At 71.7% G+C, this 111,961-nt stretch carries 113 protein-coding genes, 2 tRNA genes and 1 pseudogene (1 of these 116 cut by a window edge); 65 read left to right on the top strand and 51 right to left on the bottom strand.

What is annotated here, in order from left to right; genetic code table 11:
• Positions 1-184, top strand: the 3' end of a protein-coding gene (locus F603_RS0119820) for a M18 family aminopeptidase (RefSeq protein ID WP_019547719.1). It extends 1,115 nt beyond the left edge of the window; 184 of the gene's 1,299 nt are visible here — the last part of the coding sequence; its start codon lies off the left edge, out of view; it ends in the stop codon at positions 182-184.
• A gap of 337 nt (positions 185-521) precedes the next feature.
• A complete protein-coding gene (locus tag F603_RS0119815; protein ID WP_019547718.1) occupies positions 522-1,352 on the top strand; it encodes a maleylpyruvate isomerase family mycothiol-dependent enzyme in 831 nt (276 codons plus the stop codon).
• 82 nt (positions 1,353-1,434) lie between these two features.
• Here F603_RS0119815 and F603_RS0119810 read toward each other — a convergent pair whose 3' ends face one another.
• The 5 genes from F603_RS0119810 to pdhA all read right to left on the bottom strand — a co-directional run bounded on the left by F603_RS0119810 (position 1,435) and on the right by pdhA (position 7,459).
• On the bottom strand, positions 1,435-2,907 hold the full coding sequence (locus F603_RS0119810) for an MFS transporter (protein ID WP_019547717.1): 1,473 nt from the start codon (positions 2,905-2,907) through the stop codon (positions 1,435-1,437).
• Positions 2,907-3,566, bottom strand: coding sequence for a GntR family transcriptional regulator (locus F603_RS0119805; protein ID WP_026328568.1), 660 nt, complete (start codon positions 3,564-3,566; stop codon positions 2,907-2,909). Before F603_RS0119805 ends, F603_RS0119810 begins: the two co-directional genes overlap by 1 nt.
• 136 nt (positions 3,567-3,702) lie before the next feature.
• Complete coding sequence (locus F603_RS0119800) at positions 3,703-5,112, bottom strand: dihydrolipoamide acetyltransferase family protein (protein ID WP_026328567.1); 1,410 nt, start codon at positions 5,110-5,112, stop codon at positions 3,703-3,705.
• A 20-nt stretch (positions 5,113-5,132) separates the two neighbouring features.
• Entirely contained in the window at positions 5,133-6,131 is a 999-nt protein-coding gene (locus tag F603_RS0119795; RefSeq protein ID WP_019547714.1) for an alpha-ketoacid dehydrogenase subunit beta, read from the bottom strand.
• Positions 6,131-7,459: a pyruvate dehydrogenase (acetyl-transferring) E1 component subunit alpha gene (gene pdhA, locus F603_RS0119790; protein ID WP_019547713.1), complete on the bottom strand. Its 1,329-nt coding sequence runs from the start codon at positions 7,457-7,459 to the stop codon at positions 6,131-6,133. The genes F603_RS0119795 and pdhA overlap by 1 nt, the downstream gene beginning before the upstream one ends.
• A 394-nt stretch (positions 7,460-7,853) precedes the next feature.
• Here pdhA and F603_RS0119785 point away from each other — a divergent pair, with 394 nt between their 5' ends.
• Positions 7,854-8,519 carry a response regulator transcription factor gene (locus F603_RS0119785; protein ID WP_026328566.1) on the top strand — a complete coding sequence of 222 codons (666 nt, stop codon included), beginning with the start codon at positions 7,854-7,856 and terminating at the stop codon, positions 8,517-8,519.
• Between the two features lie 5 nt (positions 8,520-8,524).
• On the opposite strand, the gene F603_RS0119780 is transcribed toward F603_RS0119785, so the two are convergent.
• Both F603_RS0119780 and F603_RS0119775 read right to left on the bottom strand, forming a co-directional pair.
• Positions 8,525-9,727 carry a phosphotransferase gene (locus F603_RS0119780; RefSeq protein WP_019547711.1) on the bottom strand — a complete coding sequence of 401 codons (1,203 nt, stop codon included), beginning with the start codon at positions 9,725-9,727 and terminating at the stop codon, positions 8,525-8,527.
• Between the two features lie 144 nt (positions 9,728-9,871).
• Positions 9,872-11,446: a protein kinase domain-containing protein gene (locus tag F603_RS0119775; protein WP_019547710.1), complete on the bottom strand. Its 1,575-nt coding sequence runs from the start codon at positions 11,444-11,446 to the stop codon at positions 9,872-9,874.
• 416 nt (positions 11,447-11,862) lie between these two features.
• Between F603_RS0119775 and F603_RS0119770 the strand changes: the two genes are divergently transcribed.
• Complete coding sequence (locus tag F603_RS0119770) at positions 11,863-13,515, top strand: protein kinase domain-containing protein (RefSeq protein WP_019547709.1); 1,653 nt, start codon at positions 11,863-11,865, stop codon at positions 13,513-13,515.
• Between the two features lie 154 nt (positions 13,516-13,669).
• On the top strand, positions 13,670-14,287 hold the full coding sequence (locus tag F603_RS0119765; RefSeq protein ID WP_019547708.1) for a TetR/AcrR family transcriptional regulator: 618 nt from the start codon (positions 13,670-13,672) through the stop codon (positions 14,285-14,287).
• Positions 14,288-14,296: 9 nt separating this feature from the next.
• Here the strand turns inward: F603_RS0119765 and F603_RS0119760 are convergent, their stop codons facing one another.
• Positions 14,297-14,809, bottom strand: a complete 513-nt coding sequence (locus F603_RS0119760) for an Lrp/AsnC family transcriptional regulator (protein ID WP_425426998.1) — start codon at positions 14,807-14,809, stop codon at positions 14,297-14,299.
• Between the two features lie 358 nt (positions 14,810-15,167).
• On the opposite strand from F603_RS0119760, the gene F603_RS0119755 reads away from it, so the two are divergent.
• From F603_RS0119755 to F603_RS0119715, 9 genes are all read left to right on the top strand, one after another.
• Complete coding sequence (locus F603_RS0119755) at positions 15,168-16,346, top strand: thiamine pyrophosphate-dependent enzyme (protein ID WP_019547706.1); 1,179 nt, start codon at positions 15,168-15,170, stop codon at positions 16,344-16,346.
• Positions 16,343-17,377 (top strand): alpha-ketoacid dehydrogenase subunit beta, encoded by a 1,035-nt coding sequence (locus tag F603_RS0119750; RefSeq protein ID WP_019547705.1) that lies wholly within the window; start codon positions 16,343-16,345, stop codon positions 17,375-17,377. Before F603_RS0119755 ends, F603_RS0119750 begins: the two co-directional genes overlap by 4 nt.
• Positions 17,374-18,666 carry a dihydrolipoamide acetyltransferase family protein gene (locus F603_RS0119745; protein WP_019547704.1) on the top strand — a complete coding sequence of 431 codons (1,293 nt, stop codon included), beginning with the start codon at positions 17,374-17,376 and terminating at the stop codon, positions 18,664-18,666. Before F603_RS0119750 ends, F603_RS0119745 begins: the two co-directional genes overlap by 4 nt.
• 59 nt (positions 18,667-18,725) lie before the next feature.
• Positions 18,726-19,655: an NTP transferase domain-containing protein gene (locus tag F603_RS0119740; protein WP_106431355.1), complete on the top strand. Its 930-nt coding sequence runs from the start codon at positions 18,726-18,728 to the stop codon at positions 19,653-19,655.
• Entirely contained in the window at positions 19,652-21,094 is a 1,443-nt protein-coding gene (locus F603_RS0119735; protein WP_019547702.1) for a molybdopterin molybdotransferase MoeA, read from the top strand. Before F603_RS0119740 ends, F603_RS0119735 begins: the two co-directional genes overlap by 4 nt.
• Entirely contained in the window at positions 21,088-22,140 is a 1,053-nt protein-coding gene (locus tag F603_RS0119730; protein ID WP_019547701.1) for a potassium channel family protein, read from the top strand. The genes F603_RS0119735 and F603_RS0119730 overlap by 7 nt, the downstream gene beginning before the upstream one ends.
• A gap of 61 nt (positions 22,141-22,201) precedes the next feature.
• Positions 22,202-23,179: an NAD(P)H-quinone oxidoreductase gene (locus tag F603_RS0119725; RefSeq protein WP_019547700.1), complete on the top strand. Its 978-nt coding sequence runs from the start codon at positions 22,202-22,204 to the stop codon at positions 23,177-23,179.
• A 146-nt stretch (positions 23,180-23,325) separates the two neighbouring features.
• Positions 23,326-24,135, top strand: coding sequence for a hypothetical protein (locus F603_RS0119720; protein WP_019547699.1), 810 nt, complete (start codon positions 23,326-23,328; stop codon positions 24,133-24,135).
• 85 nt (positions 24,136-24,220) lie between these two features.
• On the top strand, positions 24,221-24,790 hold the full coding sequence (locus tag F603_RS0119715) for a bacterial proteasome activator family protein (RefSeq protein ID WP_016906239.1): 570 nt from the start codon (positions 24,221-24,223) through the stop codon (positions 24,788-24,790).
• 79 nt (positions 24,791-24,869) lie between these two features.
• On the opposite strand, the gene F603_RS0119710 is transcribed toward F603_RS0119715, so the two are convergent.
• From F603_RS0119710 to F603_RS0119685, 6 genes are all read right to left on the bottom strand, one after another.
• Positions 24,870-25,649: a TrmH family RNA methyltransferase gene (locus F603_RS0119710; RefSeq protein ID WP_019547698.1), complete on the bottom strand. Its 780-nt coding sequence runs from the start codon at positions 25,647-25,649 to the stop codon at positions 24,870-24,872.
• Positions 25,650-25,700: 51 nt separating this feature from the next.
• The gene (locus F603_RS0119705) at positions 25,701-26,987 is read right to left on the bottom strand and encodes an HTTM domain-containing protein (RefSeq protein WP_019547697.1); all 1,287 of its coding nucleotides are present in this window, start codon (positions 26,985-26,987) and stop codon (positions 25,701-25,703) included.
• Positions 26,984-27,667 (bottom strand): DUF5819 family protein, encoded by a 684-nt coding sequence (locus F603_RS0119700; protein ID WP_245600831.1) that lies wholly within the window; start codon positions 27,665-27,667, stop codon positions 26,984-26,986. Before F603_RS0119700 ends, F603_RS0119705 begins: the two co-directional genes overlap by 4 nt.
• A gap of 633 nt (positions 27,668-28,300) precedes the next feature.
• Positions 28,301-28,642 carry a rhodanese-like domain-containing protein gene (locus F603_RS0119695; RefSeq protein WP_019547695.1) on the bottom strand — a complete coding sequence of 114 codons (342 nt, stop codon included), beginning with the start codon at positions 28,640-28,642 and terminating at the stop codon, positions 28,301-28,303.
• Positions 28,643-28,812: 170 nt separating this feature from the next.
• Positions 28,813-29,628: a hypothetical protein gene (locus F603_RS0119690; RefSeq protein ID WP_245600830.1), complete on the bottom strand. Its 816-nt coding sequence runs from the start codon at positions 29,626-29,628 to the stop codon at positions 28,813-28,815.
• A 52-nt stretch (positions 29,629-29,680) separates the two neighbouring features.
• Positions 29,681-30,028, bottom strand: coding sequence for a winged helix-turn-helix transcriptional regulator (locus F603_RS0119685; protein WP_019547693.1), 348 nt, complete (start codon positions 30,026-30,028; stop codon positions 29,681-29,683).
• A gap of 148 nt (positions 30,029-30,176) precedes the next feature.
• Between F603_RS0119685 and F603_RS0119680 the strand changes: the two genes are divergently transcribed.
• The 5 genes from F603_RS0119680 to F603_RS0119650 all read left to right on the top strand — a co-directional run bounded on the left by F603_RS0119680 (position 30,177) and on the right by F603_RS0119650 (position 35,785).
• Entirely contained in the window at positions 30,177-30,833 is a 657-nt protein-coding gene (locus tag F603_RS0119680; protein ID WP_019547692.1) for an FMN-dependent NADH-azoreductase, read from the top strand.
• A gap of 158 nt (positions 30,834-30,991) precedes the next feature.
• Positions 30,992-31,561, top strand: coding sequence for a TetR/AcrR family transcriptional regulator (locus F603_RS0119675; protein WP_019547691.1), 570 nt, complete (start codon positions 30,992-30,994; stop codon positions 31,559-31,561).
• Positions 31,562-31,892: 331 nt separating this feature from the next.
• Positions 31,893-33,557: an MFS transporter gene (locus F603_RS0119660; protein ID WP_019547690.1), complete on the top strand. Its 1,665-nt coding sequence runs from the start codon at positions 31,893-31,895 to the stop codon at positions 33,555-33,557.
• A 420-nt stretch (positions 33,558-33,977) separates the two neighbouring features.
• Positions 33,978-34,958 carry an ABC transporter ATP-binding protein gene (locus F603_RS0119655; protein ID WP_019547689.1) on the top strand — a complete coding sequence of 327 codons (981 nt, stop codon included), beginning with the start codon at positions 33,978-33,980 and terminating at the stop codon, positions 34,956-34,958.
• Entirely contained in the window at positions 34,955-35,785 is an 831-nt protein-coding gene (locus F603_RS0119650; protein WP_026328564.1) for an ABC transporter permease, read from the top strand. Before F603_RS0119655 ends, F603_RS0119650 begins: the two co-directional genes overlap by 4 nt.
• A 53-nt stretch (positions 35,786-35,838) precedes the next feature.
• Here the strand turns inward: F603_RS0119650 and F603_RS0119645 are convergent, their stop codons facing one another.
• From F603_RS0119645 to F603_RS0119610, 8 genes are read right to left on the bottom strand one after another with little or no spacing between them, the layout of a single operon-like run.
• Positions 35,839-37,029 carry an FAD-dependent monooxygenase gene (locus F603_RS0119645; protein WP_026328563.1) on the bottom strand — a complete coding sequence of 397 codons (1,191 nt, stop codon included), beginning with the start codon at positions 37,027-37,029 and terminating at the stop codon, positions 35,839-35,841.
• Positions 37,026-38,243, bottom strand: coding sequence for an FAD-dependent monooxygenase (locus F603_RS0119640; protein ID WP_019547686.1), 1,218 nt, complete (start codon positions 38,241-38,243; stop codon positions 37,026-37,028). The genes F603_RS0119645 and F603_RS0119640 overlap by 4 nt, the downstream gene beginning before the upstream one ends.
• Complete coding sequence (locus tag F603_RS0119635) at positions 38,240-39,187, bottom strand: thiopeptide-type bacteriocin biosynthesis protein (RefSeq protein ID WP_019547685.1); 948 nt, start codon at positions 39,185-39,187, stop codon at positions 38,240-38,242. The genes F603_RS0119640 and F603_RS0119635 overlap by 4 nt, the downstream gene beginning before the upstream one ends.
• A 10-nt stretch (positions 39,188-39,197) precedes the next feature.
• Positions 39,198-40,775 (bottom strand): hypothetical protein, encoded by a 1,578-nt coding sequence (locus F603_RS0119630; protein WP_106431354.1) that lies wholly within the window; start codon positions 40,773-40,775, stop codon positions 39,198-39,200.
• Complete coding sequence (locus F603_RS0119625; RefSeq protein ID WP_019547683.1) at positions 40,772-42,724, bottom strand: TOMM precursor leader peptide-binding protein; 1,953 nt, start codon at positions 42,722-42,724, stop codon at positions 40,772-40,774. Before F603_RS0119625 ends, F603_RS0119630 begins: the two co-directional genes overlap by 4 nt.
• Positions 42,714-44,417 (bottom strand): hypothetical protein, encoded by a 1,704-nt coding sequence (locus F603_RS0119620; RefSeq protein WP_245600829.1) that lies wholly within the window; start codon positions 44,415-44,417, stop codon positions 42,714-42,716. Before F603_RS0119620 ends, F603_RS0119625 begins: the two co-directional genes overlap by 11 nt.
• Positions 44,414-47,023 carry a lantibiotic dehydratase family protein gene (locus tag F603_RS0119615; RefSeq protein WP_019547681.1) on the bottom strand — a complete coding sequence of 870 codons (2,610 nt, stop codon included), beginning with the start codon at positions 47,021-47,023 and terminating at the stop codon, positions 44,414-44,416. Before F603_RS0119615 ends, F603_RS0119620 begins: the two co-directional genes overlap by 4 nt.
• Positions 47,020-48,099, bottom strand: a complete 1,080-nt coding sequence (locus F603_RS0119610; protein WP_019547680.1) for a hypothetical protein — start codon at positions 48,097-48,099, stop codon at positions 47,020-47,022. Before F603_RS0119610 ends, F603_RS0119615 begins: the two co-directional genes overlap by 4 nt.
• Positions 48,100-48,303: 204 nt before the next feature.
• On the opposite strand from F603_RS0119610, the gene F603_RS35935 reads away from it, so the two are divergent.
• Entirely contained in the window at positions 48,304-48,861 is a 558-nt protein-coding gene (locus F603_RS35935) for a hypothetical protein (protein ID WP_245600828.1), read from the top strand.
• A gap of 79 nt (positions 48,862-48,940) precedes the next feature.
• Here F603_RS35935 and F603_RS34185 read toward each other — a convergent pair whose 3' ends face one another.
• Both F603_RS34185 and F603_RS0119595 read right to left on the bottom strand, forming a co-directional pair.
• Positions 48,941-49,117 carry a thiazolylpeptide-type bacteriocin gene (locus F603_RS34185; RefSeq protein WP_019547678.1) on the bottom strand — a complete coding sequence of 59 codons (177 nt, stop codon included), beginning with the start codon at positions 49,115-49,117 and terminating at the stop codon, positions 48,941-48,943.
• A 222-nt stretch (positions 49,118-49,339) separates the two neighbouring features.
• Positions 49,340-50,860, bottom strand: coding sequence for a SagB/ThcOx family dehydrogenase (locus tag F603_RS0119595; protein ID WP_019547677.1), 1,521 nt, complete (start codon positions 50,858-50,860; stop codon positions 49,340-49,342).
• A 289-nt stretch (positions 50,861-51,149) separates the two neighbouring features.
• On the opposite strand from F603_RS0119595, the gene F603_RS0119590 reads away from it, so the two are divergent.
• Genes F603_RS0119590 through F603_RS0119580 form a run of 3 tightly spaced genes read left to right on the top strand, consistent with a single transcriptional unit; the run spans position 51,150 to position 54,632 of the window.
• Positions 51,150-52,697 (top strand): class I adenylate-forming enzyme family protein, encoded by a 1,548-nt coding sequence (locus F603_RS0119590; RefSeq protein ID WP_019547676.1) that lies wholly within the window; start codon positions 51,150-51,152, stop codon positions 52,695-52,697.
• Positions 52,694-53,548, top strand: a complete 855-nt coding sequence (locus tag F603_RS0119585; RefSeq protein ID WP_026328562.1) for a 2-amino-3,7-dideoxy-D-threo-hept-6-ulosonate synthase — start codon at positions 52,694-52,696, stop codon at positions 53,546-53,548. Before F603_RS0119590 ends, F603_RS0119585 begins: the two co-directional genes overlap by 4 nt.
• Complete coding sequence (locus tag F603_RS0119580) at positions 53,520-54,632, top strand: 3-dehydroquinate synthase II (RefSeq protein ID WP_019547674.1); 1,113 nt, start codon at positions 53,520-53,522, stop codon at positions 54,630-54,632. The genes F603_RS0119585 and F603_RS0119580 overlap by 29 nt, the downstream gene beginning before the upstream one ends.
• Positions 54,633-54,684: 52 nt before the next feature.
• Here the strand turns inward: F603_RS0119580 and F603_RS0119575 are convergent, their stop codons facing one another.
• Complete coding sequence (locus tag F603_RS0119575; protein ID WP_078503702.1) at positions 54,685-55,287, bottom strand: response regulator transcription factor; 603 nt, start codon at positions 55,285-55,287, stop codon at positions 54,685-54,687.
• A gap of 352 nt (positions 55,288-55,639) precedes the next feature.
• Positions 55,640-55,726, bottom strand: a tRNA-Leu gene (locus F603_RS0119570).
• 465 nt (positions 55,727-56,191) lie between these two features.
• Between F603_RS0119570 and F603_RS0119565 the strand changes: the two genes are divergently transcribed.
• The 6 genes from F603_RS0119565 (at position 56,192) to pknB (ending at position 64,189) form a co-directional block, all read left to right on the top strand.
• Positions 56,192-57,013: an FHA domain-containing protein gene (locus F603_RS0119565; RefSeq protein WP_026328561.1), complete on the top strand. Its 822-nt coding sequence runs from the start codon at positions 56,192-56,194 to the stop codon at positions 57,011-57,013.
• Between the two features lie 10 nt (positions 57,014-57,023).
• Positions 57,024-57,527 (top strand): FHA domain-containing protein FhaB/FipA, encoded by a 504-nt coding sequence (locus F603_RS0119560; RefSeq protein ID WP_016906210.1) that lies wholly within the window; start codon positions 57,024-57,026, stop codon positions 57,525-57,527.
• Positions 57,528-57,549: 22 nt separating this feature from the next.
• Positions 57,550-59,148 carry a Stp1/IreP family PP2C-type Ser/Thr phosphatase gene (locus tag F603_RS0119555; RefSeq protein ID WP_019547671.1) on the top strand — a complete coding sequence of 533 codons (1,599 nt, stop codon included), beginning with the start codon at positions 57,550-57,552 and terminating at the stop codon, positions 59,146-59,148.
• Positions 59,149-59,163: 15 nt separating this feature from the next.
• Positions 59,164-60,585, top strand: a complete 1,422-nt coding sequence (locus F603_RS0119550; protein ID WP_019547670.1) for an FtsW/RodA/SpoVE family cell cycle protein — start codon at positions 59,164-59,166, stop codon at positions 60,583-60,585.
• Positions 60,582-62,060, top strand: coding sequence for a peptidoglycan D,D-transpeptidase FtsI family protein (locus F603_RS0119545; protein ID WP_019547669.1), 1,479 nt, complete (start codon positions 60,582-60,584; stop codon positions 62,058-62,060). The genes F603_RS0119550 and F603_RS0119545 overlap by 4 nt, the downstream gene beginning before the upstream one ends.
• A 161-nt stretch (positions 62,061-62,221) precedes the next feature.
• Complete coding sequence (pknB, locus tag F603_RS0119540; protein ID WP_019547668.1) at positions 62,222-64,189, top strand: Stk1 family PASTA domain-containing Ser/Thr kinase; 1,968 nt, start codon at positions 62,222-62,224, stop codon at positions 64,187-64,189.
• A 60-nt stretch (positions 64,190-64,249) separates the two neighbouring features.
• Here pknB and F603_RS0119535 read toward each other — a convergent pair whose 3' ends face one another.
• From F603_RS0119535 to F603_RS0119515, 5 genes are all read right to left on the bottom strand, one after another.
• Positions 64,250-65,068 (bottom strand): class E sortase, encoded by an 819-nt coding sequence (locus tag F603_RS0119535; protein ID WP_019547667.1) that lies wholly within the window; start codon positions 65,066-65,068, stop codon positions 64,250-64,252.
• A 74-nt stretch (positions 65,069-65,142) separates the two neighbouring features.
• The gene (locus F603_RS0119530) at positions 65,143-66,750 is read right to left on the bottom strand and encodes a class E sortase (RefSeq protein WP_019547666.1); all 1,608 of its coding nucleotides are present in this window, start codon (positions 66,748-66,750) and stop codon (positions 65,143-65,145) included.
• Positions 66,747-67,397, bottom strand: a complete 651-nt coding sequence (locus F603_RS0119525; RefSeq protein ID WP_019547665.1) for an aminodeoxychorismate/anthranilate synthase component II — start codon at positions 67,395-67,397, stop codon at positions 66,747-66,749. The genes F603_RS0119530 and F603_RS0119525 overlap by 4 nt, the downstream gene beginning before the upstream one ends.
• Positions 67,394-67,576, bottom strand: a complete 183-nt coding sequence (locus tag F603_RS0119520) for a hypothetical protein (protein ID WP_016906202.1) — start codon at positions 67,574-67,576, stop codon at positions 67,394-67,396. Before F603_RS0119520 ends, F603_RS0119525 begins: the two co-directional genes overlap by 4 nt.
• A gap of 160 nt (positions 67,577-67,736) precedes the next feature.
• Positions 67,737-68,495: a DUF881 domain-containing protein gene (locus F603_RS0119515; RefSeq protein WP_019547664.1), complete on the bottom strand. Its 759-nt coding sequence runs from the start codon at positions 68,493-68,495 to the stop codon at positions 67,737-67,739.
• 147 nt (positions 68,496-68,642) lie between these two features.
• Here F603_RS0119515 and crgA point away from each other — a divergent pair, with 147 nt between their 5' ends.
• Positions 68,643-68,906: a cell division protein CrgA gene (gene crgA, locus F603_RS0119510; protein WP_019547663.1), complete on the top strand. Its 264-nt coding sequence runs from the start codon at positions 68,643-68,645 to the stop codon at positions 68,904-68,906.
• Between the two features lie 316 nt (positions 68,907-69,222).
• Here the strand turns inward: crgA and F603_RS0119505 are convergent, their stop codons facing one another.
• Both F603_RS0119505 and F603_RS0119500 read right to left on the bottom strand, forming a co-directional pair.
• Positions 69,223-70,188 carry a rhomboid family intramembrane serine protease gene (locus F603_RS0119505; protein ID WP_019547662.1) on the bottom strand — a complete coding sequence of 322 codons (966 nt, stop codon included), beginning with the start codon at positions 70,186-70,188 and terminating at the stop codon, positions 69,223-69,225.
• Between the two features lie 203 nt (positions 70,189-70,391).
• Complete coding sequence (locus F603_RS0119500) at positions 70,392-70,919, bottom strand: peptidylprolyl isomerase (protein ID WP_019547661.1); 528 nt, start codon at positions 70,917-70,919, stop codon at positions 70,392-70,394.
• Positions 70,920-71,150: 231 nt separating this feature from the next.
• Between F603_RS0119500 and F603_RS0119495 the strand changes: the two genes are divergently transcribed.
• Positions 71,151-71,894 (top strand): DUF5324 family protein, encoded by a 744-nt coding sequence (locus F603_RS0119495; protein ID WP_019547660.1) that lies wholly within the window; start codon positions 71,151-71,153, stop codon positions 71,892-71,894.
• Positions 71,895-72,066: 172 nt separating this feature from the next.
• Here the strand turns inward: F603_RS0119495 and F603_RS0119490 are convergent, their stop codons facing one another.
• From F603_RS0119490 to F603_RS36585, 5 genes and pseudogenes are all read right to left on the bottom strand, one after another.
• The gene (locus tag F603_RS0119490; RefSeq protein ID WP_019547659.1) at positions 72,067-72,489 is read right to left on the bottom strand and encodes an STAS domain-containing protein; all 423 of its coding nucleotides are present in this window, start codon (positions 72,487-72,489) and stop codon (positions 72,067-72,069) included.
• 397 nt (positions 72,490-72,886) lie between these two features.
• The gene (locus tag F603_RS0119485) at positions 72,887-75,421 is read right to left on the bottom strand and encodes an ATP-binding cassette domain-containing protein (RefSeq protein ID WP_037956529.1); all 2,535 of its coding nucleotides are present in this window, start codon (positions 75,419-75,421) and stop codon (positions 72,887-72,889) included.
• On the bottom strand, positions 75,421-75,966 hold the full coding sequence (locus F603_RS35595) for an NUDIX domain-containing protein (protein ID WP_019547657.1): 546 nt from the start codon (positions 75,964-75,966) through the stop codon (positions 75,421-75,423). The genes F603_RS0119485 and F603_RS35595 overlap by 1 nt, the downstream gene beginning before the upstream one ends.
• Positions 75,954-76,082, bottom strand: coding sequence for an NUDIX hydrolase (locus F603_RS36275; RefSeq protein WP_281168901.1), 129 nt, complete (start codon positions 76,080-76,082; stop codon positions 75,954-75,956). Before F603_RS36275 ends, F603_RS35595 begins: the two co-directional genes overlap by 13 nt.
• A 57-nt stretch (positions 76,083-76,139) precedes the next feature.
• A pseudogene (locus F603_RS36585) lies at positions 76,140-76,571 on the bottom strand (NUDIX domain-containing protein); the annotation flags it as partial.
• A gap of 424 nt (positions 76,572-76,995) precedes the next feature.
• On the opposite strand from F603_RS36585, the gene F603_RS0119475 reads away from it, so the two are divergent.
• Positions 76,996-77,490 (top strand): MerR family transcriptional regulator, encoded by a 495-nt coding sequence (locus F603_RS0119475; RefSeq protein WP_019547656.1) that lies wholly within the window; start codon positions 76,996-76,998, stop codon positions 77,488-77,490.
• A complete protein-coding gene (locus F603_RS0119470) occupies positions 77,487-77,819 on the top strand; it encodes a thioredoxin family protein (protein WP_019547655.1) in 333 nt (110 codons plus the stop codon). Before F603_RS0119475 ends, F603_RS0119470 begins: the two co-directional genes overlap by 4 nt.
• 967 nt (positions 77,820-78,786) lie before the next feature.
• On the opposite strand, the gene F603_RS0119460 is transcribed toward F603_RS0119470, so the two are convergent.
• Positions 78,787-79,095 carry a hypothetical protein gene (locus F603_RS0119460; protein WP_019547654.1) on the bottom strand — a complete coding sequence of 103 codons (309 nt, stop codon included), beginning with the start codon at positions 79,093-79,095 and terminating at the stop codon, positions 78,787-78,789.
• Between the two features lie 242 nt (positions 79,096-79,337).
• Here F603_RS0119460 and F603_RS0119455 point away from each other — a divergent pair, with 242 nt between their 5' ends.
• Positions 79,338-80,141 (top strand): lantibiotic immunity ABC transporter MutE/EpiE family permease subunit, encoded by an 804-nt coding sequence (locus tag F603_RS0119455; protein WP_019547653.1) that lies wholly within the window; start codon positions 79,338-79,340, stop codon positions 80,139-80,141.
• Position 80,142: 1 nt separating this feature from the next.
• The gene (locus F603_RS0119450; protein WP_019547652.1) at positions 80,143-80,901 is read left to right on the top strand and encodes an ABC transporter ATP-binding protein; all 759 of its coding nucleotides are present in this window, start codon (positions 80,143-80,145) and stop codon (positions 80,899-80,901) included.
• Positions 80,902-80,963: 62 nt separating this feature from the next.
• On the opposite strand, the gene F603_RS0119445 is transcribed toward F603_RS0119450, so the two are convergent.
• The 7 genes from F603_RS0119445 to F603_RS0119415 form a co-directional block, all read right to left on the bottom strand.
• Positions 80,964-81,665: a helix-turn-helix transcriptional regulator gene (locus F603_RS0119445; RefSeq protein WP_019547651.1), complete on the bottom strand. Its 702-nt coding sequence runs from the start codon at positions 81,663-81,665 to the stop codon at positions 80,964-80,966.
• A gap of 122 nt (positions 81,666-81,787) precedes the next feature.
• The gene (locus tag F603_RS32445; protein WP_019547650.1) at positions 81,788-82,225 is read right to left on the bottom strand and encodes a DUF2511 domain-containing protein; all 438 of its coding nucleotides are present in this window, start codon (positions 82,223-82,225) and stop codon (positions 81,788-81,790) included.
• A 5-nt stretch (positions 82,226-82,230) separates the two neighbouring features.
• On the bottom strand, positions 82,231-83,178 hold the full coding sequence (locus F603_RS0119435; protein ID WP_019547649.1) for an ABC transporter ATP-binding protein: 948 nt from the start codon (positions 83,176-83,178) through the stop codon (positions 82,231-82,233).
• A complete protein-coding gene (locus F603_RS0119430) occupies positions 83,175-83,969 on the bottom strand; it encodes a hypothetical protein (protein ID WP_019547648.1) in 795 nt (264 codons plus the stop codon). The genes F603_RS0119435 and F603_RS0119430 overlap by 4 nt, the downstream gene beginning before the upstream one ends.
• Complete coding sequence (locus F603_RS0119425; protein WP_019547647.1) at positions 83,969-84,601, bottom strand: hypothetical protein; 633 nt, start codon at positions 84,599-84,601, stop codon at positions 83,969-83,971. Before F603_RS0119425 ends, F603_RS0119430 begins: the two co-directional genes overlap by 1 nt.
• A gap of 125 nt (positions 84,602-84,726) precedes the next feature.
• Positions 84,727-85,629 (bottom strand): hypothetical protein, encoded by a 903-nt coding sequence (locus F603_RS0119420; protein WP_019547646.1) that lies wholly within the window; start codon positions 85,627-85,629, stop codon positions 84,727-84,729.
• Complete coding sequence (locus F603_RS0119415) at positions 85,626-86,183, bottom strand: RNA polymerase sigma factor (protein WP_019547645.1); 558 nt, start codon at positions 86,181-86,183, stop codon at positions 85,626-85,628. The genes F603_RS0119420 and F603_RS0119415 overlap by 4 nt, the downstream gene beginning before the upstream one ends.
• Positions 86,184-86,412: 229 nt before the next feature.
• Between F603_RS0119415 and F603_RS34750 the strand changes: the two genes are divergently transcribed.
• From F603_RS34750 to F603_RS0119385, 6 genes are all read left to right on the top strand, one after another.
• On the top strand, positions 86,413-86,583 hold the full coding sequence (locus F603_RS34750) for a gallidermin/nisin family lantibiotic (protein WP_019547644.1): 171 nt from the start codon (positions 86,413-86,415) through the stop codon (positions 86,581-86,583).
• A gap of 86 nt (positions 86,584-86,669) precedes the next feature.
• Positions 86,670-89,885, top strand: a complete 3,216-nt coding sequence (locus F603_RS0119405) for a lantibiotic dehydratase (RefSeq protein WP_019547643.1) — start codon at positions 86,670-86,672, stop codon at positions 89,883-89,885.
• A complete protein-coding gene (locus F603_RS0119400) occupies positions 89,882-91,240 on the top strand; it encodes a lanthionine synthetase C family protein (RefSeq protein WP_019547642.1) in 1,359 nt (452 codons plus the stop codon). The genes F603_RS0119405 and F603_RS0119400 overlap by 4 nt, the downstream gene beginning before the upstream one ends.
• Positions 91,241-91,296: 56 nt before the next feature.
• Positions 91,297-92,235 (top strand): ABC transporter ATP-binding protein, encoded by a 939-nt coding sequence (locus F603_RS0119395; protein WP_019547641.1) that lies wholly within the window; start codon positions 91,297-91,299, stop codon positions 92,233-92,235.
• Positions 92,232-93,023: an ABC transporter permease gene (locus tag F603_RS0119390; protein WP_019547640.1), complete on the top strand. Its 792-nt coding sequence runs from the start codon at positions 92,232-92,234 to the stop codon at positions 93,021-93,023. Before F603_RS0119395 ends, F603_RS0119390 begins: the two co-directional genes overlap by 4 nt.
• Positions 93,020-94,291 (top strand): DUF6895 family protein, encoded by a 1,272-nt coding sequence (locus F603_RS0119385; RefSeq protein ID WP_019547639.1) that lies wholly within the window; start codon positions 93,020-93,022, stop codon positions 94,289-94,291. The genes F603_RS0119390 and F603_RS0119385 overlap by 4 nt, the downstream gene beginning before the upstream one ends.
• 316 nt (positions 94,292-94,607) lie before the next feature.
• Here the strand turns inward: F603_RS0119385 and F603_RS0119380 are convergent, their stop codons facing one another.
• The gene (locus F603_RS0119380) at positions 94,608-95,285 is read right to left on the bottom strand and encodes a GntR family transcriptional regulator (RefSeq protein WP_019547638.1); all 678 of its coding nucleotides are present in this window, start codon (positions 95,283-95,285) and stop codon (positions 94,608-94,610) included.
• Positions 95,286-95,427: 142 nt separating this feature from the next.
• On the opposite strand from F603_RS0119380, the gene F603_RS0119375 reads away from it, so the two are divergent.
• From F603_RS0119375 to madM, 4 genes are all read left to right on the top strand, one after another.
• The gene (locus tag F603_RS0119375; protein WP_019547637.1) at positions 95,428-96,813 is read left to right on the top strand and encodes a malonyl-CoA decarboxylase domain-containing protein; all 1,386 of its coding nucleotides are present in this window, start codon (positions 95,428-95,430) and stop codon (positions 96,811-96,813) included.
• The gene (locus tag F603_RS0119370; protein WP_019547636.1) at positions 96,813-98,348 is read left to right on the top strand and encodes an AMP-binding protein; all 1,536 of its coding nucleotides are present in this window, start codon (positions 96,813-96,815) and stop codon (positions 98,346-98,348) included. The genes F603_RS0119375 and F603_RS0119370 overlap by 1 nt, the downstream gene beginning before the upstream one ends.
• Before the next feature lie 160 nt (positions 98,349-98,508).
• On the top strand, positions 98,509-98,910 hold the full coding sequence (gene madL, locus F603_RS0119365; protein ID WP_026328559.1) for a malonate transporter subunit MadL: 402 nt from the start codon (positions 98,509-98,511) through the stop codon (positions 98,908-98,910).
• Position 98,911: 1 nt separating this feature from the next.
• Positions 98,912-99,676: a malonate transporter subunit MadM gene (gene madM / locus F603_RS0119360; RefSeq protein WP_019547634.1), complete on the top strand. Its 765-nt coding sequence runs from the start codon at positions 98,912-98,914 to the stop codon at positions 99,674-99,676.
• Between the two features lie 131 nt (positions 99,677-99,807).
• Here the strand turns inward: madM and F603_RS35150 are convergent.
• The 4 genes from F603_RS35150 to F603_RS32435 all read right to left on the bottom strand — a co-directional run bounded on the left by F603_RS35150 (position 99,808) and on the right by F603_RS32435 (position 102,085).
• A tRNA-Gln gene (locus F603_RS35150) sits at positions 99,808-99,868 on the bottom strand.
• A gap of 151 nt (positions 99,869-100,019) precedes the next feature.
• Positions 100,020-101,315, bottom strand: coding sequence for a tyrosine-type recombinase/integrase (locus F603_RS0119355; protein WP_244888908.1), 1,296 nt, complete (start codon positions 101,313-101,315; stop codon positions 100,020-100,022).
• Positions 101,305-101,547, bottom strand: coding sequence for a hypothetical protein (locus F603_RS35145; RefSeq protein WP_030599278.1), 243 nt, complete (start codon positions 101,545-101,547; stop codon positions 101,305-101,307). Before F603_RS35145 ends, F603_RS0119355 begins: the two co-directional genes overlap by 11 nt.
• A gap of 148 nt (positions 101,548-101,695) precedes the next feature.
• Entirely contained in the window at positions 101,696-102,085 is a 390-nt protein-coding gene (locus F603_RS32435) for a transcriptional regulator (RefSeq protein WP_019547632.1), read from the bottom strand.
• Between the two features lie 195 nt (positions 102,086-102,280).
• Between F603_RS32435 and F603_RS0119345 the strand changes: the two genes are divergently transcribed.
• The 20 genes from F603_RS0119345 to F603_RS33530 form a co-directional block, all read left to right on the top strand.
• Positions 102,281-102,559, top strand: a complete 279-nt coding sequence (locus F603_RS0119345) for a hypothetical protein (protein ID WP_037825657.1) — start codon at positions 102,281-102,283, stop codon at positions 102,557-102,559.
• Between the two features lie 6 nt (positions 102,560-102,565).
• Positions 102,566-102,793 carry a hypothetical protein gene (locus F603_RS0119340; protein WP_019547630.1) on the top strand — a complete coding sequence of 76 codons (228 nt, stop codon included), beginning with the start codon at positions 102,566-102,568 and terminating at the stop codon, positions 102,791-102,793.
• A 94-nt stretch (positions 102,794-102,887) separates the two neighbouring features.
• The gene (locus tag F603_RS0119335) at positions 102,888-103,256 is read left to right on the top strand and encodes a hypothetical protein (RefSeq protein WP_019547629.1); all 369 of its coding nucleotides are present in this window, start codon (positions 102,888-102,890) and stop codon (positions 103,254-103,256) included.
• Positions 103,256-103,639 (top strand): hypothetical protein, encoded by a 384-nt coding sequence (locus F603_RS0119330; RefSeq protein WP_019547628.1) that lies wholly within the window; start codon positions 103,256-103,258, stop codon positions 103,637-103,639. The genes F603_RS0119335 and F603_RS0119330 overlap by 1 nt, the downstream gene beginning before the upstream one ends.
• Positions 103,636-104,211 carry a hypothetical protein gene (locus tag F603_RS0119325; protein ID WP_019547627.1) on the top strand — a complete coding sequence of 192 codons (576 nt, stop codon included), beginning with the start codon at positions 103,636-103,638 and terminating at the stop codon, positions 104,209-104,211. The genes F603_RS0119330 and F603_RS0119325 overlap by 4 nt, the downstream gene beginning before the upstream one ends.
• An 88-nt stretch (positions 104,212-104,299) precedes the next feature.
• Positions 104,300-104,584, top strand: a complete 285-nt coding sequence (locus tag F603_RS32430) for a hypothetical protein (protein ID WP_019547625.1) — start codon at positions 104,300-104,302, stop codon at positions 104,582-104,584.
• Positions 104,581-104,826, top strand: coding sequence for a hypothetical protein (locus tag F603_RS0119310; RefSeq protein WP_019547624.1), 246 nt, complete (start codon positions 104,581-104,583; stop codon positions 104,824-104,826). The genes F603_RS32430 and F603_RS0119310 overlap by 4 nt, the downstream gene beginning before the upstream one ends.
• Positions 104,823-105,116, top strand: a complete 294-nt coding sequence (locus tag F603_RS0119305; protein ID WP_019547623.1) for a hypothetical protein — start codon at positions 104,823-104,825, stop codon at positions 105,114-105,116. Before F603_RS0119310 ends, F603_RS0119305 begins: the two co-directional genes overlap by 4 nt.
• Positions 105,113-106,030 (top strand): hypothetical protein, encoded by a 918-nt coding sequence (locus F603_RS0119300; RefSeq protein WP_019547622.1) that lies wholly within the window; start codon positions 105,113-105,115, stop codon positions 106,028-106,030. The genes F603_RS0119305 and F603_RS0119300 overlap by 4 nt, the downstream gene beginning before the upstream one ends.
• Positions 106,030-107,127 carry a recombination directionality factor gene (locus F603_RS0119295; RefSeq protein ID WP_019547621.1) on the top strand — a complete coding sequence of 366 codons (1,098 nt, stop codon included), beginning with the start codon at positions 106,030-106,032 and terminating at the stop codon, positions 107,125-107,127. Before F603_RS0119300 ends, F603_RS0119295 begins: the two co-directional genes overlap by 1 nt.
• Positions 107,124-107,855 carry a 3'-5' exonuclease gene (locus F603_RS0119290; RefSeq protein WP_019547620.1) on the top strand — a complete coding sequence of 244 codons (732 nt, stop codon included), beginning with the start codon at positions 107,124-107,126 and terminating at the stop codon, positions 107,853-107,855. Before F603_RS0119295 ends, F603_RS0119290 begins: the two co-directional genes overlap by 4 nt.
• The gene (locus F603_RS0119285) at positions 107,852-108,481 is read left to right on the top strand and encodes a hypothetical protein (RefSeq protein WP_019547619.1); all 630 of its coding nucleotides are present in this window, start codon (positions 107,852-107,854) and stop codon (positions 108,479-108,481) included. The genes F603_RS0119290 and F603_RS0119285 overlap by 4 nt, the downstream gene beginning before the upstream one ends.
• Positions 108,478-108,987 carry a hypothetical protein gene (locus F603_RS35930; protein WP_019547618.1) on the top strand — a complete coding sequence of 170 codons (510 nt, stop codon included), beginning with the start codon at positions 108,478-108,480 and terminating at the stop codon, positions 108,985-108,987. The genes F603_RS0119285 and F603_RS35930 overlap by 4 nt, the downstream gene beginning before the upstream one ends.
• Complete coding sequence (locus F603_RS0119270) at positions 108,984-109,187, top strand: hypothetical protein (protein WP_019547617.1); 204 nt, start codon at positions 108,984-108,986, stop codon at positions 109,185-109,187. Before F603_RS35930 ends, F603_RS0119270 begins: the two co-directional genes overlap by 4 nt.
• Before the next feature lie 72 nt (positions 109,188-109,259).
• Complete coding sequence (locus F603_RS0119265; RefSeq protein WP_019547616.1) at positions 109,260-110,072, top strand: hypothetical protein; 813 nt, start codon at positions 109,260-109,262, stop codon at positions 110,070-110,072.
• A gap of 149 nt (positions 110,073-110,221) precedes the next feature.
• Complete coding sequence (locus tag F603_RS0119260; protein ID WP_019547615.1) at positions 110,222-110,416, top strand: hypothetical protein; 195 nt, start codon at positions 110,222-110,224, stop codon at positions 110,414-110,416.
• Positions 110,416-110,841: a hypothetical protein gene (locus F603_RS0119255; protein ID WP_019547614.1), complete on the top strand. Its 426-nt coding sequence runs from the start codon at positions 110,416-110,418 to the stop codon at positions 110,839-110,841. The genes F603_RS0119260 and F603_RS0119255 overlap by 1 nt, the downstream gene beginning before the upstream one ends.
• The gene (locus F603_RS36270; protein WP_234329552.1) at positions 110,838-111,038 is read left to right on the top strand and encodes a DUF6011 domain-containing protein; all 201 of its coding nucleotides are present in this window, start codon (positions 110,838-110,840) and stop codon (positions 111,036-111,038) included. Before F603_RS0119255 ends, F603_RS36270 begins: the two co-directional genes overlap by 4 nt.
• Positions 111,038-111,361: a hypothetical protein gene (locus tag F603_RS0119250; protein ID WP_019547613.1), complete on the top strand. Its 324-nt coding sequence runs from the start codon at positions 111,038-111,040 to the stop codon at positions 111,359-111,361. The genes F603_RS36270 and F603_RS0119250 overlap by 1 nt, the downstream gene beginning before the upstream one ends.
• Positions 111,358-111,961 (top strand): hypothetical protein (locus F603_RS33530; protein WP_051096276.1); only part of this gene is annotated, 604 nt, incomplete at its 3' end. The genes F603_RS0119250 and F603_RS33530, both read left to right, overlap by 4 nt.

Here is a 111,961-nt window from a genome sequence, read left to right as displayed (position 1 = left end):
CTCCAACAACGCGCTGCCGTGCGGCACCACGATCGGCCCGATCACGGCGGCGAGGCACGGCATCGCCACCGTCGACATCGGGGTGGCGATCCTCTCGATGCACTCGGCGAGGGAGCTGTGCGGCGCCGAGGACCCGGCGCTGCTGGCGTCCTGCCTCGCCACCTTCTTCACGCCGGCCGGCTGACGCACACCCGCGGGGCGAACGCGCGTCTCCGCGGCGGCCGTTGCCTGCGGCGCCGCGGACCGTGCGGGCCGCCCCGACGGCCGTCCGAACGCCCTGCTCGACGTCCGACTCCCGCCGCACCGAGGTCACTTGAGTGCCCGTCGGAACACCCCGACGGGCACGCGCACGAGTGAGGGATAATGCGGCGGACAGCTACCGACCGCCGAAGAAGCAGGCGCCCGGGGACGACCCGGGACCGCGCCTGGCATCGTGGGTCGAAAGCACTGCCGGGGTGCCGGTGCGCACAGTAACTTGAGAGCACCCAGACCGCGAACGATCCGTACCGCCGAGGGGTCTCGTGACCGACCACCCAAGTCTTGAGCCTGCCACAGAAGCCTGGAAGCACTCCATCGAGTCCATATCCGAACTGGTCACCCCGCTCGCCGAGGGCGAGTGGAACCGGGCGACCGAATGCCCCGGCTGGTCGGTACGCGACGTCGTCTCGCACATCATCGGCATCGAGTGCGAACTACTGGGCGATCCGCGGCCGATCCACACCCTGCCGAGCGACCTCTACCACGTGCAGTCGGACCTGAGCCGGCACATGGAGATCCAGGTCGACACGCGCCGGCACCACACGGGCCCGGAGATGACCTCCGAGCTGGAGTACACGATCATCCGCCGCTCCCGCCAACTCCGCGACGAGAAGCGCACGCCGGACACGGAGGTGCGCAACGTCCTCCCCGGCAAGCCGGACGTCACCCTCGAACAGGCGCTGCTCACCCGCGTCCTCGACGTCTGGGTCCACGAGCAGGACATCCGCCGCGCGTTGGGGAAGCCGGGCAACCTGGACTCGCCGGGCGCGCACCTCGCCAAGGACGAACTCGTGCGCGGGCTCCCCGTCGTCGTCGCCAAGCGTGCGGCGGCCCCTGCCGGCAGCGCGGTCGTCTTCGACGTCAGCGGACCCGTCGAGTTCATGCAGACGGTGCGCGTCGACAAGGAGGGCCACGCCACCGTCGACGGCAGCCCTTCGCTGGGCCCGCTCGTCACCTTCTCGCTCGACTGGGAGACGTACGTGCGCCTCGCGTGCGGCAGGGTGCGCCCCTCCGCCGTCGCCGAGCAGGTCAAGACGGAGGGCGACGCGGAGCTCGCCCGGGCGATCCTGGACAACTTCTCCGTGACGCCGTGACGGCCCCGCCGCCGCACCGCCGACCGGTGGGCGGCGGGCCTCCGCGCCCGGGAGGCCCGACGCGCCCCCTGCGCCCCGGTGTTCACGCCGGCACGTGCACCGCCTCGACCCGGCTCGCCGTCCGGTGCTCGTGCTCCCGGCGCAGCGTGCGCCGGCGGAGGCGGAGGATCTGCGAGACGCCGAGCGCCTGGAGGACGAAGACGCAGGAGAAGGCGATCCGGAAGTTGTCCCCCGTCAGGTCGAGGAGGACGCCGATGAGGAGCAGCGTCGTCATGGAGGCCGTGAAGCCGCCCATGTTGACGATGCCGGAGGCGGTGCCCTGCCGTTCCGGCGGATTGGCCGGACGGGAGAAGTCGAAGCCGACCATGGAGGCGGGCCCGCAGGCGCCGAGTGGAAGGCAGAGGACGACGAGCATCCACAGCGGCGTCTGCCCCGGCCAGTAGACGGCCGTCCCCCAGAGCGCCGCCGTGACACCGACGGTGCCGAAGACGAGCGGGAACCGCGCCGTGTGCCGCCGCGAAATCACCTGCCCGAAGACGAGCCCGACGCACATGTTGACGAGGACCACGATCGTCAGCAGCGTCCCCGCCGCCTCCCTCGAGAGCCCCTGCGCCTCGACGAGGAAGGGCAGCCCCCACAGCAGCAGGAAGACCATCCCTGGAAACTGCGTGGTGAAGTGGATCCACATCCCGATCCGCGACCCCGGCTCCCGCCAGGTGTCCGCGATCTGCCGCGCGACATAACGCCGGCCGCCGCGCGCCGACTTGGGGACCGGGGGCGGCTCGTGCCCGGGCGGGTGGTCCTTGAGGAAGAAGAGGACCAGGAGCAGGATCAGCACGCCCCCTGCCGCGCTCCCCGCGAACGTCGGCGTCCACCCGAACTGGTGCAGGATGCGCGCGAGGACCAGCGTCGTCACCAGGTTCCCCGCCATCCCGATGAGCGCCGCGATCTGCGAGACCACCGGGCCCCGCCGCGCGGGGAACCACCGGGCGCCGAGGCGCAGTACGCCGATGAACGTCATGGCGTCGCCGCAGCCGAGGAGGGCGCGGCAGCCGAGCGCCATGGCGTACGAGTCGGAGAAGGCGAAGCCGAACTGGCCCAGCGTGAAGAGGACCACGCCGAGGGTGAGGATGCGCTTGGTGCCCCAGCGGTCGACGAGCAGGCCGACCGGTATCTGCATCCCCGCGTACACGAGGAGTTGGAGGATGGAGAAGGTGGAGAGCGCGGAGGCGTTGATGCCGAAGCGGTCGGCGGCGTCGATCCCCGCGACGCCGAGGCTGGTGCGGTAGGTGACGGCGACGAAGTAGACGGCGACGCCGATGCCCCACACCGCGACGGCCTTGGCACCACCGGGCGGCTCGCCCGGCAGGCGCCCGGGGAAGGCGCCCGCGCTCCCGGAGCTCCCCGCGCTCCCCGACTTGCCGCCCGCGCCGCCGGGGCCCGGGGGGATGCCCGCGTCGCGCGGGCCCGAACTCCCGTCGTCGTCGGACGCGTTGGCGCCGTCCGGCACGCCCGTGCCCTGCGCCGCCCGCGGCCCCTTGCTCGCCTCGCTCATCAAGCTCCCCTCTTCCCGGCGCCGACGAGCTGCCGAACGCGGCTGATGTGCCGGTGTACCGCCTGCGCCGCGGCGTCGGCGTCGCCGTCCGTGAGCGCCTCGTAGATCTCCCGGTGCTCCGTGAGGTTCTTCGCTATCCGCTCGGGCTGCGCGTGCATCATGGCGACGCCCATGCGCAGTTGGCGGTCGCGGAGTTGGTCGTAGATGCGGACGAGGATGTCGTTCCCCGTGGCGCGGACGAGCTCGGCGTGGAAGCAGCGGTCGCTCACGGCGAAGGCGTGCAGGTCCCCCTCGTCCGCGCAGCGGCGCTGCTCGACGAGGTGCGTCTCCAGGTGCTCGGCGAGGGCGCCGGAGAGCGGGACCGAGGCGTGCACGGCGTGCTGCTCCACGAGAAGGCGGGTCTCGACGACGTCGGCGACCTCCTGCGCGGAGACGGGCAGGACGAGCGCGCCCTTCTTCGGATAGAGCTTGATCAGTCCCTCGGCCTCCAGCCGCAGCAGCCCCTCGCGCACGGGGGTGCGCGAGACGCCGATCTCCTCGGCGAGTTCGCCCTCGGTGAGGAGCACCCCTCCCTCGTAGCGCCGCTCCAGGACGGCCTGCTTCACGTGCGCGTAGACCCGCTCGGCCGCGGGTGGTTTCCGAAGGGTCGACGAAGGCATGCGCACATCATAGATACAACACGTATACCCGGGCTGCGCCGTCCGCGATGCGGACTTCCGGTGTTCGCACAGGGGTTGGCGCACGCACGCGGGGCCCGTACGCGGTGTGCGTACGGGCCCCGCGTGCAGTGGGCGCTCAGCTCCAGGTCATCAGGCGCTTCGGACGCTCCAGTACGGCGGCCGTGTCGGCGAGTACCCGGGAGCCGAGTTCGCCGTCGACGAGCCGGTGGTCGAAGGAGAGCGCGAGCGTGGTGACGTGGCGCGGCTTCACCTTGCCCTTGTGCACCCAGGGTTGTTCCTTGATCTGCCCGAAGGCGAGGATCGCGGACTCGCCGGGGTTGAGGATCGGCGTCCCCGTGTCCACACCGAAGACGCCGACGTTGGTGATCGTCACCGTGCCGTTCTGCATCGCCTCGGGCGTCGTCCTGCCCTCGCGTGCCGTGGTGACCAACTCCGCGATGGCGCCGCCGAGTTCGGGGAGCGTCTTGGCGTGCGCATCCTTGACGTTCGGGACGAGCAGCCCCCGTGGGGTGGCCGCGGCGATGCCCAGGTTGACGTAGTGCTTGCGGACGATCTCCTGCCGCTCCTCGTCCCAGCTCGCGTTGACCTCCGGGTGGCGGCGGATCGCGAGGAGGAACGCCTTGGCGACGAAGAGCAGCGGGTTGACGCGCACCCCCGCGAGGTCCGGGTCCTCCTTCAACTCCCGCACCAGCTTGACGGTGCGGGTGACGTCGACGGTGACGAACTCCGTCACGTGCGGCGCGCTGAAGGCGCTGCCGACCATCGCCTGCGCCGTCGCCTTGCGCACCCCCCGCACAGGGACGCGGGTCTCCCGCTCGCTCGCCTGCGGCGGCAGCGCCTCCTCGGGCGCCGCGGTGCGCGGCTGTTCCGGTACCGGTTGCGGCTCCGCCGCCGTGCGCCGGTTCTCGGCAGCGGCGTGCACGTCCTCGCGGGTGACGACGCCGTCGGGGCCCGTGGGGGCGATGGCGGCGAGGTCGACGCCGAGGTCCTTGGCGAGCTTGCGCACCGGGGGCTTCGCCAACGGACGCTCGGCTGCCGTCTGTTGCTGCGGCGGCGCCGGCTGCGGTTCGGGGGGCTGGGGCTCGGCGGCCGGCGCCTGGCCGTTCGCCTGCGGCTTGCGCGGGCGGCGCGTCGTCGCCGACTGCGAGACGCCGTACCCGACGAGCACCGGCTGCCGCTCGCCGCCCTCCCCCTCGGGCTCGGAAGCCGGTTCGGCAGCGGGCTCGGGGGCGGGCTCGGGCCCGGCCGACGGGTCGGTGTCCACGGTGATGATCGGCGTGCCGACGTCGACCGTGGCGCCCTCCTCGAACCGCACCTCCGCGACCTGTCCGTCGAACGGGATGGGGAGTTCGACCGCCGCCTTGGCGGTCTCCACCTCGCAGACGATCTGTCCGTCGGCGACGGTGTCGCCCGGCTGCACGTGCCAGCTCAGGATCTCCGCCTCGGTCAGCCCCTCACCCACGTCGGGCATCCTGAACTCGCGGATACGCGGGGAGGCTTCAGCAGCGGTCGAAGTAACGGTCATGATCGCGACTCTCCCGGTCCTCAGTACGCCAGCGCACGGTCGACGGCATCAAGCACCCGGTCGAGCCCCGGCAGGTACTCGTCCTCCAACCGGGCGGGCGGGTACGGCGCATGGAAGCCGCCGACCCGCAGCACGGGGGCCTCCAGATGGTAGAAGCACCGCTCGGTGAGGCGGGCGGCCACCTCGGCGCCTGAACCGAGGAAGACCGGTGCCTCGTGCACCGTCACCAGCCGGCGGGTCTTCTCCACCGACCGCTGCACGGTGTCGAAGTCGATCGGCGAGATCGACCGGAGGTCCACCACCTCGAGGGAGTTGCCCTCCTCCTCGGCCGCGGCCGCCGCCTCCAGGCAGACCTTCACCATCGGTCCGTACGCCGCGAGCGTGAGCGCCGTGCCCTCCTTCACAACCTTCGCCTGGTGCAGGGGCCCGGGGATGGCGGCCGGGTCGACCTCGCCCTTGTCCCAGTACCGCCGCTTCGGCTCGAAGAAGATCACCGGGTCGTCGCACTCGATCGCCTGGCGCAGCATCCAGTACGCGTCGGCCGAGTTGGAGGGCGACACGCACTTCAACCCGGCGACGTGCGCGAAGAGCACCTCGGGCGACTCGCTGTGGTGCTCGACGGCGCCGATGCCGCCCGCGTACGGGATGCGGATGACGACGGGGACCTTGACCTTGCCGAGCGCCCGCGCGTGCATCTTCGCGAGCTGCGTCACGATCTGGTCGTACGCGGGGAAGACGAAGCCGTCGAACTGGATCTCCACGACCGGGCGGTAGCCGCGCAGCGCCATCCCGATCGCCGTTCCGACGATGCCGGACTCGGCGAGCGGGGTGTCGATCACCCGCTCCTCGCCGAAGTCCTTCTGCAACCCGTCGGTGACACGGAAGACGCCGCCGAGCTTGCCGACGTCCTCGCCCATCACGAGGACCTTCGGGTCGGCCTCCATCGAGGCGCGGAGCGACTCGTTGATCGCCTTCGCGATCGGCAGCTTGCGCGCCGCCGGCGCGGTGGTGGCAGCCATCAGTGGCCTCCCTGCGTGGACCCGGCGGCCGGTGCGTCGGCGAACGAGGAGAGATAGCGCGCGAACTGGGCGCGCTCCTCGTCGACGAGGGCGTGCCCGTCGGCGTAGACATTCTCGAAGATGGCCATGGTGTCCGGGTCGGGCATGGTGCGGATCGCCTCGCGCACGTGCTTGCCCATCGCCTCGCTCTCCTCCTCGATGGCGGCGAAGTACGCTTCGTCGGCGCGGCCTTCGCGCTCCAGGTAGCCGCGGAGGCGCGCGATCGGGTCCTTCGCCTCCCAGGAGGCGTGCTCCTCGTCCGTGCGGTAGCGCGTGGGGTCGTCCGAGGTGGTGTGCGCGCCCATGCGGTAGGTGAACGCCTCGATCAGCATGGGCCCTTCGCCCGTGCGCGCCCGCTCGACCGCCGCCTTGGTGACGGCGAGGCAGGCGAGGACGTCGTTGCCGTCGACACGGACGCCGGGGAAGCCGAAGCCGTCGGCCCTGCGGTAGATCGGCACCCGCGTCTGCCGGTCGGTCGGTTCCGAGATCGCCCACTGGTTGTTCTGGCAGAAGAAGACGACCGGTGCGTTGTAGACGGAGGCGAAGGTGAACGCCTCCGCCACGTCGCCCTGGCTGGAGGCGCCGTCGCCGAAGTACGCGACCACGGCCGAGTCCGCGCCGTCCTTGGCGACGCCCATGGCGTAGCCGGTCGCATGGAGCACCTGGGAGCCGATGACGATCGTGTACAGGTGGAAGTTGTTGGTGTTCGGGTCCCAACCGCCGTTGTTGACACCGCGGAACATGCCGAGGAGGAGCGTCGGGTCGACGTCGCGGCACCAGGCGACGCCGTGCTCGCGGTAGGTGGGGAAGACGTAGTCGTCCGTGCGGAGCGCGCGCCCCGAGCCGATCTGCGCGGCCTCCTGGCCGAGGAGCGAGGCCCAGAGGCCGAGTTCGCCCTGCCGTTGGAGCGACGTGGCCTCGGCGTCGAAGCGGCAGGTGAGGACCATGTCGCGGTAGAGGCCGCGGAGTTCCTCGTCGGTGAGGTCGACGTCGTACGAAGGGTGGTGGACGCGTTCGCCCTCGGGGGTGAGCAACTGGACGAACTCGTCGCCGCCCGGCTGCGCCGCCGAAGCCTTCGCCGGCTTCCTCGACTTCGCGGGGGCCTTCTTGGCCGCGGGCTTCTTCTTGGCCGCGCCCTGCTTGTTGCTCGCGCCCTGCGCTGCGCGTCCCTTGCCGCCTCCCGGCGAAGCGCTGCGGGATGTGCTCGGCTCCCCGGAAGCAGCGGCGCGCTTGCCTCCGGTTCCGCTGCGGCGCGCCTCTTCGCGCGCGGCAGTGCTCTCCACGGTCACGTGTGCTCCTCTTCCTGTCCGGCCTCCGGGGTCACCGGACGCCTTGGGCTCCCCCGCCCGGTGGCGGGGGGAGGCTCGCCCGTTCCCGCGCGGCGCACGGGGGGTGGGGTGCGCGCAGACGGATTCGAGCGGTGACTGCTGTCCCGGTCGCGGCCCGTCGCCCCGGCTCCGGTCGGTGCACACCCCAGCCATGGCAATGACTCCATAGAGGCATGACACCTGACTGACCTGCAACTTTGCTCGGATATCCAACTATTCGCCGGAACCCGGCTCGGTCGCCGCAGAGCAGGGACTTCACTGGTCACGGCCTCGCAAGCCGCGGACACTCGCACGTTAACCCGGGCCGCCGAACGACGGAAGGGTGAGGAGCGGATCAGTATGTGAGACTGACTCCGTGCCCGAAACAGGACAAATCAGGGTGTTCCTCCTCGATGATCATGAGGTGGTCCGCCGCGGCCTCCGCGACATGCTCGTCGTCGAAGAGGACCTGGAGGTCGTGGGTGAAGCGGGCACGGCGGCCGAGGCGCTTGCGCGCATCCCGGTCGTAAGCCCCGACGTCGCCGTCCTCGACGTGCGCCTCCCGGACGGCAACGGCGTCGAGGTCTGCCGCGAGGTCCGGTCGCGGGACGCGCACGTCCGCTGCCTCATGCTCACCTCGTACTCGAACGACGAGGCGCTCTTCGACTCGGTCATGGCCGGCGCCTCGGGCTACGTCCTCAAGGAGATCCGCGGGACCGAACTCCTCACCGCGGTCCGCGACGTGGCGGCCGGCCGCTCCCTCCTCGCCCCGGAGGCGACCCACCGCGTCCTGAGGCGGCTGCGGGACGGCGATCGGCGCGCGCGGGGAGGCGCCCGTCCGGAAGCGCTCACCGAGCAGGAGCAGCGCATCCTCGACCTGATCGGCGAGGGGCTCACCAACCGGGCCATCGGCGAGCGGCTCCACCTCGCCGAGAAGACGGTCAAGAACTACGTCTCGTCGCTCCTCGCCAAGCTCGGCATGGAGCGCCGCTCCCAGGCCGCCGCCTGGGTCGCCCGGAGGCGCGCCGAGCGGGAGCGGTGAGCCGACTACCCGCCCTCCGCCGGGAGTTGGCCCGCGCCGCTCCCGCAGAACGCGGCCCCGACCTCCTCGTACCGGCTCGTCCACCAGACGACGAGCGCGGAAGCGGCGGGGAACTGCGGGTCGGCGCGCGGGTCGTGGAGCTCGTACCGCCAGCGGAGCATCCAGAAGTCGTTGAGCCGCTCCCACCACACCCGGTGCACCGCAGCGGCGAGCCCCGGCGCGGAGGCGCCGGACGCACGCCGGTACCCGTCCGCGTACGCCCGGACGCGAGGCAGGTCGAGGGTGCCGTCGGTGCGCAGGAAGAAGAGCAGCGCGCCGCGTACGGCCTCGTCGGGCGGGGGTTCGAGGCCGATCCGGTCCCAGTCGAGGATCGCCAGCGGGCCGGGTTCCTCGGTGCGCGGTGCGCCCGCGCGCGCCGCCCTCGCGCGGACGGGGAGCGGCGAACTCTCCGGCGGGTAGAGGAGGTTGAGCGGGTGGAAGTCGCCGTGCACCCAGCCCGCCTCGGCGGCGGCGTCCGCGGGGCGACAGGCCGCGTAGCGGCGCAGCAGGCGGCGGCGCTCCCGCAGGCGGTGCTCGGCGAGCTCGTCGAAGCCGTCCCGGGGCGCGCTGCGCCGGACGCGCGCGAGCAGCTCCGCGATGCGCGCCTCCGTCTCCTCCGGGTCCGCCGGCGCCGCGGGCGCGGGGGTGCCGGGGACGCAGGCACGGCGGCCCACGCCCCGGGCGCCCGCGCCGGTCGCCGGGTCGGGGAGCACCTCGGCGAGGCAGAGGTGGACCTGCCCGAGGAGGGCGCCGAGGCGGCGGCACTGCGCGGGCGAGAGGTCGGTGCCGAAGCGGTGGCGGCCTTCGAGCCACGGGTGGAGCGCGTAGCAGTGGTCGCCGAGCGCGAGGACGGTGCGGCCCTCGGCGTCGGCGCAGACCGGGACGACGGGCAGGCCGAGCGCGCCGAGCCGCGCTGCCGCGCGGTGGCGTTCCTCGATCGAGCCCGCGCGCTCCGCGACCGCGGCGCTGCGTGCGCGCGGGGGGCCGCCCGCGGCGAGGTGCTGCTTGAGGAAGTAGCGGCCGCCCGTGGTCTCCACGCGGTAGCCGCGGTTGAGGAGCCCGTGCGTCACGCGCTCGCAGTCGAGCGGCTCCCCCGCGCCGTACCGCCGCAGCAGCTCGGTGACGGTGTGCGGGGCGAGTTCGGGCTCAGTGGTCGGCACGCGCCGCATCGTAGGTCACACACGTCACACACGAGGCAACTCAGGGGCGCACAGATGGCGACCTGCGCCCCCGGTGGGAGCGGCGCGCACACAGCGGAGCCGGCCCTGCGGCAGGACCGGCTCCGGTTGCTGTCAAACGGCTTGCTTCAGCGGTCAGTTGCCGCCGGGCTGCTCGCCCCCCTCGGGGTTGTCCTCGCCGCCGCCCTCGTCGTCGCCGTCGGTCGGCGGGGGGTCGTCGGTCTCGGGCGGAGAGTTGCCACCGTCGCCGCCGCCGTCGTTCCCGCCGCCGTTGCCGCTGCTGGTCCCGGGGTTGGTCGTGGGCTCCGACGGCTCCTCGCTCGGCTGGGTGGGCTGCTCCGAAGGCCAGGTCTCGGTAGGGGGGTCGGGCGGGACGTAGGTGTCGTCCGGCGGGGGCTGCTCCTCCTCCGTCTCCGTGGGGGTCGGAGTCGGCTCCTTGCTGGTCTCCTTGTCCTTCGGCTCGGAGCTCGAAGGGCTCGGCTTCGGGTCCTTGGAGTCGTCGTCGCCGCTGGGCAGGAAGGCGAAGAAGAGCACGCCCGCGACGGCGATGACGGCGACGAACGCGAAGAGCGCGTACTTGACGCCGGAGCCGCGGCCCTTGCCGCCCGGGCGTGCGCCGCCCTCGAAGCCGCCGTCGTCGCGGTCGGGGCGGTCGAGGAGGGGGGCGCCCATCTGTGAGGTCTCGCCCTGCGCCGGGTGGGGTGCGGGGACGCCCATCGGCGGGGTCACCGAACTGTCGCCCGCGGGGCCCGTGTTCCAGACGCCGCCGGTGTGGCTGCCGTGCTCGTGGAGCATCTGGAGCGCGTACTGGGTGAGGGCGCGCATCTCCTCGGCCGTCTGGAACCGGTCGTCCGGCTCCTTGGCGAGGGCGCGCATCACCAGGCCGTCGAGCTCGGGCGGCACGGCGTCCGAGACCTCGGAGGGGAGCTGCGGGTCGTCCTGAACGTGCTGGTAGACGACGGAGAGCGGCGTCTCGCCTGTGAACGGCGGGCGCATCGTCAGGAGTTCGTAGAGGAGGCAGCCGGTGGCGTAGAGGTCGGAGCGGGTGTCGACCGTCTTGCCGAGCGCCTGCTCGGGGGAGAGGTACTGGGGGGTGCCCATCACCATGCCCGTCTGGGTCATGGTGCTGGAGGCGCCGTGCAGGGCCCGGGCGATGCCGAAGTCCATCACCTTCACGGCGCCCTGCTGCGTGATGATCACGTTCGCCGGCTTGATGTCCCGGTGGACGATGCCGTGCTGGTGGCTGTAGGCGAGCGCCTCCAGCACCCCGGAGACAATGATCAACGCCTGGTCCGCCGGCGGCGCCTCGGCGCTCAGCAGCAGGTCGCGGATGGTGCTGCCCTCGACCAGCTCCATCACGATGTACGGCGTGACGTTGCCGCCGATCGTCTCCTCGCCCGAGTCGTAGACGGCGACGACGGCGTGGTGGTTGAGCCCGGCGACGGACTGCGCCTCGCGCGTGAACCGCGCCTTGGAGACCGGGTCCTCCGCGAGGTCGGAGCGGAGCAGCTTCACCGCGACCGTGCGTCCCAGACGCAGGTCCTCGGCACCGAACACCTCGGCCATGCCGCCGCGCCCGAGCCGGCGGACCAGGCGGTAGCGGCCGTCGCCGACGAGGCCGTTGTTGCCCCAGAGCTCCGGCGAATCGGGCATGGAGCCGCTCGTCGCGTCGGAGTCCCCGGGGGGCCCGGCGCCCTGCGTCTGTGCCATCAGTCCTCGCCGTCGCTATCGGGTCAGCGGGGGCGGTACGCCGGGCGTCTCGCCTGCTCCGCTGCTGGTGCCGCCGCTGTCCTCAGCGCTCTCATCTGCACTCCCCGCGACTACGGAGGTTACAGCCAAGCAGGGGGGTGTGCGGACAGGTACGGAGCAGCCATCAAATCGGCTGCGGCACCCGACTGGCAAGTTCGCTGACGAGGAGGCTACGGGGCACACAACCCCTTCTACGCCGTGTGACGAAGGCCCCGTCACAGGCTGCGCATCCGGTTACGGAACGGGCAACGAACTTGACGTAGCGATGCCCTGGGGCAGACTTGGGCGCGTATCACGGTTACCGGATCACTCGGGCGTCCCCGGACACCCGACAGATACCTGCGCGGGGGCAGCGCCGCCGAGGGGGAAGCAGTCACATGAGCGACGACGGCGGACAGGGGGCCGGCCAGTACCTCGGCCGCAGCGTGGGCGGGGGAAGGTTCACCCTCCAGTCGCTGCTCGGCGCCGGCGGCATGGCCTCCGTCTACCTCGCGCACGACTCGGTCCTCGACCGCCAGGTCGCCGTGAAGACGCTCCACACGGAGCTCGGCAGGGAGCAGTCGTTCCGCGAGCGGTTCCGGCGGGAGGCGCAGTCCGTCGCGCGGCTCACCCACGCCAACATCGTCTCCGTCTTCGACTCGGGCGAGGACGAGATCGACGGCGCGATGGTCCCCTACATCGTCATGGAGTACGTCGAGGGCAAGCCCCTGCGCACGGTGCTCGACGAGGACATCAGGGAGCACGGCGCGATGCCGGCCGACAAGGCGCTGAAGATCACCGGCGACGTCCTCTCGGCGCTGGAGGTCAGCCACGAGATGGGCCTCGTCCATCGGGACATCAAGCCGGGGAACGTCATGATCACCCGGCGCGGTGTGGTCAAGGTCATGGACTTCGGTATCGCCCGCGCGATGCAGTCGGGCGTCACGTCGATGACGCAGACGGGCATGGTCGTCGGCACCCCGCAGTACCTCTCGCCCGAGCAGGCGCTCGGGCGCGGGGTGGACGCCCGCTCCGACCTCTACTCGGTCGGCATCATGCTCTTCGAACTGCTCACGGGCCGGCTCCCGTTCGACGCGGACTCGCCGCTGGCGATCGCGTACGCGCACGTCCAGGAGGAGCCGGTGGCGCCCTCCTCGATCAACCAGACGGTCCCGCCGGCGGCCGACGCGCTCGTCGCGCGCACCCTGCGGAAGAACCCCAACGAGCGCTTCCCCTCGGCCGAGTCGATGCACGAGGAGTGCGCGAGGGTCGGCGCGGGCACGGCGGGCGGCGCGGCCCCGCTCATCATCAGCGCGGGGCCGCCGGCCAACAGCGGCGCTGGCGTCGGGCAGTCCGTCTTCCCGCCGGTGAACGACGCGGGCACCCCGCCCCCTCCGCAGCAGTTCGGCAGCCCGCCCGGCTTCGGCCCGGCCGGGATGCAGCAGCCCGGATACCCGTCCCCTCCGTACGGGCAGCCCGGTGTCGGCACTCCGCCGCCGTACGCGATGCACCAGCCCGGGCCGCCGCCGAAGAAGAAAAAGCGGACCGGGCTCATCGTGGGGGCGACGGTGGGTGTGGTGGCGCTGATGCTCAGCGGCCTCGTCCTCGGCCTCCTCGACAGCACCGACGACGTGGGAGAACGGCCCGCGCCGCCGGCGAAGCCCGCAGAGCCGGGCGGCGGCTCGACCGGCTCGGGCGGCGGCGCCTCGAAGGACGCGGACGACTCGGGCGACAACGAACCGGCCGACCCCGACGAGAAGTTCAAGGGCCCGGACAAGTCGCGCACCATCGACGCGACCAAGTGCACGGACGCCACCGACAGCTACAGCGACGAGAACAAGGTCCTCATCCCCGACCTGACGATGAAGGACCTCTCCTCGGTGAAGTCCTGCCTCCGCAAGGCCGGTTGGAAGCTCGGCGAGGTCAGCACCGAGGACGAGAACGTCTGGGGCAAGGACACCGTCCTGGAGCAGAGCCCCGACCAGATCGAGGAGTTCGACCCCTCGAAGGACCGCATCGACCTCACCGTCTCCACGGGCCGTCCGGGCTGACGGGCCCGTGCCCGTCCGCACCGGCGGGTGTGCGTCCGGCGGGGACCGTGGTGGATACTGCAACCGAATGATCGGTCGGCCCGAGCCACGAGCCGAGCGACCCGCCCCGCGTGCGCTCCCGGCGTGCGCGCCCCGAAACAGGTGCCGAACGCGTATGAGTGAAGCCGAGCCCGCCCCAGCGCGGCGCGACACGTACACGGCGGACTCCCTCCTCACCGTCGCAGCCCGCGTCTTCAACGAGCGCGGGTACGACGGCACTTCGATGGAGCACCTCGCCAAGGCGGCCGGCATCTCCAAGTCGTCGATCTACCACCACGTCCGCGGCAAGGAGGACCTGCTGCGGCGTGCGATAAGCCGCGCCCTCGACGGGATCTTCGGCGTCCTGGAGGAGCCGGAGGCACGCGAGGGCCGCGCGATCGACCGGCTGGAGCACGTCACGAGGCGCACCGTCGAGGTACTCACCGTCGAACTCCCCTACGTCACACTGCTGTTGCGCGTACGGGGCAACACGGACACCGAGCGCTGGGCGATGTCCCGCCGCCGCGACTTCGACCAGCGCCTCGCCGACCTCCTCAAGGAGGCGGCGACCGAGGGCGACCTGCGCACCGACGTGGAGCCGAGGCTCGCGACCCGCCTCCTCTTCGGCATGATCAACTCGATCGTCGAGTGGTACCGCCCCGCACGCGGCGCGGGCGAGGCCGCGGAGGCGACGAGCGACGAGATCGCCGACGCGGTGGTGCGCATCGCGTTCGCCGGACTGCGCACCACCTGACGGCGCTCCTCACAGCCCCGGTTCCAGCTCGCTCTCCTCGAAGACGAGCAGCGTCCGCGTGCTCAACACCTCGGGTATCGCCTGGATACGCGTGAGGACGAGGTCCCGCAGCGCACGGTTGTCCTGGGTGTGCACGAGGAGCAGGACGTCGCAGTCCCCGCCGACGAGCGCCATGTGCGCGGCGCCCGGCAGCTCCCGCAGCCGCTCCCGGACGCTGCGCCAGGAGTCCTGGACGATCCGCAGGGTGATGTAGGCGGAGGCCGCCTGCCCCGCCCGCTCGTTGTCGATCCGCGCGCCGAAGCCGCGGATCACACCGTCGGCGATGAGGCGGTTGATGCGCGCGTAGGCGTTGGCCCGGGAGACATGCACCCTCTCGGCCACGGAGCGTATCGAGGCCCTTCCGTCGGCGCGGAGGAGTCGGAGGATGTCGCGGTCGACGGCGTCTAGTGCTCTGGGCGCCGGCCGCTGGTCGACATCGGGATGACCCTCCGCCTTGCCCGTGGCCATCTGTTCATCCCTCATGCCCCCTGTCCTCCCCTGTATGGACGCTCTGCCCTCATCAGACGTCTCCGACTGCCGCTTGTCCACATGCGGGTGCGAGCCATGGCCAAACTGCGCCGTCGCTCGAACAATCGGTATGGAGAGCGCGCCCCGCCCGCGACCGAACGGGAACCGCTCCGCCTCCACTGCACCTGCCCCGCCGTCCCGCATCAATCCACCCGGCAGCCGCCCCGGCGCGAATCCCCGCTCCACCGACGGCCCCGCCCTTTCGTCACGCACCGCGTTCGCGGTGCCCCGACACCCGCCCAACTCCCGCAGCCCCGCCCGCCGTTCCCGGGCCGCGGCCCGACCCGGGGGAGCAACCCGAGGAGGAGGTGCCATGACGGTTCTGGACCGCTCAGGCGCACAGCAATCGAGCCCGCACCCGGCCCCGCCTCCCGCATGGCGCCCCGCGGGCGACGCCGCTTCGCTGCTCCCGCAGGACACCCCCTACCGCGTACTCGGCAGCGAGCCGCTCCCCGTGCCCCCCGCCCTTCTCGGCGACGGGCCACGCCCCGACGACGCCGAGCTCCTCGCGCTCCACGGGCACCTCGCCAAGGGCCGCCGCTACAACGAGCAGGCGACGGCGCTCACGAAACAGGGCAGCCTCGCCGTCTACCCCTCCTCGACGGGCCAGGAGGCGTGCCAGATCGCGGCGGCCCTCGCGCTCGCCGAGGACGACTGGCTCTTCCCCAGCTACCGCGACTCGCTCGCCGCCGTCGCGCGCGGCGTCGACCCCGTCGAGGTGCTCTCGCTCCTCCGCGGCGACTGGCACAGCGGCTACGACTCGCGCGCCACCCGCGTCGCGCCGCTCTCGACGCCGCTCGCCACCCAACTCCCGCACGCCGTCGGCCTCGCGCACGCGGCGCGCCTCGCCGGGGACGAGCTCGCCGTGCTCGCGCTCGTCGGGGACGGCGGCACCAGCGAGGGCGACTTCCACGAGGCGCTCAACTTCGCCGCCGTCTGGCAGGCGCCCGTCGTCTTCCTCGTCCAGAACAACGGCTTCGCCATCTCGGTCCCGCTCGCCAAGCAGACGGCGGCACCGAGCCTCGCGCACAAGGGCGTCGGCTACGGCCTCCCCGGCGTCCTCGTCGACGGCAACGACGCGGCCGCGGTGCGGCAGGTCCTCTCCACGGCGCTCGGCCGGGCCCGCTCGGGTGGCGGCCCCGTCCTCGTCGAGGCGCTCACCTACCGCCTGGAAGCCCACACCAACGCCGACGACGCCACCCGCTACCGCGCCGACGACGAGGTCGCCGCCTGGCGTGCGCACGACCCGATCGCCCTCGTGGAGCGCGAGTTGACGGCGCGCGGCCTGCTCACCGAGGCGCACGCGGCACAGGTCGGCGCCGCCGCCGAGGAGCTCGCGAGCGACCTGCGCGGCAGGATGCGCACCGAACCGTCCCTCGACCCGGCCGACCTCTTCGCGCACGTCTACGCCCGCCCCACCCAGCAACTCCGGCAGCAGCAGGCGCAGTTGCAGGAGGAGCTCGCCGCGGCCGCCGAGGGAGGACCCCGATGACCGCGACGCTGCCACAGCAGACCGCACCGCCCACCCCGCTCGGCCGCGCCCTCAACCGCGCCCTGCGCGACGCGCTCGCCGAGGACCCGGCCGTCCACGTGCTCGGCGAGGACGTCGGCACCCTCGGCGGCGTCTTCCGCATCACCGACGGGCTCGCCGCCGAGTTCGGCGACGAGCGGTGCACCGACACCCCGCTCGCCGAGGCCGGCATCCTCGGCGCCGCCATCGGGATGGCGATGTACGGGCTGCGCCCCGTCATCGAGATGCAGTTCGACGCGTTCGCCTACCCCTCCTTCGAGCAACTCGCCTCGCACGCGGCGAAGATGCGCAACCGCACCCGCGGCGCCCTGCCGATGCCGCTCACCGTCCGCATCCCCTACGGCGGCGGCATCGGCGGCGTCGAGCACCACAGCGACTCCTCCGAGGCGTACTACACGGCGACACCCGGACTCCACGTCGTCACCCCGTCGACCGTCGCCGACGCCTACGGCCTGCTGCGTGCGGCGATCGCCTCCGACGACCCCGTGGTCTTCCTCGAACCGAAGCGCCTCTACTGGTCGAAGGAACCGTGGGACGCCGAATCCCCGCACCCGGTACCGGAGTTGGGCCGCGCCGTGGTGCGCAGGCCCGGCACCTCCGCGACGCTGATCGGCTACGGCCCCTCGGTTCCGGTCTGCCTCCAGGCCGCGGAAGCCGCCCGCGAGGAGGGCTGGGACCTGGAGGTCGTCGACCTGCGCTCGCTCGTGCCGCTCGACGAGGAGACGGTGGTCGCCTCCGTCCGCCGCACCGGCCGCGCCGTCGTCGTCCACGAGGCGCAGGGGTTCGGCGGTCCCGGCGGGGAGCTCGCCGCGCGCCTCTCCGAGCGGTGCTTCCACCACCTGGAGGCGCCCGTGCTCCGGGTCACCGGCTTCGACATCCCCTATCCGCCGCCGATGCTGGAGCAGCACCATCTGCCGGGTGTCGACCGGGTGCTGGACGCGGTCGCCCGCCTCCAGTGGGAGAGCGAGTGGACATCGAAGGAGGCGCGATGACGGCCGAACAGGACACGCGGCGAACCGGACCCGACCTCGCCGCGAGCGAGTTCGCGCTCCCCGACCTCGGCGAGGGGCTCACCGAGGCGACGGTGGTGCGCTGGCTCGTCGACGAGGGGGAGCGGATCGACGTCGACGCGCCCGTCGTCGAGGTCGAGACGGCGAAGGCGACGGTAGAGGTGCCCTGCCCGTACGCCGGCACCGTCCTCGCACGGCACGCGGCCGAGGGCGCCGAACTCCCGGTGGGTGCACCGCTGGTGACGATCGGCTCGGCGGAGCGCCCCGCGGAGGCGGAGCCGGCCGAGGACGGCGCCTCGGGCAACGTCCTCGTCGGCTACGGCACCCGCCCGGCCGAGCGCCGCAGGCGGCGCGTGCGTCCGGGCGCGCCCGACGGCGGCCCGCGCACGCCGCCGCCCGCGCACGCGCCCGAGCCGTCCGGCGCTCCCCGCACCGCCAGGGTGATCTCCCCGCTCGTCCGCAGACTCGCCCGCGAACACGGCGTCGACCTCCGCGGGATCGACGGCTCGGGGCCCGAGGGACTCATCCTCCGCGCCGACGTCGAGCGCGCCGCCAACCCGCCTGCGCGGCAGGGGAGTCCGGGCACCCGCCTCCCCCTCACCGGAGTCCGCGGCGCGACGGCGGCGAAGCTCGCCCGCAGCCGCCGCGAGATCCCCGACGCCACCTGCTGGGTCGACGCGGACGCGACCCGGCTCCTCGAAACGCGCCGCGCGCTCAACGAGTCGGCCGAGGAGGAGCGCATCTCCCTCGCGGCCCTCCTCGGCAGGATCGCCACGGCGGCGCTCGCGCGCCACCCCGAGCTCAACTCCACCGTGGACACCGAGGCGAACGAGGTCGTCCTGCTGCCCGAGGTGCACCTCGGCTTCGCGGCGCAGACACCGCGCGGGCTCGTCGTCCCCGTCGTCCGCGACGCGCATGAGCGCACCACGGGGCAGCTCGCCGCCGAGCTGCGCCGGCTCACCGAGGCCGCGCAGGAGGGCCGCCTCGCGCCGGCCGACCTCACCGGCGGCACGTTCACCGTCAACAACTACGGCGTCTTCGGCGTCGACGGCTCCACGCCGATCGTCAACCATCCCGAGACGGCGATGCTCGGCGTCGGCAGGGTCGTCGAAAAGCCGTGGGCCTTCGAGGGCCAACTCGCCCTGCGCCGAGTGGTGCAGCTCTCGCTCACCTTCGACCACCGGGTGTGCGACGGCGGGACGGCGGGCGGCTTCCTCCGGTATGTCGCCGACTGCGTCGAGGAGCCGGCGCGGCTGCTGCGCGCGGTGTGAACGGCGGCGGCGCCGCACCCGTCGTGACGGCGCCGCCGCACCCTCCGTAGGCTCGAAGCGTGAGCCAACGCCCCTGCCCTCCCTACGACGCGGTCGTGCTCGCCGGCGGCGGCGCACGCCGCCTCGGCGGCGCCGACAAGCCGGCGCTCACCGTCGGCGGACGCACCCTCCTCGACCGCGCCCTGGGCTCCTGCACCGACGCCGCGCGCACCGTCGTCGTCGGCCCGCGCCGGCCCACCGCGCGCGCCGTCGACTTCACCAGCGAGAGCCCGAGCGGCGCCGAGGGCCTGGGCCCGCTCGCGGCGCTCGACGCCGGGCTCCGCCGCACCACGGCGCCGCTGCTGCTCGTTCTCTCCGCCGACCTCCCCTTCGTCACCCGCGCCACCGTGCGCGCCCTCCTCGCGGCGGCCGGTGAAGCCGGCGCCGAGGGCGCGCTGGTGCACGCGGAAGGCCGCGACCAGCCGCTCCTCGCCGTCTACCGGAGCGATCCGCTCCGGCGTGAACTCGCCCTGCTCAGGACGGAGTACGGTGCGCTCTCCGGCCTCCCGCTCCGGCTGCTCCTGCCGGAGCTGTCGCTGCGCCGCGTACCCGACGAGGGCCCGCGCCCCGGCGCCGCCTTCGACTGCGACACCTGGGAGGACGTCGTCCGCGCCCGTACCGCGATCAGGGAGCATGGCACCGTGCTGACCGAATGGATGACCGCAGCCAAAGCCGAACTCGGCGTCGAACTCGACACCGAGGGCCCCAAGGACGCCACCGACTCCGCCCCACCGGGCCTCACGACGGCGCTCCTCGACCTCGCCCGCGACGCCGCGCACGGCGTCGCGCGCCCCGCGGCCCCGCTCACCGCCTTCCTCGTCGGTTACGCGGCCGCCAACGCGGGCGGCACCGAGGAGGACGTGCGCGAGGCGGTGCGCAAGGCGACGGCGCTCGCACAGCGTTGGGCGGCCGAGGAGGACGGGACCGAGAGGCGAGCGGAGGAACGATGAGCGGCTCCGACGAACTCGACGAGGCGATCGCCCTCGCCAACTGGGGCCGCAGAGAGCCCGATACGCACCGCGAGGGGAGCGCACCCGAGCCCCGCGCGCACGGCGAGTCCGCGGGCGGGAACGAGCGCCGCGGCCACGCCTCCGCGCTCGACTGGCCGCAGGCCCGCGCCCTCGCCGCCCGCGCCGCCGGCCCGCTCCCCACCGTCACCCTGCCGCTGGAGGACGCGCTCGGGCACACCCTCGCCGCCCCGCTCACGGCGCTCACGGACCTCCCACCCTTCGACACCTCGGCGATGGACGGCTGGGCCGTCGCAGGCCCCGGGCCGTGGGAGCCGGTGGCCCCGCCGGACGAGCCGGGCGTCCTCGCCGGCGGAACGGCGGAACCGCCCGCGCTCACCGACGGCGAGGCCGTACGCATCGCCACGGGCGCCCGGCTGCCCCCGGGCGCGGGAGCCGTGCTGCGCAGCGAGCGCGCGGAGCTCGACGGCACGCGGCTGCACTCCGCCGCGCAACCCCAGCCGGGCACCGACATCCGCCCGCGCGGCCAGGAGTGCCGCACGGGCGACCGCCTCCTCGCGGACCGCCACCCCGTCACCCCGCCGGTGCTCGGGCTCGCGGCGGCTGCCGGGTACGACCGCGTCGAGGTCGTGCGGCGCCCCCGTGTCGAGGTGCTCGTCCTCGGCGACGAACTCCTCCACCGCGGCCTCCCGACGGGCGGCCGCATCAGGGACGCGCTCGGCCCGATGGTCGGCCCGTGGCTCGGCCTCCTCGGCGCCGAGGTGCTCGTCACCCGCCGCCTGGGCGACGACGCGGAGGCGCTCCACGAGGCGGTGGCCACCTCCACGGCCGACCTCGTCGTCACGACAGGCGGCACGGCGGCGGGCCCGGCCGACCGGCTGCGGCCCGTACTGGAGCAGTTGGGCGCCCGCACCCTCGTCGACGGGGTCCGCGTACGCCCGGGGCACCCGATGCTCCTCGCCGCGCTCGACGCGCCCGACGCCGAGCGCCCCCGCCACCTCGTCGGACTCCCCGGCAACCCCTTCGCGGCCCTCGCCGCCCTCCTCACCCTCGCCGAACCGCTGCTGCGCACCCTCTCGGGCCGCGGCCCCCGCAGCGCCGACAGCCCCGAACAGTCCGACCTGCTCGACCCGTTCGCGCTCACCGGCGTCCTCGCCGTCGGACCGGGGTCCGCCGCCGCGCCCGCGCTGCGTCCCGCCTCGGCGCCGCTCGCCGAGGACGTGCCGGGCAGGGGCGAGGAGACCCGCCTGGTGCCGGTGCGTACCGAGACGCCCGAGGTGGGCGTGGCCGCCGTGCGTCCGGTGCACTTCTCGGGTCCCGCGATGCTCCGCGGCATCGCCTCTGCCTCCGCGCTCGCCGTCGTCCCGCCGGGGGGAGCAGCCGCCGGCGCGGTGGTGGAGCTGCTGGGCCTGCCGTGGTGAAGAAGGCGGCGGGCGACACCGGCCAGCGCCAGGTGATGCTGCCGCGCCCCGAGGTCTCCCCGCTGCGGCAGGTGGCGCGGCGGCTCCTCGCGGCGCTGCTGGTGCTGGCGGCGACGGTGGTCGTGGTCTACCTCGACCGCGACGGCTACCGGGACGACAACGGCGGCAGCCTCTCGTTCCTCGACTGCCTCTACTACGCCACCGTCACCCTCTCCACCACCGGCTACGGCGACATCGCCCCCGCCACCGACTCGGCCCGCCTCGTCAACGCGCTGGTGGTGACGCCCTTCCGGGTCCTCTTCCTGATCATCCTCATCGGCACCACGCTCGAAGCGCTCACCGACCGCACCCGCGAGCAGTGGCGCCAGGCCCGCTGGAGGTCCGCCATGCGCGACCACACCGTCGTCGTCGGTTTCGGCACCAAGGGGAGGTCGGCGACGGAGACGCTGCTGGCGACCGGCATGGCCAAGGACCGGATCGTCCTCATCGACCCCAGCAGCCAGGTGATGAAGATCGCCAACTCCGAGGGATACGCGGGCGTCGTCGGCGACGGCACCCGCAGCGACGTCCTCCTGCGCGCGGAGACGCAGCGCGCGAAGCAGATCGTGGTGGCGCCCCAGCGCGACGACACGGCGGTGCTGGTGACGCTGACGGCGCGGCAGCTCAACCCGCGCGTCAAGATCGTCGCCGCGGTCCGCGAGGAGGAGAACGCCTCGCTGCTGCGGCAGTCGGGCGCCGACGCCGTCGTCACCAGCGCCAGCGCCGCCGGGCGCCTCTTGGGCGCCGCGATGCTGAGCCCGTACGCCAGCTCCGTTTTGGAGGACCTCATCCAGCGGGACACCGGTCTCGCGCTCAAGGAGCGCCCCGTCACCCGGGCGGAGGCCGGCCGCTCGCCGCGGGAGACGGCCGACCTCGTCGTCGCCGTCGTCCGCGGCCACCGCGTCCTCTCCTTCGACGATCCGGAGGCCGCCCAACTCCAGCTCACCGACCGGGTCGTGGCCATCCAGCGGGCCGCCCCCGCACCGCCCACGACCATCGAGGACTGAGCGCCCGGCAGGCGGACGGCTCCGGCCCGGCGTGCGCGGTAGCGTCGGGGCCATGTGTGCCATGTATGCCATCACCATCCCCGAGCCCGGCGGCCCCGAGGCACTCGTCTGGGACGAGGTGCCCGCACCCGAGCCGGGCCCCGGCGAGGTGCTCGTCGACGTCGCCGCGAGCGCCGTCAACCGGGCCGACCTGCTCCAGCGCCAGGGGTTCTACGACCCGCCGCCCGGCATCAGCCCCTACCCGGGCCTGGAGTGCGCGGGACGCGTCGCCGCGCTCGGCGAGGGCGTGACGGACTGGTCGGTGGGCGACGAGGTCTGCGCCCTCCTCGGCGGCGGCGGGTACGCGCAGCAGGTGGCCGTTCCGGCGGGCCAACTGCTGCCCGTACCCGACGGGTTGGAGACGGTGCAGGCGGCGGCGCTGCCCGAGGTGGTCTGCACCGTCTGGTCGAACGTCTTCCAGGCCGCGGCGCTCCGGCACGGCGAGACGCTGCTCGTGCACGGTGGCGCGAGCGGAATCGGCACCATGGCGGTGCAGCTTGCGACGGCGTTCGGCGCCCGCGTCGCCGTCACGGCGGGGACGCCCGAAGGGCTGGAGAGGTGCAGGGAGCTCGGCGCCGAGGTCCTCGTCAACTACCGGGAGCAGGATTTCGTCGAGGAGGTGCGGGAGGCCACCTCGGGCCGGGGGGCCGACGTCGTCCTCGACATCATGGGCGCCAAGTACCTGGGGCCGAACGTGCGGGTGCTCGCGACCGGGGGCCGCCTCGTCGTCATCGGCATGCAGGGCGGCCGCAAGGCCGAGCTCGACCTCGGCGCGCTGCTCACCAAGCGCGCCTCGGTGGCGGCGACTTCGCTCCGCGGCCGGCCTCCGGAGGAGAAGGCCGCGATCGTCGCCGCGGTACGCGAGCACGTCTGGCCGCTCCTCGCCGCCGGCGAGGTCTCCCCGATCATCGACCGCACGTTCCCGATGAGCGAGGCGGCCGACGCGCACCTCGCGCTGGAGCGGGGCGGCCACTTCGGCAAGCTCCTCCTGACGACGTGACCGACCCGTGGCGGGCCGCCTCCCGGCTCGGGACCGGTCGGCTGCACGGAACACACTTGTGGGATTTACGCCCGAAATGCCGGAATCCTTGCGCCATGTGACGCTGGTGGCGACAGTGCACCGCCCGGCTCGGGAAGGTCGCAGCCGTGGGACACGCTCGCCATGCAGAAACCGGCCGCCGCCCAGGGCTCAGCTCCCTCCGCGACACCCTCCTTTCCCTCCTCGTCTGTACCGCCGTCGCCGTCCCCGCAGCGGCGACCGCGACGCCTGCGCAGGCGAGCCCGACCGCCGCGGCCCCCGGCCCCTCCGCCCCCGGCCCGTACGACCGCGACCCGGGTCCGAGCGAGGCCGGCAGTGCGCAGCAGTGGCCGGGCCGCCTGCCGACCACCGCGCTGCCGACCGGCCTCCCGCCCGCCGCCGAGGCGCCGCACCCCGGGGGACACCCCGGCGGCTCCGGCGATGCGCCCGCGCACTCGGCGCAGGAGGAGGCGCGTCGGCTCGCGGACGCGGCGCGGAAGAAGGGTGAACGCCTCGCCAGGGAAGCGGAGAAGCAGGCGCGCGAGGCGATCGGCACCCCGGGGGTGGCGCCCCGCCGGGAGACGACCGCGCGGCCACCCGTTTCGGACGCACGGGACCCGCAGCCCCACCACGCACCCGAGCCCTCCAAGGACCGCACCCCGAAGCCCCGGAAGCCCGGCGCGGACGAGCGGCGCGACGCCGACCACCCGCGCAAGCACTCCGACTCCCCCCGCAGGCAACCGAGTTCGCCAGCAGCGAAACCGGAGGACGCCTCCCGGGCTCCCCTTCCCTCGCACGAGGCGGAGGAGGCCGGCGCCGTCCCCGGCACCCGCGCCCACGCCGGCCGCCAGGTCTTCCCCGTCCTGTCGCTCGGCGCCGGGCTCGGCCTCATCGGCCTCGGCCTCGGCTTCCTCGGCTACCGGCTCCGCCGCGGCTGACGCACACGCCGCACCGACCGCGGGCGGCCACCCGGTGCCGGGGTTGCCGGGCACGGGAGGGTCGGGGCGTTGCAGAATGGTGGGTATGACACAGCCGAGCAACGAACAGTCGTCTCAGGAGAGCCCGCAGGTCCTGGTCGTCGGCCCGGACGGGATGGCTCTCGGCACCACCGCGAAGGGCGGTGACGCCGAAGGCGAGGAGCAGGCTGAGGTCCCCGTGACGGAGATGGTCGAGCAGCCCGCGAAGGTCATGCGGATCGGAAGCATGATCAAGCAACTGCTGGAGGAGGTGAAGGCGGCCCCTCTCGACGAGGCGAGCCGCGCCCGCCTCAAGGAGATCCACACCAGCTCCATCAAGGAGCTGGAGGACGGCCTCGCACCCGAGTTGATCGAGGAGCTGGAGCGGCTCTCCCTCCCCTTCACCGAGGGGTCCAACCCCACGGACGCCGAGCTGCGGATCGCGCAGGCCCAGCTCGTCGGCTGGCTCGAGGGCCTCTTCCACGGCATCCAGACAGCGCTCTTCGCCCAACAGATGGCGGCGCGGGCCCAGTTGGAGCAGATGCGCCGTGCGCTGCCCCCGGGCGCCGTCCCCGAGGACATCGCCAAGGCCGCGGGCGAGGACCCGGGCGCCCGCTCCGGCGGCCCCTACCTCTGACCTCTCCCTGACGCGCACCACCCGGGGTCCGGCCCTCCGCCCGCGCGGCGGAGGGCCGGGCCCCTCGTCCTTTCCCGGCTCACGGGCGCCGCGACATCCAGTGGTAGAGCACCATCGCCACGCTCGTCGCAAGGTTGTAGCTGGAGACGAGCGGCTCCATCGGAAGCGAGACGAGCCGGTCGGCCCGCTTCCGCAGCGCGGGGGAGAGGCCGTGGCGCTCGGTGCCGAAGGCGAGGAGGACGCCCTCGGGGAGATCGAGGCCGCGCAGGTCGTCGCCCTCGGGGTCCAGCGCGTAGAGCGGGCCCTCGGGGAGCGCGTCCGGCTCGGCCCTCGCGACGGCCGTCGCGAAGTGCAGCCCGGCGCCTGCGCGTACGGCGGCCGGGTGCCAGGGGTCCGTCCCGCCCGTGGTGAGGACGCCGGCCGCACCGCATCCGGCGGCTAGGCGTACGACGGCGCCGACGTTGCCGAGGTTGCGCGGATCGTCGAGCAGGACGAGCGGCGCCGTGCGCGCACCGGAGCGCGGCACGGCGGGTGCGCCGGCGCGGGCGGCGAGGGCCGCGACCCCGGTCGGGTGGGCGCGCGGCACGAGGGTGCCGAGGGTGCCGGGCGGGACCTCGTCGAGCAGCGTCCGCAGGGGCGCCGTGAGGTCGGGTGCGAGGGCGTCGGCGAGGTCGAGCACGGACCCGGCGTCCTCGGTGAGCGCGACGGGGACGTGCGCGCCGAAGCGCAGCGCGTGCTTGAGCGCGTGGAAACCGTCGAGCACCACCGCTGCGTCGCCCTCGTCCGCCCGGAGCCGGTGCCAACTCCGCACGGGCGCAAGCGGATCGGGCGTACTGGACGTCTCGGGGCGGTGCGGCATCCTCCCGAGCCTAACGGGCCCCGCGGGAGCGGCCGTCGCGCCGCCTCGCGGTCAGCGCCGTGCCCGGTCCGCGTCCGCGGCCTGCGCGGGGTCGGGTGCCGGCGCGTCGGCGGAGCGCGGGCGCGGCAGGTGGCGCGGGGCTTCCGCGTCCGGGCGGCGGCGGGTGAGCCGGCGGCGGAGCGCGTCGGTGCGTGCGCCGGTCCACACCAGGAGCGCGGTGGGGAGGAAGACGATGTCGGCCGCGATCATCGCGAGGGAGAAGAACGGCAGCCCCAGGAGGACGGCGATGCCGAGGTGCTCGACGATCATCAGGGCGAGCAGGACGTTCTTCGCGCGCCGGTTGAGGAGCGTGAAGGGGAAGGCGACCTGCATGAGCACCGTGCCGTAGGTGACGACCATGATCATCAGGCCGTTCCCCGCGAGCACCTCGCTCAGCTCGGGCCACGGCGAGAAGTAGTCCAGGTGCATCGGGTAGTAGACGGCGGTCCCGTCCTGCCAGCGCGAGCCCTGGATCTTGTACCACCCGGCGGTCGCGTAGATCAGGCAGACCTCGACCATGATCACCAACAGCGCCCCGTTGTGGAGGACGTTGGCGACGACATCCATCAGGTCGCGGCCCTCGGTGTTGCCGGTGGTGGCGGCCGTGCGGGTCAGCAGCCACCACGCGCCCTGCGCGAGCCAGAGCCCCCAGAAGAGCAGCCCCCAGCCGAGCGAGAACCCCCCGGTGAACGTCCCCCCGAGCAGCACCGCGCCGCAGACCGCCCAGAGCACGGGACCCGTCGCGCCGAAGGAAGGCCCCCCGTCCGCGCACCGGCGCGCCCGCCTCGCGTCGAGCGACCACACCCGGGCGCACCTGGTGAAGACGAGGTAGATCGCCATCAGGTGGATGACGTTGTCGCCGCCGTCCCCCATGAAGATGCTGCGGTTCTGGAGGGAGAGCACCCCGACCATGAAGAAGACCGAGCTCATCCGCGTACGCCAGCCGAGGAGGAGCGCGACGCTGGCGAGGATCGCCAGGTGGTAGACGAGCTCGAACCAGAACTGGGAGCTCGACCACATCAGCACGCTGAACGCGTGGTTGGAGTCGAGCAGCCGCTCCCCGAGCTCGAAGCTCCAGGTGCTGTCGGGTCCGTAGAGCCGGCGGCGGTGCGGCCACTCGCGGAGCAGGAAGAAGAGCCAGGCCGTCCCGAAACCGATGCGGACGACCGCCGTCTGGTACGGCCCCAGCACGCTGCCCGTCACGCGGGCCAGGGCCCGCGAGAGCCAGCGCTCACCCCGCGTCTGCGTCCACCCGGCCGCCCGTTCGCCGTCGTGCTGCGGCACCTGCGCCTCGCTCACCTGCCTGCTCCTCCGGGAAGGTCGGAGCTGGCGATCTGCCACCACGGCTGGGTGCTGTACTGCGTCTCGGTGTCGATGCGCTCCTCGCTCCAGCCGGGCGCCGCCACCGGTGTCACCGCGGAGCGCACCTGTATCCGCTCGACGGTGCCGCCGTTGAGCTCGGGACCGAAGCGGTGCATCACGATCCGCTTGAGGTACTCCTGGGAGAGTTCGCCGCGCATGCCGATGGGCTGGCCGTCGTCGTCGTGGTAGTTGCCGAAGAACTCCCACGCGCGCCGGAGTTCGTTCTGCTGGGTGTGGCTGGGCGCGGGGTTGCCGCGTATCGCCTCGCCGTCGACGGCGGTGAGGTCGACCCAGCCGGTGGTCTCGTTGCCGCCGTCGTCGTGGGCCACCACGGCGCGCGCGTGGACGTGGATGTTCTGCTGGAGCGGGTTGGGCGCGAAGAGCTTCCAGTTCTGCTCGAACTCGGGGTAGACGTACGCGTCGATCGCGGCGTCGTGCTTCTTGCTGAGGCTGTTGTCCGGCGCGACGTGGAGGAAGACCATGCCGAGGTGGACGGACGCGCCCACCGCCACGGCACCGACGGCGAGGGCGGCGACGATCCTCGTCCGCAGGGGGAGCGCGGCGGCACCGACCGGGGCGCCCGGCTCGTGCGCCGGCTCGTGCACTTGTGGCTCCATGCCCTCCCAGCTCCCCACGTTCCCCGTCGACCGCACCCCGCCCGGAAGTACGCGCGCGCTCACCCTATGACCCCGGGGCGCACAACAGCAGCCCTCGCTCCGGCTCCCCACTGCATCCGCACAACCCCGCGCGCCACTCGAAGTGCGCGTGACACCCGGCAGCGGGACCATGACCGCGTACGGGCAGCACGACGGTTGGCCCGCACACGAGGGCAACGTACCGTGCGACGGGTGACGCACACCGGCTCGCGGGACGTTCGGCCGGAACCGGGGCCCCTCGTCCCGTCGAACCGGCCGCCCGCAAGCGGGAGTTGCCCGCACGTGAGAGGTGGAACGACGTGAGAGAGCCCCAGCCCCCACCGGAACCCGGAACACCACCCGAGCCGAACCCCCCGGACCCGGAGCCCACGCCCGGCCCCGACCCCCGGCCCACACCGGTCCCGGGCCCACCGGGTCCGAACCCGCCGGGCCCTGAACCCACCCCCGTACCCCCTGGCCCCAACCCCCCGTCCCCCGGGCCGCAGCCGGACCCCGCTCCGCCACCGCAGCCGGAACCGGGCACCCCCGCACCGCCCGGCCCTCCCGACGTGCCGGGCGGCGAGCCCGACTCGCCCTAGCGGAGCGGTGGTTCGCCTACACCACCTGGGGCTCCGTGCCGCCCTCCGCGACGAGCGGACGCCCCGCGGCCTCCCAGGCGAGCATGCCGCCCGAGACGTTCACTGCCTCCACCCCCTGCTGAAGGAGGTACTGCGCGACCTGCGCCGAGCGCCCCCCTGCCTTGCAGACGACGTACACCGGCTGCCCCTCGCCCGTGCGCGAGGTCACCTCGCCGAGCCTGCCGACGAACTCGCTCATCGGCACGTGCAGCGCCTCCTCTGCGTGGCCCGCGTCCCACTCCTCGTCCTCGCGGACGTCGAGGAGGAGCGCGTCGGCGGGCACGGACGCGGCGTCGACCTCGGGCATACGTGCGTTCATCTCCCACACCTCTTCCGGTTTCGTGCGGCGGGCGCGACCCGCCGGACCGTTCTCGTCTTGCGGCGCTTCCGGTCCGACCCGTTGGCCGGGCGAGAGAAGGTACGTCGCACGGAAGCCGCGGACGAGGACCGGGTACGGCAGCGCGCCGCGGGGGTGACGGTAGCGGGGGCTCAGTCGCCCGTCCGCAGCCGCTCCAGCTCCGTCTCCCGCTGGGAGACCTGCGCGAGGAGCTTCTCCGCGATCTCGTCGAGGAGCGCGTCGGGGTCGTCGGGCGCCATCCGCAGCATCGAGCCGATGGCGCTCTCCTCCAACTCCGAGACGATCGCGGTGAGTTGCTCCTTCCGCTGGGCCAGCCACTCCAGGCGTGCGTAGAGCTCCTCGGCGCGCGTCAGCTCCGTCGGCTCGGGGGAGGGGCCCGCGGCCCACTCCTCGGCGAGGGCGGTGAGCGCGGCCTCGTCGCCGTCCGCGTAGGCGCGGTTGACGCGGACGAGGAACTCCTCGCGGCGCTTGCGCTCCGGCTCGTCCCTCGCGAGGTCCGGGTGGGCCGCGCGCACCAGCTCGCGGTAGGCCCGCCGCGCGTCCTCGCTCGGGCGTACGCGGCCCGGCGGGGTGACGGACTGCTCGTTGAGCATCGCCGTCGCCTCCGGGCGCATCCCCTCGGAGTCGACCCAGCCGAAGAAGAGCTCCTCGACCTCGGGCATCGGCAGCACGGCGGCGCGCTTCTCGCGCGCCGTGCGTGCGTCCTCCGGGTCCTCGCTGCGCTCCGCCACGGCCTCGGCGATCTGGGCCTCGAGTTCGTCGAGGCGCGAGTAGACGGGGCCGAGTCGCTGGTGGTGGAGGCGGGAGAAGTTCTCCACCTCGACCCGGAAGGACTCGACGGCGATCTCGTACTCGATGAGCGCCGTCTCCGCGGCACGCACCGCCTGCTCCAGGCGTGCGGTACCGCCGCGTTCGGCGGTCGGTCCGGCTTCCGGGTTCGCGTTCATCCCGACCAGCGTACGCACCGGGGCAAACCGCGAACGGCCGGCTCCGTACGCCTCAGTCCCTGAACTCCCCGGGGCAGCGCGCCCCTTCGCCCGCCCGCAGGTGCTCCTCGGCCCACTTGGTGAGCTCGACGAGGGCCGGCCTGATGGCCCTGCCGGCGTCGGTGAGCTCGTAACTGACGCGCAGCGGCGGGCCCTCCTCGACGGTGCGGCGCACGAGGCCGAGCCCGGCGAGTTCGGTGAGGCGGTCGGAGAGCATCCGCTCGCTGATGCCGGGGACTGCGCGGCGGAGTTGGGCGAAGTGCCCGGGACCGTTCATGAGGGCGGCGAGGATCAGCCCCGTCCAGCGCTTGCCGAGGAGTTGGAAGACGCGCGTCATCCCGCTCTCGGGCTCGGTGCACATCTCTCCCGGCCCCGCTGGTTCGTCCCGCAGCTCCGCCATGCGCCTCAGGGTACTAGGACAAGTCAAGGAGATGCAAAAAAGTAAGTAGCTGTGTTATCAATAGGTGCGGGGGGAACAGAACAAACTTATGCAACACAAGGAGTTACAGGTGGCCACCCTGCTGCACATCGACTCGTCGCTCTTCCCCGACTCGGGCTCCGTCTCGCGCGACGTCACCGCCTCGTTCCGCAAGGCCTGGGAGGAACAGCACCCCGACGGCACCGTCGTCTACCGCGACCTCGCGGCGAACCCCCTCCCGCACATCGACGTCACCGCCTTCACCTCGGCGCTCGTCGCCCCCGAGGAGCGCACGCCCGAGCAGGCCGCCGCCTACGAGCTCCGCGACACCCTCGCAACGGAGTTGGAGCAGGCCGACGCCGTCCTCATCGGCGCCCCGATGTACAACTTCACGATCCCGTCGACGCTCAAGTCCTGGCTCGACCAGACGATCCTCATGGGCCGCACGACGGCCACCGAGAAGCCCTCGGCCGCCGGCACCCCCACCACCGTCGTCGCCAGCCGCGGCGGCGGTTACGGCCCCGGCACCCCGCGGGAGAGCTTCGAGTTCGTCCTCAACTACCTGGAGAAGATGCTCGGCGAGGGCGGGTTCCAGCTCGACCTGGAGTTCATCGTGCCGGAGCTGACGCTCGCCGAGGGCAACCCGGCGATGGCCGAACTCGTCGGCCTCGCCCGCGAGTCGCGCGCCAAGGCGCACGAGTCGGCGACGGCCCGCGGCAAGGAGATAGCGTCCCGCTTCACCTCCTGAGGTTCGCGACTCCACGACTCGGCCCCGCTCCCCGACGGGAGGGCGGAGCCGAGTCATGCGGCAGGAAGAGCCCCAACTCCGGTGTTGGAAGCCTCACTTGCCGCGTCCGGGAGCACGCGCGAGTTGACAGCCGCAGGGGTGAGTGGTTGATTAATCACATGCCGAATCCCGTCTCGCAGCGACAGCTCTCCACCGCCGAGGAGCGGCGCAGGACAGTCCTCACCACAGCCGTCAGCGCCTTCGCCGCCCGGGGCTATTTCGGCACCACCACCACGGACGTGGCCCAGCGGGCAGGCATCTCCCAGGCGTACGTCTACCGCCTCTTCCCCGACAAGGAAACGCTCTTCGTCGCCGTCTCCGAGCACTGCTTCGCCCGCATCCGCGAGAGCTTCGGCGACGGAGCCGCCGCAGCGAAAAGCACCGCACCGCAGGACGTACTCGACGCGATGGGCGACGCGTACGCCCGACTCATCGCCGACCGCGACCTGTTGCTGCTCCAGCTCCACGCACAGTGCGCCGCCGCGTCGGAGCCCGCCATCCGCGAGGCGGTGCGCACCGGGTACGCACGGCTCGTCGAGTACGTACGCGGCGTCTCCGGCGCGGCGGAGGCCGACATCCAGCGGTTCTTCGCCGTGGGCACGCTCTGCCACCTGGTGGTCGCCATAGACTCCCACGAGGTCGACGCCCCCTGGGCGCGGACGCTCTCCGACGGGCTCCGCCACTACTGAAACCCGAGGGGAGGTGACCCCGTGTCCCGCTCCGCCGCCGTCCGTTGGGCCCTGCTCGCGCCGCTCGCCGCGCTCGACGTGGCGCTGTTCGCGCTCTGGCGCTGAACGCCGCAGGCACAGCACCGCGCTCACCGCGGCCCTTTTTTTGGCCCAAGTAGTGAGTGGTCAACCACACATAACACCGGAGGAGACACCGCCATGACCGACACCCCGACCACCGCCCCGAGCACGGAACGCGTCCTCTGGTCGCTGACGCTCGCCGTCCTCCTCTTCGCGCTCCTCTTCATGGTCGCGCTCTGGCACTGACCGGCCGCACGAAAGGAGCGCCACCATGGCCACCACGACGACACCGCACGCAGCGCGGCAGGAGCCCTCGCGCCTCGCCCGGGCCACGGTCCTGGCCGCGGCGACGCTCACGCTCATGGCCGCGGCGATCATCGCGCCCGGACTGCCCGCGATGGAACGGGAGTTCGCCGGCGCACCCGGCGCCGACCTCCTCGTCCGCTTCGTGCTGACCGTCACCTCGCTGGCCATCGCACTCACCGCACCGGCGGCCGGGCTCCTCGCCGACCGCCTCGGACCCCGCGCGTTGCTGGTGTCGAGCCTCGTGCTCTACGCACTCAGCGGCACGGCCGGAGCCTTCGCCACCGACCTGTACCTGCTGCTGGCCACCAGGGCGCTGCTCGGCGTCGCGGTGGGCGGCATCATGACGGCGGTCGCCGCCACCCTCACCGGCTGGTTCGACGGGCAGCGACGGGCCTCGTTCCTCGGGCTGCAACAGGCGTGCGCGAGCCTGGGCGGCGCCGTCTTCCTGCCGCTCGGCGGGCTGTTGGCCACGATCGGCTGGCGGGCACCGTTCTGGCTCTACACCGTCTCGGCCGCCGTCGCCGTCCTCGCGCTGCTCGCCCTGCGCGAGGAACCGCGGCCCCGGCTCGGCGGTACGGCCGCCGAGCCTCACCGGGGCGCGCGGAACGGCGGCCGCATCCTCGGCGTGTACGCGGTGGCGCTCCTCGCCACGGTGGTTTTCTACATGGCGCCCACGCAACTGCCGTTCGTACTCGGCGAGTTCGGCAGCAGCACCACCGTCGTCGGCGCGGTGATCGCCGGGAGCACGCTCTCCGGCACGGTCGGCGCCCTCGCCTTCCCCGCCCTGCGCCGGAGGTCGGCCGCCACGACGCTCACCGCCTCCGCCCTCGCGCTGCTGGGCGCCGGCTGGCTGCTCGTCGGCACGGCCGGGACGACCGTCCAAGTCCTGACGGGCATGCTCGTCGGCGGCGCCGGCGTCGGGCTCGTCGTGCCCAACCTCAACCTGCGGCTCAGCGAACTCGCCCGTCCCGAAAGGCGTGGCCGGGTCCTCGGCGGCCTCGTCACGGCCGTCTTCCTCGGGCAGTTCCTCTCCCCGCTGCTCGTACAGCCCCTCGCCGGCACCACCGGACTCGCCGACGCCTTCGCCTGGGCCGGCGGTGCGACGGCGGTCGGCGCCGTCGTCGCGGGGCTCGTCCGGCTCGCCACCGTCCCACGGTCGCGTCATGCCCCGGTGACACCCGAACCCAGTGAACACACCGAAAGGAAGCATCCGATGATCCACCACTGCGTCCGCTTCACCTTCAAGCCCGGCACCGCGCCGGAGCAGCTCGAAGAGGCCCTCGCGAGCCTCCGCAACCAGGGCGAAGTGATCCCCTCCGTACGCTCCTTCCTCGTCGGCCGGGACCACGGCGGCACGTACGAGTGGGGTGCCACCTTCCGGATCGAGGACCTCGACGGCTACTGGGAGTACCTCATGCACCCCGCCCACCGCCGCACCGACGAGATAGGGCTGCCGCTGGTCGACAAGTTCGTGTCGTTCGACCTCACCGACGACCCGGACCCGGAGACCGGCGAGCGGATCGCCGCACTCCACCAGCGCCGCTACGACGGCGACCCCGCACTGACCCGACTCGTCTCCGACCTCGGCGAGTACGAGGGCAGCGCGGCACCCGGCCCGCACGGGGCCTGACGCACGCGCCGCCCGCGCGGCCTCGACGTTGCCGCGAGGGGCGCACCGCGTACGGGCGAAATGAGCGCACTCTGCTGCTAGTTGGCCGCACAGGGGCAGGCGCCCCGCGGCACCGAAGCGCGAAGAGCCCAACCGTCCCGAGCGTTCAACCGACCGGGGAACGGCTCGCCTCGTGACAAGGAGGCGAGCCGTCCCTCCGCCGCTGCCGGCCCCTGTCACCGGCGCACCAGTCGTCGGCTCCTCGTCCAGGGCGGTCGGGTGCCGTTGACAACTGTCGCGGCTTCCGTGACGCCTGTCACCGATCGCTCCGGCGCCCCTCCTCCCGACCGCCCGCCGAACCCTACGGTCGCTCTGCCGGCAACCCGCAGGCTGCGGGAGGAGCGGACGGAGGAGCGGCATGGACGAACGGGAGCACGGACGATGACGGCGGTCGCCGTGGACGGTCTGCGGAAGAACTACGGAAGCCACGAGGTACTGCACGGAATCGACTTCACCGTGGCGCAGGGCGAGATCTTCGCCCTGCTCGGACCCAACGGCGCGGGCAAGACGACGGCGCTGGAGATCCTGGAGGGTTTCCGGCACCGCGACGGAGGACGGGTCGAGGTACTCGGTCTCGACCCCGGCAGCGCCTCCGACGCCCGCGAACTGCGCGAGCAGGTGGGCCTCGTCCTGCAGGACATCGCCGTCGAGCCGTACCTGACGGTGCGCGAGACGCTCGCACGCAACGCGGGGTACTACCGCGTCCCCCGGGACGTCGACGCGGTGGCCGAGCTCGTCGGCCTCCACGACAAGCGGACCGCCAAGGTCAAGGACCTCTCGGGCGGGCAGAAGCGCCGGCTCGACCTGGCACTGGGAGTCGTCGGAAACCCGCGCCTGCTCTTCCTCGACGAGCCGACCACGGGCTTCGACCCCAGCGCCCGGCACACCGCCTGGCAGGTGGTCAGGGACCTGCGCGACTCGGGCACCACCATCGTGCTCACCACCCACTACATGGACGAGGTCCAGGCGCTCGCCGACTCCGTGGCCGTCCTCGCCGACGGCCGCCTCGTCGAGTCGGGCACCCCGGCCACCCTCGGCGGCAGGGACGGCGCCCGCGCCCGGATCAGCTTCGTACTGCCGCCGGGCACCACGACGGCGGAACTCCCCCTGCCGGTACGGGAGGCCACCGCGCACGCGTCCGCCGCCGACCGCCTCGTCACCGCCGAGGTGTCGGAGCCGACGGCCGCCCTGCACACGCTCACCGCGTGGGCCGTGCACCGCGGGGCGGAACTCGGCCGGCTCACCGTCGAGCGCCCCTCCCTGGAGGAGGCCTACCTCGACCTCACCCGCTCCTTCGAGGAGGAACCGTCCCAGCGCGCCCCTCGCACCCGAGGGCGTCGGAAGATTCGGAGCCGTTCGTGACCACCTCGACCCCGGCCTCTCCGCCCGCAGCACCCGTACGGCCCGAAGCGCGACGCAGCGGCGCCGAAGGGCGCGGACGAGCGGGACTGGTGCTCCACCAAATCCGTTACGAGCAGCTCTCGTTCTGGCGCAACCCGCAGGCCGTGCTCTTCACCTTCCTGCTGCCGGTGCTCTTCGTGACCATCTTCGGCGCGGTCTTCGGCGGAGACGAGAAGCAGGACTTCTACTTCGGGCTCTCCAGCATGGAGTACTACACGCCCACCATCGCCGCCATCTCCGTACTCGGCGCCTGCTACGGCCAGTTGGCCATCGTGCTCTCGACCCGGCGGCAGACCGGGATGCTCAAGCGGCTGCGGGCCACGCCGCTGCCGGCCTGGGTGTACTTCGTCGGACTGCTGGCGCACTGCGTGCTCGTCAGCGTCGTCGACGTCCTCCTCGTCCTCGGTGTCGGCTCGCTCTACGGAGTGGCGCCGCCCGCGCACTGGGCGGCCCTCGTGCCGACCCTCGTGCTGGGTGCCGCGAGCTTCTGCGCCCTCGGCGCCGGGGTCGCCTCGCTCGTCAAGAGCGCCGAATCCGCCCCGGCGCTGGTGCAGTTCATCCAGTTTCCGCTGGTCTTCGTCTCGGGCACCTTCTTCCCCGTCCACGCCGACGTGCTGAACACCATCGCGGGCCTGTTGCCGGTGAAGCCGTTCAACGAGGCGATGCTCGCCGCCTTCGCCGACTCGGGCGGCTTCCTGTGGAAGGAGCTCGGAATCCTGGCCGCATGGGGCGTCCTGGGCACACTCCTGGCAGTCAGCCGCTTTCGCTGGGACCCCAAGCCCGAGTGACGGGCGCGCAAGCGTGGCGGGGCCGGCCGGACGCCGGCCCCGCCCCTGCCGCGTCAGCCGGCGGCCGGGACGCGCGCCGCGCTGACGGCGTCGCCGTAGAGCCAGTCGAGGTGCGCCAAGTCCTGCCGTGCCGCCAGTCCGGCGTCCCGCTCGGCCTGCTCCGGTCCGTCCGCCAGGTGGAAGCTGCCGGACCGCAGGCGCGACCGGTGGTGGACCGCGGACGTCCGCGGCAGGCGCAGCTCCTCGTACCGGCGCAACGTGCCCGGCACGTCGTCGGGCAGCGCGCCGAGCAGCCCCGCCAGCACCACCGCGTCCTCCAGGGCCTGGCTCGCCCCCTGCGAGAGGAAGGGCAGCATCGGGTGCGCGGCGTCCCCGACGAGAGCCACCCGAGAGGTGCTCAGACGCGCGGACATGTCCCGGTCGAACAGGCCCCACCGAGTCACCGACTCGGCGCCGAGCAGCACCCGCCGGGCGTCCCGGTGCCAGCCCGCGAACCGGGCCGGCACCTCGCCGACGTCGACGGATGCGCTGCGCGGTCCCGCACCTCCCGCGGGGTCGGCGCACACCGCGCTGAAATGGACCTCCCGGCCGGAGGAGACGGGGTAGTAGGTGAGGTGGCGGCCGGGCCCGAACCAGAACATCACCCGCGGGTCCTCCGCGAACGAGGGCACGGCGGAGGCCGGCACCAGCCCGCGGTAGACCGAGTAGCCGGCGAAGACCGGCTCGTCGTCGACGACCGCGCGGCGCAGAGCCGAGTGCACCCCGTCGGCGCCGACGACGAGGTCCGCCGACGCCGAGCCGCCGTCGGCGAAGCGCAACTCCACCCGGTCCGCGTGCTCCACGACACCGCTCGCGGCCCGGTCGAGGTGGAGCCGGCCGGGTGGCAGCAGGTCCAGGAGGCAGCTCTGAAGATCGGCGCGGTGCACCAGGTAGTAAGGCGCCCGGAACCTGTCCTCGCAGCTCTTGCCGTGCACCACGCGCGAGAGCAGCCTTCCGTCGTCCCAGCGGCGCGTCTCGATCGCTCCCGCGGTGAGCGCGCTGCGGCGGACCGCGGGCTCGGCCCCGAGCTCGTGGAGGATGCGGGCGCCGTTGGGCGAGAGCTGAATGCCCGCGCCCACGGCCCCCAGCGTCCCCGACCGCTCGTAGATGTCGCAGCGCACCCCGCGCCGACGCAGCATGATCGCGACGGCGAGCCCCGAGACGCCCGCGCCGACCACGGCCACGTGCGGACCGCCCGCGCTCATGACGCCCCGGCCCCGGCCGTGCGGGCCCGTGCGGAGGCGGTGCCGCCCGCCTCGTGGCCGTAGAGCCACACCCGCCGCAGCAGCCCCTCCATCCCCGCTTCCTGCCGCAATGCCCGGTCCCGTGCGCGTTGTTGCTCGCCGTCGGGCAGGTGCATCGAGTCGGCGTGGCCCCGGGAACCGTGCTGGATGGCCGCGGTACGCGGAGCGCGTGCCTGCTCGTACCTGGTCAGCACCTCAGGGACGTCGTCGCGCCCGGCGCCGGCGAGGAGGGAGGCCAGCTCGGCGGCGTCCTCGACCGCCTGGTTGGCGCCCTGCGCCATGAACGGGAGCATCGGGTGCGCGGCGTCGCCGAGCACGGTGAGCCTCTCCGACGACCAGGTGGACAGCTCCGGACGGTCGTACAGCGCCCACCTGCGCACCGTCCCGGCAGCCTCGGTGATCTCCGGCACCAGCCCGCCCCACCCGGCGAAGGCAGCCACCAGCTCGGCGGGATCGCCCGGCGCGGACCAGGATTCCGCGCCCGCCTCGGCGAGCGGAGCGATCGCGGCGAAGCTCATCCACCGGCCGCCCGAGACCGGATAGCAGACGAGGTGCCGGCCGGGGCCCCACCACATGCGGATCAGCGGTTCACGCGCCGCGGCGGACAGCCGTTCCATCGGAACCAGTCCGCGGAAGACGCCGAGCCCGGAGAAGACGGGGGCGTCCCGGACGAGCGACTCGCGCACCACCGAGTGGATGCCGTCGGCCCCCACCACGAGGTCCGCACGGTGCGTGGTCCCGTCCGCGAAGGTGAGGACCTGCTCCTCGCCGTCCCGCGAGACCGCTTGCAACCGGTGGCCCAACCGCAACGGCCGCTCCCCGACCAGCCGCAGCAGCGCCTGCTGAAGATCCGCGCGGTGCACGGCGTAGTAGGGCGCCAGGTACAGCTTCTCGCACGCCACTCCGAACGGCGTGGCAGCGATGAGCTCGCCCGTCCAGCCGTGCACCCGCATCTCCTCGACCGGCACCGCGTCCCGGGCCAGTTCGCTTCCGAGGCCGAGCCCGAGAAGGTGGCGCGCGGCGTTCGGTGCGAGCTGCACTCCGGCGCCGATCTCCGTCAACGCGTGGGCCTGCTCGAAGACTTCGCACGGCGTGCCCGACTCGGCGAGCGACGCGGCCAGGGTCAGCCCGCCGATGCCGGAACCGACGACGGCGATGCGCGGAGGGCGCGTCACGGCCGGTCCTCCGGGAGCGGATGCGCCGCCGGGAAGGCGTGCGCCAGCCACGCGTAGGTGCGCAGTTCGTCGAAGAGGTTGCGGCCGAGGCGGTTGTGGAGCATGTGCACGTGGGAGACGACGATCTGCCCGGGGACGGTCGCCGTGGTGGCGCGTACCGCATCGACGAGCTCGGCAAGCGCGCCGTGCCAGGCGGCGAAGGGGCCGTGCTCCGCCGGGTCGACCGGGCGGACGGCTCTCGCGGGGATGCGGCACATCTCGTCGAGCTCCTCCTCGGTGCGCCCGAGGCGGGACGCCCAGGACCGCCAGGCCGCGAGGCTGTGGGCGTAGAAGGCGGCCTGCTCCGTCCCGTCCCCGAGGGCCGCCGCGGCGGAGACGGTGGCGCGCAGGGCCAGGGCGGAGCGGGCCTGCGGGGTCGACACGTGCGGGAGGAGCGCGAGCACCAGGGAGCTGGAGAGCTGGAAGAGCCGCTCGGTGCGCGGCATCAGCTCCGGCCCGCCGTACCGTTCCGTCTCCGGCTCGTACACCTCGCGGTACACGCCCGGTTCCCTGAGCGGCGGGACGACGCGGTCGCTGCCGTACTCGTTCCGCGCGAGCAGCTCCGCCTCGGCCCGGTACGCCTCCGCGTCGACGCGGGCCTCGTCCGGGGCGGGCGGGCCGACGGCCGCCAGCCGCTCGTGCAGCAGCCGCTCCGCCCGTTCGAACTCCGCCGGTCCCAAGTCGCCCACGCGGAAGCGGAGATGGGGACCGCCTTCCCAGTAGCGGATGAAGAACCACGGCGCGCCGTCGAGCGTGCGGACCGTCGGCTCGACGACCTCGCTCGCCACCCTGTCGAGCAACGACCGCGCGTTGGAGCCGAGATGGAGGTGCCAGGCGCTCCACCGCGTACGGGGCGCCTGGCCGGAGCCGTTCCCGGCCGGGTCGGACGCTGTCTGCTGTGCCACGACGTTCTCCTCAGACTCTGATGTCCAGCAGCGCGTGCGGAGCGTGCCTCGGCGTACCGGCCACCACGGCGAGAGCGATCATTTCGTCCTCCTCCAGGCCGAGGATGCGCTGCGTGGGTATCTCGTTGAAGGCGCGGACCGGACGCGCGAACATCCCGTGCGCCGTACTGGACAGGCACAGCCCGTGCAGGGCCCAGCCGCAGAAGTACTGCGCGGCGCTCCACCCGTCGGGGCCGAGGCGGGCGAAGAGCTCGCGGGGCTTCACCGACATGAACCAGATCGCCGACGCGTTGCGGATGTCGCAGCCGGCCTCCGGGCTCAGTCCGTACCCGTACTCCGCCTCCAGCCGGGCGGCGGCCGTCGGGTCGGCGGAGACGGGGACCGTCCCGCCGGGCCGCACCCGGTGGATGCCGTCCCGGTACCCCTCGGTGTCCTGGAGCACCGCCGTGAACCGCACCAGCTCGGCGGCGGCCCGCAGGCTCGCTCCGGGCGGCGGCGTGCCCAGCCAGCGGACCGCGTCCGCCACGGAGGCGGCGGACGCGGGGGCGCGCCGGCCGCTCATGCCGAGCATGCCGCGCGGCATGCGACCGGAGTTGCGCCGCCACATCAGCTCGGCCCAGGAGAGCGGGTCCTGGGGCGCTGCCGGGTGCGGAGGTACGGCCGGGGGGACCGGGGCCGGCGGGCCGCCGAACGCCTGGGTGCGGTTGACGCGCACCAGGTCGCGGAGGGCCGGGTCGTCCGGTGGCCCCGCTGCGGAGGTCCCGGCGAACTCCGGCACCTGCTCGGCGTGTTCGGCCGGCCCCTGGGGCAGCTCGACGACGAGCGGGAGCGACCACTCCCAGTCCGGGGCCAGCCCGAGCTCGCCGAGGAGCGCGGCCGACCCTTCACCCGGGAGCACCAACTGTCCGGAGATTCCGAAGAGTTCGAGCCCCAGGGCCAGCGAGCGGAGGACGATGCCGAGTTCGAGGTTCACCAACGAGCCGCGGAACCACTTGTAGCCGCGGGGGATGCGCGTGTACCTCCCGGTCAGCGCGATCCGCCGCCTGTTGCCGCGGTGGCTGCCGCGGGTGAGACGGGTGAGCGCGTGCCGCTCCGGTTCGAGGAGCCGCCACTCCGCGCCGTCGTCGACGAAGACCTGCACCGGGTAGAGGCAGCGGGGGGAGGCGTAGCCGCGGTGCGGGTCGTAGACGTGCTCCGGATCGGACCACTGCACCCCGAAGCTCGACACGAGAGCCCGGTCGAGCGCCTCCTCGAAGGGCAGTCCGGGCACCCGGCCGTGCGGGAAGGGAGCGGCGTCGAGCAGCTCCGCGGTACGCCGGGGCAGCTCCCGGCGCCCCCCGCCGCTGACGCACTCGGGCGGCGGCGGGGCCACGTGCGCCGTCATGGGCGGCTCCGGCACCCGGGTCCACGGAGGCACGGCCGGCTCGTCCACACCGGCGCCGAACTCGTACCACAGCGGCTCGCGTTCAATGTTGTTGTCCCCGAACGGCGGCGGCAGGTCCACGGGGGCGCGTCGTGCCGCGGGAGTCGTCGGCGGGCTCGTGTGCGTCTCCTCGGCCGGCGCCGCGCCCCCGGTAACGCCGCTCACGGGAACGGGTGGGGGTCGTAGGGGATGGCCCGGTGCTCCTCCGGCGTTCCGGCGAGCGCGGCCGTGAGGCGCGGCAGGTTCTTCAGGCGCTGCTGCGCGTGACCGAAACACATCGGCAGAATGCCGGGGACGACGGCCTTGGCTACCGACACGCCGGCGTCGGCGTGCTCCCTGGTGGTCTGGTTCACCAGGACGATCCGGTCGAGCCCGGCGTCCTCGTACAGTCGGCGTACGTGCTCCAGGGACCCGCGCACCGTGCCCCCGGCAGCCCGCCACAGGACTCCGGGCCACTCGGGGAAGGCTTCCTCGAGCGTGGTCTCGGGACCGCCGAGCACCTCGGTGGCGCGCGGCAGTTTCTCGGGAAGCGTGTAGAGCTGCGGGTGGTGTTCGAGCTCGACGAGGCTCCACGGGTCGTCGAGCATCGACTCGGCCTCCTCGCGGTTCCACTGCCCCCTGTTGGTGACGAGTTGTGCCACCTCGCGCAGCGCGCCCCGCACAGCGGTGTTCGGGTCGGCTCCCGAGCCGCCGGACGAGTACGTGGCGGGAAAGGGATTGCGCCGGTTCACCACGAGCACCCAGACGATCGGCAGGGCGATGTCCTGCTGGGCGACGAGCACGTGCACGTCGAAGCCGCGCGTCTGGATCAGGTCGATCAGGCTCCGGTTCTCCGGGTCGGTGATCGACGCGTTGCTGATACGGGGCAGCGGAGTCCGGCGGTGCCAGGAGAGGAGGAAGGCGTCCCGCTCCGCGAGTTCGAGCAGGGAGTGGAGCGCTGCCTCCTCCAGGCTCGCACCCGCCGCGCACCCGCTCGACGAGTCGTGGAAGTACTTGCGCAGGGTGCCCGGTTCGGGCACGCGACCCGCAGCCCGCTCCCGGCGCGCAGCGACGCGCGCCGCGCGGGCCGCGTGCCTGGAGAGCTTGAACCGCTGCTCGTACTGGTAGAAGGCGGCCTCGGCAGGCACCAACTGCGCCTCGCCCGTGGCGAGATCGTGGCCCCACACCCAGTCCAGCGGCGCATCCGGGGTGTAGGAAAGCACCTGGCAGCTCGGGTGGGCGAGCTGCTCCTCCGAGTGCTCCCCCAACGTGGCCGGGTCGAGGGCCCGGTCCGCGACCTCGCGGTAGCCGCGGTCCAGCAGCAGCGGTGTGTCGAAGGGGAAGCTGCCGAGCCGCTCGTAGGTCTCGACGATCCCGACGGGGTCGGCCTCCGCGAACGTGCCCGCGCGCCCGTGCCCCGGGGCTGCCGCGTCGGGTGCGAGGCACATGCTCATGGCGAAGGGGACGTTCGACTCGCGCATGATGACCTGGATCGGCCCGTAGCGCGCATCGAGGAGTCGCCCGCGGAGGGCGCCCGGCTCCATCAGGCGGGCTCCGCCGACGCCGCGTGTGGGGTCTCCCGACGAGAGCGGCTCGGCGCGCAGCTCCAGCGGCGCGGGGCGCTCGTCGTCGGTGAGCGGGGAGGCGCCGCCTTGGCAGGCGGGGCAGAAGAAGCTCCGTGGGACGCGGTGCCGGCGCACGTATCGCGTCCCGACGACGCACAGTTCGCCCGGCCGCAGGGGGTGCGCCGCGAGGTCGTCCAGCGCGGCGTCGAGGAGGAGGGGCAGCAGGGGCGAGGGCGCTGCGGGTATCCCGCAGGGCTCGCCCGGGGAGTCGGCCAGGGGGTGCTCGGTGGTGTTGCGCTCCCGCACCTCGGCGCAGCTCGCGCAACCGGAGTCCGTGCCGGGGACCCAGCGGGGCCCGACGACCACTTCGTCGTCCCACACCCGCACCGAGACCAACTCCTCGGTGCCGGCGGCGCTCTTCTCCCACTGCGTCCGCTCCCACTCGAGGTCCCAGCCCCGGTTGAGGACGGCTCGCGCCCGCACCGCTTCGCCGACCCGCGCGAGGACCGCCTCCCAGGAGGAGTCGCGGAACCCGTCCCAACCGGGTCCGTACTGCTGTTCATCGCGCATGCGGAGGCTCCTCGGTGAGTCGGCGGACCACGACGGGGCCGAACCAGAAGGGCAGTGCGCCCAGCACGGGGTCCCGCCGCAGCGGACGGCCCTCGAAGGAGACGCCCCGGGCGGCGGCGAGCCGGCAGATCTGCGCACGCACCGCGTCGACCTGCTCCGCTTCCGCCAGTTGGAGCGCGTCCGTACGCAGCAGGGGCAGGTCGGTGGCGCCGTCGCGGGCGGCGCCGATCCGGGCCGCTGCAAGGCTCGTGCTCAGGGCCTCGCGGACCGCGGTGTCCGCGTCCGAGGCCCAGGCGGCGCCGAGGAGTTCGCCGCTGCGCGCGTGCTCGACCCGGGCCAACCGCCAGTCGACTCCGGGCACTTCGGCGAGGCGGACGGTGAGCGGGCCGGCCTGCCAGTCCCGCAGTGTGCGGCGGATGCGCTGCGTCTCCTCGCTCTCGACGATCTCCGCGTCCAGAGGCTGTGCCTCGGCGGCGAGGTGCCGCAGCGCGCCGTCGAGGAGCCAGCGCTCCTCGGTCAGGCCGGCGGCGCCCTTCCCGCGCCCGGCGGGCAACCGCCCCGAACGCCGCAGGACCTCCAGGACGGCCCCCACCGTCGCGTCGCGCTGGTGCGCCCCCCATACGGCGACCCGGCCGGCGCTGCCCGTACGGAAGTCCATCTCGCGGATGGCCAGCGGCATCTGCGGAAGATCCTGCTCCGCCTGCGACGGGGCGAGGAGGCCCGTGAAGCGCCGGGTGAAGGTGTGGACGCGCTCGATCGCTTCGTCGGCGTCGGGTACCGCCTCCCTGTCCGCCTCCGATAGCGCCCGGACGCCGGCTTCCGTCCCGCCGGCGGGCGGCGCGACGACGATCCGCTCGGCGGTGAGTTCGTCGCCGTGCACCACGTAAGCGGCGCCTTCCTCGCCGACCCCTGCCAGGGCGTCGAGGGCGAGCTGCCCCGCGAGCGCGCCGGCCATCGCGTCCGCGACCGGCCGGGCGGCCGGCCGGAGGCCCTCGCCCTGCGCCCACGCCTGCACCCGCCTGCGGACGGCGGAAAGCCTCGGCTGCGCCGCGTCCCCGCGGACCGCGGGTCCGGCTTGCAGCACGTGCTCGTCGAGCAGCACCGGCACGACCGCGACGCCTTCGGGCACGTCCCGGGCCACGCGCACCACGAGCTGCTCGGCGAGCGGTTCCGCGGCGCTGCCGCAGCAGACCACCGCGTCCGCACCGCGCCAGGCGTACGGCTCGGCGGCGTCCACCGCGTGCACCTCGCCGACCCCGGCGCGTTCGAGGCCCCGCACCGCGGGCTGCACCGCGTCGTCGGGACCGAGGAGTGCGACCCGGGCCGCGCGGACCCTGGCGAAGGCCGCGTACGGGTCGGCACAGACCGACTCCAGATAGGCGAGCGCACCCGCGTACCGCGTCCGGTCCGCCTCGCTCGGAGCGGACGCCAGGAGGGACTCGCCCTCCAGGAGCATGCCGTGGTCGCGGAGGCCGCCCGTCAGGAGGCGCACGACGGAGCGGGAGCGCTCGGTCCCCAGCGCCTCGACCAACTCGTCCTCGGTCGTCCCCCGTTCGAGGAGCGGCACGCACACGTCGGCGACCTTGAACAACCGGTCCCAGCCGCGGAGGACGAACTGGGTCCGCGCACCGCTGAAGTAGACCCCGTCCGGCACCGGTGCACAGTGCAGATACGGCCTTGCTCGCATCCTCATCGGTTCTCTCCCTCGTACTCGAACAGGCCGCCGGGGGCGCGCCCGATCTCCACCACCCACTCCTGTGCGTGGGTCCCCTCCCGCACGGAGGGAAGGGCCTCCTCCAGGTAGTCGACGGACTCCTCGGTCGTCGCGCGGCGGTCCAGCATCTTCGGCAGCACCCGGGTGCTCAGTGCGCTGGAGAAGTCCACGTACTGGGGCTTGTGTTGGAGGCGGCGGGGGAGCACGTCCTCCGGGTCGAGCGTCCGGGGCGAGTCCTGGGCGAACGCCGTCTTCACGACGACCTCCTCCGGCACCTGGTGCCGTGCACGCCAGGCGGTGAGTGCGAGCAGCCGCTCGTGCTCCGTGGGAGGGGTGCCCAGCGCGGAGGCCAGCTCCGCGCCGCCGTACCAGCGGCGCCTGGCGAGCACGACGCCGCCGATCGAGAGCCTGGGGAGGCTCAGCGTGCGCTGCCCGTCCGGGTGGTGCGCCCGGTACCAGCCGTCGAGCAGGCCGTTGTTGAGGCGCCCTCCCGTGGAGAGCGAGGTCGCCAAAGACAGCGGCGGCGGGAAGAGGCCCGGGTGTCCCGTACCGAGCGGGAGCACCCGGAGGCGCCGCCCGTCGGCGTCCTCGACGGCGAGTGCGTCGGACGCGGCGTCGTGCACGAGGCGCAGCGAGAACCAGTCGTCGGGGCACAGCCCCTCCGACAGGATCTCCGGGTGGGCGTTGACGTTGAGGCGGTGCAGCCCCCGGTCCTCCACGACGTGGGCGCCGTCCCATGCGAAGCGCTCGCGCAGGCGCTCGGCGAGGTACGGCACGGAGGCACCGCCCAGCCTCCTGTCCGCGTCGAGGAAGCGGGCGTACAGCATGCCGTGCCCGGGCAGCCCGTCGTTGAAGACGAGCCGGTCCCCCGCCGCCTGCACCAGCACCCCATAGCTCAACGGGTCCCGGCGGATGCACTCGGGCAGTCCCGAGGTGAGCTCGACCGCTTCCCGCGCGGAGAGGGTGAGGTCCTCCTCCGCGTTCTCCACCGCCTCGGTGATACGGCTCTGGGTCTCCTCGATCACCCTGCGGCGCAGCGCGAAGAGCTGCTCCAGGCTGCCGCCCGCCGTGCCCAGTCCGTCGAGCGCGCCCGGATCGCCGTGCGCGTACGACTCGCCCATCACGGCCGCACGGCGGGAGACCTCCTGCACGAGGGGCTCCGCGTGTTCGGCGAGGGAGACGTTCGCGCCGGCTCCGAAGCGCTCCACGAAGGCGGCCGTCGTCATGACGCGCACGTCGTGGAGCCAGTCGAAGACCGAGAGCAGCTCCACCGTGGCGCCGAGGTCGGAGAGCCGGGGCCGCCAGCGGGAGGAGTCGACCGTCATCGGCTCCAGTACGTAGTCCTCCTCGACCGTGACGCGCGCCGGACGCCCGGCGAGGCGGCTCAGCTCCCCGAAGTCGCCCTCGATCGCCCTGAGTTCGCCCGGCCGGTCGGCGACGGAGCCGGTCGCGAGGCGCGGCAGCCGCGCCCGCACGTCGTCCAGGTGTGCGGCCCCCGGGGCTTCCGGGCGGGTGAGCAGCACCGAAAGGTCGGCGCTCCCGTCCTCCGGCTCGTTGTACGTGCACAGGACGCCCTGGTGGACGGCGTGCGCCACGGCTTTCGCCGCCTCCTGCGCCGTGCACCCGGTCTGCCCGGCGACGTGCGCGACGACCGAGCGCACCGGTCGGGGGCCCATGACGGTCCCGTCGACCATCGCCCGGACCACGCCCTTGACGGGCGCGGAGAGGCGCTGGAAACCGGAGTCGGTGACGCGGAGGAAGTAGAGCGTGCTCCGGCTCTCGTCGAGGGCGGAGGTGGGCGAGAGCGCCACCCAGGCGTCCAACAGCGCGGCTCCCGCGGGCGGTTGCAGGCCGCCGAGCACGTAACCGAGCATCACGCGGTCCAGGCTCGGGAAAGCGGTGGCCTTCTCGAAGCGCACCTCGTCCGGGTCGGTACCGCCCGGCTCGGGCACGGCGATCCCGACGGCCGTGAACCGGGCGAGCGGGCTGGTGCGCACCATGGCTCTGGTGACGTACTGGAGAAGCCCCCGCTCCGACTTGCGACCGCGCGCCGAGAGGCCGCCCGGTTCCGCCACCGCGGCCCGGTAGCGCTCGGACTCCGCGTACACCTCCGGGGCGACGAGGGCGAGCGAGCGGCGGAGGTGCTCGTCGCCGAGCAGCTCGGCGAGGTTGTGGCGCTCCCGGTCGGCGCCCTCCCGGTAGCGGTCGGCGACCTCTTCCCGCAGCGTGCCGCGTTCCTCCCGGGCGCGCAGCCACTCGGCGACCGCAGGCGCCGCCGGCGGAGCGTCCCGGAGGGGGCGGTCGTTGTGGATCGCCCTGCGTGCGGCGATGAGCCGGCCGCGCTCGGCGTCGTCCGCCGTGGCGCCGATGAGGGAGTAGAGCTCGTCGGAGCACCGGTGCGCGGCCTGCTGCACTGCGCGTTCGGCCGCCGTCAGTCGGGTCAGCAGGTCCCGCAACGTCGGATCGCCGAGGCGGGTGCGACGGAGCGGGTTGAGGCGCAGGAGCCACAGAGGCTCCCTCGACGGCTCCACCGCCGCTTCCTCCTGCGCGGCGGCGACGAGCAGCGGTGCCTCTCCCGGGCTCATCGCGCGGCCCCCTGGGTCTGCACCCAGCGCGTCCGCCCCTTGGCCAACCGCTCCTGCCAGGTTTCCCCGAGGACCTCGTCGAGCGTCTCGGCGAGCGCCCAGCACATGTAGTACCGCTGCATCGGAGAGACGGTGAGCAGGGGAAGCTGCTGGTAGAAGAGGTTGATCAGCATGCGGTAGGAGGCGAACCAGGGGGGCGGGTCGTCGATCACGCCGGACTCCGCCACGGCGCGGTGGAACGCCGTGTCCGGGTGCTGCCCCTGCGGCACTTCGCCCGGTTTCGTGGGAGGCCCCATCGCGGTGGTGTCCACGGCGGCGTTGACCCGGTCCAGCATTTCGGGGGTGAGCCGTCCCTGGCTGACGGCGCTGTCCAGGGTCCCCGAGGCGTAGGCGAAGGCGGTGCGCCACCCGGCCGCCGCGGCGCTGACGTCTCCGGCGAGGCGCTGCTCCACCGCTCGGCGCAGGCCGGGCGCCTCCTTGGCGAGCCGCGCGGCGAAGACGGGGCGCATGTCCTTCGTGGGGGCCGCCCAGCCCAGGAAGGCTTCGGCGTGCGAGCGGAACGAGAAGGCGCCGTGCGGCAGTCCGAGGAAGTAGGAGTCGCCCAGTGCGAGGAACGCCTCGGCGAGCCGGACGGTGGCGACGGACGGGTCCTTCGCCAGCTCCTCGATCGTCGCCAGCAGGGGCGGGCACATCGCCCCCTGCACGACCTCGGCCTCCCGCAGGTCGTGCAGCAGGGGGTCGCTCGCGGCCGTGTCGTCGGCGCTGAGGAGTTCGACCTCGCCGTGTGCACGCATGGGGAGGTACGGCGGAGGCACCGCCTCGAGACGGCCGAACTCGCGCGCCTGCTCCAGGTAGGTCTTCTCGTCGAGCGCCCTCGCCTGCTCGGGGGGCGGGCCCGCGTCGAGCTGCCGCGCGAGGGCCGTCCACGGCAGCTCCTGCCCCAGCGCACCCCGCGCGAGGACGTCCACGTGCGGACCGTGCAGCCATCCCCGGCGCAGCCGTACGACGGCGCCCCCGCTCTCCTGCACGAAACGGACGAAGGGAAGCACCGACCGGGAGATCCACGCCAACGTCACCGGCGCACCCGTGAAAACCCGCACGCCCGTGGAACCGGGTGCCGGAGCATCGCCTCGGTCTTTTACCACTTCGCCTCTCATGACCCTCACTCTTCAGGAATCGATCGCGGCCGGAAAAGGATTACCGAGCGGTTACTGACATCCGTCACCCAACTCGTGACACCTGTGCCGCATTCCGCGGAAACATCACGGTAGGATGCATAAGTGACCGATGAATCCAGCAGGGGAAAACTGAGCGGGGACGGCCGACTGCAAGGCGCAGTCATAATGTCCGCTTTCGCCTCGATGTGGGAAATCCTGGGTGTTTCGGGGCTCGCACCGCAGGTGCAGGGGCCCGCTCTTTTCTCCGCATTCGCAGCGGCGGTCCTCGTCGCCGCTGCCGCGGTGGCCCTCACCGTTCGCCTCGGTACGCGCACGCGGCCCAGACGAATACGCCGGGTGCTGCCGAGCAGCCTGCGGATCTTCCGACTCGTCAACATCGGGCAGACCGTGGCGATCGTGGGGGCGGTCTTCGCGCTCGGCCGGTTCGACCTCTGGGACTACATCCCCGTCGCCGTGTGCCTCGTCGTCGGCCTGCACTTCCTCCCGCTGGCCAGGTTTTTCGCACAGCCGCAGTACTGGTGGACGGGCGGCCTGTTGACCTCCCTCGCCCTCGCCTGCGCCCTGCTTCCCGCGGGCGGGGCCGACGCCCGGCTCCTGCTCGGCTTCGGCGCCGCCCTCGCACTGTGGGCCACCGCCGCGCACGTCGCCCACCGCGGCTGAGCCGGGTCGGGGAAGGGCGGCGGCGCCCACCACCGGGGTGGACGCCGTCGCACCTGTCACCTGGGACAGCAGGCTCTCGTCAGCAGGTGGACGAGGAGCAGGTGGACGAGGAGGACGAGGTGCCGACGGTGCCGCCGGAAGCGCCCATCTCGGGCTGGGCGACACCCTGCGAGACCTCGAGAACCTCCAGCTCGGTCACGTCGAACGAGTCGAAGACCTGCTCGATGTCGATGGAGTCAACCGTGACATTGCTCATTGAGAACTCCTCTGCTAATTCCTTTGCACGGCCGGACGGCCACGCAAGGCATATCGTTTCGAATTCTCCACCGAAACACCACACCTCGCCGGGCCTCATTGACACTTGTCATCCGCTCGATTACCGATATCACAACCGAAAGCGGATTCGTTAATTCCGCAGCGGTGACGAAAAAACACCCCCGCGCCGAGGGCGGGGGATTCGGTGCCGTCACTCGCCGGGTCACGTACGGCCCAGCGTCCTGCCGGCCCACGCCGCCCATTCCGGATCGTTGACCCATTCCCAGCCCTGTTCGCGGTCCCAGATACCGGGATCGCCCGGCGGGCGGCTGCCGAGGAGGAAATCGCCGACGGAGGACTCCTCCAGGTAGTCGAGCCCGAGAACACGCGCGGACATGTCCGCGTCCCCGATCCCGATACCGCACGGAGCGAGACCCATAGCCGTGGCGACGAGGTACATGGTCTGGTACAGGACGCCGGTGTGCCGCAGGGTCGTCGCGTAGGCCATACCGCTGTACTTCCAGGAGAGCCGCTGGAAGCGGGAGGTCATGGTGATCAGGACCTCCGGGTCGGCCTCCCTGGACGTCGAGACGGCGGCGACGTCCAGCATGGCCCTGCGGTCCCCGGGATCGTCGTTCACGAGCACGAGCCGGTGGCCGACCGGGTCGTAGTAGTAGCTGCCCGGTTCCACACCGGCGCAGCGCCGGATCGTGAGGTACAGCTCCAACTCGAAGGCGGAGCCGCCGGTGGGATACGGGCGCGAGACGATCTCGCTGCCGGGCTCGTCCTCCGGCTCCGGGACGTACCGTGTCCGCACCCTGCCGACGCGGTAGAGGAACTCGCCGAGTTGCTCGGCCGTCAGGGGCCGCTCGCCGTACCCGCGGAACGACCTGCGGCCCTCCAACGCCGCCGTCAGACCGGGGTCCTCGCGGACGACGTCCTCCAGGCTCGGGCGGTACAGCTCGACCGAGGGTCCTTCGGGCACCGGTTTGACGGCCGGACGCGGGTCGATCCTCCCCTTGTGCGGGAAGACGCCTCCCAACGGCTCGTCGAACCGCCCGCCGCGGACGCGGGAGTGGAAGAGCAGATCGTGGAAGTCCCACTGCTGCAGGACTGTGTCCTCCGCGGCGAACTTTTCGCCGGCCGCGCGCACCTCGACGAACCCGGCACCGGCGAGCACACCGAGCAGCGTGCGTACCTCCGCCGCCTTCAGGTCGCCGGCGAGCGAGGCCGCGAGCTCGTCCACGCCCCTGGCCTCGGCGAGCGAGGTCACCAGCTCCCGGGCGACGCTCTCCACCAGCACCACCCTGACCTTGGCGAGCGGCGACTCCAGCACCAGCGCACCCGACCTGCTGCGGCACAGCGCGAACCTGGACAGCCGCACCAGGTCGTCCGGACCCACGCGCACGGCGGTCGCCTCGGCGTCGGGCGCCGTGTGCTCGATCCGGACCAGCTCCCGCCCGCCGATCGGCACCCCGTAGACGAGGAGCCGGTTGAGGCGGCTCAACAGCCGCTGGAATTGGACGCGTTCGGCCGGGACGAGGTCGCGCAGCGCCTCGTCCATGGGGACGAGCCCGCCGACGAGCGAGGCGAGGGCGGCGCGGAGGCGGCCCTCGCCGAGCCGGACGGCGAAGGTGCGCACGGGCGTGCGGAGGCTGACCGACGTGGCGTCGAACTCGACCCGGACTTCGTCCCTGAAGCCGACGAGGTACTCCGCTTCGGGCCACGGGTTTCCGGGTCGCATGCTGCCCTCCGAGTCGACATCGCGAGGCAACCAGGCTCGTGCCGCCCTCCGCCCCGGGCAAGGGACCGATGACACCGGTCAGACACCCGATGACAAAGATAATTACGCCGCCTGAACACTCTCCGGGGAACGCCGAATTACCTTTGTTCGCAGCACGATGATGAATGTCATCGACCCGACGGAACAACTTGCCCCGGCCCTTGCTTCTGCGCAGGCTTGCCACTGATCACCTTTCCCGTGCGGTGGTCGAATGATTGGGCAAGGACCCGGGGGAAGATGGTGGACGCCCATGAGCCAGGCGCCGGTGAACAGCACGAGCCACCGGAACTACGTTCTGCGAATTCTGGAACACCTTGAAAGCGACCCGGCGAGAATCGTCGTGCGTTCGTGGAAGAAAAACCTCACGGCCGACGAGTTCCACACCTCCGTGGTCTGCGCGGCGAGAGCGCTGACGCGTGCGGGCGTGCGCCCGGCCGACACCGTCGCCGTGCTCACCGAACCGAACTGCGCCGCCATGCTCGCCGCAAGGTACGCCGGCCACCTGCTCGGTGCCGCCGTCGTCCACATCCGGTCCATGAACGCCCGGTCGGACGCGGAGGAACTGCCGGCGGCCGAACAGGTGCGGCTGCTGCGCGCCACCGGTGCCCGCGTCCTCGCGGTGGACGGCCCCCTCCTCACCCGCGGCGACGAACTCCGCGCGCAGGTACGGGACTTGACGGTCGTCACCCTCGCCGGGACGGCCCCGTACGAGGGCGAGGGAGCTCCGCCGGCCGTCTCCTACGCGCCGGACGACCTGGCAGTCGTCGACCTGACCAGCGGCACCACCGGCACCCCCAAGCTGGTACGCCGCTCGTTCGGCGTGCGGGACCGGCTCGTCGACCTGTCGTTCGGCGCCGCCGCGCCGGAACACCGCCCCACGCTGCTGTCGGTGACGCCGATCAGCCATGCGACGGCGACGATGGTGGACGCGGCGCTCGTGGCGGGCGGCACGGTCGTACTCCACGACGGATTCCGGCTGCCCGACGTCCTGCGGGCACTCACCGAGGAGGGGGTGACCGACCTCTACCTCGCGGTGCCCCACCTCTACCAACTCGTCGACCATCCCGGAATCGAGGAGGCCGACTTCCCGGCCCTCCGCCAGGTCCTCTACAGCGGCACCGTCGCCGCGCCGTCCCGTGTCGCACGGGCCGTTGAGGTCTTCGGGGACGTACTCGCCCAGCTCTACGGCAGCACGGAGGCAGGCGGGATGTGTACCCTCACCCCGCTCGACCACCGGGAACCGGAGCTCCTCGGCAGCGTCGGACGCCCGTTCCCCTGGGTGGAGATGGAGATCAGGCCCCCCGGCTCCGACGAGCCGGTCGAGGGGACGGAGCCCGGCGAGGTGTGCGTCAGATCGCCCACGCTCATGGACGGCTACCTGGACGACGAGGACCGCACCGGGCCGACGGTACGCAGCGGCTGGCTCCGCACCGGGGACCTCGGCCACTGGGACAGGTACGGCTACCTCCGTCTGCTGGGCCGGATCGGGAGCGTCGTCAAGGTCAACGGCATAAAAGTCCATCCGGCGACGGTCCAGAACGTGCTGCTGCAGCATGCGGACGTCGCGGACTGCGCGGTGTACGGAGTCCGGGGCGCCGGAAATGTCGAGGGCCTCGAGGCCGCCGTCCAGCCACGCGCCGGAAGGCGCTGCACGACGGAGGAACTACGCGACCACGTGGCGGCCCGTCTTTCCCCCGCGCACGTTCCGGATTCGTTCTCGTGGTGGGAGGAGATTCCGCTCGGCCCGTCCGGAAAACCGGACACCGTCATTCTCGGAGAAAGGAAGAAAGCGCAATGAGACCTTACGGGCATTTCGCGCGGTCATTGCGCCTGCGGCGGCTGCACCACCACACGCCGGACGGATTGCTGATCACGCCGCTCGACCACTCCCTCAGCGACGGCCCCGTGGTGCCGAAGAACAGCTCGATCGACCTTCTCGCCGGGCAGCTCGCCGCGGGCGGCGTCGACGGGATCGTGGTGCACAAGGGCAGCGTGCGGCACATCCACCCGGAGCGGTTCGCCGACATGTCGCTCGTCATCCACCTCAACGCGAGCACGGGGCAGGCCCCGGACCCCGACGCCAAGTACCTCGTCACCGAGGTGGAGGACGCGCTGCGGTTGGGCGCGGACGCGGTCAGCGTGCACGTCAACCTGGGCTCCGACGACGAGCGTCGGCAGATAGCCGACCTGGGCAGGGTCTCGGACGCGTGCGACCGCTGGAACCTCCCGTTGCTCGCCATGGTGTATCCCCGCGGCCCGCGCATCGCCGACCCGCACGATCCCGCGCTCGTGGCGCACGCGGTGACCATAGCGGCCGACCTGGGCGTCGATCTGATCAAGACGTGCTTCCCCGGTTCGCTGCACGACCTCGCGGCTCTCACCGAAGCCTGCCCGGTCCCGCTCCTCGTCGCCGGCGGCCCGCAACGGGGCACGGAGGACGGCGTTCTCGCCTTCGTCGACGAGGTGCTCGCCGGAGGCGCACTGGGCGTCGCCATGGGGCGCAACGTGTTCCAGTCCGCCGATCCGCAGCGGACGGCGGAACAGGTGGCACGTCTCGTACACCGGTTGCCGGCCCCGGAGCCGGCCGCAGGACCCGACCACACACCGAGGGGACAGCAACGTGACGGAGAGCAAGCTGTGCTGGCTTGACATACGAGGAGCCGACGACGAGAGCGCGCCGGCGATCCTCGAGGAGGCGGTGCACCAACGCATCGACGCCGTCGTCGCGGCGGACATGGGGCTCCTCGCTGACCTGCCGCCGACCGTCCGCCGTGTGCTCGTGCACGACGCCGGGGAACCGGTGGACGCCTTCGCCGGCGCCGACCTGGTCGTGGTCGCCGGCAGCGCCGCCGACCGCGCCAAGCTGGCCGCGGCGCACCCGTCGACCGACTTCGGCCGCTACGTCGAGATCGTCGACGCGGAGACCCTGGAGACGGCCTGCGAGGCGGCGCGCACGGAGCAGTGGAGCCTGCTCGACTTCCGCGACCCGACGAAGATCCCGCTGGAGATCGTGCTCGCGGCAGCGGCCGGCCGTGAGGGGACCGTCCTGACCCGGGCTGCCGATGTCGAGGAGGCCGGGATCATCTTCGGTGTGCTCGAACTCGGTTCGGACGGCGTACTGATGCCGGCACGGGCGGTCGGGGACGCCACCGCACTGAGGCAGGCCGCCGGTGCGGTCACGGGCGAGGTGGACCTCGTCGAGCTCACGGTGACGGCGACCGCGCACATCGGTATGGGCGAACGCGCCTGCGTCGACACATGCAGCTACCTCGGCAAGGACGAGGGCATTCTCGTCGGCTCGCACTCGAAGGGGATGGTCCTGTGCGTCAGCGAGACCCATCCCCTGCCCTACATGCCGACGAGGCCCTTCCGCGTCAACGCGGGCGCCATCCACTCCTACACCGTCGCGGACCGCGGCAGCACCCGCTACCTCAGCGAACTCGTCGCCGGCAGCAAGGTGTTGGCCGTGGACACCCGGGGGCGCACCCGCGTGGTCAACGTGGGGCGCGTCAAGATCGAGACGCGGCCGCTGATCTCCGTGGACGCGGTGGCCCCGAACGGGCAGGCCGTCAACCTCATCCTCCAGGACGACTGGCACGTGCGAGTCCTCGGGCCGGGAGGTGCCGTGCTCAACAGCACCGAACTCACGCCGGGGGACAGGGTGCTGGGCCACCTGCCCACGGCGGACCGCCATGTCGGTTACCCGATCGACGAGTTCTGCCGCGAGCAGTGAGGGAGACGCCGGTTCCCGGGGCCCCACCGGGAACCGGCGAGCGACGGGCCGTTCAGATCCAGCACTGCTCGCTGGCGATGCGGACGGCGTCGTAACGGTTGCGGGCGTCGAGCTTCCTGATCGCAGCGGAGGCGAGGTTGCGGATTGTGCCGGCCGACAGGTAAAGCTCTCCCGCCATCTCCTTCACCGACGCACCCGAGGCCGTCAGCCGCAGCACGTCGGCCTCCCGGTCGCTCAGCGGCCCGTCCGGGCGGCCCGCGGAGAGTAGTTGCGGGTCGATGACGACCTGTCCCGACGCGACCCCGTGCACCGAGTCGATCAACCTGCGCAGCCCTGCGGTTCGGGAGATGATGCTCAGCACGCCGGCTCTGAGAGCCTGGTCGACGAACGTGCGCGACGGTGTGTCCAGCACCAGCGCCACCCCGCACCCGGGGTGGACCCGGCGTATGTCGTCGGTCGCCCGCGCCCAACTCCCGTGCACACGCTCCAAGTCGACCAGGGCGACGTCCGCCTCGTGCTCCTCCACGGCCTCGACCAGCCGCTGGTAGCTGCTGACGACGGCCACGACATCGAGCCCGCTTTCGCGGCTGAGCGACTCGGCGATCATCTCCACCGTGAGGCGGGACTTTCCGGCAATGGCAATGCGACTTGTCATATGTCCCCCGTGTCGTGTTCTCCAGCACACGCCCGTACACCGATGTACGGGACAACCAGCACACTCTAGAAACCGCACTGCAAGATGTGTACGCGTCCGCGCACATTTTGATCAACCGGTCTCCACGTTGTGTCCGTTCAGCAACGATTGAACTGTCCCTGTGAACGAAGCGGTCCTCGCTGGTGCAACCGCACCGAATCTGCAGAAACCGGCCGCTGCGTCCCCGCGCGTCCGAACGCGCCGTGGTGGACGGGCGGCCGTCGCCCGGGCCGCTCCCCGAGGGCGCCGCGACGGCCGTCGCACGCGAAAACGGCAGAGGCCCCAGATCAACTGGGGCCTCTGCCGTGATGTGTGGTGCGCGAGGGGGGAGTTGAACCCCCACGTCCTTTCGGACACTGGAACCTGAATCCAGCGCGTCTGCCTATTCCGCCACTCGCGCATTGGGTGTCGCCGTCCGCAGCCTGACCGGCGCCTGACGACTTCGAGAAGATTAGCACGCCGGAAGAGGTCACCTCACACCCGTTCCGTCAGGCCCGAAGGCCCCTGCCCGGCACGAGCGAAGCCGCTCGCCGCGTGCGCTCGCGAGCCTACGGTGCGTACCCGCTCACCAGCACGGCTGCACCGCCGGGCCGACTGCCCGTATCGTGCTACAGGACACCGGCGTCGACGCTCTACGATCCGTGCGAACCTGTGTGGTCGCTGCACGTGCGGGGACACTCCCGGCGCGGAAGTGCAGCGGATGTGAGCGCGAACACCCGTGTCCGGCCGCTCGTCGGGGAACCAGCCGTTCCCCTCGCGCGTGGATACGATCAGTAAGCAGTACCGCGGACGCAGTGTGCGCACCGCCCGGGCCACACTGGGGGGAAGCACTGGGAGCCGAGGGCATCTGGGAAGGAGGTGCACCGTGGGAGTGATGAAGCGCTTCGAGCAGCGACTCGAAGGCATCGTCAACGGCACCTTCGCGAAGGTGTTCAAGTCCGAGGTGCAGCCCGTGGAGATCGCGGGCGCCCTCCAGCGTGAGTGCGACAACAACGCCACGATCTGGAACCGCGAGCGCACGGTCGTCCCCAACGACTTCATCGTCGAACTCAGCACCCCGGACTACGACCGGCTCAGCCCGTACTCCGGCCAGCTCGGCGACGAACTCTCCAGCATGGTCAGGGACTACGCCAAGCAGCAGCGCTACACCTTCATGGGCTCGATCAAGGTCCATCTGGAGAAGGCGGAGGACCTCGACACCGGCCTCTACCGCGTACGCAGCCGCACCCTCGCGTCGAGCAGCTCGCAGGCCCCCCCGCCGCAGAGTCCGCAGGCGGGCCCGCCGCCCGGCGGCGCTCCCCCGTCCACACCCTCCGGCTACCCCCCGCCACCGGCGGGCGCGCCCCCGATGCCGAGCAGCGCTCCGTCGTACGCACCGAGCGCGTCCAGCCCGATGCCGAAGGCCGAGACGCGGCGCTGGATCGAGATCAACGGCACCCGCCACCAGATCTCCCGCGCCACGCTCGTCCTCGGCCGCAGCACAGAGGCCGACGTGCGGATCGACGACCCGGGCGTCTCGCGCAGGCACTGCGAGATCAGGACGGGCAACCCGCCCTCGGTCCAGGACCTGGGGTCCACAAACGGAATCGTGGTGGACGGGCAGCACACGACTCGCGCTACGCTCCGCGACGGCTCGCGCATCGTCGTGGGCAGCACCACGATCATTTACCGGCAAGCCGAAGGGTGAAGCGGGGGCAATGTCAGAGCTGACCCTGACGGTCATGCGGTTGGGCTTCCTCGCCGTGCTGTGGCTGTTCGTCATCGTGTCCGTGCAGGTCATCAGGAGCGACCTGTTCGGAACGCGGGTGACACAGCGCGCCGCACGCCGCGAGGGGCAGCGTCCGCAGCAGCGCCAGCAGCAGCGGCGTCAGCCGCAGGAGTCCCGCAGGGGCCGGGGCGGGCGCAATGCGCCGACCAAACTCGTCGTCTCCGAGGGCTCGTTGACGGGCACGACGGTCGCGCTCCAGGGCCAGACGATCACCCTCGGCCGCGCCCACGACTCCACGATCGTCCTCGACGACGACTACGCCTCCAGCCGCCATGCCAGGATCTACCCGGACCGCGACGGCCGGTGGATCGTCGAGGACCTCGGTTCGACCAACGGCACCTACCTCGGCAGGAACCGACTCACCACACCGACGCCGATCCCGCCCTCAGAGCCGATCCGTATCGGCAAGACGGTCATCGAGCTGCGGAAGTAGTTACCGACATGACGACCGGAGGGTGGGCACCGTGCGGATGTACCCCGAGCCGACAGGCGAGGTGCGCATGAGCCTGTCACTGCGCTTTGCCGCCGGATCACACGACGGCATGATCCGCGAGCACAACGAGGACTCCGGTTACGCCGGGCCCCGGCTGCTCGCGGTCGCCGACGGCATGGGCGGCCAGGCCGCCGGCGAGGTCGCCTCCTCCGAGGTGATCTCCACCATGGTCCAACTCGACGAGGACATCCCCGGCTCCGACATCCTCACCTCGCTCGGCTCGGCCGTGCAGCGCGCCAACGAGCAACTGCGCGTCATGGTCGAGGAGGACCAGCAGCTCGAGGGGATGGGCACCACCCTCACCGCGCTCCTGTGGACCGGCCGCCGCCTCGGCCTCGTCCACGTCGGCGACTCCCGCGCCTACCTCCTGAGAGACGGCGCCCTCACGCAGATCACGCAGGACCACACCTGGGTCCAACGCCTCGTCGACGAGGGCCGCATCACCGAGGAGGAGGCGACGACGCACCCGCAGCGCTCGCTGCTGATGCGCGCCCTCGGCAGCGGCGACCACGTCGAGCCCGACCTCTCGATCCGCGAGGTCCGCGCGGGGGACCGCTACCTCCTCTGCTCCGACGGCCTCTCCGGCGTCGTCTCCCACCAGACGATGGAGGAGGCGCTCGGCAGCTACCAGGGCCCCCAGGAGACGGTCCAGGAGCTCATCCAACTCGCCCTGCGCGGCGGCGGACCCGACAACATCACGTGCATCGTCGCGGACGTCCTCGACGTCGACGACAGCGACACCCTCACCGGCCGCCTCAACGACACCCCCGTCATCGTCGGCGCCGTCGCCGAGAACCAGCAGTCGCTCGGCGAGGACCCGGGCACCCTCCAGACCCCGGCGGCCCGCGCCGCCGAACTCGGCCGCACCCAGGGCGTACCGCCGCAGGGCAACTCCGAGGGCTTCGGCCCCCCGCAGGACTCGGGGCCGCCCCCGCCCGACGGCACCTTCGGGCCGTACTCGGACGACGACTTCCGCAAGCCCGGCGGCGGCCGCAAGTGGCTCAAGCGCTCGGTGTGGATCGCGGTCGGCCTCGCCGTCATCGGCGGCGGCCTGTACGGCGGTTGGCGCTGGACGCAGAACCAGTACTACGTCGGCACCAACGATCAGCACGTCTCCCTCTACCGCGGCATCAGCCAGGAGCTCGCGGGCGTCGCGCTCCACGACGTCTACGAGGACCGCCCCGAGATCGAACTCAAGTACCTTCCCTACTACCAGCGCAAGGAGGTCGAGGAGACGATCCCCGCGGGAAGCCTCGGCGACGCGCGGGACAAGGTCGACGAGCTCGCGGCGCAGGCGAAGGTCTGCAAGGTCGTCTCGCAGCGCAAGGAGGAGCCGAAGAAGGGCTCCGGCTCCGACAAGGCCGAGCGCAAGGACGAGCAGAACAACCCCGGCGACGCCGACCGGCAGGGAACCCAGGACGGCTCCGCGGTCGTCGCCCCCTCCGCGTACCACGCCGACAACGACAACGACAGCACCCGCAAGGGCTCAAGCTCCCCGTCCCCCGGCCCCCGGCTGACGGAGAAACAGCAGGAGCTCGCCAAGCAGTGCACCGCGCCGTAGGGGGCAGCGCCAACGATGAGCAGCAACATCAGCAATACCGGCGGTCATTCGACGGTCTCCTCCGGCGGCCTGCCCAGCCGGCGCAACACCGAACTGGCGATGCTCGTCTTCGCCGTGCTGATCCCGGTCTTCGCCTACGCCAATGTCGGCCTCGCAGTCAATGACGAGCTGCCCTCGGGCATGCTCGGCTACGGGCTCGGGCTCGGCCTCCTCGCCGGCGTCGGCCACCTCGTCGTGCGCCGTTGGGCGCCGTACGCCGACCCGCTGCTGCTGCCGCTCGCCACGCTCCTCAACGGCTTCGGCCTGGTGCTGATCTGGCGCCTCGACCAGTCGGAGCGGCTGCATCAGCGCGCCGAGGACCTCTTCGGGGCCTTCAGTCCCGATGCGCCGGGGCAGTTGATGTACTCGGCCATCGGTATCGCGCTCTTCGTCGGCGTGCTGCTGCTCCTCAAGGACCACCGCGTCCTGCAGCGGTACACCTACATCTCCATGGTGGCCGCGCTGGTCCTGCTCGTCCTGCCGGTCTTCTTCAAACCGGTCAACGGCGCACGGATCTGGATCAACATCGCCGGATTCACCATCCAGCCCGCCGAGTTCGCGAAGATCATCATCGCTGTCTTCTTCGCCGGCTATCTCATGGTGAAGCGGGATGCGCTCGCGCTCGCCAGCCGGCGTTTCATGGGGATGTACCTGCCGCGCGGGCGCGACCTCGGGCCGATCTTCGTGATCTGGGCGCTGAGCCTGATGATCCTCGTCTTCGAGACCGACCTGGGCACCTCGCTCCTCTTCTTCGGCCTCTTCGTCATCATGCTCTACGTCGCCACCGAGCGCACCAGTTGGATCGTCTTCGGCCTGGTGCTCTCGGCGGTGGGCGCCGTCGCCGTCGCCTCCTTCGAGCCGCACGTGCAGGACCGCGTCCAGGCGTGGCTCCACCCGTTCGCCGAGGAGACGATGGCGCAGAGCGACCAAGTCGCCCAGGCGCTCTGGGCGTTCGGCTCGGGCGGCGTCCTCGGCACGGGGCTCGGACAGGGCAACTCCGACCTCATCGGCTTCGCGGCCAACTCCGACTTCATCCTCGCGACCGTCGGCGAGGAGCTCGGCCTCACCGGCATGATGGCGCTGCTGCTCATCTACGGCCTCATCGTCGAACGCGGCGTGCGGATCTCGCTCGCCGCCCGCGACCCCTTCGGCAAGCTCCTCGCGATCGGCCTCTCCGGCGCCTTCGGGCTCCAGGTCTTCGTCGTCGCGGGCGGCGTGATGGGGCTCATCCCGCTCACCGGCATGACGATGCCCTTCCTGGCGTACGGCGGTTCCTCGGTGATCGCGAACTGGGCGCTGGTCGGCATCCTGATGCGGATCAGCGACACAGCGCGCCGCCCGGCCCCCGCGCCCGCACCGTCACCCGACGCCGAGATGACTCAGGTGGTCCGACCGTGAACAAGCCGCTGCGCAGAATCGCGATCTTCTGCGGCCTGCTCGTCCTCGCGCTGCTGATCCGGGACAACTGGGTCCAGCTCGTGCAGGCCGAAGACCTCAAGACCGACTCCAAGAACCGCCGCGTCGACATCGCCCGCTACGCGCAGCCGCGCGGCAACATCATCGTCGACGGCAAGTCGATCACCGGGTCGACCGTCGTCAACGGCAACGACTTCAAGTACAAGCGCACGTACAAGAACGGCAAGCTGTGGGCGCCCGTCACCGGCTTCGCCTCGCAGGGCTTCGGCGCCACCCAACTGGAGAGCCTCTACGACCCGATCCTCACGGGCGACGACGACCGGCTCTTCTTCAACCGCACCATCGACATGCTCACGGGGAAGCAGCAGAAGGGCGGCAACGTCGTCACCACGCTCAACTCCAAGGCGCAGAAGGCGGCCTGGGACGGGCTCGGTGACTCCAAGGGCGCGGTCGCCGCGATCGACCCGCGCTCCGGCGCGATCCTCGCCCTCGCCAACAAGCCCTCCTACGACCCGTCGAAGTTCGCGGGCGTGGGCAAGAAGGACTCGGACGCGTTCAACTCCCTCCAGAAGAAGAACGATCCGGAAGACCCGATGCTCAACCGGGCGCTCCGCCAGACCTACCCGCCCGGCTCGACGTTCAAGATCGTCACCGCGGCGGCCGGCCTGGAGAGCGGCGAGTACGACCTCGACAAGAGGACCCAGAGCGAGGTCCCGTACCGCCTCCCGCAGAGCACCAACGACCTCGGCAACGACGGCAACAACCCGGCGTGCAAGAACGCCAGCGTCCGCGTCGCGCTCCAGTGGTCGTGCAACACCGTCTTCGCGAAGATGTCCCACGAGCTGGGCAACGAGAAGATGATGGAGGAGGCCGAGAAGTTCGGCTTCAACCGGGACCAGGACAGCGGCTCGCAGGACACCCCCGTCCGCCCGGCGCCGAGCCTCTACCCGAAGGACAACCAGCCGCAGAACGCCCTGGCCGGCATCGGCCAGGCGTCCAACCAGGCAACCCCGCTCCAGATGGCCATGGTTGCCTCGGCTGTCGCCAACGACGGCAAGCTCATGAAGCCGTACATGGTCGACCAGCTCGTCGCGCCCAACCTCAACGTCGTCGAGCAGACCAAGCCGAAGGAGCTGAGCCAGCCCGTCTCCAGCGAGAACGCGCAGAAGCTCCAGCAGGCGATGGAGACGGTCGTCAACGACGGCACCGGCAGCTCGGGGAAGATCCCCGGCGTCACCGTCGGCGGCAAGACGGGCACCGCACAGCACGGCGAGAACAACGAGGACAACCCCTACGCGTGGTTCATCTCCTACGCCAAGACCGACGACGGCTCACCCGTCGCCGTCGCCGCCGTGGTGGAGAGCTCGGACACCCTCCGCAGCGACATCGCGGGCGGCAAGCTCGCCGCACCCATCGCGAAGGGCGTCATGGAGGCTGTCCTCGACGGAAAGCAGTGACGTGACCCCGGCCACCGGGCCCCCGCAGTCGCCGACCACCGTCGCACGGGGGCCCGAACCACCGCCGGGTACCGTATGCCGAGCAGCACACCGCCGTGCCGCAGCCGCAGCCTCGACGAGGCCGGCACCGCGGCACGGACGACCGGAGAGGGCTGGAGACTATGGAAGAGCCGCGTCGCCTCGGCGGCCGGTACGAGCTGGGCTCGGTGCTCGGCCGCGGTGGCATGGCCGAGGTGTACCTCGCCCATGACACCCGCCTGGGACGTACCGTCGCGGTGAAGACGCTCCGCGTCGACCTCGCCCGCGACCCGTCGTTCCAGGCGCGCTTCCGACGCGAGGCGCAGTCCGCGGCCTCCCTCAACCACCCGGCGATCGTCGCGGTCTACGACACCGGCGAGGACTACGTCGACGGCGTCTCCATCCCGTACATCGTCATGGAGTACGTCGACGGCTCGACGCTGCGCGAACTCCTCCACTCCGGGCGGAAGCTGCTGCCGGAGCGCGCGATGGAGATGTGCGTCGGCATCCTCCAGGCCCTCGAGTACTCGCACCGCAACGGCATCGTCCACCGCGACATCAAGCCGGCCAACGTCATGCTCACCCGGACCGGCCAGGTCAAGGTGATGGACTTCGGTATCGCCCGTGCGATGGGCGATTCGGGCATGACGATGACGCAGACCGCCGCCGTCATCGGCACCGCGCAGTACCTCTCCCCCGAGCAGGCCAAGGGCGAGACGGTCGACGCACGCTCCGACCTGTACTCCACGGGCTGCCTGCTCTACGAACTCCTCACCGTGCGCCCGCCGTTCGTCGGCGACTCCCCCGTCGCAGTCGCCTACCAGCACGTCCGCGAGGAACCGCAGCACCCGAGCGCCTTCGACTCGGAGATCTCCCCCGCGACGGACGCCATCGTGATGAAGGCGCTCGTCAAGGACCCGGACTACCGCTACCAGTCGGCCGACGAGATGCGCGCCGACATCGAGGCGTGCCTCGACGGCCAGCCCGTCGCCGCCGGCGCCGCCATGGGCGCGGCCGGCTACGGCTACCCCGACGACCAGCCGACGGCAGCGCTCCGCCCGCAGGACGCGCAGACCTCGATGATGCCGCCGATGCGGGACGACGACGGCGACGAGCCGCGTGGCCGCCGCCGTCCGCCGAAGAAGAACCACACCTCGACGATCCTGCTGATCATCGCCGTGATCCTGGTGCTGATCGGCGCGATCTTCGTCGGCAAGGCGCTCTTCGGCAACTCCTCCTCGGACAACACCGAGGTCCCCTCGCTCTCCGGGCTCAGCCTCGCCGAGGCGAAGTCCCAGGCGGAGAACGCCGGTTTGAAGGCGGAGCGCGGGGACAGCTCCTTCTGCAAGGAGAAGAAGAACCACGTCTGCAAGACCGACCCCGCCTCGGGCGAGAAGGTCGACCGCGACACCGTCATAACCCTCGTGATGTCGAAGGGCCCGGCCCCCCAGGACGTCCCCGACGTCAACGGTTCGGCCTTCGACGACGCCAAGCAGCAGCTCAACGACGCCGGCTTCAAGGTGCGCAAGGAGGCCGAGGAGACGGCGGACGCCGAGCCCAACACCGTACTCGGCCAGGATCCCGAGGCCGGCCAGAAGGCGCAGAAGGGCTCGGTGATCACGCTCACCGTCGCCGCCGAGGCCACCACCAACGTGCCCGACGTCACCGGCAAGAGCTACGAGGAGGCGGAGGGGCAGCTCAAGGCACTCGGCTTCGAGGTCGCCAAGGCCGAGCAGGACGACCAGTCCAAGCCGGCCGACACCGTGCTCAAGCAGGACCCTGGCGCCAACACGCAGCACCCGGAGGGCACTCGTATCGTCCTCACCGTCGCCAAGGCGCCCGACGACGAGGACGAGCCGGCGACCGTCCCCGACGTCACCGACCAGTCCCTCGGCGACGCCAAGGGCGCCTTGGAGGAGGCCGGCTTCGAGGTCGGCGATGTCCACGGCGACCAGGACGACGGCTCGATCGTCGTCACCACCAACCCTCCGGCCAACACGGAGGGGAAGAAGGGCGACCGGGTCGACATCGTGACACGTCCGGGCGGCGAAGAGGACGGGGCAGGACCGGATTTGGGCGGCATCCTGGGCGGGGCATTCGGCCGCCGCTGACCCTGTGCGAAGAGACGGAGGGCCGGGTTCCCACCCGGCCCTCCGCGCACGACGGGGCGGCTAGCGCAGCTCCTTCGGGGGCGTACGCTCCGCGTCGACGTCCTCGGTGCGCTCCAACTCGCCCCAGACGACGTACCGGTACTTCGAGGTGTAGACCGGGGTGCACGTCGTCAGCGTGATGTACCGCCCGGCCTTCTTCTTGCCCGACTCCTCGGGCACCGGATCGAGGACGTCGACGTTGTACCGGGAGGTCTCGGGCAGGATCTCGTAGACCTTGTAGACGAACCAGGTGTTCTTCGTCTCGAAGACCACCGCGTCGCCCTTCTCGATCTTGTCGATGTCGTGGAACTTCGCCCCGTGCCCGTCCCGGTGGGCGGCGAGCGAGAAGTTGCCCGACTGGTCCTGCGGCAGCGCCGACTTCACGGGCGAGGTGTAGTAGCCGGCGATGCCCTGGTTGAGCTCGTCCGGGTCGGTGCCCTTCTTGACGAGGACGTCGTTGCTGGACATCGCCGGCACATGGAGGAACCCGATCCCTCCCTCTATGTCGATGGCGCCGGGCCGCTCGCTCTGCTCCCAGCCGTCCCGCACCTTCGAGCCCTCGCGCTGCGCGTCGCGGTCGGCGAGGACATTGGTCCACCACAGCGAGTAGACGACGAAGAGCGCCAGCACCAACCCCGCGGTGATCAGCAACTCCCCCACGACGCCCACGATCGCCGCCACCACACCGCGCGCCCCTGATCCGCCCCACGAGGCTCCGTCGCCGCCGCCCGTACGGTCGCCGCCGGAGCCCGCTCCGCCGCCCGCGCCCGCCGACGGCTCCTCGGGCTCGGTGCACACGGCGTTCGCCGGCCGCTCGCCGCCTTCCTCGATCTCCGCCAACGGACCGCCCGCCTCCGACTCTCGTTCGCCACCGCGCCTCCGGCGCCGGCCGCCGCCGACCCCTGTCGTACTGCCTACCCGATCAGCGCGTCCGGCTTCCCCTCGCTCCTCGGACGCTCGTCGACCATTTTGCCCCAGACGATCAGACGGTACTTGGAGGTGTACTCCGGAGTGCAGGTGGTGAGCGTGACGTACTTGCCCGCCTTGCGGAACCCGGACTGCGCGGGCACGGGATCGATCACGGAGGTGTTCGACGGCGACGTCGACGCGAGCCGGCTCGTCACCTCGTACGTGTAGTAGCGGCTCGACGTCTCGACGACCACCTTGTCGCCGCCGACGAGCCGGTTGACGTAGCGGAACGGTTCGCCGTGCGTGTTCCGGTGGCCGGCGAGCGCGAAGTTGCCCCTCTTGTCCCAGGGCATCGCCGTCTTCAGCGGCTCCTCGTCGTAGTGGCCCACCATGCCCTTGTCGAGGACCTTCTCCTTGGAGACTCCCTCCGCGATCGGCGCCTGAAGGTCGATCTTGGGGATGTGCACCAGCGCGAAGCCCTCACCCGGCTCGAACGCCCCGGCCCTCCGCTCCGGGTCGGGTTTCCGCTCGGCCTTCGGCTTCTCCCACTGCTCGTGGAGGTCGCTCGCCGCACCGCCCGCCTCCTGCCCTGCGAGGACGTTGGTCCACCACAGTTGGTAGGCGACGAAGAGCAGCATCAGGACGCCGACACTGATGAAGACCTCGCCGAGGAACCGGCTCGCTATGATCCCGGGGCCCGGCCTCCTGGCGCGTTCGGCCCGCCGCGCCTCCAGCCGCGTCCCGGCCCGCACCTCCGGTTGCGGACTCGCCCTCCCCTTCCGACCCGCCGCCCTGCGACGTCCGGGCCTGCGCTCCAACTCCTCGCGTTCCGGACGCCGCAGGCCCACCGTCTGCCGGTCGTCCCCGGGCACGCCGGGGACGGGCGGGACGTCGAGCGGTACGCCTGCGCCCCGCCGGGGCGCAGGGATCGGCGTGGGATCGGCCTGCTCGCGCCGCGGCGGGGCCTGCGCCGTTCGCCCCTGCTGGGGGACCCCGTCGGCCCCCAACTGCCCGTACCCCGACGACGTCTGCCCGCCAGGACCGGCAGCCCGCGGCTGCCTGACGGCCCCGGGCGCGGCAGCGTACCCAGCGCCGCCACCGAACCCGGAGAGGTCCGGGGGCACTTGCTCTCCCGGCGCGTACGGGCCCGCGTGACCCCCCGCCGGCTGCGTGTACCCGGCCGACGCCTCCGGGGCCCAGGCGCCCGGCTGCCCGTGCGCGTCGGGGCCGGCGGTGTCCCGGCGCGGCTGCTCCTGCTCGCCGGAGGTCAGCGGCCGGAACCAGGGCGATCCGGCACGCCGGAACTGCTCGGTTTCGCGGACCGACTCGCCCTCGACGCCGGAAGGTTGGGCCTGCTGCGGGCCAGGGTCGGGCAGCGGATCGGTGAGGGGGTCGGCGAGCGAGTCGACCGCGGCGCGGTAGGCGCCGTAGCCGCCGTACGCCTCGTACCCCGGCTCGCCCTGCCACTCGTAGGCGGCGCCCGAACCCACCTCGTGGGACGGCGGGTTGTGCCCCGGATGCGGCTCGTCCGCCCCGCGGGGGTGCGGCTCGCCTCCCTCGGGGAAGTACGGCTCCCCGGGGGCACCCTCGAACCCGGGGCGCGGGGACGTCACGTAAGGACCGCGCCCGCGCCGACGGTCCCGGACACCCCGGCGAGGCCGGCGGAACGCGCGACGGCGCCCGGGTCGCCGCACTCCTCCAGCCAGTTGGCGAGCATCCGGTGGCCCCACTCGGTGAGTACGGACTCCGGGTGGAACTGCACGCCTTCGACGGCGTGTTCGCGGTGCCGGACGCCCATCACCAGCCCCTCGGCCGTCTCGGCGGTCAGCAGCAGTTCGGGCGGGAGGCTCTCGGCGGGGACGCCGAGCGAGTGGTAGCGCGTCGCGGTGAACGGCGAGGGCAGGCCGCGGAAGACGCCTGCACCCTCGTGGTGCACGGGGGAGGTCTTGCCGTGGAGGAGCTCGGGCGCGCGGGTGACCTCGCCTCCGTACCACTCGGCGATCGTCTGCATGCCGAGGCACACCCCGAAGAGCGGCACACCGGCTGCGGCGCAGTGCCCCACCATCTCCCGGCAGACACCGGCCTGAGCGGGGGCTCCGGGGCCCGGCGAGAGGAGCACGCCCGCGAAGCCCTCGTCCGCGTGGGTCGGCGGCACCTCGTCGTTCCTGACGACCTCGCACTCGGCGCCGAGTTGCTGGAGGTACTGCACGAGGTTGAAGACGAAGCTGTCGTAGTTGTCGACGACGAGGATGCGGGTCACGCCGCGCCTCCCGCCCCGGCTGCCCCGTCGACCGTGACGTCGTTGAACGGCAGCAGCGGCTCCGCCCAGGGGAAGACGTACTGGAAGAGGAGGTAGACGACCCCGAGCACCAGGATCACCGAAATCACCGTCCGCACAGGGGTGTTGCCCGGCAGATGGCGCCAGATCCAGCCGTACATCCGCGATGCCGTCCCTTCGTCTCCGCACCCGGGGTGTGCTGCCGCCCGGACGGTCCGCGGGGCGGACGCCGGTTGTCCCCAGGGTAAGGGGCGCATCGGGTGCACGGGCGGGCGCGCACCGATTCGCCCCGTTCGGGGACGCTCGCCGCGGCTCCTCGCGCTATTCGGCGGGCTCCGCGTACCGGAGGTCGATGGTGCCGCCGTAGCCGGGCAGCGTCGTCTTCTTGCGCTCCTCGACGTTCCAGCCGAGCCCGTAAGCCTCCACGTACCGGAGGTACTTGTCGATCTCCTCGTCCCCGTCGAGCGCCTTGCGGAGCTCCTGCGGATCGCCCACGGCGGTGATTTCGTACGGCGGCGAATAGACGCGGCCCTGAAGGATCAGCGTGTTCCCGACGCAACGTACGGCGCTGGTGGAGATGAGCCGCTGGTCCATCACCTTGATCCCCTCGGCACCGCCGCGCCACAGCGCGTTGACGACGGCCTGGAGGTCCTGCTGGTGGATGACGAGGTCGTTGGCCTGTGGTTCGGGGACGCCGGGGACCTGTGCGGTGGCGTTGGTCGGAGCGTCGTCGAGCGTGACCGTGACGCCCGCGCCCGAGACCCGGCGGGTGCCGGCTTCCTTCTCCAGGCCGACCAACTTCCGCTTCTCCTCGCGGGAAGTGCGGTTGTCCCGCTGCGCCAGCTTGTCGACCTGCTCGCGTATGGCCGCGGCCGAGGCGTCGAGGTCGCCGTTCTTCCGGCTGCGCTCCTGGATAAGATCGGAGAGCCGCAGCATCGAATCGTCACTGCGGAGGTTCGTCCCTTGCGCTGTGTTGAAGCTCACCCAGAAGATAAGGCCGGCAAGGGCGAACACCCCGAGCGAGGCCAGCCGGACAGGCCGGATGCGCAATCTGGTCACCGTACCCTTGTCTCCCTCCACCCAGGGGAAGCACTACGCTAACGGACCACACTCCTCCCGGTCTGCACAGCCCGGGTAGGGTCCAGGAGCCGAAGGTCTTCCCCCGGCCGTACGGGCCGTTGCGCAGACCGGCGGCGGCCAGGCAGCGCATCGACAGGAGAGTCTCTCGTGCCGAAGTCACGCATCCGCAAGAAGGCCGACTACACGCCTCCTCCGGAGAAAAAGGCCGCCACCGAGCTCAACTTCAGCAGCGGCGGGCGCCGCTGGGTGGCTCCGCTGATGCTGCTGATGTTCGGGCTCGGGCTCGCCTGGATCGTCGTCTTCTACGTCACCGAGGGCTCGTTGCCGATCGATCCGCTCGGCAACTGGAACATCGTCGTCGGCTTCGGCTTCATCGCCGCGGGGTTCGTCGTCTCCACGCAGTGGAAGTGACGTCGCCACCGCTCGGCGAACCGGGGGCGGATTCCTCTTCCCGCATGTGGACGGTCCGTGTCCGACCGCCGGGCATGCCGTGCCGAAAGTTATCCACAGGTTGATCCACAGCCTTGGAAAACTCACAAGATCTGTGGATAACTTTCGAGGCGTTGACGCCGGTGTGCGCCCTGCACCGCGTGCGGGGCGCCCGTCCGCCCCGATCTCGCAGAGGAACAGCGCTCTCGGCGGCACGTGCACACGAACTCCGCCACCGTGCACAACATCTGCGCACGTCTGTGGACAACCGTTCCCACGGCGGCCCTGAGCGGCGCCGCTAGGGGGCGAGTTGGAGCGTCCGCACCACGACGACGGCCAGTACGACGACGAGCATCCCGCCGAACGCGGCGTACTGCACGAGATTCCGCTTCTCCCGCGGCGCGTGCACCAGCGCGAAGGCGAGCACCGCCCCCGTCACGAGGCCGCCGATGTGCGCCTGCCAGGAGATGTTGCCCCAGGTGAAGGTGAAAACGAGGTTGATCGCCAGCAGGATCAGCACCGGCCGCATGTCGTACCGGAGCCTGCGCATCAGCACCGCCGTGGCCCCGAAGAGGCCGAAGATCGCCCCGGAGGCCCCGAGCGACGCCTGGTTCGGCGACGAGAGCAGGAACGCCAGGGCGCTCCCGCCGAGCGCGGAGACCAGGTAGAGACCGACGAACCGAAGCCGCCCCAGCGCCGCCTCCAGCGGCGGGCCGAGGAACCACAGCCCCAGCATGTTCATCGCGATGTGGACGAACTCCTGGTGCAGGAAGGCCGCGGTCAGCAGCCGGTACCACTGCCCCTCGGCGACGCCCTCCAGCGGGCCGAACGGCTCCATCACCGCCCGCCCGAAGAGGAGCAGTCGGTCGAGGAGTTGGTCGCCCGCGGCGAGGACGGCGAGGAAGACGGCGACGTTGACGCCGAGTAGCACCTTGGTGACGAGCTTCGGATCGGAGGCGACCCGCCCGCCGGCGAGCGTCCGCGGCTGGTTGGCACTCGGCGCGTGCCCGGTGCCCGAACCGCCTCTGACGCACTCGGGGCACTGGAAGCCGACGGAGGCGGCGATCATGCACTCAGGGCAGATCGGCCTCTCGCAGCGGGTGCAGCGTATGCCGGTCTCACGGTCCTGATGCCGGTAGCAGTGGACCGCCGGGGGCCGGCCCGAGGCGCTGCCTGGGTCCTGCGGCGGCACCGCAGGGCCCGGCTGCCCGGTCTGTTCCGGATGCCCCGACTGTTCCGGGTTGCCCGACTGGTTCTGCTCCATTGATCCGTTCCGTCCCCTGAGAAGCTGCCTCGGCGAACACCGCCCCACCTGTCTGAAGGGTACGGACAGATGGGGCGATGCGGGGTGCCGCTCGTACAGGTACGCGAAGCCGGGTGCCGTGCGCTGCGGCCGGAGCCGCGGGGACGCCGGCAGCAGTGCACGGACGCCGGGAACCGGCGGGCGCACGAACGGCGCGTGAGGGATCAGCGACGCTCGATGACGACGGACTCGATGACGACGTCCTGGAGCGGCCGGTCGGTCCGCGGGTTGGTCGCGGTGCCGCCGATCTCGTCGACGACCTTCTTGCCCGCGTCGTTGGTGACCTCACCGAAGATGGTGTGCTTGCCGGTGAGCCAGGTCGTCGGCGCGAGGGTGAGGAAGAACTGCGAACCGTTGGTCCCCGGGCCGGCGTTCGCCATCGCCAGCAGGTACGGCTTGGTGAAGGCGAGGTCGGGGTGGAACTCGTCCTGGAACTCGTAGCCGGGGCCGCCGGTGCCGTTGCCCAGGGGGTCGCCGCCCTGGATCATGAAGCCGCTGATGACGCGGTGGAAGACCGTGCCGTCGTAGAGCTTCTCCCTCGTCTTCTGGCCGGTGGACGGGTTGGTCCACTCACGGGCGCCCTCGGCGAGTTCGACGAAGTTCTTCACCGTCGTCGGTGCGTGGTTGGGGAAGAGCTGTACCTCGATATCGCCGTGGTTGGTCTTCAGGGTGGCGTAGAGCTGCTCGGCCACGATCTACCTTCCATCTGTCTGCGTTGGCTCCCCGATCCTCCCACGGACCGGGTAGCGTGGCGGAGCGCCCCTTATGACCCGGATGCCCGGCGCCTGGCGTCAGACGGCGCACAAGCAGGCATGATCTTGGAAACGTGTGGAAAACGAGACCGTGTCTCTTCGGAGAGCATCCCGAGGCCGCTGCTGGAGACTCCGGAGTGTTCCCCGGAACCGATCGAGGAGGAGGAGTCAGTGACCCGCATCGACAGCGTGCGCACCGCGACCGGCAATGCGAGGGAAAACCTCCGCACCGCCGCGGAAGCAGTGGCGCCGCACGCCGAGGCAGCCCGGGAGACCGCGTACCAGTACGCGCAGGAAGCCGGCCACCGCCTCGCACCCAAGGTTTCCAAGGCCGCCCACCAGGCCCGCCACACTGCCAAGGAGGGGTACGAGCAGTACCTCTCGCCACGCGTGACCCAGGCTCGCGACCACCTCCCGCCCGAGATGGAACGCGCAGCCGTGCGCGCAGCCGAGCGCACTCGGGAGACCGCGCGCCGCGCGGGGGAGTACGCGCGGCCGCACCTGGAGCAGGCGTACCACGACGCCAGGGCCGCCGCAGGCCCCGCCGGCGAGGAGGCAGCTTCCCGGGCCGGCGCCGCGTTCTCCGCGCTCCGCGGGAACGTGACGCCGAAGGAGATTGAGCACGTCACCGCGCGCCGCCGGCGCCGGGCGCGTGTCGGCCGGTTCGCGCGGCGCATGGCCGTCGTCGGCCTGATCGCCGGTGCTGGATACGCCGCTTGGCGCTGGTGGGACAAGCAGGCCAACCCGGACTGGCTCGTCGAGCCGCCGGAGGCGACGGAGGTCGAGGAGCGTTCCGCGCTCGTCGCCGTCAACGGAACCCCTGCGCACGATCAGCCCGAGGGCGCGGGTGAGCACGCTTCCTCGTACAGCGGGGATGCGTCGCAGGAGGCTCGTCACCGGGGCGGGGACGAGTGAGCCGTCCAACCGACGACAACTGCCGTGGGGCGGGACGGGTCTGAGGCCCGTCCCGCCCCACGGCGTGTGTCGTCTCTGTTTGCTGGATTCCGTGCCTGCTGCGTTCCGTCATGCCCGGCTCGGTCTGATGCCGGGCCGCCTTGTGTCGCGTGTCTGCGCGCCGGTCCCCGTCTCAGGGGTGCGGTGAGCCGGCCGCCGGAAGCGTCGGTGCGGAAACCGGGGCGAGGAGGGGGCGCAGGCCCAGGATCTCCAGTAGCCGCAGCACCTTCGGGTCGTCGCAGACGAGCACGTACTCGCCCTGCTCCTGTGTCACGCGGGCGTGGAGCTCCTCGACGAGCGTCAGGCCGCTGCCGTCGATGAACGTGGCAGGACGGAGATCGACGGTGAGGAGAGGCCGCTCGACCCTGAGTGCGTCGGCGAGCCCGGGGGCGGCGTCGACCACCACCAACAGGTCGATCTCACCGAGGAATTCGGCGAGAACCCGACGCCCGGAGGCCACCACGCGCACGGTCCCCGCGGCGCTGCCGGGCGCGACGGACGGCGGGCTGAGCGAGAACGGGCCCCCGCGGTCGGCGGGGGATGCCTTGGATGACATGAGAGACCTTGGGGGCACGCCCGGGCGCACAACGCACCGGCTGCTGGGTGGGGCCGATCCGTGTACGCGGGTGTACGGGTATGTGCGGCCCGCAAGCATAGGCAGCACTGACACCGGCTCAGGGGCACCCTTCCGTATTGCTCACTCCATTGAGTGAGGCTGGCACATCTGGCTTGCCGGATCGGACTTTCGTCTCGGTCGGCCCGCGGCGCGCGAAGGCGTGTGGCCGGCTTTTCCTTTCAACACCTGTGCAAGCACCGGTACTTGGCGCCTCCTCCTGTTGCCGACTGAGAAAGGGACGGAGGCCGCCGGAGGCTCGAGGGAGCCTTGCCTAACGGGCACAGGTGAGCGCCACGGGGCAGCGGGTGCGGGCGCGCGACGCCCGCACCCGCCCCGGCTACTCGGGCTCGGGTTCTGCGCCTCCTCTCGCCTCGGCCGTCGGGCGCCCGAGCGTGGTGGAGCGGTCAGTGGTCGTCGCGGGACCGTCGAGCACCGGGTCCTGCGGGGCCGTTGCGCTTTCCGGGTTCGTCGGGCTTGTGCAACTCGTCGGACTTCTCGGGTCGGTCGGGCTCGCGGCGTCCTCGCCACCGGCGTGCTCCTTGCCGGTACGGGCTTTGCCCTCTGCTCGGTCGCCCCGCTCGCCGGGTCGCTCGCTGCAGCCCGAAGACCGAGCGGTGCGGATGGTGTGTGACGTTTCCGGGGCCGGGGACATGCTGCCGAGCAAGTGGTGCGATGCAGCGCCCGTTGGGTCGGGGCTGGGATCGGGAGCGGCTTCGGAGCGTTCGAAGGCAGCGTGGTCGTGGCGTCCTCGCTCCGGCACAGACGCAGTTGTGAGCACTTCCCCTTCCCCGGTCGGCTTTTGGCGCGGGACAGCAAGGCACCCGCCGCCAACAGGAGTCGCCCTGGCCGAGGGCTCCGGTTCGTCGGCGTGAGTATCCGTCACGTCGCCCGTTACCGCCTCGGCCTCCGCCACTGACTGCTCCGCCGTGCTCGCGAACTGGGCGGCCTGAAGGTCGTACAGTCGTCGGTAGATGCCTCCCTCGGCGAGGAGTTCGTCAGGGGTCCCGGACTCCGCCACCTGTCCCTCGTCGAGGACGTACACCAGGTCGGCCATGCGTACGGAGGCGAGCCTGTGGGTGATCAGGACCACGGTCTGCCCTCGGTCGGCGAGGCGGCGGATCTGCTCGAAGACACGGAGCTCGGCGCGAGCATCGAGTGCCGCGGTCGGCTCGTCCACGATGAGTAGCTGCGCCTCCCGGTAACGAGCCCGTGCGATTCCGATCTTCTGCCACATGCCTCCCGAGATCTGATGACCGCCTCGGAAGCCTCGGACCAGGAGGGTGTCCCACCCTCGGGGCAATCCCTCGATGAACGAGGCCGCACCACCGTGCACCGCGGCCTCCTGGAGACGCCGCTCGGTCGGCTCGGCCTCGGGCCGGCCCAGGGCGATGTTGGCCCTGGCCGTGAACGGCCAGCGGTAGAAGTCCTGGTTGACTGTGGCGACTTGGGTGAAGAGCGAGGAGCGGTCCGCCTCCGCCGTGTCCACTCCGCCCCAGAAGATGCGCCCGGATTGCGGTGTGTACAGTCCGGCGAGCAGCTTCACCAGGGTCGTCTTCCCCGAGCCGTTCTCACCTACGAGCGCCACCACCTTCCCCGCCGGGATGGTGAGCGACACGTCCCTGAGGGCCGGGCGCGTCTCGCTCCCCGGATAGCCGAAGGTGATGCCCTCCATGCGGACATCGCTGGGCTGTCGCGGCAGAGGAAGACCTCCGGACGGAATGGCGCGCCTGGCGGACTCGACGCGGAGGCGGTCGAGGTCGGCGACGAACAGCGCTTCCTCATGGAGGTAGTTGACCTGAACCACCAGTGCCTCGAGGTTCGCCGAACCCGTACGGATGGCGATCACGGCAGTGCCCGCAACGGCGAGCGCCATCGTGCCGTCCCACAGCAGCCAGCCGAGCACGAGGTGGACGACGAGACTGGCCGCTCCCGTCCAGAGCGAGGCGACGACGCCCGTGCGTGCGGCGAGCCGGGCAAGCCGTGTCTGCTCGCCCTCGTAGCTTCGCGACATTTTCTCGAAATGGCCCAGCAGGAAACCGCCCAACCCGTGCACCCGCACCTCGGCGCCGGCCGCCGGCTCGGTGAGGAGCTGGCGGAACTGCTGCCCCGCGCGCTGGTGTTGTACCCAGGTGTGGAACGAGCGGTACCTGCGCCGCGCGATCGACAGCGCGGCCCAAGCCTGGGGCAGCACCATCGTCACCAGAAGAGGCAACAGCACGGGGTGGAGCACGGTCAGTACCCCCGCTGCTGCCACCAGCGAGAAGAGAGCATTGATCATGCTCGCTGAGTACTTGATCATTCGTCGTGCCGAACCCGCGCCGTACTGCGCCGAGTCGACGAGACGGTGGAAGTCGTCGTCCTCGATGGCGGCGAGCTCCACGCGCGACGCAGCCGCGAGGAAGTCCGCGGTGGCCACCCGCTCCACGACGGGTTCGAGGCGTCCTGTCCCGTACGTCGAGGTTGCTCGGGCTGCCGCTCCCGCCAAGGCCGCTGCGGCCACCACCCCGAGCGTCGGCAGGACCGCACCAAGCCGCGTCTCCATCGATCCCGACCCGAGCAGCACCACGAGGACGCTGTTGACGGCGACCAGGACGACGGCACGGGCGATGCCCTGCACCAACTCGGCAGCCGCGACGACGGAGGTCGCCACGGAGTCCGCCCGCCAGGCGAGGCGAACGGCGGAGCCGAGCATGCCCGGCAGCGCACGCAGCATCCCGGCGACGCTCAACGCGAGGAAAGCGTCGCGGTGGCGGGCCCACCCTTCCTCGTAGCGGAGCGGCCCGCCGAAGAGAAACCGTTCGGACGGGGTGCCCTCGGGCGGGCGTTTCGCCCCGTCCGAAGCCGCGCCCTCCTCCCGCTCCTGTGTGTCCATCAGTGCACCCCCGGCCACGAGTTGAGCTCGTAGCCCTGTGTCGCGAGGAGCGAGCCGCGGACGAACCCCGCGAGCAGCGAGCGCGCGTGAGGCGCGCACTCGCGGGGCGGCGCACCCGGATCGACCCATACGAGACGGGCGCAGCGGTGCGGTTCGCGGTTGTAGGGATCGCGGTGCCATCTCTGCGCCGTGAACGCGACGCCGAGGCTGGGGGTGCCGAACCCGCTCAGTGTGTCAACGAGTTGGCAGAACTCGAGCCATCTCGCGTCGACCACCACACCGACCCTCGCGTGCACTTCACGGAGCGCCGCTTCGACCAGGGACTCACCGCACAGGGCGGCACCGCTCGGTGGTGCCAACCGACCGCCTCCGTCCATGCCGTCGACCGCCCGGAGGAGCAGCACGCGGCCGTCGTCGCGTTGAAGCAGCACGGAGAGGCCGATCGGGCGCGAAGCTGCCTCTCGGGCCGAGAGCGAGGACCCGGACGACGACCGGACGTGCTCTGCTCCTCTTCCCAGCCCGAGCGCGGCGCTCATGCCGTCCATCCCAGGTCCGTGTAGCTCCATCCGGAGGAGATGCCCTCCAGCGCTGCTCCGGCGGACCACGTCAACTGCCCGGGCAGCGACCTTCTGTGCCACCAGGCGAGTTCTACACAGGGCACACCGTCCCCCTCCGACGGTGCGCCACCTCGCCGACCGTCGCCGGGACGCAGCGACGGTTCCCCGCTCCAGCGATGTACGCGGAAAACGCACTCGACGCGGCCGTGCGTCGATTCGGTCCCTGCGACATGCAGAAGGTGGACGAGCTCCAACTCCTCCGCCTGCACGGAGACTCCGATCCCCTCTGCTGCACGACGCACGGCACAGCTTCGTGCGCTCTCCCCGACGACGACGCTCGAGGGCAGTTGCCACACTCCCGGATGTCGGGCGGCGTTCCGGGGGCGCCTGCCCAACAGCACCCGCTCGCTTCGTTCGAATAGCAGATGAGAGTCGACAACGACTTGGCGTGTACGCACAACTCCTCCTGGAAAGCCGCTCGTTCGGACGGATGCTCGGAAAAACGACGCTCGCAGGGGTGGCGTCACGGCTCGGCGGGAGTGGATCGTCGAGTGAAAGTTCGACCGCCCCGGGCAGGACCCCGGCTGCCCCATGGCGAGGCGGCAGAGGGTGGCGGCCGAGCTGTGCGATTCACCCTGGCGTGGCCGAACACCCGGATCGGGGATTGCCCGGCCGCACGACCGGACGGGACGCCGTACACACGCTCCGGCATGCGCGTCCCACCGGGGCTCCGGGCGAGCAGGCAAGTCCCGCGGCGTCGCGGTGACTTGCCGTGCTCGGTCGCCTTGGTCCGCGTGCTCACCGAGGGCAGCGAAACAGTCGCTCTGGGTTCCATGCCGACGACCCTAGAAGGGCCCGACGACTCGACGGCAGTTATCCACAAGCCGAGCCGATGGACCACCCCTCGAGGTGAGCGGCTTACCCACAACTCGCCGGTTATCCACAGACTTTGGCCTTGACGTGGACGTCAAGGCCTAGCGTCGAAGACCTCACCACATCACACCTGTTGGAGGACCGATGCGCATCGGAGAACTGGCGCACCTCGCCGAGACCACCCCGCGCACCCTGCGCTACTACGAGTCCCGGGGACTCCTCACTTCCCGGCGCGACGCACAGGGCCACCGCACGTACGACCCCGTTGCGGTGCTGCAACTCCGCCAGATCCGCGTACTGCGGAAGATCGGCTTCGGCCTGGAGGAGACGAAGCCGTTTCTCGACTGCCTGCAGGCCGGGCACACCGAGGGAGACGCCTGCCCGGCCTCGCTCGACGCCTACCGAAGCAAGCTCGCCGAACTCGACTCGCTGACGGCTCGGTTGGACACCGTGCGTCAGGAGATCGAGGACCGTCTCCGCCGTGCCCAGGAACCCCCAGCACCGTCCGAACCGAAAGGCGATGTGCCTGCCTGCATGTTGACCAGCAACAGCCTTCCCGGGCCGCCGTCCTCACCGAACCGGTCCGCGCAAGCAACCCCGTCGCTCCGACTCACGGTTCCCCACAAGGAGAAGCGATGACAGCCACAGCCGACCTGCTCGCCGTCACCGACGCCGACTTCGAGAAGGAAGTGATCGCTTCCCCCATCCCCGTCCTCGTCGAGTTCACCGCTTCGTGGTGTTCTCCGTGTCGGATGATGCTTCCGGTGCTCACTCAACTCGCTGCCGAACGAGCAGGCGCCTTGAAGGTCCTGACCATGGACGTGGAGTCCAACCCTCGTACGCAGTCCGACTACTCAGTGCTCGCCATGCCGACGCTGATCGGCTTTCGGAACGGGGAGCCGATCACCTCTCTCGTGGGTGCCGTGTCGGGCCTTCGACTCAGGGAACACTTTGCGGGGCTCCTGTGACAGCGCCAGGACCGCACGGCGCCGAGCCCCCTTTGAAAAGCGGCCGGTTCAGACGACCGGCTTTCGCGAGCACCCATCGGCCTCGGGTGGTCGGAGCTCGGCGTCGTCCCTTTCAGTCGACTGCTCAGTACTCCGCCGCTGCCTCCTGCCGGGCCCGGCTCTGGACCGCCATCGCGGAAACGGCCAACTGCAACTGGGGGTAGAGCATCAGCAGCGACTCACCCAGCCGTGGGCGCAGCAACTTGTTCAGCGAAAGGGGAGAAGCACGTACTCGAGAATCCTCACCACTCAGTCGAAGCAGACGTCAACCGCAGCCACGAAAAGCCAGGCCGCAACCACACCGCGAGGTTTGAGTACGTCCGCGCACAGGTGACTGCGGGTACTTCTTTTCGGGCCGTCGAGGCGAGCGAGACCGTACGACGGAACAGTGGAAGGAACAGGGCAGAGAGGAGACCGACGCTCAATTCGCCGTTGATCACTGAGAAGAGAGCTGTGTGTCGGTGCCATGCCGAGCAGAGGCAAAACCGCGAACATCGTCGCGCGCACGCGAAGTTGGAGCCTCCAGTGCCGTAAGCAGTCGAGTGCCTCACGAGTGGACAGACGGAGCAGGTACAACAGGCGGACGAGGCGCGTTCGGGGGCGGGCGCAGGAGAGTTCTACGGTGAACCCGAGGCGTGTGGGCGGCAGAGTCGGGCGGAACGCTTCTGAGCGCTGCCACTCTGGATGAGCCGGCGTGGGGCGAATCGGAAGCGCCGCGACAGCAATCGTCGAAGCAGGGAAGGGAGGAGCGGCCCCGACCGAGGAGGTGCAAAGAGCGAACGGTGCAGCGCCATGCCGTGCCTGACCGATCGGGCGTAGCTCCGTCGTGTTGTCGTAGCGCGCGCAACGGCACCCCGCCGCGGTGAGGGGCCGACCCGCATCGCGAGCCGACCCCTCGCGCCGGCTGGGGAGACGAACTCCCCTCAGCTCACCAGTACCGCTTGACGTCGCAGTGCCGCTTGTAGTGCCCCTTGGGCACGTGGATGTTGCGCTCGGCGGCCTTTTTCGCCTTCTCCTTGGTGTTGCCGCTACCGTCCGCCCGCTCGTACCTGATGGCGTTGTTGTCGCTGATCCGGACGATCTGGCACTGCACCGTCGCGTGCCAGGTTTTCATCACCGCCACGCTGCTGGACGGTGCGACCGCTGCCTGCTCGGCGGCCACCGCCGCGGGCGCGACGAGACCGCCGAGAGCGAGTACGACGGTGGTTGCTGCGATTCCCCTGCGAAGCGTCTTCACGGATTCCTCCCGGTAGGTGGGGCAAGACGGCATCCGACCGGCACTCGGCCGGCGACACCGCTTTGACGCTCGCACCCCCGCTGCCCCCATGTCCTGCGATGGCAGCCCCTTTGGCAGTCGCCTGGCAGTCCTGCCGACGCCTCGCACAGGGAAACGGATTTTTTGCGCACATCGGGCGTGAACCGCGATCCACCGGAACGCTACGTACCCCCCGTCCACCGAACCGGTCCCCGGGAGATCGCATGACAGTCGAAACGTCGGCCCCACCGCTTGCACGCGGTCGCGACGCACCGTCGCTGGTGACGGTCGTCGGCACGGAGCTCATCCGCCATCGCCGCGGCTTCCTCCTCTGGTACCACCTCCTAGCCCCCGTGATCATCACGGTGCCGCTGTTCCTCGGCTCGCTCGGCTCCTCCGAGGCGAAGGCAGGGCGAACGTTCGAGGTCTTCCAGAACGTGACCCTGGAGTTCTGGGGCGTGCTCGTCCCGATGACTGCGGGCCTGGCCGCCGCCCTCTCCGTCCGGGCCGACCAGGACGCGTGGCGCCTGCTGCTCTCGTACGGCGTCCCGCGCGGCCGCTACTTCGTCGGCAAGGTCGCAGCCCTCGGCGTCCTCGGCTTCGTCTCCTCCACGGTCCTGCTGCTCATGCTGGCGCTCGGCGCCGCCCTCGCCGGCGCGTTCCCCGAAGCGATGGGGACGGTCCTGCCCGCGGTCTACCTGCCGTGGCTGGTCGGGCTCTCCATGACGGCCCTCGCCGTGCTCTGCGCGGTCGTATGGGGCATGGGACCGAGCATCGGAATCGGTGTGGCCGGGCTCCTCTGCGGTGCGCTCGTCTCCGACAAGGTCTTCTGGTTCGCAGTCCCCTTCGCCTGGCCGATGCGCGTCGTGCTGCCGCTCGCCGGCATCGGCCCGAACGGCGTTCCCCTTCCCGAGGACAGCCCGGTGAGAGATCCGTCAGCCATCCCCCTCGCGCTCGGGCTCGCGGCTGCACTGACGGCGGTCCTGATCGTCGTCGGACGAGTCCACATGAGCCGCAAGGAGATCTGAGATGCCCGGAGCACAACAGACAGACACCGCGCCCTCGACGCCGACCGAGCGTACGGCGCTCACCATCCGTGGCCTCCACAAGCACTACGGCTCGCACCGTGCCCTCGACGGTGTCGATCTGTCGGTGGAGACAGGGGAGGTCTACGGCCTCCTCGGCCCTAACGGCGCCGGCAAGACAACCCTGATGAAGGCGATGCTGGGTCTTCAGCGGCCCTCGTCGGGAACGATCGAAATCTTCGGCCGCCCCGTCGGTCGGGAGTCCCTCGCGCAGGTCGGAGCCCTCATCGAAGTACCGGGACTGTGGCCCACGTTGACGGCTGCCGAGACGATGAAGGTGCACGCCCGGCTCCGCGGCGTCCCGGAGGAATGGATCGCCCCCGCACTGCAGACGGTGAAGATGGACGGGGTGGGCGGCAGGCGCGTCGGAGCGTATTCGCTCGGTATGCGCTGGCGCCTCGGGATCGCCGTGGCGCTCCTCGCCCGCCCTCGCCTTCTCCTCCTCGACGAGCCGACGAACGGACTGGACCCCGTAGGCATCAAGGAGATGCGCGGCATCATCCGGGCCCTCGCCGACGAGGGCGTGGCCGTTCTTCTCGCCAGCCACCAGCTCGCGGAGGTTGCCCAGGTATGCGACCGGGTGCAGGTCCTCGTCGAAGGCCGTACGCGGTACGAGGGAGCATTGGCCGGACTCGCACCGGACGGGGACCTCGAGCAGGGCTTCTTCCGCCTTGTGGAGTCAGCCGACGCACGCATCCGCTGATGCTCGTGCACGAGCCCCCGGAGTCGAGCAGATCCCGGGGGCCGGCACGGCCGAGCGCATCGTCAACTGGCGTCGCTGGACGAGAGATTGCGCCCGGCAACGACGTTCGGTCGTCCGTTGGCCCTGGAGACCGCCGCCATCAGCTCCGATCTGCGGGAGACACCGAAGGCGTCGTAGAGGTGACGGATGCGGCGGTACATGGTGCGCTCGGAACAGTAGAAGCGCCGGGCGATCTCGGAGACCGTCAGCGAGGTGCCCAGCAGTCTCAACAATTCCTCGTCGTACGGACCGGGATGGCCGTCGGGTCGCACTTCACCAGCGGCCTCGACGGAGGAAGAACGGCTGTGCTGACTCAGACCGACCACGGCGGAACTATGGCTCACGCACCGTGCGCAGACGGCATCGAGCTGCTCCCGGCTGGGGTTGGCAAGGTTGAAGACGAGGTCGGCGCCCGAACGTATGGCGTGGTATGCCTGATGCCCGGAGACATCGTGCGTGACGGCGACAATCAGTGCGGTGGCCTGGTTGAGACGGACGGCACGCAACTCCTCGTTCTGGAATTCGGTCGTCGACGGCATCAGCAACGGCCGGGTGAGGACTGACGTCTCTGCGGCGAGGTCCCGATAGGCGACGAAGCGGATGTCGGGGAGCTGGGCCCGGAGTCTGCCGAGTGGTGTGTGGGGCGAGTCGAGTAGCTCGCGGAGTGCGTGGTGGGCGATGACCTGACGCCCGGGCTCCGTCCTGGAGCCCGCTTGCTCGAACAAGTTGGATCTCCCCCGTTGTGCTTACGGTTCTCCCTGAGGTTTGTCCCGCGGCCTCTACCGGTGGGCTGAAACCATGCTGGGGAGCCGGCGCTAGGCCGAGAGAGCCCGCGCCGTCCCCTGCGCTACGGGTTGCAGAGCTTCAGGGCGCGGCTCAGCACAGTGCCGAGGCTGATATCCCCGCCACCGCTCCCCGAGGCACGGATGGGCCCGACATCCGGGTAACCGGCTTGGCGTGCACGGTCGTTGAGCGCATAGGTCGTGCCTCCCTGCACGGTGAAGACGGCCTTGTCACCGTCGCGGCACTCGGCTGTGCCACGGGGGACGGTGAACGGCCAGGTGTAGGCGAAGTTCTCTTCGCCGATCTCCTGTTTTGTGCTCGTGGGGCTCGGCAACGGTGCCGGATCGGTGGTGGCTGGGTCGGCGCGCCCTTCGCCCTTGCAGCCGGCGGTGCCGGCGAGTACCAACGCGGCGAGGGCCGCGCCGAGAAGTGCGCCGTGGCGCCTGGTGTGCGTACGCAATTCGGCGCGCGGAGCTGCAGCGGGTGGGGCCGCGGGGCTCATCGTGGTTACTTCCTCTCGTGTGAAGGTGGTTCTGCTGTGGACCGGGCCGTGCTGTGGCCTGCCGTGGCGTGAGCTCGGGTGGGGGCGTGGTCGCGGAGGAGAGCGGCGTAGCCGTCCTCCAGGGTGGGTTCGGCTGGTCGGCCGCCGGCCGGGGCGGCGTCGGCAACCATCCGGTACTCGGCGCCTGCCGAGGTCGTGGCCGCGCTGACGACGTCTGCTTCCGGAGGCGGACCGCCGCCGACCTCTGTCGCGGTGACGGCCCAAGTGCGCCCGGCCGCCTGGCTCACGAGCGCGGCCGTGGTGTCGTGGAAGAGGAGCCGCCCCGCATCGAGTACGGCGACCTCGCGGCAGGTCTGTGCGACGTCGTCGAGGATGTGGGTGGAGAGAAGCACGGTGCGCCCCCGTCCGAGCCCGGCGAGCAGCCTGCGGAACCGCATGCGCTCGTGCGGGTCGAGGCCCGTGGTCGGTTCGTCGACGACGAGTACGGTCGGTTCGCCCATGAGGGCCTGGGCGATGCCGACTCTGCGTTTCATGCCACCGGAGAAACCGGAGAGGCGGCGTCCCGCGGCGTCCTCCAGGCCGACGTCACCGAGGTGTTCCTCGACCTGTCTGCGACGCTCGCGCTTGTCGTCGAGCCCCTTGAGCACGCCGATGTAGTCGAGGAACTCGCGTGCCGTCAGGTCCGGGTAGAGGGAGAGCTCCTGCGGAAGGTAACCGAGTGTGCGTTTCACCGCGGTACGGCCCGCGGTTGTCGCGAGATCGTGCCCGGCGACCTCGACGGTGCCGGAGGTCGGGCGCAGGATGCCGGTGAGGACGCGCAGGAGTGTGGTCTTACCCGCTCCGTTGGCACCGAGGAGCCCGACGGTGCCGCCTTCGACGTGGAGGTCGACGTCGTCGAGTGCCCGGTGTCCGCCGCGGTAGACCTTGGCGAGTCGGCGGGTGGTGATGTTCATGGCGCTCCGTGTCGTCGCAGTCGGGTGGCGAGGTGGCCGAGGGCGTAGCAGGCGAGGGCGAGCGCCAGCACGAGGGCCAGGTTCAACAGGGCTGTCGTGTCGGTCACTTCGGGACGCGCGAAGCCGGTGCTCTCGCGGCGTGCCCAGACCTCCGGGGCGTGGGCCCAGGCCACGAGCGGATATCCGCCGAGCGGGCTGAACACGGTGCCCGTGGGTGTGGGGACGGGCGAGAGCGAGGGCGGGAGCTGGACGGCCCACAGCCACGCGGCGACGAGGACGCCGCGCGCGGCCGCTACCGGCATCAGCGCGCCGAGCAGCCCGCCGAGCGAGGCGGCGAGGAGCGCGGCCGGGAGTACGGCGGTGACGAGCGCGGCGAGGGTGGCGACCAACGGCACGATCGAGGCGGCGGCAGCAGCGACGACGGCGCCGAAGAGCAAAAGGGGTGCGGCGACCGGCGTGAGCGCGGTGAGCAACGGCCCGAGCGAGGCGCCGAGACTGCGCGCGAGAGCGGCGGTGGGGGTCGCCTCCAGCACGTCGGCGAGGCCGCGTGTCTCCATGCCTCTGCGGAGCCGGTCGGCGAGGGCGATGCCGACGCCGAGGGCGCAGAAAGTGTTGACCAGCACCACGACGGCGCCGACGCGGGCCGTCGGGTCGGTGTGGCCGGTGACGACGGGCGAGGTGACGGCGAGGAGCAGGCTGAGTGCGGTGAGCGGGACGACGGTGCCGAGGACCGCCTTGCGTCGTACCGCCATGAGCGCCTCGTAGCGCACGGTGCACAGCAGCGCGTTCATCAGACCTCCAGCAGGCGCAGGGCGGAGCGCTCGGCGTCGGCGAGGGTGCGCAGCGCGAACAGGAAGAGGACGCCGCCTGCGAGAAGCGCCCAGGGCGCTTGGACGGTGGCCTGCGGGAGGGCCTGGTCGAGGAGGAGGACCTTGGCCAGGACGACGGCGGCGACCGTTCCGGTGGCGGCGGCACCCGAGCCGAGGCGTACGGCGGACCAGACGGCGGTTCCGCTCAACAAAACCGTGAGGGCGAGGAGTTCGGAGAGAGTCGCGGCAGGCGCCGGGGAACTTCCCGTGGCCAGAAGGCCTGCGACGAGGAGCAGCGCGGAGACGGCCGAGGCGGCACCGACGAGGGCCAGGCGGCGGGTGACCGTGCGGGGGTAGCCGGTGGGCAGCGTCAGGTGGAGCTCGGCCATGGGTTCGCGTACGACCACGGTGGCGCAGGCGAGTGCGGTCGCGACGGGCAGGGCGCACTCGAGCACGAGGCGTCCGGGAAGGGTCCCTTCCGGTGGCCCCGCCGAGAAGGCGGCGAACGCGGCGACGGCGGCGAGCGCGGGCAGCAGGAGCGCGGTTCTCCCGCAGCGACGAGCTTCCTGGGCCCAAGACGCCTGCGGCGGTGCGGTGTTGGATGCGGTGCGCATGGCTGTTGCCCCCTCTCGGCGCGGTCGGTGGCTGGTGGGAGGTACCGCCTCCCCTGCCGGTAACGGGGGGAGCCGGGCACGGGAGGCGGTACGTGCGTGTACGTAGCGGCTGGGCGGCGGGCGGTTCACGCGGGTTCGGCGACGGCGTCGGGGGAGCGGCGGACCTGGCGCACGGCCCAGCCGAGGAGGAGCGCGGAGAGGGCGAGCGTCCACCAGGAGGTCGTCAGGAGCGGGTTGAGGACGACGGCGAGGGGGCTTGTGAGGAGGCCGTCGGGTCCGGTCAGGACGCTCAGCAACCAGATCGCCGCACCGGCCGAGGCTCCGGTGGCGGCGCCGAGCCGGAGGGAGAGGGCGAGCGCAGCGGTGGAGGCGAGGAGGCCCTGCCCGAGCCAGCCGGAGACGGCCGTCCACCAGCCGAGGTCGCCGAGGAGCGCGGAGCAGCCGAGCGCGAGTAGCAGGTCGAGGGTGAGGACGGCTGTGGTGCGGGCGAGGAAGACGCTCGTCGGCGAGGTCGGGAGGGTGTGCATCAGCTCGTGTCTCGGGTCGGTTCTGGGGGAGCTGACGAGGAGGGCGCCGAGCAGGAGGACGAGGACAGCGGCGGCGGAGAAGGCGCGGAGCGTCGTGCTCGGGTCGCCGAGGAGCGGTGCGAGCAGAGCGGCGGCGAGGAGGCCGACCGCGCTGAGCGGTGCCCACGCCCGGGGGAGCAGCTTCGTCTGGCGTTGGACGAGTTGTCCGGCGAGGCGGAGCGTGCGCGCGGGTGACGGACGGTGGGGCGCCGTCGACAGGACGGGCTGGGGTTGCGTCGCGGTCTGCGGGGTGAGGACCGGGGCGATGAGGGTGTCGAAGGAGGGTGCGGCTGCGTTGCGCGCCGCTTCGTCGGTACGGACTGCATCGGTGACGCCCTGCCACCAGGCGAGGCGACTGCGGCAGGCGGCGCACTCTCTCAGGTGCGCGGGGCGCGCCCCGTCCGCGGTCGATTTGGCGAGGGCTGCGAGGGAGTCGTCCTCCAGGTGGGGTGGTTGCTTCATCGTCGCGCCGTTCCTTCCAGCCGCGTGGCGGCGAGCATGTTGCCGAGCCGCTTGCGGGCGTGCGACATGCGGCTTTTGACGGTACCGACGGGGATCTCCAGCACCTCCGCCACCTCCGGGTAGGCCAGGTCTTCGACAAGCACGAGCGCGAGGACTTCGCGCAGGTGTTCCGGTAGGGCCCTGACGGCCGTGCGCAGTGCGTCGCGCTCGGCTGCGACGACGACCTGTTCCTCGACGCCGGGGGCGGGGTCGGGGACCTCGTACGCCTCGGCGAGGTCGGCGAAGCGGGGACGGGAGCGGCGGAGCTGGTTGTGCGCCTGCCGCCGTGCTACGCCCAACAGCCAGCTACGCACGGAGGATTCGCCTCGGAAACCCGTAGCGGAGCGCCAGACGGCCAGCCAGGACTCCTGGAGGATCTCCTCGGCGGCGCCCTGGTCCGAGGTGAGCCTACGGATGAGGCGCAGCATGGCGGCAGCGTGTCTCTCGTACAGGTCCCGCAGGGCCGACTGGTCGCCGTGCGCGGCAGCGGTCAGCAGAGTCTCGTCGGAACACACATCTTGTGTGTAGCGCTGCCGACGGACGCGGTTCACTGTTGTCTGCGCAATTCCCCAGGAAGGTTGCGGCACGGCCTCCGCCGCGCGCCCCTCGGGTGCGCCCCTGCCACGAACCTGCCATCACTGCCATTTCCCCAGCTACCCGGTGAGTCGGGAGGCACAGACGTGCTTGCGTATAACTCGGATCGATCCGGTGCACACCTGTCTGTTCTCGACGAAGGAGGCCGATGTGGGTATCAACTCTCCCGCTGACGTGAGGAACGACGAGGGGCTGCTCGACCTCGACCTGGAGATCGGTGTGGAGAAGTCGGTGGCCGGTCCGGCCGTCACCAGCATCTCCTACTGCACCCCGGGATGCACCAGTGAGGGCGGCGGCTCCGGCTGCAGCCACTGCTGCTGACGCCCGTGCCGGGGAGGGACCGCACGTCCCTTCCCGGCACGACCCGCCCGCGACCGGGCACCAGAAGCAATCGACCAGGGGGAGACATGGGGGAGCCGAGCATCTCGGACACGGACCGCAGGGACGGCGGCAATCTCTTCAGGGCGGCCGACCTCTTCCTGTGCAGGTCCCCGCTGAACCCGCAGGCGCCCGGGCTGCCCACCGGGCACGCGGGCGGACCGCGCGAGCGGGAGGCGTGCGCCGCGGTGCTGGCGTCCGCCGGGGACGACGCCGCACTCCACGAGGCGCTGCTCCTCGCCTCCCCCAGCCTCGCCTCGCTCGTCCACAGGGTCCGCGCGCACGGAGCGGAGGGGATCACCGACGCACGCCTGCGCCGCGCGGCGCTGGCCGTCCTCAGGTACGACGTACGCAGGCGCACCCGTCCGACGCCGTTCGGCCTCTTCGCAGGGGTCGCCGTCGGGACGTTCGACTCGACGGCGAAGGCGGAACGCGGTCCGGCGCACCGGACGCGCACGCACGTCGACATGCAGTGGCTCACCAGAGTGGGGAACCGGCTGGAAGCGGACGCGGCAGTGCTCTCGTGCCTCGATGTCCAGGCACATCAGGGGCTCCGGGTGCGAGGCGACCGCCTCGTGCTCACCTACCCGTCCACCCGCGGCGTCCCACCGCGCGGCGACGGACCCGACAGGTCGACGGTCTCCGTACGGCGCACACCGCTCGTCGCCGAGGCCGTGGCGAAGGCGCGGTGCCCCGTGCCCTACGGGGAGCTCGTCGGGGACCTCTCCGCGGCGTTCCCCGGGGTACCGGTCGAGCGCGTGCGTACGCTCCTCGCCGCCCTGGTCCGGGAGGAGTTGCTGATCACCGAGGTCCGCCCGCCGCTCGACGGCGGCGACCCGCTCCGACACCTGCTCGACGTCCTCGACCGCGCGTCCGGTGGTGGCGGGACATCGGAGGAGACGGAGGAGCTGCGGCTTGCCCTGCACCGTCTCGACGGCGCACGGCACGCGTACGACGCGCTCCCCGTCGGCGCCGGCGCGGGCCGGCTCCGGCACCTCCTCGACACCGCTCGCGCGGCGGAGCCGGACGACACTCCTCTCCACATCGACACGCGGCTCGACACCGAGCTGCGGCTCCCGCACGTCGTCCGCTCCGAGGTCGAGCGCGCCGCCGAGGTGATGTGGCGCCTCTCCCGCCCCAAGCTCGGCCTCTTCGCCCTCCGCGAGTACCACCGCCGCTTCCTCGACGTCTACGGCGCCGACCGTCTCGTCCCCGTGCTGGAGCTCCTCGACGAGGCGACGGGCCTCGGTGCCCCTGCCGGGTACGGCTGGCCCAACAGCGAGGCCCCCGAAGTACCGCCCGAGGACGCGCGTTCGCTCGGCAGGGACCGCGCGATGGCCCGCCTCGTCGCCCGTGCCCAACGGGCCGGGCTTCGCGAAGTCGTGCTGAGCGACGCCGAGTTGGCAGAGTTCGCGCGCGGCTCGGCGGACCCTGCCGACCTGCCCTCCTCGTGCGAGGTCACCGTCCAGGTGACGGCGCCGGGGGCCGAGGCGCTCGGCGAAGGCGAGTTCCGCGTCTTCCTCTCCCCCTCACCGGGCTCCCACCGTGCCGGGTCGACTTTCGCACGCTTCGCTGACCTCGACCCGGAGTGGCGGGCCCGCTTCGCCGCGCTCGACCGTGACGTCCCCACACATGTGGCGGGCGCCGTCCCCGTGGACCTCGCCTTCCGGCCGCGCGGTGGGCGGGCCGCCAACCTCGCGCACACGGTCCCCGGCACCGGGAGGCGGGTCTCGGTCGGCGTGCCGAACGCGGGGGACGTCGAGGAGCTGCCGGTGGCGGAGGTCGGTATCGGCGCGACATTGGAGCGGATGACGGCGGTCCATCTGCCGACGGGCCGCGAACTCGCTCCCGTTCTGGGCAACATGGTCAGCGCGCCGGCCCAAGCGCCCAACGCGGTACGGCTGTTGTGGGAGATCGGGCTCGAGGGCCAGCGGCTGTGGGAGCCGTGGAACTGGGGGCCGCTCGCCGACGCGCCGTTCGTGCCGCGCGTCCGCCACGGCCGCTTCGTCCTCGCCAGCGCCGTCTGGCGGCTCGACGAACTGCGGGCGGCAGCCGAGGAGTCGCACGCGGGCTGGGAGGCGGCCCTCTCGCGGTGGCAGGAGTTCTGGCAGGTGCCGCGGCTCGTCCTCGCCGTCGCAGCCGACCAGCGACTCACGCTCGACCTCGACGATGCCTGGCACCGCGAGCTCCTCCGCGACCAGCTCTGCCGCAACCCGGAACTGATCGCGCAGGAGGTCCCGGGAGAGCACGAGGGTTGGTTGGAAAGCCCTTTCGCCGGACACACGACGGAGTTGGTCGTCCCGCTCACCCGCCGCCCCGACGTCCCCCCGCGGCGCGGGTACGCGGGGCACCACCAGCCGCAGCGCACCGTGCACGGGCTCGGCGGCAACTGGCTCTACCTCAAGCTCCACGGCCCCGCCCGCTGCCAGGACGAACTCCTCCGCGACCACCTGCCCGCGCTCGTCAACCTCGCCGGCGAGGAGGGAGCCGAGAGCTGGTTCTTCCTCCGCTACACCGACCCGTCAGGGCACCACCTGCGTGTACGCCTTTACGCGGAATCCGCCGACCGCCTGTGGGGACGGGTGGCACCGGCCGTCGGCGCCCTGCTCGAGGAGTGGCAGCGCGCCGGTCTCGTCCGCAGCCACACGCTGGCGCAGTACGACCCGGAAACGGAACGGTACGGAGGCCCCACGGCGCAACACCTCGCCGAGCAGGTCTTCCGGTACGACAGCGAGGCGGCGCTGGAACTGCTCCGCCTCGCCAAGGAGCCGGAGAACGGCCACGACGCGGAGAGCCTCGCCGCCGTCTCCGTCGCCTCCCTCGCTCACGCCTTCGGCCCACCGGACCCCGAAGACCCGCTCCTCACGGGCGACTTCGGGGACGACTCGGCTGCGGCATGGCTCTCCATGACGGGCTCTCGCCGGGACCTTCCCCAGGAGTACCGGCCGGGCGCCGGGCAGTGGCGACGCCTGGTCGACCCGTACGCCGGCTTCCCCGCGCTCGCCGGCGACGGCACGGGGCTGCGGATACGCGAGGCCCTGCTGCCGCGCGACGAGGCAGTGCGGCGGCTCGCCTCGCGTGTTCGCGAGGCGTCGTCGACGCCGCGGGGCCGCATAGTCGGCAGCCTCCTCCACATGACCTGCAACCGCCTCTTCGGCGGGGACAGCGCCCAGGAGGCGAGGGTGCTCGGCATCGCACGCGGAGCCGTCCAGGACAACCTCAACCGTCGGAGGCACCACGCATGAAGCGGACCTGCACCGTCAGCGCGGCGGAGGCGGTCTCCCTCGTCGCCGAGCGCCTCGCCGATCCCGCGCACACCGCTGCCGTGGCCTCCAGGGACGACAACCGCGACCCGGTCTACGACGCCGTCATGTGGGGCCCGATGACGCTCGCCAACGGGCTCCCCGGCACCGCGCTCCTCTACGGCGAGCTCACCCGCACCGACGAGCGGTGGCGCACCGTGGCACACCGCCACCTCCAGGCCGCCGCCGGTGCGATGGCGACGTCGCCGAGTCACGGCCTCTTCTCCGGTCCTGCCTCGTTGTTGGCCGCCGCCCAGACCTGCGCAGGCCTCGACGGTCATTACGCCACGCTGCGTTCGCGCCTCGCCCGCTGGGTCGCCGACGACCAGGCGACAAGGCTGCGCGCCTTCGACGCCCGCGCCCGCACACCCGGCGTCGGCTGGGGCGCCTACGACCTCGTGAACGGCATCTCGGGGACGGCGAGACTGCTCCTCGACTCCGCGACGGACCCGGCGGAGGTGAGCCCGGAGGTCGAGTCGGCGCTCGACGCCTCGCTGCGCCACCTCGTCCGTCTCACCGAGCCGGTCCACGTCGACTCTGACGTGCTCCCCGGCTGGTGGGTCCCGGCCGAGCTCCAGGTCAGCGACCGTGATCGCCGGACCTATCCGCGCGGCGACCTCAACCTCGGTATGGCGCACGGCATTGCGGGCCCTCTCTCGGTCCTCGCCGCATCCTGCACCGCCGGGCGCGAGGTCCCCGGCACGCGCGACGCCGTGCGCCGCATCGCCGAGTGGCTCCTCGGCTGGACGCTCCACGACGACGCCGGCCCCTACTGGCCTGCCCGTGTGCCTCGCGAGGACGAGACGGCATCCAGGTCGAAGCGCCCTTCGGCGCTCTTCACCCGTACCGCCTGGTGCTACGGCACTCCGGGCGTCGCGGCCGCGCTCCACCGCGCCGGGTGTGCGCTCGGCGAGCGGCCGTGGTGTCGCGCAGCGGTCACCGCGTTGGAGACGGCCCTGCGGCGCGACCCGTCGAGGTGGGCGATCGAGGGCCCGACTCTCTGCCACGGGTTCGCGGGTCTCCTCCGCATCGTCCTGCGCGTGGCGGACGAGGCCGGCAACGCAGAGCTCGCCGCCCGCGCCGAGCCCGTACGCCGCCGGGTCCTCGAACTCGCCGACGAGTCGGCGCCGTTCGGCTTCCGCCACCTCATGCGCCACCCGGCCGCGGCCCGCTCTCCCGATCCGCACCGCGCGTTGAACGTGGCGGGGTTGCTGGAGGGCGCGGCGGGGGTGGCGCTCGCGCTCCTTCCTCCGAACACGTCCCCGCTCGCCTGGGACCGCTGCCTGGGGCTGGCGTGAGGGGGCAGGCAGCGGTGTCCGAGCCGGGGGTTCCGACTGGCGAGAAGGAGGAAGCAGTGGAGGCAGCACCGGCGTTCGAGGTCGCGGACCTCGTCGTCCGCTACGGGAAGGTGACAGCCGTCGCCGGTGTCTCCGTCGATTCGCCGCCGGGGCGCATCACCGCACTCCTCGGCCCCAACGGCGCGGGCAAGTCCAGTCTCCTCGGGGTCCTCTCCACGGCCTCCCGCCCCGACGCGGGCCGGGTCCGCATCTTCGGGCACGACGTCGGCGCCGCGCCGATGGCCGCACGGAGGCGGCTCGGCCTCGTCTTCCAGGAGCGCACGCTCGACAAGGAGCTTTCGGTCGAGCGCAATCTCTGGTTCCACGCCCGCCTCTTCGGGATGACGCGCTCCGACGCCCGGTCCAGGATCGCCCTCCTGCTCGGCCTCTTCGATCTCGCGGACCGCCGCCGCCAACCGGTCGAGCAGCTCTCCGGCGGCCTCTCCCGCCGGTTGGAGATCGCCCGCGCCCTGCTGCACCGCCCCGGCCTGATCATCCTCGACGAGCCCACCAACGGCCTCGACCCCAGTGCCCGCAGCACCGTGTGGACGGACCTGCTGAGGCTGCGCACCGAACTCGGCGTCACCGTCCTCTACTCCACGCACTACATGGACGAGGCCGAGTACGCCGACGAGATCGTCATCCTCCAGCAGGGCAGCGTCGTCAGGCGCGGCGGTCCGGAAGAGCTCAAGGACGGACTCGCATCCTCCCGCATCCTCGTCTCCTGCGCGGACCCCGCCGACCACGGCACCGCCGAACGGCAGTTGCGCGCAGCCGGGTTCCCCACGCTCAGCGAGGCGGGCGGCCTCGCGGTGCACTGCGCGGAACCGGAGGCGAGGATCGCCGAGGTGGTCCGCGTCCTCGATGTTCCCGGGCTCACCGTCTCAGTGCGCCACCCCTCCCTCAACGACGTCTACCTCGCCGCGGCCGGACAGGAGAGTGCGAGCCCCCGATGACCGCCACCACCGCACCGGCGCCCGCCGAGGAGACCGTCCTCTCCGTCTCGCTCCGGGCCGTCGCCGTGATCGCCCACCGTGACCTGCTGCGCCAGGTCAAACGCCCCGGGGTGCTCCTCAGCCAGGGCGTGCAGATCCTCTTCTTCGTCCTCGTCTACGCGGTCGGCTTCGACGGCATGATCGGAAGCGTGGGCGGTGTGCCGTTCAGTGCGTACGTCTTTCCCGGCATCGTCGCCATCCAGGTCGTCTCCATCGGTGTCGCCTCCGGCCAGACCTACGCCTGGGACCGGGAGTTCGGTGTGCTCAGGGAGCTCCTCGTCGCGCCCGTGCCGCGGATCTGCCTGCCGCTCGGCAAGGTCGTAGCCGGGGCCGGGATGGTCACGGTGCAGAGCGCGCTGATGCTCGCCTTCGCACCTTTGATGGGGCTGGAGCTGACACCGGTGCGGTACGCCGCCGCGGTGGGGTGCTACGCGCTCGCCGCGACCGTCTTCAGCGTCATCGGCCTCTGCCTCGCCACGGTGATCAAGCAAATGCAGACCCTCCAGGCGACGGTGCAACTCGCCATGTTTCCCATGCTCTTCCTCTCGGGCTCGGTCTTCAGCGCGGCGGACGCCCCCGTCTGGCTCGCGGCGGTGATGCACCTCAATCCGATGACGTACGCCGTGGACCTCGCCAGGCAGACCCTCCTCGGCGGGCACGGCCTGCTGGTCTGGTGGGCCGATCTCGCGGCGCTGGGTGCGATCCTTTGCGGCGTCCTCATCCTGTTGCGGACGAGGAGCGGCAAGTGACGGCGCCGCCGCACGCCTCGTGGCCGCAACTCCCTTCCCACGCGGGTTCGTTCTCGGCGCAGCGCACGGAGCGGGAATGCGCCGTCGAGGTGTTGACACGGGCTCTGAGCTGGCTGGAGCGGTATGCGGAGTGGTTTCGTCCGCAGCGGTGGGAGGAGTTGCTGCCGGCTCGGCCGTTCCGACCCGGACCGCTCCTCGAACTTCTCGCCCTCGTCCGCGTCCTCCGGCGCAGCCGCGCTCTCACCGGGGGAGAGGCGCTGGCCCGCCGAGCGCTCGATCTCGCGGAAGAGGCCGTTGCCGAGGACGAGTTCGCGACCGGTCTCCGTCGCGCCGACGCGCTGCTGCCGTACCACGTCAACCTCGTGGGCCTTCTCGGCACGCTCGGTCGGCCCCAACCGGAGTTGCACGCGGCGGCGCAGTCGCTCGTCGCGGCGGGCGCGGGCGGCCACCACCTGCCCTACAAGCCCGTACTCAACCGCCTGGAGCTCCGCTACTTCCTCGACCGCGGCGGATTCACCGCCCCACCGGCCCTCCCCACGCCGGCGGAGCTGTACGCGCAGACCCTCGCCGCGCAGTGCCCGCACGTCCTCCACCTCGACGACGACGAGACGTACGCGCTCACCCATGTCCTCTTCTACACAACGGACTTCGGCGCCACGACGGGCCCACCCGCAGCGGAGCACCACCCGGCCCGACTGCGCCAGTGCGTCCGCACGCTGCTGGGTGTGCACCTCGCCCGCGGCAGCCTCGACCTCGTCTCCGAGCTCCTCCTGTGCACAACCGCGCTCGGCGGGGCCCCCGACCCGGCCGCCGCCTCGCGGTATGCGTGGAACACCCTCCGCACCGCTCAGCGACCCGACGGCGCAGTGCCGAGTCCCGTCCACATGCCCTCCCGATGGGAGGAGTTGCGGCACAACCGCGCCGACGCGTACCTCTTCGGCACCTGCTACCACACGACGCTGGCAGCAGCTCTGGCCTCCGCCGTCCTCCTGGAGCGCCCCCGCCCACCGCAGCCGCGCACCGACACGGCGACGCCGTGCCCTCCACCGCCCGCGTCCCCTGACGCCCTCGCGTCCTGGCTCGACGACGCTCACCCCGCACGCGAACCAACGGCATTGCAGGCGTACTTGCCGTCCGTACTGGTCCTGTGCACCCGGGCCCGCGACGCCCCTCTTCTGCGCCGGGCCCTCGACGCAGCGGAGGCGGCCGGACTCGCCGCCCATCCCTTGGTCGGTGAAGCCGCGGCCCTCGCCCGCTGCCTGCGGTAACCGGCGACCGAGGCCGCGCCGGCGGGACCTGCACCGCTCAATTCCTGGAGCAAGCGAACGTCGACGATCGCAAAATCCGCCTGCCGAACGGACCAACTCCCAGCCCTACGCCCGCCTGACGCGCAAAAGCCCCAGAAAAGCCCCCACATGCCCGCCGACCAACAGACCTGACGCCCGCACCGGTTGACTGGAAGGCCGGTGAGCGCCACACCCACCGCTCACCCCACGAACCTCGCCACTGCGAACGGCTGCCCGCCGACCGAAGCCGCACCGCCCCCGCACCCCAGCGTCACGGCTCCCCCTGCGAACTCGCCCCTCACTCCACTCGCCCCACCGGCTCGGTGAGGTGCTTCCAGGTGTGCACGAGCTGGCTGAACTCCTTCACCTGCACGAGCACATGGTCCCGAGCGGCGTCCTCGGCAGCCTCCGCGTCCCCTGCCCTAATGGCCGCAGCGATCTCCCGGTGCTCCCCGAGCGAGCGGCGCATCCGATCGGGCACGCGCAACTGCAACCGCCGGTACGGCTGAAGTATTCGCTTGAGCGCCTGCGCCTGCTCGCGCAGGTACTCGTTGCCGCAGGAGTCGTAGACGACGTCGTGGAACCGGGCGTTGGCGTAGTAGTACCGGTCCGCGTCGCCGGCCGCCGCGTGTTCGGCGCACTCGTGCAGCGTGCGCGCGAGGTCGTCGAGGGCCTCCTGGGCGATACGGCGGGCGGAGAGCCGCGCCGCCATCCCCTCCAACTCGGCCATCACCTCGAAGCGTTCCCCTAGTTCGGAGACGCTCAGCTCCGTGACGTAGGTGCCCTGCTTGGGACGGATCCGGACGAGCCCGGAGCGCTGCAACGTCTGGAGCGCCTCCCGGACCGGGGTGCGGGAACAGCCGAACTCCCGCTCCAACAGGGCGGGATCGAGCCTCTCACCGGGACGGTAGCGACCGTTGATGACGGCGTTCTCGAGCGCGTCCCGCACACGTTCGGCTTCCGGTACTCGCGCCATGTGCACCTCCGAACGCCCAGGTTATCCGGCTCCCAGGGGTGGAAGATCCGACTCACGTGTTCTACGGTGCCGCAGTTATATACATCACAACCGCTGATGTATGCACAGACCTGTGCGGTCGAGGACAGGGAGAGGACCGGCGATGGAACAGCACGACGGTTGGCTGCTGGCCGACCTGTTCCAGGCTCTCGGACGACGGCGCGACGGCGCACCCGAGCCCGGCGAGCCGGACTCCGCGCTTGAACAACTCCTCGTCGCATGCGAGGTGTTGATGAGCGACGTCGGCGAGGCGTCGATGCGCGCGGTAGCAGCGCGCGCCCTCGCCGCCTACGCCGCACTCGACGACGACGGCCGACGGACCTTCTTCGCCCACGTCACCCGTACCTACGACGTCGACGCCGACCAGGTCCGCGCCGCCTTCCACCGGTGGGAGAGCGCCAGGCAGGCCGGCTTGCACGGGGAGGCCGAACTCGTCCATCTCTTCGACGTCGTCGAGCCCGCCCGCCAGCAGCTCCTCCGGCGCATGAACCACGCCCCCGACGCGACGCCCGCGCTCGTCGACATGCGCGCGGACCTGCGCCGGCTGATGCACGATCACCCCGAACTCCGCCCGCTGGACCACGACTTCCTCCACTTGCTCACCTCCTGGTTCAACCGCGGCTTCCTCCGCATGGCCGAGGTCACCACCGACTCGCCCCCCGACCTCCACGCCCACCTGCTCCAGCACGAGCGGGTCCACCCGATGGCCGACCACGAGGAGCTCAGGCGCCGCCTGCAACCGGCGGACCGCCGCATCTTCGCCTTCTTCCACCCGGCGACCGGCGACGTGCCGCTGGTCTTCGTCGAGGTCGCGCTGGTACGCGGACTGCCCCAGCACATCGCCCCGTTGCTCGACCCGGGCCCGGAGATCGACCCCGCGAGCGCGGACACCGCGGCCCTGTACTCGATCAACAACGCGCTGGACGGGCTCGCCGGCGTCTCCTTCGGCAGCTTCCTCATCAAGCAGGTCATCGAGCAGGTGGGGGAGCAACTCCCGCACCTCACGCAGTTCGCCACGCTCTCGCCGATCCCCGGGTTCCGCCGCTGGCTGCTGAAGCACGCCGAGCACGAACCCGAACTCGAACGGCTCGCCGCGGAGTTGGAGGCGTCAGCGGGAACCCGCGCCCTCACCCCGCCCGACCTGGAACGGATGCGCTCAATGCTGCTGCCGGTCCTCGCCCGGTACATCGCGCGCGAACGTCGCGAGGACGGCCGCCCCGTCGACGCGGTCGCCCGGTTCCACCTCGGCAACGGCGCCACCGCCTGGAAGCTGAACTGGCCGGCGAACACCTCGCCCGAGGCGTGGGAACAGTCGTACGGCGCGATGGTCAACTACCGCTACGAACCGGACCGGTTGGAGCGTCAGCACGAGGACTTCGTCCGCCGCCGCACGGTCGCGCTCGGCGGCCCGTTGCAGGACGTCCTCCCGGAGACCGAGCCCCCGCGACCCCACGCGTCAGAACCGGGGAGCGAGAAAGGAACGCCCTGATGTCACCCTTCACCACCATCCACCGGTCCTTCGTCGAACAGGCGGAACGGCGGCCGGACAAGGCACTCTTCGAGCTGCCCGACGGGCGGGGCGTCACCTACCGCAAGACCGCGGAGACGGTCCAGCGCATAGCGGCCCGACTCGTCGCCGACGGCGTCGCGCCGGGGGACCGAGTCGCGGCCCAGGTGCACAAGTCGCCGGAGGCGATCGCACTGTATCTGGCCACCCTGCAGGTGGGCGGTGTCTTCCTGCCCCTCAACACCGCTTACACCGGCAACGAGACCGGGTACTTCCTCGGCGACGCCCAACCCCGCGTGCTGGTGTGCGCCCCGGAGCGCGAGACGGAGCACACCCGGCGTGCACAAGAGGGCCTCGTCATCGAGACACTGGGCGTCTCCGGCGACGGCAGCCTCCTCGACGACGACGCCCGCCGTACGGAGACGTACGAGGCATCGGCCGACGACCCCGCAGCGATCCTCTACACCTCGGGCACCACCGGGCGCTCCAAGGGAGCCGTGCTCACCCACGGCAACCTCGCCGCCAACTGCCGTGCGCTGCTCGACTCCTGGCGGTTCACCGCCGACGACCGCCTCATCCACGCCCTGCCGATCTTCCACATCCACGGGCTCTTCGTCGCCGCGAACATGGCCCTCACGGCCGGTGCCTCCCTGCACTACCTGCCGAAGTTCGACGCCGACGCGATCGTCGACCTGCTGCCCCGGGCCACGGTGCTGATGGGCGTACCCACCTTCTACACCCGTCTGCTCAAGCACCCGGGGCTCACCGCGGAGACCTGCGCCGGAATGCGGCTCTTCGTCTCCGGTTCCGCGCCCCTCCTCGCCGGCGACCACGAGAGCTTCGCGACCCGTACCGGCCACGCGATCCTCGAGCGGTACGGCATGACCGAGACGGGAATGAACACCACCAACCCGTACGAGGGCGGGCCGCGCAAGCCCGGCACCGTCGGCAAGCCGCTCCCCGGCACGGAGATCCGCGTGGTGGACGCCGAGAGCGGAGAGCCGCTGCCCGACGGCGAAGTGGGCAGCATCGAGGTCCGCGGCCCGAACGTCTTCACCGGTTACTGGCGCCTCCCCGAGAAGACCGCCGCCGAGTTCCGCGCGGACGGCTTCTTCGTCACCGGCGACCTCGGCCGCATCGACGAGGACGGCTACCTGTGCCTCGTCGGCCGCGGCAAGGACCTGGTGATCACCGGGGGATACAACGTCTACCCCAAGGAGATCGAGGAGTTGCTCGACGCCCATCCCGAGGTGGTGGAGTCCGCCGTGATCGGCGTGCCCCACCCGGACTTCGGCGAGACGGTCGTCGCCGTCGTCGTCCCCACGCCCGGTGCGCAGCCCGCCGCCGAGGAACTTCGCGAGTTCGTCGCCGGCGACCTGGCGCGGTTCAAGCATCCGCGGGCGGTACGCGTCGTCGAAGCACTGCCGCGCAACGTCATGGGCAAGGTGCAGAAGGCCGAACTGCGCAAGCGCTACGAATCCCTGTTCACGCCCCCGGCGTCCCCTGCGGACACCTGACCCGGCGAGCGGAACGGCACGACGTCGGGGACGCGACCTCCCCACGGACAGCAGGACACCGCTCACGCCCCCACGAGGGAGACGCGAGCGAGGCGAAGAACAAGCAGAACCGGGCCTCGTGGGCCCTCATCCTCTGAAGTCTCTCAGTGTGGAGAAGACGATGGTTCTCTATGGAGTGGCAGCGCTCGCGGTGTGCATGCTGGCGGGCACGCTCGTCGGCGAAGTGCTCGGTATCGCCGTCGGGGTCGACGCCAACGTGGGCGGAGTCGGCTTCGCCATGATCATGCTGGTGCTCGTCTCCCACTGGCTCCGCGGCAGAGGCAAGTTCCCCGAGCCGACCGAGCAGGGGGTGCTCTTCTGGTCGGCGATGTACATCCCGATCGTCGTCGCCATGGCCGCAACCCAGGACGTGGCCGGCGCGATCGCCGGCGGGCCGATGGCGATCCTCGCCGGGCTCGGCGCCGTCGTGGCCGGAGCGGCGCTCGTACCGGTACTGGCGCGAATAGGCAGCCCGGCCGAGCCGCTGCCGCCGCAGGACGCCGACGAGAAGCAGGAGGTCTGAGGTGGACACGCTCGTCTCCGTCTTCGAGGAGAACGACCTGGTCGTGGCCTTCGCACTCGTCGGCGGCCTGATGCTGGTCTCCGGTTGGCTGTCGAAGAAGCTGAGCCGCGGTCGTCTGCACGGCTCCGCCGTCGCCATCCTGCTCGGCCTGGTACTCGCCTACTGGGGCGGCACCGTGACGGGCGGCGAGAAAGGGATCGCCGACTTCGCCGTCTTCTCCGGGCTCGGCCTGATGGGCGGCGCGATGCTGCGGGACTTCGCCATCGTCTCCACCGCGTACGGCGTCGACCTCAAGGAGATCAAGCGGGCCGGACTCTCCGGCGCGCTGTCGATCGTGCTGGGCGTGGTGCTCTCGTTCGTCGTCGGCGTGGTCATCGCCGCCCTCTTCGGCTACACGGACGCCGCGTCCCTGGCGACGATCGGCTCCGGGGCCGCCACCTACATCGTCGGCCCCGTGACCGGTACGGCAGTGGGGGCGAGCTCGGACGTGATAGCGCTGTCCGTCGCCGCGGGACTGGTGAAGTCCGTGGTGGTGATGGTCGGAACGCCACTGATCGCCCCGCTCATCGGCCTGAACAACCCGAAGTCGGCGATGGCCTTCGGCGGCCTGCTGGGCACCACCTCGGGGGTGGCCGGCGGCCTGGCGGCCACCGACAAGCGCCTGGTCCCCTACGGCGCCATGACGGCCACCTTCTACACGGGCATCGGCTGCCTCCTCGGCCCGTCGCTGCTGTACGTGACGCTCCGCGCGGTCGTCGGCGGCTGATCCCGCGGGCCGTGCCCTCCGTACCGTTCACCGAGTCGCGGAAGCATCCGGCACTCCGGGACGGCGGCGCCGCGACGAGCGCAAAGAGCCCCTCGACCTGCGTTCCCGCAGACCGAGGGGCTCTTCCGGTGTGGAGCCTAGGGGAGTCGAACCCCTGACATCTGCCATGCAAAGTCAGATGTACCGCCCGGCGAGTTTCGCCGAGCCACTCCGAGGCGTTCCGAGTGCTGGTCAGCGGCAGCCCTCTTGATCAACATCTGCTCTTACCGAGAGAAAAAGAGGGGCAGCGAGGGACGCCGAGGGGGGTTTGTGGACTCCATGTGGACTCTGTCCCTTCCCGGCCTCATGAGACGGCCCGCAGGTGGCGGCCACCGGCGAGTGCCTTGCGAGCGTTCTCGACAGCTTCCTCGCCGCGGTGGGTGTACAGCCACGTGACCTTGCCGCCGCGGTCGTGCCCGAGGATGTACTGCACGTCGACCTCGGACAGCCCTTGCGCGTGCAACCGCGAGGCGTACGCGTCCCGGTAATCCGAGACCCTCGGCCACCACTCCTTGCGGCCGGTCTCGGGGTTCTTCACCTCACGCGCGATGCCGGCCTCTTGGATGGCAGGAACCCACACCCGTCGGAAGTTGTTCCTGCTCAGCACACCCTCGACCTCGACCGCCCGGCCGTTGACCGTCTTGGTCGTTCCGGCGAGCGGCCCTCGGAAGATCAGCTCTTCGGAGTGCATGCCATCCTCGATGGCCGTCACCGTGTACGCCGGGTCGAGCCGGTCCACCATGGCCAGGGCTGCATTCTTCGCCTTCTGCGTCAACGGCACCGTGCGGAATCCCGCCACGGTCTTGGGGATGCCCTGCCGACGCAGCACGCCGCGGTCGTCGATGACCACTTCCCTCACCTTGACCGTGTCAGTGGCCAGGTCGAGGAACGCTCGGCGGGTGCCGATGGCCTCGCCCCACCTCAAGCCCGTGTCCTCCAACCAGTCGACGATCGGGCGGTACCAGACCGGTAGTTGGGCCCTCACCAGCGCGTACTGCTCCAGCGTAGGAGGCCGCAAATCATCTGGGTGCTTGGTCGGCGGACTCGCCGTCTTGGTGACGTCGGCGCACGGGTTGTTCGTGATCCGCTGATCGCGTACGGCGTCCCGCAGGAGCATGTTCAACAGCTCCAGGACCTTGGTCTGCGTCGCGTACCCCTTCAGCTCTTGGGCGACCCATGTCTGAAGCTCAAGGTACGTGAGGCTGTTGAGCTTCCGCCGCCCCCACTTGGGCTGTATGTGCACCGTCCAAGACGACAGCTTGCGGTTCTTCGTCGTGGTGCGTGACGGCTCGTGCGACGGCCACCACTCGGCCCACCACTTTTCGACCGTGATCTCGCCGCGCTTCGGGTCGAGGTACGTTCCCTGTCGGACAGCACCGCGGACCTTGTCGAGGAACGCGTCGGCCTCTTTCTTCCTGGGGAAGTTCTTCGCCTTCTGCTTGTCGTCAGCGTCCCGGTATCGGGCCTGCCACGAGCCGATGCAGTCGCGGCGCTTACGGCGCTCGCCGTGCTGCTCGGGCGGGTACGCCTCCATGCACGGCGCACAGCCGCACGACTTCGACCTGAGCTGTCGGGGGTTGTTGGTGGGTCTACGTGCCATGTGCCATCACCTCTGGGGTGCGTCGCTGGAGTGGTATGCGGACCTCGTCGGTGACGGGTGCTCCGCACCAGCAGACTGCACCGAACTCGGGCTGCAAGACGCCGAGTTCGCGAAGGACGGCCCGTATTGCTATGAGTGCTCGGGCTGCGTCGAGCGCCGCGGGGATGGTGATGGTGTTGTGTCCGTCCCAGGGGTTGGTGACGGACGGTGCGCGGCGTACTCGGATGCACATGAGGCCCCCAAGTCCTGTGTGGCGGGCAGAAGTTGAAAAGCCGCAGGGGGGAGGGGGAACGGCATGTGGGTGATCGTACAGCGGTCAATCAGTTGTGAACAGAGTGTAAAGAGTTACCGCTGCGCTAATCACGCTTTGTGACGCCCAGTCAGTTGACGTCGCCCGCCTGGCGATTGGCGTCCGCAAGGGCCTTGAGCTCGATTTCCTTGATCCGCTGCTGTTCTTCCGTCAGCTCCTCGAAGAGTGCGAGGAGACGCTCCTTCGCGTCGGGCGAGAGCGGTCCGGGGGTTCGTCGGCCGGCGGCGGCGAACACTCGATCTTCGGGGATCGCGTACTCGGCGGCGAGACGCTGGAGGGCCGCCCGGTTGGGGCCGCGCCCCGCGCCCCGCGTGCCGCGGACCCACGAGTTGACCGTCGCTGGCGAGACGCCGATCCGGCGGGAGATGGCGGAGTCGGAGGAGTCGCGAGTCGTGTCCTTGATCCACTGGATCAGGGAGGACAGGTCTTCGGTCTCGGGCGGGGGGGCGGCGGCGTTCACACCGCAAGGATGCCGCTCACCTTCTACTTTCCACAAGTGTAAGTAGAAAGCTGGCTCGATTTGTCGCTTTAGTGACCAGGACCCTCGGCCCTCTCGGCCTGACTCGGGGCCGCTCCCCTTGACTACCTACTACTGCCACTGTAGAAATGTGTCAGTGCACCAACGGCGCACTACCGCACCGACGCAGAGGTGATCGTGACCAAGCTGATCAGGAAGAGCGCAGGTGAGCCCCTGCGCGAGGCCATGCGACAGGCCGGACTCAGCGGCCCGGCACTCGCCGACCGCACACGAGTCGTCGACGCCACCGGGAGAGGGATCTCCTCGGCCACAGTCGGCAAGGTCGCCGGCCGCGGCGCGTCCGCTGGCGACCGAGTGCGGCTACGCACGGCCTGGCTGATCGCCGAAGTGCTCGACCAGCCCATGCATCGCCTCTTCGTCATGCCCGCAGTTTCTACCGACACAGTAGAAAGGTAAAGGCCAATGGCCACTCTCGCCGACCGAACGGCGGCCCTCCGCGAGGCAGGGCTTACCCCCTTGCTGAAGCAGTCCGAGGTGGAGGCGTACTTCGGCGTCTCGGACTGGACGGTCAACCAGTGGGTCTCGCGCGGCTGCCCCGTCGAGCCGACGCCGTTCCGCGGCAGGCGCTTCGAACTGGAGCGCGTGAAGGCGTGGATCTCTGAGACCGCCGCCGCGGACGCCGCCGCCTGACCGCTCCTCAGTGGTCGGGGCCGCCCCCGGCTGGCACCCGGCGAACGGCCCCTAGCCCACACCCATCACAGAACTCACGAACAGGAGTGGACCTGTGTCCATGATCCCGTACCTAGACGGTGACCTCGTCACGGACCCGAGGCAGCAGCTCGGCCCCGCGATGGCGCTCGTGCAGCTCCTCAGCGAGCACCCCGAACTGCCGATGGCCTCATGGGACGTTGGCCAGCACTTCGCCCGGCTGGAGGGCACCCTCCACGGACCGTCCGCCCTGGAAGAACTCAGCCGGTACGCGGACGTCATCGGGGGAGAGACCGAGACCGAGGGCGAGTTCGTCACGGTCGGAGTCGCGTACCGCACCCACCGGCTCGCGACCCGGTGGCGCGACGTGCCCGTGCACGTCCGCGCACTCATCAAGGCCACCCACCACCCCGTTCCGGCCCTGGTCTCGGGGGGTGCGCGCTGATGAGCAGCAGTCGCATGCCCGTGACGGGTCCGTTCCGCATCTATGTGGACTCGACGCCTACCGGGGTCAAGCTCGACGTCTCGCACTACCTGCACGCGGTGTTGCTGTCCCTCGCGGAGGCCGCGGCCGAGGACCCGGAGGGGCTCGCCGACGAGCTGGCGGCCCTGGGAGAGCTGTCGCAGGCCGCCGCGCACCAGGGGCCGGACTCGCACGCCGTGCACGAGCGCGACGCCCGCGCCGACGCGCTGGTCGCGCAGTTCGCCGACGAGGGGACGCTCCCGGTGTACGGCGCCCAGGTCGGCGCGCTCGCGGAAAGCCTGCGCAAGCTGACGGTGCCGCGTCCGATGCCGGGGCAGCCCGCCGAGGGTGGTGCTGCCGCGTGAGCGCCGAGCAGGAGATCCGCACCGTCGCGAACACGATCGCGGCTGCGGCACTGGGCTGGAACAGCACGGGCCGGAAGCCGTCCGAGCTGTACCACGCGATGGCCGAGCGGCTGCACGACGCCGGGCTGATCGGCTCGCCCGAGCGCGCGGCCGAGGCCCGCGCCGAGGGCCTGTGCTCCGCCGCCGACCACATCGACGCAGCCGTGATCCCCCGTCCCGTCGATGAGGCGGAAGAGCACATGAACGGCGTGCTGAGCGGCCTCTCGGAGGAGCTGCGCGAGCTGGCCGAGGAGGACGGCGCCGGACGGGCTGTCTACCTCGCCGTGCACGAGTCGGGCATCCGGCTGGGCACCTACACCAACCGGCGGGCCGCACAGCAGCACTGCGAGGCGCTCGTCCGGCGGGAGTCGGGCTCGTCCCTGTCGCTGGAGTGGCTGGCGGACGACGAGGACGACCCGGCTGTGTGGGAGCTGCTGACCTACGAGGACGGCGCCCCGGCCGAGACGGAGACCGGCTACCGGGTGTCGGCCGTCGACGTCGCCTCTTCGTACGACGAGGGGGCCGACGAGTGAGCGTCTTGATGATCGTGTGCGCGTCCGCTGCGGTCTTCGGCGTACTGGCTGTGCTGGTCGTCGTCCTGGTGGGCGGGGGTGAGCAGCGATGAGCCCCGAGCAGCGTGCCGCGCTCACCGAGCAGTTGGGCAACACCAGCCCCGCGACCGACAGCTTGCTGGACGCCTTCGCCGAGTCGATCACGAACATGCGCGAGCACGACCACAGCACGCAGCGCGAGGACTGGCACTGCCTGAACCTCGCCGCGTACATGGGCGAGCGGATGGCCCCGGTCCTGCGTCGCCTGCTCGACGCCGAGGCGGAAGTCGAGCTGCTCCGCGGCGAGTTGGCGTCCCGCCCGTCTCGCGCCGCCGAGCGGGGTGACGCGGGATGACGAACTGGAATCAAGGTCTGACCGGCCAATCCAAGCCCGGCCGCACCGTCCAGCCCCCCGGCGGCTGCACCGCCGACCGCTGCGGCCACGAGTACACCGGCCGCGCCCCCAACGGCATGACCCGCGTACGAGTCGACGGCTCCCGCGAGCCCGAGCGCACCTACTGCAAAGGCTGGTGCGCCGCGTACGGCCAGGCCCTCGCCGAGATCCGCACACTGCCCGAACCGGAGGCCGCCCAATGACCGGACCCGAGCACTTCCGCGAGGCCGAGCGCCTCGCTGACATGGCGCACCACTACACCTACGGCGACGGCGCCGACTCGGTCACCGGGGCCGCGCTCGCCGCGGAGGCGCAGGTGCACGCCACCCTCGCCCTCGCCGTAGCGGCCTCCGTAGCAGCCATACCGCGGGGCAAGGTCCTGGCCGACCAGTGCCGGACCGCCGAGCCCGCGCACGGCCGCCAGTGCCTCAAGGCCGACGGTCACAGCGACGGTCACGACTTCGGCTTCGGGTACGGCGGTGATGCCGCGTGACGAACACCGCGCTGGCCGGGGCTTCGGCCCCGGCCGCCGGCCGCCGCTCCACCAAGAGCGCGCCGACCGGCTCCGACCGCATCCCCCGCCGCTCCCAGGGCTGGTACCGGGACCCGCTCGACTCCAAGGTCAAGTTGCGTTCGGTCACCACCATCCTGTCGCAGGGCATGCCCAAGGAAGCGTTGGTCTTCTGGGCGGGGAACCTGACCGCCGAGACCGCGCTGGACAACCTCCCCTACCTCGTCCGGGCCTCGCTGCGGCCGGAGGACCGTGCGGAGGCGTACGACTGGCTGCGCCGGGCCCACACCCGCAAGAAGGACGCTCGCGCTGACATCGGCTCCGCCGTGCACACCGTCATCGAGGCGCACGTCCTGGGCCAGCCGATTCCGGCCGAGCTGCTGGAAGACGACGAAATCGCCCCGTACCTGTCGCACTTCCTCCGCTTCGTTGAGGAGTGGCAGGTCACATTCGAGGCGTCGGAGATGGTCATCGCCAACTACCGCGAGGGCTACGCCGGGACGCTCGACTACCTGCTGCGATCCCCGCTGATCAGTGCCGCGCTCAAGGCCCCGGCGGATGCCGTGTTCATGGGCGACACCAAGACCGGCGGTGAGCTGGACGTCAAGGGCGTCTACGCCGAAGCCGGGTTGCAGATGTCCGCCTACGCGCACGCCGAGATCGGGTGGCTGCGGGACGGCACGAAGGTGCCGCTGCCCAAGGTCCACGACACCGGGATCGTGCTGCACCTGCGGCCCGAGGGCTACCGGCCCGTGCCCGTTGCCTGCGGGGATCGCGAGTTCGCCGCGTTCCTCCACGCGCGGGACATCGCCGAGTTCCAGCGCACCACCGCCAAGGGCGTCGTCGGAGACGCCCTCACCCTGCCGACCACCAGCCACGAGGAGAGGGCTGCCTGATGCCGATTCTCGACCTGCAACAGCGCACCCGCGAGCTGGGACGCATCCGTATCGGCGTCACCGCACCGACCCAGTCCGGCAAGACCCGCCCGGCCAAGCTGGACCGGTTCCGCTTCACCTCCGCGTCCCGGCCGCTGCTGGAGAAGGTCGCCGCCCTGTACGGCGGCACCGTGGCGGACTGGACCCCCGCCAACGGCGGTCCCGCCGCCCACGAGGTCATCACCGACGCCCGCCGGGTGCCGATCCTCGTCCCGCCGCAGCCCGTCTCCCAGTACTACGAGCTGTGGTCCGGCGGCGGCTGCCAACGCCGCTGCGACGGAATCACCGAACTCCTCACTGACCGGGCGTGCCCGTGCGGCCCGGACCCCGAGCGCCGCGAGTGCAAGCCCACCACCCGCCTCAACGTCGTACTCCGCGACGTTCCCGGCGTCGGAGTGTGGCGGCTGGAGTCCCACGGCTACTACGCCGCCGTCGAACTCCCCGGCGTCGCCGAGCTGCTGGCCAAGGCCGGCGGCTACGTCGAGGCGTACCTCGGGCTGGAGGAGCGCACCGCGAAGCGGGACGGGCAGACGCGGCGGTGGATGGTGCCGACGATTGACATCGACATCGCGCCGTCCGCGCTGATGGCCGGGCAGACCAGCACGGCTGCCGTGGCGACCGCCCCAGAGCGTGCCGCGCTGGAGGCGCCGCGTCCGGACTACGTGGCGCTCGCTGAGGCTGCCACGACGGCGGACGCCGTGGGCGAGCTGTGGACGCAGGCGGTGCAGGCCGGGCACATGGACGACCAGATCGCTGCCGCTCTGCGAGCCCGGGGCGAGGCCCTGAGGCAGGAGGCGCACGGCTCGGGCCCGCAGGAGCAGGGTTCCGAGTCGGCCCCGGAGTTGGTGGAGGCCGAGATCGTCCCGGACGACGAGACGCCCGACGAGGTGCCCGAAGACGTGTGGTTCGACATCATCGCCGCCGCCGGGAAGCACGGATGGTCCACGGCCGAGGTCGAGCAGCGGTTCGCGCAGGCCAACGACGGACTGCACCCGTCTACCGCCAGCGTCAAGCGGCTGCGGTCCTTCCTCGCTGACTTGAAGGGGGGTCGGGCATGAGCTGGCACACGGGCCGCATGTGCGGCTTCGACCTGGAGACCACTGGCACCGACGTCGAAACAGACCGCATCGTCACGGCCTGCGTCGTCCAGTGCGGCGGCGGGCTTCCCACCCAGTCGGCGACGTGGCTCGCCGACCCCGGCGTGGAGATCCCCGAAGGTGCCGCCGCCGTGCACGGCATCACCACCGAGCGGGCCCGCGCCGAGGGACAGCCCGCGGGCGAGGTGGTCCAACAGATCGTCGCCGCCCTCTCCCAAGTCGTCCTCGCCGGTATCCCCCTCGTGGCCATGAACGCACAGTTCGACCTGACCCTGCTCGACCGAGAAGCTCGCCGCCACCGCGTGCAGCCCCTCACCGACATCGGGGGCGAACTGCTGCGGGTCATCGATCCGCGCGTGCTGGACAAGAAGATCGACCGATACAGGCGCGGCGGCCGGAAGCTTGAAGACCTCTGCCGCCACTACGGCGTGACGCTCAACGGGGCGCACAGCTCGGATGCCGACGCCATCGCCGCCTGCCGCGTCGCCTGGCGCATCGCCCAGCGGGAACCGGCCCTGGCCGACGCCGAGCTGTCGTTCCTGCACGAGAAGCAGGTGGCATGGGCCCGGGACCAGGCCGAGGGACTGGCCGCCTACTTCCGGCGGACCCCCGGCAAGGAGCACCAGGCCGATGCCGTCCGCACCGACTGGCCGCTCATCCCGGCTCCCCGCGACGGAGACGACCGGTGAACGTCGACCTCTTCGAGCTGGACCCTGCCGCCCCGGCCACCCGGCCGGGCGCGGCGGGGCCCCGCCCCCTCGTCATCGGCATCGACCCCTCCCTCACCTCCACTGGCATCGCCGGAGCCGACTGGGCCGACGCCCTCCGCCCCAAGCGGCTGACCGGGCACCGCCGGTTCGGGTGGCTTCTGGCCGAGATCAAGGACCGCATCAAGGCCGCCGACATGGTGGTGATCGAAGGCCCGGCGTACGGGCAGCAGTTGCAGGCCGGGCACCACGAACGGGCCGGCCTGTGGTGGGGCATCACCCACGCCCTGTGGACCCGCGGCATCCCTTACGCCGTCGCCACCCCGCACAGCCGCGCCATCTACGCCACCGGCCGCGCCAACCCGGCGCAGCAGGAGCCCAAGACCCGTCGGGCGCGGATCACCAAGGGCATGGTGCACACCTTCGCCGTCGAGCAGCTCGGCGTCCGGTGCGAGGGACCCGGCCGCTACGACGAGGCCGACGCCGCAGTCATGGCCGCCATGGGCCTGGACTGGCTCGGCCACCCCACCGTGCCCGTCCCCCAGAAACAGCGCCGCGCGCTGGACGGCATCGCCTGGCCCGACACCCTCCCGGCGGCAGCACGATGACCAGCCACGAAAGCGCCCACGCACCCGGCACCCCCGCCACATGCGGTCACTGGCTCGGCGCCGAGCACCGCCACTGCGGCACCAAGACCGTGCGCCTGTACGGAACCGGACTCCGATGCCCCGCGCACACCCCCGCGGCCCTCGCCGGACGCCCCGAGCCCGACCCCGGGCCGGGCATGCCCGCCGGCGCCTGGACCACGGTTTCCCCGCTCGGCACCAGTGCGCTGATCGACGCCCGCGCCGTCGCCTCCGGGAAGCGCCGCAGTTCGCCGCACGTCTACCGCGCGGCCCAGGCCGCCGTCAGCGCGGCCCCCGCGGTCACGGACCTCCGCGTCGACCTCGGCGAGCAGGACGCCCACGGCCGCTGGGTCCGCTACCCGAGCGCCGACTACCAGTGCCCGCACTGCGGCTGGACCGACAGCGCGTCCGGGGACGCCGTCCCGCGCTTCGCCGCCACCATCCGCGACACCCACCGCCCCCACTGCCCGAACAGGAGCACCGTATGAACCCCACCACCTCCATGGCCGCGATCGACGGCCGCGACGCCCTCGCCTTCGTCATCGTCCGCCCAGGCTCGGCCGACGGTTCCGTGTCCATCGAGGCCGCAGCCAACGGCATGAGCAAGGCCGCCGCCGCGCACGTCCTGCGGCACGTCGCCGAACAGTTCGAGAAGGACGCCGCAGCCGAGCAGCCCGGCCGCGAGTAGCCGCCGCGGGGCCGTCCACGCGGCGGCCCCGCTCTCCTCCCTCCCCACCCAGCACGACCGAGCCGAGGACACGTGAGCACAGACGAGCAGCAGCGCAGCGGCAGCGTTCCGCACGCCTACGGCAACGCCCTGGCGTGGCGCTGGTCGCGCGAGATGCCCGTGAAGCTGCGCCGCAGCATCCTCACGCTGCTCTACGCGCTCCGCTCCATGGCCTCCGCCTCCGGCGAACTCCGCTTCGCCGACGGGAAGCCCATCCGCATCCAGGACATCGCCCGCGCGGCCGGTGCGGACGAGAAGGATTGCCGCCGCTACCTGCGCGCGGCCATCGCCGCCGGGGTCGTCGCCGTCAAGGGTGAGCAGAAGCGCGGCAAGGCCACCTTGTACGTCCTCGTCCTCAACCCGATGCCCGACTGGGCGGCCGGAGAGCAGGCCCTCGCCGGCTCCCGTAGGGCGCCGGGGAAGGCCCCGGCGCCCTGGACGGACGACCCCGAGAGTTCGGGGGACCGCGACCCGAACCAGTTCGGGGGACCGCGACCTGAACTTACCGGCGGTACGACAGAAGAAGTTCGGGGGACCGCGCCCCGTTGGAGTTCGGGGGACCGCGACCCGATTGGTTCGGGGGACCGCGACCCGAACAACCCAGGGATAGCCAAGGAACTACCCCATGACGTGGTTGAGGAGGACTCCCAACCTCACGTGGATCGGGGTCCCGAACAACAACCCGATCCCCACGACAACCCCCCAACCACCGAAGCCGACCCGCGCCAGCCGCGCCAGCCGCTCGGCTTCGCCCGCTGCACCACCTGCGGCGACCGCATGGTCCCCCGACCCGGCCGCACCACCCACACCCACTGCCTCCCCACCCACCACCAGCAAGCCTCATGACACAACCACCCCACCAACCACCCCACACAGCCGCCACACGCCCCCACAGCCCACACACGCCCCCCGCGACCGCCACCACCGAGAACGCCCCGCAGAACGCCACACAGCCCCTCGAACCACCAGCCCCGCGAACCGCAAGGAGGCGCCCCGTGATCCGCATCGACCTCGCCGACATCCGCGCCGCTGACCGCCTCGTTGAGGCGCTCTACGTCGCCGCCGGCGTCAAAGCCGGAACCCACCGCGCCACCCACTGGCAACAGCTCGCCGGCGAACTCGAACGCGCCCTCGACGCCCTGCCACCCCAGCCGCTCCGCCCCGTCACCACCACGATGGAGGCCGCCTGATGGCCACTCAGCACCACGCTGTGTCCGTCGCCGAGCGCCTGGCCGCCCTCGACCGCGACGCCACCCTCGCCGACATCGCGGCCCGCGCGACCGAGTGGGATCGGCACCTCGTCCTCCAGGCCGTGGTCGCCGTCGCCCGGGAGCACGGCGAGTTCTCCGCGAACCTGATGCGCGAGCACCTGCCCGAGCTGGCACACGGGTTCCTCGGCGCGGCGATATCCGCACTCCACAACACCGGCGTGATCGAGCCGACCGGGGTATGGGTGCCGTCCACCTCGCGGGCGACGAAGGGCCACAGGATCGCCGTCTGGCGGCTGACGGCGCGCGGCTGGCGCCTGGCTCGGCGCGCGCCCGAGGCCCCGCCGAAGCGTGTCCGCCGTGTCCGGACGCGTCCGGACAGCCAGCTTGATCTGTTCGCCGCATGACCGCCCGCCGCTGCGCCGGATGCGGCCGGGCCCTCCGCGACCCCGTATCGCGCGCCGCGGGCCTCGGTCCGGTCTGCCGCCGCGCACTCCAACCCCCAACGGCTGTGCGTTCCGCGGCTGTTGACCGGCCGCCGGTGCGCCACGTGCCCGGCCAGACCGAACTCCCGCTCACCACCGACCAACAGGAGACCCACTGATGCCCGACCAGACGACCACGCTTGTCGCCTTCGTGGACCCCCAGCCGCCGCGCTTCCACCACGCCGACGTGGACGGCGACCGGCTCCTGATCACCACCGCCGACATTCCCGAGCAGGGGCGCGGCGTGCACTTCCGCACCGACGCGCCCGGCAGCAGCGTGCCCCTCGACAAGATCCCCGAACTCCTCGCCGCGTTGCAGGAGATCGCGACCTGCCCGGCGTGCGAGGCACCACCGCTGGAGTGGTGCATCGGCTGCGGACGGTGCCGCTGCGACCGTCACGACGAGTGCACCCGCCCCGTCGCCGAGGAGCCGACCCGATGACCGAGCCCAACGCCCCCACCGGGAACGCTCGGCAGCAGCCGACCGCGAGCACCATCACGGACGCCGAACTCGACGCCCTCTACGCCGAGCGCGACGAACTGCTCATCGAACTGGACGGCCGCGACGCCGAGGCGCGCGAGCGCTGGGTCCAGAAGCAGATGGACGAAACCGGCCTGAGGTCCATGGACTTCCGCCGCGGCGTGACCATGGAAATCGAGCCCGCGCGTGAACTGCTGGCCCACTGGGTCGGCGCAGCGCGCGCCATGCTCGGCGACGCCCCCAACTACACCGAGACCATCGCCATGGACGTCAAGGTCGCCGAATCGCCCGAGAGATACACCTTGGTCGTCCAGCGGGTCGCCCCCGACGCACTCACCCCGCACCAGGCCCGGCGGCTCGCCGAGGAAGAACGCGACGGCGCGTACCAGGAGCGCGCTCAACTCCTCGCCTGGCTCGCCGCCCTCGCACCCGCCGTCCTCGCACCAGCGACCGACGTGGACGAGCCCGGCTGGCACCTGCTCTACCTCACCACCCCCGCCGGGCAACTCTCCTGGCACATCCACCCGCGCGACCTCGCGTACTTCGAGCACGTCGAGCGCG

Origin of the sequence: Streptomyces sulphureus DSM 40104, from assembly GCF_000381025.1 — a bacterium.
GTDB lineage: Bacteria > Actinomycetota > Actinomycetes > Streptomycetales > Streptomycetaceae > Streptomyces > Streptomyces sulphureus.
This window is presented reverse-complemented; position numbering and strand designations above follow the sequence as displayed.

Bases quoted from the DNA above. Each gene is read 5' to 3' on its own strand.
- F603_RS0119710 (WP_019547698.1), bottom strand. From the start codon at position 25,649: ATGCCGCACCGCCCCGAGACGTCCAGTACGCCCGATCCGCTTGCGCCC.
- F603_RS36270 (WP_234329552.1), top strand. From the start codon at position 110,838: ATGACCGCCCGCCGCTGCGCCGGATGCGGCCGGGCCCTCCGCGACCCC.
- F603_RS0119735 (WP_019547702.1), top strand. From the start codon at position 19,652: ATGAGCGGCTCCGACGAACTCGACGAGGCGATCGCCCTCGCCAACTGG.
- F603_RS0119475 (WP_019547656.1), top strand. From the start codon at position 76,996: ATGCGCATCGGAGAACTGGCGCACCTCGCCGAGACCACCCCGCGCACC.
- F603_RS0119255 (WP_019547614.1), top strand. From the start codon at position 110,416: ATGGCCACTCAGCACCACGCTGTGTCCGTCGCCGAGCGCCTGGCCGCC.
- F603_RS0119660 (WP_019547690.1), top strand. From the start codon at position 31,893: ATGGCCACCACGACGACACCGCACGCAGCGCGGCAGGAGCCCTCGCGC.
- F603_RS0119305 (WP_019547623.1), top strand. From the start codon at position 104,823: ATGACCGGACCCGAGCACTTCCGCGAGGCCGAGCGCCTCGCTGACATG.
- F603_RS0119355 (WP_244888908.1), bottom strand. From the start codon at position 101,315: ATGGCACGTAGACCCACCAACAACCCCCGACAGCTCAGGTCGAAGTCG.
- F603_RS0119690 (WP_245600830.1), bottom strand. From the start codon at position 29,628: ATGAACGCGAACCCGGAAGCCGGACCGACCGCCGAACGCGGCGGTACC.
- F603_RS0119595 (WP_019547677.1), bottom strand. From the start codon at position 50,860: ATGCGACCCGGAAACCCGTGGCCCGAAGCGGAGTACCTCGTCGGCTTC.
- F603_RS0119810 (WP_019547717.1), bottom strand. From the start codon at position 2,907: ATGAGCGAGGCGAGCAAGGGGCCGCGGGCGGCGCAGGGCACGGGCGTG.
- F603_RS32445 (WP_019547650.1), bottom strand. From the start codon at position 82,225: ATGAGCCCCGCGGCCCCACCCGCTGCAGCTCCGCGCGCCGAATTGCGT.
- madL (WP_026328559.1), top strand. From the start codon at position 98,509: ATGGTTCTCTATGGAGTGGCAGCGCTCGCGGTGTGCATGCTGGCGGGC.
- F603_RS0119295 (WP_019547621.1), top strand. From the start codon at position 106,030: ATGCCGATTCTCGACCTGCAACAGCGCACCCGCGAGCTGGGACGCATC.
- F603_RS0119450 (WP_019547652.1), top strand. From the start codon at position 80,143: ATGCCCGGAGCACAACAGACAGACACCGCGCCCTCGACGCCGACCGAG.
- F603_RS0119470 (WP_019547655.1), top strand. From the start codon at position 77,487: ATGACAGCCACAGCCGACCTGCTCGCCGTCACCGACGCCGACTTCGAG.
- F603_RS0119765 (WP_019547708.1), top strand. From the start codon at position 13,670: ATGAGTGAAGCCGAGCCCGCCCCAGCGCGGCGCGACACGTACACGGCG.
- F603_RS0119585 (WP_026328562.1), top strand. From the start codon at position 52,694: ATGAGACCTTACGGGCATTTCGCGCGGTCATTGCGCCTGCGGCGGCTG.
- F603_RS0119675 (WP_019547691.1), top strand. From the start codon at position 30,992: ATGCCGAATCCCGTCTCGCAGCGACAGCTCTCCACCGCCGAGGAGCGG.
- F603_RS0119775 (WP_019547710.1), bottom strand. From the start codon at position 11,446: ATGGCACAGACGCAGGGCGCCGGGCCCCCCGGGGACTCCGACGCGACG.
- F603_RS0119645 (WP_026328563.1), bottom strand. From the start codon at position 37,029: ATGAGCGCGGGCGGTCCGCACGTGGCCGTGGTCGGCGCGGGCGTCTCG.
- F603_RS0119520 (WP_016906202.1), bottom strand. From the start codon at position 67,576: ATGTACGGCTGGATCTGGCGCCATCTGCCGGGCAACACCCCTGTGCGG.
- F603_RS0119805 (WP_026328568.1), bottom strand. From the start codon at position 3,566: ATGCCTTCGTCGACCCTTCGGAAACCACCCGCGGCCGAGCGGGTCTAC.
- F603_RS0119550 (WP_019547670.1), top strand. From the start codon at position 59,164: ATGAGCAGCAACATCAGCAATACCGGCGGTCATTCGACGGTCTCCTCC.
- F603_RS35145 (WP_030599278.1), bottom strand. From the start codon at position 101,547: ATGTGCATCCGAGTACGCCGCGCACCGTCCGTCACCAACCCCTGGGAC.
- F603_RS0119390 (WP_019547640.1), top strand. From the start codon at position 92,232: ATGACCGCCACCACCGCACCGGCGCCCGCCGAGGAGACCGTCCTCTCC.
- F603_RS0119375 (WP_019547637.1), top strand. From the start codon at position 95,428: ATGGAACAGCACGACGGTTGGCTGCTGGCCGACCTGTTCCAGGCTCTC.
- F603_RS0119685 (WP_019547693.1), bottom strand. From the start codon at position 30,028: ATGTGCACCGAGCCCGAGAGCGGGATGACGCGCGTCTTCCAACTCCTC.
- F603_RS0119780 (WP_019547711.1), bottom strand. From the start codon at position 9,727: ATGCGGCGCGTGCCGACCACTGAGCCCGAACTCGCCCCGCACACCGTC.
- F603_RS0119770 (WP_019547709.1), top strand. From the start codon at position 11,863: ATGAGCGACGACGGCGGACAGGGGGCCGGCCAGTACCTCGGCCGCAGC.
- F603_RS0119430 (WP_019547648.1), bottom strand. From the start codon at position 83,969: ATGAACGCGCTGCTGTGCACCGTGCGCTACGAGGCGCTCATGGCGGTA.
- F603_RS0119250 (WP_019547613.1), top strand. From the start codon at position 111,038: ATGCCCGACCAGACGACCACGCTTGTCGCCTTCGTGGACCCCCAGCCG.
- F603_RS0119590 (WP_019547676.1), top strand. From the start codon at position 51,150: ATGAGCCAGGCGCCGGTGAACAGCACGAGCCACCGGAACTACGTTCTG.
- F603_RS0119615 (WP_019547681.1), bottom strand. From the start codon at position 47,023: ATGAGCCCGGGAGAGGCACCGCTGCTCGTCGCCGCCGCGCAGGAGGAA.
- F603_RS35595 (WP_019547657.1), bottom strand. From the start codon at position 75,966: ATGGACGGCATGAGCGCCGCGCTCGGGCTGGGAAGAGGAGCAGAGCAC.
- F603_RS0119795 (WP_019547714.1), bottom strand. From the start codon at position 6,131: ATGGCTGCCACCACCGCGCCGGCGGCGCGCAAGCTGCCGATCGCGAAG.
- F603_RS0119560 (WP_016906210.1), top strand. From the start codon at position 57,024: ATGTCAGAGCTGACCCTGACGGTCATGCGGTTGGGCTTCCTCGCCGTG.
- F603_RS0119625 (WP_019547683.1), bottom strand. From the start codon at position 42,724: ATGCGCGATGAACAGCAGTACGGACCCGGTTGGGACGGGTTCCGCGAC.
- F603_RS0119745 (WP_019547704.1), top strand. From the start codon at position 17,374: ATGACGGCCGAACAGGACACGCGGCGAACCGGACCCGACCTCGCCGCG.
- F603_RS0119290 (WP_019547620.1), top strand. From the start codon at position 107,124: ATGAGCTGGCACACGGGCCGCATGTGCGGCTTCGACCTGGAGACCACT.
- F603_RS0119750 (WP_019547705.1), top strand. From the start codon at position 16,343: ATGACCGCGACGCTGCCACAGCAGACCGCACCGCCCACCCCGCTCGGC.
- F603_RS0119755 (WP_019547706.1), top strand. From the start codon at position 15,168: ATGACGGTTCTGGACCGCTCAGGCGCACAGCAATCGAGCCCGCACCCG.
- F603_RS0119400 (WP_019547642.1), top strand. From the start codon at position 89,882: ATGAAGCGGACCTGCACCGTCAGCGCGGCGGAGGCGGTCTCCCTCGTC.
- F603_RS32430 (WP_019547625.1), top strand. From the start codon at position 104,300: ATGAGCCCCGAGCAGCGTGCCGCGCTCACCGAGCAGTTGGGCAACACC.
- F603_RS0119310 (WP_019547624.1), top strand. From the start codon at position 104,581: ATGACGAACTGGAATCAAGGTCTGACCGGCCAATCCAAGCCCGGCCGC.
- F603_RS0119620 (WP_245600829.1), bottom strand. From the start codon at position 44,417: ATGAGGATGCGAGCAAGGCCGTATCTGCACTGTGCACCGGTGCCGGAC.
- F603_RS0119380 (WP_019547638.1), bottom strand. From the start codon at position 95,285: ATGGCGCGAGTACCGGAAGCCGAACGTGTGCGGGACGCGCTCGAGAAC.
- F603_RS0119270 (WP_019547617.1), top strand. From the start codon at position 108,984: ATGAACCCCACCACCTCCATGGCCGCGATCGACGGCCGCGACGCCCTC.
- F603_RS0119370 (WP_019547636.1), top strand. From the start codon at position 96,813: ATGTCACCCTTCACCACCATCCACCGGTCCTTCGTCGAACAGGCGGAA.
- F603_RS0119405 (WP_019547643.1), top strand. From the start codon at position 86,670: ATGGGGGAGCCGAGCATCTCGGACACGGACCGCAGGGACGGCGGCAAT.
- F603_RS0119695 (WP_019547695.1), bottom strand. From the start codon at position 28,642: ATGAACGCACGTATGCCCGAGGTCGACGCCGCGTCCGTGCCCGCCGAC.
- F603_RS0119330 (WP_019547628.1), top strand. From the start codon at position 103,256: ATGAGCAGCAGTCGCATGCCCGTGACGGGTCCGTTCCGCATCTATGTG.
- F603_RS0119655 (WP_019547689.1), top strand. From the start codon at position 33,978: ATGACGGCGGTCGCCGTGGACGGTCTGCGGAAGAACTACGGAAGCCAC.
- F603_RS34185 (WP_019547678.1), bottom strand. From the start codon at position 49,117: ATGAGCAATGTCACGGTTGACTCCATCGACATCGAGCAGGTCTTCGAC.
- F603_RS0119800 (WP_026328567.1), bottom strand. From the start codon at position 5,112: ATGACCGTTACTTCGACCGCTGCTGAAGCCTCCCCGCGTATCCGCGAG.
- F603_RS0119425 (WP_019547647.1), bottom strand. From the start codon at position 84,601: ATGCGCACCGCATCCAACACCGCACCGCCGCAGGCGTCTTGGGCCCAG.
- F603_RS35930 (WP_019547618.1), top strand. From the start codon at position 108,478: ATGACCAGCCACGAAAGCGCCCACGCACCCGGCACCCCCGCCACATGC.
- F603_RS0119725 (WP_019547700.1), top strand. From the start codon at position 22,202: ATGTATGCCATCACCATCCCCGAGCCCGGCGGCCCCGAGGCACTCGTC.
- F603_RS0119575 (WP_078503702.1), bottom strand. From the start codon at position 55,287: ATGACAAGTCGCATTGCCATTGCCGGAAAGTCCCGCCTCACGGTGGAG.
- F603_RS0119715 (WP_016906239.1), top strand. From the start codon at position 24,221: ATGACACAGCCGAGCAACGAACAGTCGTCTCAGGAGAGCCCGCAGGTC.
- F603_RS0119435 (WP_019547649.1), bottom strand. From the start codon at position 83,178: ATGAACATCACCACCCGCCGACTCGCCAAGGTCTACCGCGGCGGACAC.
- F603_RS0119760 (WP_425426998.1), bottom strand. From the start codon at position 14,809: ATGAGGGATGAACAGATGGCCACGGGCAAGGCGGAGGGTCATCCCGAT.
- F603_RS0119490 (WP_019547659.1), bottom strand. From the start codon at position 72,489: ATGTCATCCAAGGCATCCCCCGCCGACCGCGGGGGCCCGTTCTCGCTC.
- F603_RS0119485 (WP_037956529.1), bottom strand. From the start codon at position 75,421: ATGGACACACAGGAGCGGGAGGAGGGCGCGGCTTCGGACGGGGCGAAA.
- pknB (WP_019547668.1), top strand. From the start codon at position 62,222: ATGGAAGAGCCGCGTCGCCTCGGCGGCCGGTACGAGCTGGGCTCGGTG.
- F603_RS0119420 (WP_019547646.1), bottom strand. From the start codon at position 85,629: ATGAAGCAACCACCCCACCTGGAGGACGACTCCCTCGCAGCCCTCGCC.
- F603_RS0119700 (WP_245600831.1), bottom strand. From the start codon at position 27,667: ATGGAGCCACAAGTGCACGAGCCGGCGCACGAGCCGGGCGCCCCGGTC.
- F603_RS0119505 (WP_019547662.1), bottom strand. From the start codon at position 70,188: ATGGAGCAGAACCAGTCGGGCAACCCGGAACAGTCGGGGCATCCGGAA.
- F603_RS0119455 (WP_019547653.1), top strand. From the start codon at position 79,338: ATGACAGTCGAAACGTCGGCCCCACCGCTTGCACGCGGTCGCGACGCA.
- F603_RS0119340 (WP_019547630.1), top strand. From the start codon at position 102,566: ATGGCCACTCTCGCCGACCGAACGGCGGCCCTCCGCGAGGCAGGGCTT.